Origin of the sequence: Streptomyces asiaticus, from assembly GCF_018138715.1 — a bacterium.
GTDB lineage: Bacteria > Actinomycetota > Actinomycetes > Streptomycetales > Streptomycetaceae > Streptomyces > Streptomyces asiaticus.
Window position 1 is genome coordinate 7,770,626 of the sequence record NZ_JAGSHX010000006.1, and the last position, 113,594, is coordinate 7,884,219.

Annotated in this window: 101 protein-coding genes and 9 pseudogenes (2 of these 110 running past the window's edge); 71 read left to right on the forward strand and 39 right to left on the reverse strand. The window is 69.0% G+C overall.

The annotated features are described in order from the left end of the window. On the forward strand, nt 1-738 hold the 3' portion of the coding sequence (locus tag KHP12_RS41045) for a M48 family metalloprotease (protein WP_086879211.1). 195 nt of this gene lie to the left of the window's left edge; 738 of the gene's 933 nt are visible here — the last part of the coding sequence; its start codon lies beyond the left edge, outside the window; it ends in the stop codon at nt 736-738. 141 nt (nt 739-879) lie between these two features. On the opposite strand, the gene KHP12_RS41050 is transcribed toward KHP12_RS41045, so the two are convergent. Beyond that, a complete protein-coding gene (locus KHP12_RS41050; RefSeq protein ID WP_086879212.1) occupies nt 880-2,004 on the reverse strand; it encodes a glycosyltransferase family 39 protein in 1,125 nt (374 codons plus the stop codon). Nucleotides 2,005-2,293: 289 nt separating this feature from the next. Here KHP12_RS41050 and KHP12_RS41055 point away from each other — a divergent pair, with 289 nt between their 5' ends. Then, nucleotides 2,294-3,214, forward strand: coding sequence for an alkaline phosphatase family protein (locus KHP12_RS41055; protein ID WP_086879213.1), 921 nt, complete (start codon nt 2,294-2,296; stop codon nt 3,212-3,214). A gap of 214 nt (nt 3,215-3,428) precedes the next feature. On the opposite strand, the gene KHP12_RS41060 is transcribed toward KHP12_RS41055, so the two are convergent. From KHP12_RS41060 to KHP12_RS41075, 4 genes are all read right to left on the reverse strand, one after another. Continuing rightward, nucleotides 3,429-4,031, reverse strand: coding sequence for a class F sortase (locus KHP12_RS41060; protein WP_211834311.1), 603 nt, complete (start codon nt 4,029-4,031; stop codon nt 3,429-3,431). 195 nt (nt 4,032-4,226) lie between these two features. Continuing rightward, on the reverse strand, nt 4,227-4,676 hold the full coding sequence (locus KHP12_RS41065) for a GVDTG sorting domain-containing protein (protein WP_086879214.1): 450 nt from the start codon (nt 4,674-4,676) through the stop codon (nt 4,227-4,229). A 776-nt stretch (nt 4,677-5,452) separates the two neighbouring features. Then, complete coding sequence (locus tag KHP12_RS41070) at nt 5,453-5,818, reverse strand: hypothetical protein (RefSeq protein WP_143677715.1); 366 nt, start codon at nt 5,816-5,818, stop codon at nt 5,453-5,455. Between the two features lie 144 nt (nt 5,819-5,962). After that, nucleotides 5,963-7,180 (reverse strand): AbrB family transcriptional regulator, encoded by a 1,218-nt coding sequence (locus KHP12_RS41075; protein ID WP_086879216.1) that lies wholly within the window; start codon nt 7,178-7,180, stop codon nt 5,963-5,965. Nucleotides 7,181-7,417: 237 nt separating this feature from the next. On the opposite strand from KHP12_RS41075, the gene KHP12_RS41080 reads away from it, so the two are divergent. Both KHP12_RS41080 and KHP12_RS41085 read left to right on the forward strand, forming a co-directional pair. Then, a complete protein-coding gene (locus tag KHP12_RS41080) occupies nt 7,418-8,095 on the forward strand; it encodes a response regulator transcription factor (protein WP_086879262.1) in 678 nt (225 codons plus the stop codon). Then, entirely contained in the window at nt 8,096-9,592 is a 1,497-nt protein-coding gene (locus tag KHP12_RS41085) for an ATP-binding protein (RefSeq protein ID WP_086879217.1), read from the forward strand. It abuts the gene before it with no gap. A 279-nt stretch (nt 9,593-9,871) separates the two neighbouring features. On the opposite strand, the gene KHP12_RS53030 is transcribed toward KHP12_RS41085, so the two are convergent. Beyond that, nucleotides 9,872-10,216: a hypothetical protein gene (locus tag KHP12_RS53030; protein WP_167442302.1), complete on the reverse strand. Its 345-nt coding sequence runs from the start codon at nt 10,214-10,216 to the stop codon at nt 9,872-9,874. 35 nt (nt 10,217-10,251) lie between these two features. On the opposite strand from KHP12_RS53030, the gene KHP12_RS41095 reads away from it, so the two are divergent. The 5 genes from KHP12_RS41095 (at nt 10,252) to KHP12_RS53875 (ending at nt 14,984) form a co-directional block, all read left to right on the forward strand. Next, nucleotides 10,252-10,659 carry a hypothetical protein gene (locus tag KHP12_RS41095; RefSeq protein WP_086879218.1) on the forward strand — a complete coding sequence of 136 codons (408 nt, stop codon included), beginning with the start codon at nt 10,252-10,254 and terminating at the stop codon, nt 10,657-10,659. Nucleotides 10,660-10,960: 301 nt separating this feature from the next. Then, nucleotides 10,961-11,614, forward strand: coding sequence for a response regulator transcription factor (locus KHP12_RS41100; protein ID WP_086879219.1), 654 nt, complete (start codon nt 10,961-10,963; stop codon nt 11,612-11,614). Then, entirely contained in the window at nt 11,605-12,873 is a 1,269-nt protein-coding gene (locus tag KHP12_RS41105; RefSeq protein ID WP_086879220.1) for a sensor histidine kinase, read from the forward strand. The genes KHP12_RS41100 and KHP12_RS41105 overlap by 10 nt, the downstream gene beginning before the upstream one ends. 38 nt (nt 12,874-12,911) lie before the next feature. Further along, nucleotides 12,912-14,183 carry a COG4705 family protein gene (locus tag KHP12_RS41110; protein WP_086879221.1) on the forward strand — a complete coding sequence of 424 codons (1,272 nt, stop codon included), beginning with the start codon at nt 12,912-12,914 and terminating at the stop codon, nt 14,181-14,183. A 357-nt stretch (nt 14,184-14,540) separates the two neighbouring features. Continuing rightward, complete coding sequence (locus KHP12_RS53875) at nt 14,541-14,984, forward strand: GFA family protein (protein ID WP_438479105.1); 444 nt, start codon at nt 14,541-14,543, stop codon at nt 14,982-14,984. Nucleotides 14,985-15,158: 174 nt separating this feature from the next. On the opposite strand, the gene KHP12_RS41115 is transcribed toward KHP12_RS53875, so the two are convergent. From KHP12_RS41115 to KHP12_RS41125, 3 genes are all read right to left on the reverse strand, one after another. Then, a complete protein-coding gene (locus KHP12_RS41115; protein WP_211834317.1) occupies nt 15,159-15,764 on the reverse strand; it encodes a HAMP domain-containing protein in 606 nt (201 codons plus the stop codon). A 200-nt stretch (nt 15,765-15,964) separates the two neighbouring features. Continuing rightward, nucleotides 15,965-16,168, reverse strand: a complete 204-nt coding sequence (locus tag KHP12_RS41120; RefSeq protein WP_211834318.1) for a hypothetical protein — start codon at nt 16,166-16,168, stop codon at nt 15,965-15,967. Between the two features lie 3 nt (nt 16,169-16,171). Continuing rightward, a complete protein-coding gene (locus KHP12_RS41125; protein WP_086879224.1) occupies nt 16,172-16,849 on the reverse strand; it encodes a response regulator transcription factor in 678 nt (225 codons plus the stop codon). Between the two features lie 207 nt (nt 16,850-17,056). Here KHP12_RS41125 and KHP12_RS41130 point away from each other — a divergent pair, with 207 nt between their 5' ends. Then, nucleotides 17,057-17,359, forward strand: a complete 303-nt coding sequence (locus KHP12_RS41130; RefSeq protein WP_143677717.1) for a hypothetical protein — start codon at nt 17,057-17,059, stop codon at nt 17,357-17,359. Between the two features lie 395 nt (nt 17,360-17,754). Here KHP12_RS41130 and KHP12_RS41135 read toward each other — a convergent pair whose 3' ends face one another. The 6 genes from KHP12_RS41135 to KHP12_RS41160 all read right to left on the reverse strand — a co-directional run bounded on the left by KHP12_RS41135 (nt 17,755) and on the right by KHP12_RS41160 (nt 27,220). Then, on the reverse strand, nt 17,755-21,888 hold the full coding sequence (locus KHP12_RS41135; RefSeq protein ID WP_211834320.1) for a Pls/PosA family non-ribosomal peptide synthetase: 4,134 nt from the start codon (nt 21,886-21,888) through the stop codon (nt 17,755-17,757). 102 nt (nt 21,889-21,990) lie between these two features. Then, complete coding sequence (locus KHP12_RS41140; RefSeq protein WP_086879227.1) at nt 21,991-23,352, reverse strand: aspartate kinase; 1,362 nt, start codon at nt 23,350-23,352, stop codon at nt 21,991-21,993. Between the two features lie 12 nt (nt 23,353-23,364). Continuing rightward, on the reverse strand, nt 23,365-24,729 hold the full coding sequence (locus KHP12_RS41145; protein ID WP_211834321.1) for an aspartate aminotransferase family protein: 1,365 nt from the start codon (nt 24,727-24,729) through the stop codon (nt 23,365-23,367). Then, nucleotides 24,726-25,004 carry a hypothetical protein gene (locus KHP12_RS41150; protein ID WP_086879229.1) on the reverse strand — a complete coding sequence of 93 codons (279 nt, stop codon included), beginning with the start codon at nt 25,002-25,004 and terminating at the stop codon, nt 24,726-24,728. The genes KHP12_RS41145 and KHP12_RS41150 overlap by 4 nt, the downstream gene beginning before the upstream one ends. A gap of 56 nt (nt 25,005-25,060) precedes the next feature. Then, on the reverse strand, nt 25,061-26,539 hold the full coding sequence (locus tag KHP12_RS41155; protein ID WP_211834322.1) for a sensor histidine kinase: 1,479 nt from the start codon (nt 26,537-26,539) through the stop codon (nt 25,061-25,063). A gap of 3 nt (nt 26,540-26,542) precedes the next feature. Beyond that, entirely contained in the window at nt 26,543-27,220 is a 678-nt protein-coding gene (locus KHP12_RS41160) for a response regulator transcription factor (RefSeq protein WP_086879231.1), read from the reverse strand. A 203-nt stretch (nt 27,221-27,423) separates the two neighbouring features. Between KHP12_RS41160 and KHP12_RS41165 the strand changes: the two genes are divergently transcribed. Next, on the forward strand, nt 27,424-27,753 hold the full coding sequence (locus tag KHP12_RS41165; RefSeq protein ID WP_143677719.1) for a hypothetical protein: 330 nt from the start codon (nt 27,424-27,426) through the stop codon (nt 27,751-27,753). A 52-nt stretch (nt 27,754-27,805) separates the two neighbouring features. Here KHP12_RS41165 and KHP12_RS41170 read toward each other — a convergent pair whose 3' ends face one another. Next, on the reverse strand, nt 27,806-29,113 hold the full coding sequence (locus KHP12_RS41170; RefSeq protein ID WP_244202442.1) for a sensor histidine kinase: 1,308 nt from the start codon (nt 29,111-29,113) through the stop codon (nt 27,806-27,808). Nucleotides 29,114-29,264: 151 nt separating this feature from the next. On the opposite strand from KHP12_RS41170, the gene KHP12_RS41175 reads away from it, so the two are divergent. The 6 genes from KHP12_RS41175 (at nt 29,265) to KHP12_RS41200 (ending at nt 35,236) form a co-directional block, all read left to right on the forward strand. Continuing rightward, nucleotides 29,265-29,891: a hypothetical protein gene (locus tag KHP12_RS41175; protein ID WP_086879234.1), complete on the forward strand. Its 627-nt coding sequence runs from the start codon at nt 29,265-29,267 to the stop codon at nt 29,889-29,891. After that, complete coding sequence (locus KHP12_RS41180; protein WP_086879235.1) at nt 29,891-30,589, forward strand: ABC transporter ATP-binding protein; 699 nt, start codon at nt 29,891-29,893, stop codon at nt 30,587-30,589. Before KHP12_RS41175 ends, KHP12_RS41180 begins: the two co-directional genes overlap by 1 nt. Then, the gene (locus KHP12_RS41185; RefSeq protein WP_086879236.1) at nt 30,586-31,338 is read left to right on the forward strand and encodes an ABC transporter ATP-binding protein; all 753 of its coding nucleotides are present in this window, start codon (nt 30,586-30,588) and stop codon (nt 31,336-31,338) included. Before KHP12_RS41180 ends, KHP12_RS41185 begins: the two co-directional genes overlap by 4 nt. After that, the gene (locus KHP12_RS41190) at nt 31,335-33,995 is read left to right on the forward strand and encodes an FtsX-like permease family protein (protein ID WP_086879237.1); all 2,661 of its coding nucleotides are present in this window, start codon (nt 31,335-31,337) and stop codon (nt 33,993-33,995) included. The genes KHP12_RS41185 and KHP12_RS41190 overlap by 4 nt, the downstream gene beginning before the upstream one ends. A 50-nt stretch (nt 33,996-34,045) precedes the next feature. Next, nucleotides 34,046-34,792, forward strand: coding sequence for a response regulator transcription factor (locus KHP12_RS41195; RefSeq protein ID WP_086879263.1), 747 nt, complete (start codon nt 34,046-34,048; stop codon nt 34,790-34,792). A gap of 240 nt (nt 34,793-35,032) precedes the next feature. Next, nucleotides 35,033-35,236, forward strand: a complete 204-nt coding sequence (locus tag KHP12_RS41200; RefSeq protein WP_246648844.1) for a hypothetical protein — start codon at nt 35,033-35,035, stop codon at nt 35,234-35,236. A gap of 2 nt (nt 35,237-35,238) precedes the next feature. Here the strand turns inward: KHP12_RS41200 and KHP12_RS41205 are convergent, their stop codons facing one another. Beyond that, on the reverse strand, nt 35,239-35,847 hold the full coding sequence (locus tag KHP12_RS41205; RefSeq protein WP_211834324.1) for a pentapeptide repeat-containing protein: 609 nt from the start codon (nt 35,845-35,847) through the stop codon (nt 35,239-35,241). 78 nt (nt 35,848-35,925) lie between these two features. Between KHP12_RS41205 and KHP12_RS41210 the strand changes: the two genes are divergently transcribed. The 5 genes and pseudogenes from KHP12_RS41210 to KHP12_RS53035 form a co-directional block, all read left to right on the forward strand. Continuing rightward, on the forward strand, nt 35,926-36,516 hold the full coding sequence (locus KHP12_RS41210; RefSeq protein ID WP_086879239.1) for a TetR/AcrR family transcriptional regulator: 591 nt from the start codon (nt 35,926-35,928) through the stop codon (nt 36,514-36,516). A 47-nt stretch (nt 36,517-36,563) separates the two neighbouring features. Continuing rightward, nucleotides 36,564-37,432: pseudogene (locus KHP12_RS41215) on the forward strand (epoxide hydrolase family protein). A gap of 449 nt (nt 37,433-37,881) precedes the next feature. Then, nucleotides 37,882-38,730, forward strand: a complete 849-nt coding sequence (locus KHP12_RS41220) for an oxidoreductase (protein WP_037952788.1) — start codon at nt 37,882-37,884, stop codon at nt 38,728-38,730. Then, the gene (locus KHP12_RS41225) at nt 38,730-39,371 is read left to right on the forward strand and encodes a TetR/AcrR family transcriptional regulator (protein WP_086879240.1); all 642 of its coding nucleotides are present in this window, start codon (nt 38,730-38,732) and stop codon (nt 39,369-39,371) included. The genes KHP12_RS41220 and KHP12_RS41225 overlap by 1 nt, the downstream gene beginning before the upstream one ends. Then, nucleotides 39,332-39,535 (forward strand): annotated as a pseudogene (locus KHP12_RS53035) (NF041680 family putative transposase); the annotation flags it as partial. The gene KHP12_RS41225 and the pseudogene KHP12_RS53035, both read left to right, overlap by 40 nt. Before the next feature lie 131 nt (nt 39,536-39,666). On the opposite strand, the gene KHP12_RS41230 reads toward KHP12_RS53035, so the two are convergent. Then, nucleotides 39,667-40,341 (reverse strand): GntR family transcriptional regulator, encoded by a 675-nt coding sequence (locus KHP12_RS41230; protein ID WP_086879241.1) that lies wholly within the window; start codon nt 40,339-40,341, stop codon nt 39,667-39,669. Between the two features lie 118 nt (nt 40,342-40,459). Between KHP12_RS41230 and KHP12_RS41235 the strand changes: the two genes are divergently transcribed. From KHP12_RS41235 to KHP12_RS41265, 7 genes are all read left to right on the forward strand, one after another. After that, nucleotides 40,460-41,296 carry a fumarylacetoacetate hydrolase family protein gene (locus KHP12_RS41235; protein ID WP_086879242.1) on the forward strand — a complete coding sequence of 279 codons (837 nt, stop codon included), beginning with the start codon at nt 40,460-40,462 and terminating at the stop codon, nt 41,294-41,296. A 15-nt stretch (nt 41,297-41,311) separates the two neighbouring features. Then, nucleotides 41,312-42,238, forward strand: coding sequence for a VOC family protein (locus KHP12_RS41240; RefSeq protein ID WP_086879243.1), 927 nt, complete (start codon nt 41,312-41,314; stop codon nt 42,236-42,238). Between the two features lie 266 nt (nt 42,239-42,504). Beyond that, on the forward strand, nt 42,505-43,728 hold the full coding sequence (locus tag KHP12_RS41245) for an MFS transporter (RefSeq protein WP_244202444.1): 1,224 nt from the start codon (nt 42,505-42,507) through the stop codon (nt 43,726-43,728). A gap of 11 nt (nt 43,729-43,739) precedes the next feature. Continuing rightward, nucleotides 43,740-45,227, forward strand: coding sequence for a bifunctional 3-(3-hydroxy-phenyl)propionate/3-hydroxycinnamic acid hydroxylase (locus tag KHP12_RS41250; protein WP_167442304.1), 1,488 nt, complete (start codon nt 43,740-43,742; stop codon nt 45,225-45,227). Beyond that, on the forward strand, nt 45,224-46,066 hold the full coding sequence (locus tag KHP12_RS41255; protein ID WP_086879246.1) for an SMP-30/gluconolactonase/LRE family protein: 843 nt from the start codon (nt 45,224-45,226) through the stop codon (nt 46,064-46,066). Before KHP12_RS41250 ends, KHP12_RS41255 begins: the two co-directional genes overlap by 4 nt. After that, on the forward strand, nt 46,063-48,042 hold the full coding sequence (locus KHP12_RS41260; RefSeq protein ID WP_086879247.1) for an acetoacetate--CoA ligase: 1,980 nt from the start codon (nt 46,063-46,065) through the stop codon (nt 48,040-48,042). Before KHP12_RS41255 ends, KHP12_RS41260 begins: the two co-directional genes overlap by 4 nt. A gap of 160 nt (nt 48,043-48,202) precedes the next feature. Further along, nucleotides 48,203-49,165 carry an amidohydrolase family protein gene (locus tag KHP12_RS41265; RefSeq protein WP_086879248.1) on the forward strand — a complete coding sequence of 321 codons (963 nt, stop codon included), beginning with the start codon at nt 48,203-48,205 and terminating at the stop codon, nt 49,163-49,165. Between the two features lie 127 nt (nt 49,166-49,292). Here the strand turns inward: KHP12_RS41265 and KHP12_RS41270 are convergent, their stop codons facing one another. Further along, nucleotides 49,293-49,985 (reverse strand): TetR/AcrR family transcriptional regulator, encoded by a 693-nt coding sequence (locus KHP12_RS41270; RefSeq protein ID WP_246643259.1) that lies wholly within the window; start codon nt 49,983-49,985, stop codon nt 49,293-49,295. A gap of 141 nt (nt 49,986-50,126) precedes the next feature. Between KHP12_RS41270 and KHP12_RS41275 the strand changes: the two genes are divergently transcribed. Next, the gene (locus KHP12_RS41275; RefSeq protein WP_244202446.1) at nt 50,127-50,741 is read left to right on the forward strand and encodes an NAD(P)-dependent oxidoreductase; all 615 of its coding nucleotides are present in this window, start codon (nt 50,127-50,129) and stop codon (nt 50,739-50,741) included. Between the two features lie 231 nt (nt 50,742-50,972). Continuing rightward, nucleotides 50,973-51,725 carry an SDR family NAD(P)-dependent oxidoreductase gene (locus tag KHP12_RS41280; RefSeq protein ID WP_086879251.1) on the forward strand — a complete coding sequence of 251 codons (753 nt, stop codon included), beginning with the start codon at nt 50,973-50,975 and terminating at the stop codon, nt 51,723-51,725. Between the two features lie 91 nt (nt 51,726-51,816). Here KHP12_RS41280 and KHP12_RS41285 read toward each other — a convergent pair whose 3' ends face one another. After that, nucleotides 51,817-52,329: an ATP-binding protein gene (locus tag KHP12_RS41285; protein ID WP_143677720.1), complete on the reverse strand. Its 513-nt coding sequence runs from the start codon at nt 52,327-52,329 to the stop codon at nt 51,817-51,819. Nucleotides 52,330-52,553: 224 nt separating this feature from the next. Beyond that, nucleotides 52,554-52,670, reverse strand: a pseudogene (locus tag KHP12_RS51780) (integrase); the annotation flags it as partial. 1,304 nt (nt 52,671-53,974) lie between these two features. Between KHP12_RS51780 and KHP12_RS41290 the strand changes: the two are divergent. The 3 genes and pseudogenes from KHP12_RS41290 to KHP12_RS41300 form a co-directional block, all read left to right on the forward strand. Next, complete coding sequence (locus KHP12_RS41290; RefSeq protein WP_086879253.1) at nt 53,975-54,919, forward strand: MBL fold metallo-hydrolase; 945 nt, start codon at nt 53,975-53,977, stop codon at nt 54,917-54,919. Between the two features lie 87 nt (nt 54,920-55,006). Further along, nucleotides 55,007-55,903 carry an AraC family transcriptional regulator gene (locus KHP12_RS41295; protein ID WP_086879254.1) on the forward strand — a complete coding sequence of 299 codons (897 nt, stop codon included), beginning with the start codon at nt 55,007-55,009 and terminating at the stop codon, nt 55,901-55,903. Between the two features lie 128 nt (nt 55,904-56,031). Next, nucleotides 56,032-56,537, forward strand: a pseudogene (locus KHP12_RS41300) (transposase family protein); the annotation flags it as partial. 72 nt (nt 56,538-56,609) lie between these two features. On the opposite strand, the gene KHP12_RS41305 reads toward KHP12_RS41300, so the two are convergent. Next, the gene (locus KHP12_RS41305) at nt 56,610-57,539 is read right to left on the reverse strand and encodes a LysR substrate-binding domain-containing protein (protein ID WP_086879255.1); all 930 of its coding nucleotides are present in this window, start codon (nt 57,537-57,539) and stop codon (nt 56,610-56,612) included. 185 nt (nt 57,540-57,724) lie between these two features. On the opposite strand from KHP12_RS41305, the gene KHP12_RS41310 reads away from it, so the two are divergent. The 3 genes and pseudogenes from KHP12_RS41310 to KHP12_RS41320 all read left to right on the forward strand — a co-directional run. Next, nucleotides 57,725-58,174 (forward strand): NAD(P)-binding domain-containing protein, encoded by a 450-nt coding sequence (locus KHP12_RS41310; protein ID WP_086879256.1) that lies wholly within the window; start codon nt 57,725-57,727, stop codon nt 58,172-58,174. 148 nt (nt 58,175-58,322) lie between these two features. After that, on the forward strand, nt 58,323-58,985 hold the full coding sequence (locus KHP12_RS41315) for a hydrolase (RefSeq protein ID WP_086879257.1): 663 nt from the start codon (nt 58,323-58,325) through the stop codon (nt 58,983-58,985). A 159-nt stretch (nt 58,986-59,144) separates the two neighbouring features. Then, nucleotides 59,145-59,426: pseudogene (locus tag KHP12_RS41320) on the forward strand (transposase family protein); the annotation flags it as partial. Here KHP12_RS41320 and KHP12_RS51790 read toward each other — a convergent pair. The 7 genes from KHP12_RS51790 to KHP12_RS41350 form a co-directional block, all read right to left on the reverse strand. Continuing rightward, nucleotides 59,367-59,738, reverse strand: coding sequence for a transposase (locus tag KHP12_RS51790; protein ID WP_244202447.1), 372 nt, complete (start codon nt 59,736-59,738; stop codon nt 59,367-59,369). The pseudogene KHP12_RS41320 and the gene KHP12_RS51790 overlap by 60 nt on opposite strands. 98 nt (nt 59,739-59,836) lie before the next feature. Further along, complete coding sequence (locus KHP12_RS41330) at nt 59,837-60,550, reverse strand: dioxygenase family protein (RefSeq protein ID WP_308289558.1); 714 nt, start codon at nt 60,548-60,550, stop codon at nt 59,837-59,839. Continuing rightward, nucleotides 60,441-61,184, reverse strand: a complete 744-nt coding sequence (locus KHP12_RS53040; protein WP_308017000.1) for a hypothetical protein — start codon at nt 61,182-61,184, stop codon at nt 60,441-60,443. Before KHP12_RS53040 ends, KHP12_RS41330 begins: the two co-directional genes overlap by 110 nt. 121 nt (nt 61,185-61,305) lie before the next feature. Then, entirely contained in the window at nt 61,306-62,181 is an 876-nt protein-coding gene (locus KHP12_RS41335) for a dioxygenase family protein (protein ID WP_210609068.1), read from the reverse strand. Beyond that, a complete protein-coding gene (locus KHP12_RS41340) occupies nt 62,178-62,411 on the reverse strand; it encodes an alpha/beta fold hydrolase (RefSeq protein ID WP_086883308.1) in 234 nt (77 codons plus the stop codon). Before KHP12_RS41340 ends, KHP12_RS41335 begins: the two co-directional genes overlap by 4 nt. A 603-nt stretch (nt 62,412-63,014) precedes the next feature. Then, nucleotides 63,015-64,004, reverse strand: coding sequence for an amidohydrolase family protein (locus KHP12_RS41345; RefSeq protein WP_086883307.1), 990 nt, complete (start codon nt 64,002-64,004; stop codon nt 63,015-63,017). A 6-nt stretch (nt 64,005-64,010) separates the two neighbouring features. Further along, nucleotides 64,011-64,574, reverse strand: a complete 564-nt coding sequence (locus KHP12_RS41350; RefSeq protein ID WP_211834327.1) for an NADPH-dependent FMN reductase — start codon at nt 64,572-64,574, stop codon at nt 64,011-64,013. Between the two features lie 112 nt (nt 64,575-64,686). Between KHP12_RS41350 and KHP12_RS41355 the strand changes: the two genes are divergently transcribed. The 5 genes from KHP12_RS41355 (at nt 64,687) to KHP12_RS53605 (ending at nt 69,272) form a co-directional block, all read left to right on the forward strand. Continuing rightward, complete coding sequence (locus KHP12_RS41355) at nt 64,687-65,172, forward strand: MarR family winged helix-turn-helix transcriptional regulator (protein WP_208653110.1); 486 nt, start codon at nt 64,687-64,689, stop codon at nt 65,170-65,172. Between the two features lie 249 nt (nt 65,173-65,421). Then, nucleotides 65,422-66,504: a helix-turn-helix domain-containing protein gene (locus tag KHP12_RS53045; RefSeq protein WP_086883305.1), complete on the forward strand. Its 1,083-nt coding sequence runs from the start codon at nt 65,422-65,424 to the stop codon at nt 66,502-66,504. 146 nt (nt 66,505-66,650) lie between these two features. Further along, nucleotides 66,651-67,409, forward strand: coding sequence for an AMP-binding protein (locus KHP12_RS41365; protein WP_211834329.1), 759 nt, complete (start codon nt 66,651-66,653; stop codon nt 67,407-67,409). A gap of 42 nt (nt 67,410-67,451) precedes the next feature. Next, nucleotides 67,452-68,618: an epoxide hydrolase family protein gene (locus KHP12_RS41370; protein ID WP_086883303.1), complete on the forward strand. Its 1,167-nt coding sequence runs from the start codon at nt 67,452-67,454 to the stop codon at nt 68,616-68,618. A 162-nt stretch (nt 68,619-68,780) separates the two neighbouring features. Then, nucleotides 68,781-69,272 (forward strand): Zn-ribbon domain-containing OB-fold protein, encoded by a 492-nt coding sequence (locus KHP12_RS53605; protein WP_372455328.1) that lies wholly within the window; start codon nt 68,781-68,783, stop codon nt 69,270-69,272. A 95-nt stretch (nt 69,273-69,367) separates the two neighbouring features. Here the strand turns inward: KHP12_RS53605 and KHP12_RS41380 are convergent, their stop codons facing one another. Beyond that, complete coding sequence (locus KHP12_RS41380) at nt 69,368-69,850, reverse strand: TetR/AcrR family transcriptional regulator (protein WP_211834335.1); 483 nt, start codon at nt 69,848-69,850, stop codon at nt 69,368-69,370. Nucleotides 69,851-69,948: 98 nt separating this feature from the next. Here KHP12_RS41380 and KHP12_RS41385 point away from each other — a divergent pair, with 98 nt between their 5' ends. From KHP12_RS41385 to KHP12_RS41395, 3 genes are all read left to right on the forward strand, one after another. Further along, a complete protein-coding gene (locus KHP12_RS41385; protein WP_086883300.1) occupies nt 69,949-70,980 on the forward strand; it encodes a zinc-binding dehydrogenase in 1,032 nt (343 codons plus the stop codon). Beyond that, nucleotides 70,977-71,432: an NADPH-dependent F420 reductase gene (locus tag KHP12_RS41390; RefSeq protein ID WP_086883299.1), complete on the forward strand. Its 456-nt coding sequence runs from the start codon at nt 70,977-70,979 to the stop codon at nt 71,430-71,432. Before KHP12_RS41385 ends, KHP12_RS41390 begins: the two co-directional genes overlap by 4 nt. A 65-nt stretch (nt 71,433-71,497) precedes the next feature. Further along, entirely contained in the window at nt 71,498-72,610 is a 1,113-nt protein-coding gene (locus KHP12_RS41395; protein WP_086883298.1) for an alkene reductase, read from the forward strand. A 321-nt stretch (nt 72,611-72,931) separates the two neighbouring features. Here the strand turns inward: KHP12_RS41395 and KHP12_RS41400 are convergent. After that, nucleotides 72,932-73,833 (reverse strand): annotated as a pseudogene (locus KHP12_RS41400) (integrase core domain-containing protein); the annotation flags it as partial. Here KHP12_RS41400 and KHP12_RS53050 point away from each other — a divergent pair. After that, complete coding sequence (locus KHP12_RS53050) at nt 73,810-74,394, forward strand: hypothetical protein (protein WP_308036232.1); 585 nt, start codon at nt 73,810-73,812, stop codon at nt 74,392-74,394. The pseudogene KHP12_RS41400 and the gene KHP12_RS53050 overlap by 24 nt on opposite strands. A 107-nt stretch (nt 74,395-74,501) precedes the next feature. Here the strand turns inward: KHP12_RS53050 and KHP12_RS41410 are convergent, their stop codons facing one another. Continuing rightward, complete coding sequence (locus tag KHP12_RS41410; RefSeq protein ID WP_143678145.1) at nt 74,502-74,834, reverse strand: hypothetical protein; 333 nt, start codon at nt 74,832-74,834, stop codon at nt 74,502-74,504. 773 nt (nt 74,835-75,607) lie between these two features. On the opposite strand from KHP12_RS41410, the gene KHP12_RS41415 reads away from it, so the two are divergent. From KHP12_RS41415 to KHP12_RS53880, 6 genes and pseudogenes are all read left to right on the forward strand, one after another. Then, the gene (locus tag KHP12_RS41415) at nt 75,608-75,973 is read left to right on the forward strand and encodes a hypothetical protein (protein ID WP_086883296.1); all 366 of its coding nucleotides are present in this window, start codon (nt 75,608-75,610) and stop codon (nt 75,971-75,973) included. 350 nt (nt 75,974-76,323) lie between these two features. Next, entirely contained in the window at nt 76,324-77,034 is a 711-nt protein-coding gene (locus KHP12_RS41420) for a DUF5819 family protein (protein WP_086883295.1), read from the forward strand. Further along, nucleotides 77,031-78,080 (forward strand): HTTM domain-containing protein, encoded by a 1,050-nt coding sequence (locus tag KHP12_RS41425; RefSeq protein WP_143678143.1) that lies wholly within the window; start codon nt 77,031-77,033, stop codon nt 78,078-78,080. The genes KHP12_RS41420 and KHP12_RS41425 overlap by 4 nt, the downstream gene beginning before the upstream one ends. Beyond that, nucleotides 78,073-79,299, forward strand: coding sequence for a M23 family metallopeptidase (locus KHP12_RS41430; RefSeq protein ID WP_246643262.1), 1,227 nt, complete (start codon nt 78,073-78,075; stop codon nt 79,297-79,299). Before KHP12_RS41425 ends, KHP12_RS41430 begins: the two co-directional genes overlap by 8 nt. Nucleotides 79,300-79,495: 196 nt before the next feature. Next, nucleotides 79,496-81,394, forward strand: a complete 1,899-nt coding sequence (locus tag KHP12_RS41435) for a S53 family peptidase (RefSeq protein WP_211834337.1) — start codon at nt 79,496-79,498, stop codon at nt 81,392-81,394. Continuing rightward, nucleotides 81,391-82,819, forward strand: a pseudogene (locus KHP12_RS53880) (phytoene desaturase family protein). The gene KHP12_RS41435 and the pseudogene KHP12_RS53880 overlap by 4 nt, the downstream one beginning before the upstream one ends. Nucleotides 82,820-82,923: 104 nt before the next feature. Here the strand turns inward: KHP12_RS53880 and KHP12_RS41445 are convergent. Both KHP12_RS41445 and KHP12_RS53615 read right to left on the reverse strand, forming a co-directional pair. Beyond that, the gene (locus KHP12_RS41445; RefSeq protein ID WP_167442583.1) at nt 82,924-83,094 is read right to left on the reverse strand and encodes a hypothetical protein; all 171 of its coding nucleotides are present in this window, start codon (nt 83,092-83,094) and stop codon (nt 82,924-82,926) included. A 675-nt stretch (nt 83,095-83,769) separates the two neighbouring features. Then, on the reverse strand, nt 83,770-83,934 hold the full coding sequence (locus tag KHP12_RS53615) for a hypothetical protein (protein WP_372455265.1): 165 nt from the start codon (nt 83,932-83,934) through the stop codon (nt 83,770-83,772). Nucleotides 83,935-84,061: 127 nt separating this feature from the next. Between KHP12_RS53615 and KHP12_RS41455 the strand changes: the two are divergent. Beyond that, nucleotides 84,062-84,277: pseudogene (locus KHP12_RS41455) on the forward strand (winged helix-turn-helix transcriptional regulator); the annotation flags it as partial. A 173-nt stretch (nt 84,278-84,450) separates the two neighbouring features. Here the strand turns inward: KHP12_RS41455 and KHP12_RS41460 are convergent. Beyond that, nucleotides 84,451-85,410 carry a GlxA family transcriptional regulator gene (locus KHP12_RS41460; RefSeq protein WP_211834338.1) on the reverse strand — a complete coding sequence of 320 codons (960 nt, stop codon included), beginning with the start codon at nt 85,408-85,410 and terminating at the stop codon, nt 84,451-84,453. Between the two features lie 71 nt (nt 85,411-85,481). Here KHP12_RS41460 and KHP12_RS41465 point away from each other — a divergent pair, with 71 nt between their 5' ends. Next, nucleotides 85,482-86,219 (forward strand): DJ-1/PfpI family protein, encoded by a 738-nt coding sequence (locus tag KHP12_RS41465; protein WP_211834339.1) that lies wholly within the window; start codon nt 85,482-85,484, stop codon nt 86,217-86,219. A gap of 522 nt (nt 86,220-86,741) precedes the next feature. Here KHP12_RS41465 and KHP12_RS53055 read toward each other — a convergent pair. Continuing rightward, the gene (locus KHP12_RS53055; protein ID WP_211834340.1) at nt 86,742-90,167 is read right to left on the reverse strand and encodes a protein kinase domain-containing protein; all 3,426 of its coding nucleotides are present in this window, start codon (nt 90,165-90,167) and stop codon (nt 86,742-86,744) included. Between the two features lie 734 nt (nt 90,168-90,901). Here KHP12_RS53055 and KHP12_RS41475 point away from each other — a divergent pair. The 6 genes from KHP12_RS41475 (at nt 90,902) to KHP12_RS41500 (ending at nt 95,244) form a co-directional block, all read left to right on the forward strand. Then, nucleotides 90,902-91,153, forward strand: a complete 252-nt coding sequence (locus KHP12_RS41475) for a flavin reductase family protein (protein WP_308036194.1) — start codon at nt 90,902-90,904, stop codon at nt 91,151-91,153. Between the two features lie 374 nt (nt 91,154-91,527). After that, nucleotides 91,528-92,523: a hypothetical protein gene (locus KHP12_RS41480; protein ID WP_086883048.1), complete on the forward strand. Its 996-nt coding sequence runs from the start codon at nt 91,528-91,530 to the stop codon at nt 92,521-92,523. Then, nucleotides 92,520-93,626: a zinc-dependent alcohol dehydrogenase gene (locus KHP12_RS41485; protein WP_086883049.1), complete on the forward strand. Its 1,107-nt coding sequence runs from the start codon at nt 92,520-92,522 to the stop codon at nt 93,624-93,626. Before KHP12_RS41480 ends, KHP12_RS41485 begins: the two co-directional genes overlap by 4 nt. Before the next feature lie 25 nt (nt 93,627-93,651). After that, the gene (locus KHP12_RS41490; protein WP_211834342.1) at nt 93,652-93,993 is read left to right on the forward strand and encodes an MBL fold metallo-hydrolase; all 342 of its coding nucleotides are present in this window, start codon (nt 93,652-93,654) and stop codon (nt 93,991-93,993) included. Nucleotides 93,994-94,131: 138 nt separating this feature from the next. Next, complete coding sequence (locus KHP12_RS41495; protein WP_211834344.1) at nt 94,132-94,326, forward strand: hypothetical protein; 195 nt, start codon at nt 94,132-94,134, stop codon at nt 94,324-94,326. A gap of 123 nt (nt 94,327-94,449) precedes the next feature. Then, nucleotides 94,450-95,244 carry an antibiotic biosynthesis monooxygenase family protein gene (locus KHP12_RS41500; RefSeq protein ID WP_211834346.1) on the forward strand — a complete coding sequence of 265 codons (795 nt, stop codon included), beginning with the start codon at nt 94,450-94,452 and terminating at the stop codon, nt 95,242-95,244. Between the two features lie 99 nt (nt 95,245-95,343). Here KHP12_RS41500 and KHP12_RS41505 read toward each other — a convergent pair whose 3' ends face one another. The 3 genes from KHP12_RS41505 to KHP12_RS41515 form a co-directional block, all read right to left on the reverse strand. Then, complete coding sequence (locus KHP12_RS41505) at nt 95,344-95,808, reverse strand: hypothetical protein (RefSeq protein ID WP_143678119.1); 465 nt, start codon at nt 95,806-95,808, stop codon at nt 95,344-95,346. 203 nt (nt 95,809-96,011) lie between these two features. Then, nucleotides 96,012-98,426 (reverse strand): SpoIIE family protein phosphatase, encoded by a 2,415-nt coding sequence (locus KHP12_RS41510; protein WP_086883051.1) that lies wholly within the window; start codon nt 98,424-98,426, stop codon nt 96,012-96,014. 123 nt (nt 98,427-98,549) lie between these two features. After that, nucleotides 98,550-99,299, reverse strand: a complete 750-nt coding sequence (locus KHP12_RS41515) for an SDR family NAD(P)-dependent oxidoreductase (RefSeq protein ID WP_086883052.1) — start codon at nt 99,297-99,299, stop codon at nt 98,550-98,552. Nucleotides 99,300-99,419: 120 nt separating this feature from the next. Between KHP12_RS41515 and KHP12_RS41520 the strand changes: the two genes are divergently transcribed. The 11 genes and pseudogenes from KHP12_RS41520 to trxA all read left to right on the forward strand — a co-directional run. Next, the gene (locus KHP12_RS41520; protein ID WP_086883053.1) at nt 99,420-100,334 is read left to right on the forward strand and encodes a LysR family transcriptional regulator; all 915 of its coding nucleotides are present in this window, start codon (nt 99,420-99,422) and stop codon (nt 100,332-100,334) included. Nucleotides 100,335-100,553: 219 nt separating this feature from the next. Then, nucleotides 100,554-101,708: a hypothetical protein gene (locus KHP12_RS41525; RefSeq protein WP_244202976.1), complete on the forward strand. Its 1,155-nt coding sequence runs from the start codon at nt 100,554-100,556 to the stop codon at nt 101,706-101,708. A gap of 294 nt (nt 101,709-102,002) precedes the next feature. Next, a pseudogene (locus tag KHP12_RS41530) lies at nt 102,003-102,551 on the forward strand (serine/threonine protein phosphatase); the annotation flags it as partial. Nucleotides 102,552-102,621: 70 nt separating this feature from the next. Then, nucleotides 102,622-105,009: a SpoIIE family protein phosphatase gene (locus tag KHP12_RS41535; protein ID WP_086883055.1), complete on the forward strand. Its 2,388-nt coding sequence runs from the start codon at nt 102,622-102,624 to the stop codon at nt 105,007-105,009. 227 nt (nt 105,010-105,236) lie between these two features. Next, nucleotides 105,237-106,406, forward strand: a complete 1,170-nt coding sequence (locus KHP12_RS41540; protein ID WP_086883056.1) for a glutathione-independent formaldehyde dehydrogenase — start codon at nt 105,237-105,239, stop codon at nt 106,404-106,406. A 319-nt stretch (nt 106,407-106,725) separates the two neighbouring features. Continuing rightward, nucleotides 106,726-108,645, forward strand: a complete 1,920-nt coding sequence (dnaK, locus tag KHP12_RS41545; protein WP_210609064.1) for a molecular chaperone DnaK — start codon at nt 106,726-106,728, stop codon at nt 108,643-108,645. A 10-nt stretch (nt 108,646-108,655) separates the two neighbouring features. After that, nucleotides 108,656-109,234, forward strand: a complete 579-nt coding sequence (locus KHP12_RS41550) for a nucleotide exchange factor GrpE (RefSeq protein WP_210609062.1) — start codon at nt 108,656-108,658, stop codon at nt 109,232-109,234. Between the two features lie 7 nt (nt 109,235-109,241). Beyond that, complete coding sequence (locus tag KHP12_RS41555) at nt 109,242-110,210, forward strand: DnaJ C-terminal domain-containing protein (RefSeq protein ID WP_211834348.1); 969 nt, start codon at nt 109,242-109,244, stop codon at nt 110,208-110,210. Further along, a complete protein-coding gene (locus KHP12_RS41560) occupies nt 110,207-110,575 on the forward strand; it encodes a chaperone modulator CbpM (protein WP_037965935.1) in 369 nt (122 codons plus the stop codon). The genes KHP12_RS41555 and KHP12_RS41560 overlap by 4 nt, the downstream gene beginning before the upstream one ends. Further along, entirely contained in the window at nt 110,566-113,229 is a 2,664-nt protein-coding gene (gene clpB, locus KHP12_RS41565; RefSeq protein ID WP_086881918.1) for an ATP-dependent chaperone ClpB, read from the forward strand. The genes KHP12_RS41560 and clpB overlap by 10 nt, the downstream gene beginning before the upstream one ends. A 6-nt stretch (nt 113,230-113,235) precedes the next feature. Beyond that, on the forward strand, nt 113,236-113,594 hold the 5' portion of the coding sequence (gene trxA / locus KHP12_RS41570; RefSeq protein ID WP_086881919.1) for a thioredoxin. It continues 106 nt past the right edge of the window; only the first 359 of its 465 coding nucleotides appear in the window; it begins with the start codon at nt 113,236-113,238; its stop codon lies beyond the right edge, outside the window.

Sequence of the window (113,594 nt, forward strand, 5' to 3'; positions counted from 1 at the left end):
GCCGCGCTGGGCGAGCTGGTCCACCCTCTGCGGACGCCCTCCGAACGGCTGGTCCTGCCCGTGGCCGCACTGGCCGCCGGTCTGCTCACGCTCGGCACCTTTGCGCTCGGGCGCTCGGCCGTGCGCCAGGCCGCAGGGCTGCGCACCGCCCGCTCCCAGGCCGAACGCCGGTCCACCGCAGGCGACCTGTGCGTCGTCGACTCCCCGCACCCGGACGCCTACGCCCTGCCCGGCCGCCCGCACCGCATCGTCGTCACCACCGGCATGCTGCGTGCCCTGCGGCCGGACGAGCGGGAGGCCCTCTTCGCGCACGAGCGCGCCCACAACACCGGCGGCCACCGCTACTTCCTGGCCGCGGCGGAACTCGCCGCCCACTGCCACCCCGCCTTGCGAGCGGTCCGTGAAGCGGTCCGGCTGGTCGCGGAACGCGCCGCCGACGAGGCGGCCGCCACCGCGGTCGGCGACCGGCGCCTGACCGCCCGCGCCATCGCGCGAGCCGCCCTGGCCGCGCACGCGGCGGACTCGGATCGCCCGGCGTTCACACCGGCGGCGACCACAGGTCCTGTGCCGCGGCGTGTGGCCGCCCTCCTGTCCCCAGCCGCACGAACACCGCGCATCGTGCCGTGGATCGCCGTTCTCCTGGCCGCCTGCGCGGTGATCTCCTGCGCCACTGCGGCGACCGGCGCACTCAGCGTCCACCAGGACATCGAAGTCGCCCAGGGCGAGGCAAGCCGCTGAAACGGAGAGCGCCCAACCGGTATCCCCGGACAACCAACCACAGGTTCCGTCGAACTGGAGGGCGCGGCGGGCGTCAAAAAGATCGCCCGGCGCACGGGCCGCGCGACGTCCCGCGCAGCATCAGGGACCAGTGACCGCTTACTACGGTGCGTGATCGACGGCGAAGACCAGGTAAGCGCCGTACAACGCGGACAGGGCAGTCGTCGAGCCGAGCAGGAGGACGCGCACGCTGCCGGAGCGGACTCGGGCCAGCCCGACCGCCAACGGCAGCAGCAAGGGAAAGGCGGGCACGAGGAATCGGGCCCGGGCGCCGAAGAACGCCGAATCCCCGACAGCGATCACCAACAGACCCACGCTGTACACCACGAGCGGCAGCGGCTGGCCGTGCGTCACTGTCATGGCTCCGAGGGCTATGGCGGCGCACAGCACGAGCGCCACGACCATCCAGGCGAACGGCACGGACGTGGGATGAAGGAAGACCCGGCCCAGCTGGCGGACTGTGGTGACTCCCCAGTCGAATCGGGAACGCCACAGTCTCTGGACGGCGAAGTAACCGTCCCAGTGGCCGAGCCGGGCACCCACCCATGTGATGAACCCCAGCCAGCCCAGCGGGGCGATCAGCGCACCCAGGCAAGGCCGCCATCCTGCCTTTGCCGGCTGCCGTGCCGGACGTCTGCGGATTCGTACCAAGGCGACGGCTGCCGCCCCGTCGATCGCGACCACGAGGGCCACCGCGCTGGGCCGGGTCAGCCCCGCCAACGCGCACAGGACGCCGGCCCATATCCAGCGCTGGGTCAACGCCGCAAACAGGGACCAGGCGGCCAAGGCCGTGAACAGTGCCTCCGTATAGGCCATGCTCTCCACCACGGCATGCGGCAGCGCTCCCCAGAGCACCGCGGCCAGCACTCCGGTGTGCTTGCCGTAGCGCCAGGCGGCAACGGCGAAGATCCCCCAGGCCGCGGTCAGGGACGCGAGCCAGGAGACCAGAAGAGCGGCATGCGGGACGGGCAGCGACGTCAGGCTGTGCACGAGCCGGATCAGGGCCGGATACAGCGGGAAGAACGCCAGGTTGGAGCAAGCGTTCCCTGCCTGCGGACTGGTCGCGAGTACGGGCAGGCCGCAGTCGTATCCGTTCACCGCGATATTTCCGTACCGCTCGGCGTCCCATATCGTCGCCAATCGTTCCAGTGCTGGATCTCCACGCCGGTGGCCGCAGTACAGGAGCACCGCCACCCCGACGGCCCGCACCATGGCGAAGCCCAGCACAGCGGGCGCCGCGTCACGGGCTGCCGCACGCAACCGGTGGTATCGAGGGGCACGGCTGTCCCCTGCTTCGACGGTGATGGCCGACGGCCGGGGTTTCACGAGGCGATCCCCTACGCGAGAAGCGGCTTCGACTCATGCGACATCGCCACGTCCTGCCTGGTCATATCGTCACCATGGCATCTCGTGGCCACCCGCACGCGTCGGAGCCGTCCACACGGATTACTCGGCGCTGACCGAGCGCGGGCCTCGGGCGCGAGACCGACCGGAAACATGAAGAATAAGAACCGACATGTCTTCCGGCTCTGCTGTGACCGGAGGCCCCGTGATCGCCTCGTCCCGAACACGCCCCCGGAGTACCGTCCGTCTGCTCGCTTACGCCCTCGGCGTCGCCGCGGCGGTGGCCGCGCCATGGACGGGAGCCGCAGGAACCGGGCACAGGGCCGGACATGTCCCCACGCCCGACCACGTGGTCGTCGTCGTCATGGAGAACCACGCGTACGACCAGATCATCGGCAGCCCCGGCGCTCCGTACATCAACTCACTGGGAAGGGGCGGCGCCGTCCTGACCAGCTCCTACGCCATTGCCCACCCCAGCCAGCCCAACTACTTCGCACTCTTCTCCGGCGCGACGCAGGGCATCACCGACGACAGCTGCTACACCCCCGGCTTCCGCTCCGCCGCCAACCTCGCCTCCGAGCTGACGGCCGTCGGAAAGACCTGGGCCGGCTACAGCGAGTCGCTGCCCAGCCAAGGTTCGACCATCTGCGACAGCGGACGCTATGCGCGCAAGCACAACCCGTGGTTCGGGTTCCGCAACGTCCCCCGATCCAGCGCCAAGACGTTCGCACAGTTCCCGACCGTCTACGCCAGGCTGCCCACGGTCTCCTTCGTCATCCCGAATCTGTGCAGTGACATGCATGACTGCCCGGTCTCCGCCGGCGACACCTGGCTGCAGAAGCACCTCGGCGCCTACGCGGCCTGGGCCGAGACCCACAACAGCCTCCTCGTGGTGACCTTCGACGAGGACAACCAGCACAGCAAGAACAAGATCGCCACGGTGCTGTACGGTCAGCCGGTGACCGCGGGCAGCAGATCGGCGACCAGGTACGACCATTACGACGTGCTGCGCACCATCGAGGACATGTACGGCACCTCGCACGCCGGGCACGCCGCCACCGCGTCGGACATCACCGGTATCTGGGCGAGCTGAGCGCGGGTACGTCTGCGGCACGCCGCAGCGCCGGGACCCCGCGGCGTGCCGCCCTGGCTCGGACCTGTGAGACACCTCCTGGGCGCGTTCAACCGGTGTCCGGTCACGCTTACCGAGCTACCGGGCCGAGCTTCTGGGCTGTGAGCCCAAGGTCTTGTGGCGTGCTGGCCCACGATGCGTGCACGCGGTCACGGACGGGTGGGCCGGCTGTTGGTCATGTCGCGCCGGTGAGATGGGCGAAGACGACCACGTTGGACGCGTATCCGGTGGACCGGGAGTACGAGCCGCCGCAGGTGATCAGCCGCAGCTCGGGGCGGTTGGCGGTGCCGTAGACCTTGGTGTTGGGGATCTTGTTCTTGGGGTAGACCTCAATGGCGTCGACGGTGAAGCGCGCGACCTTGCCGTCATCGCGCTGGACCTGAACCGGCTGCCCCTTCTTCAACTTGCCGAGGTTCCAGAAGACGGCATTGCCTTTGCGGATGTCCACGTGGCCGTAAAGGATGGCGGTGCCCGTCTGGCCGGGCGTGGCGCCGTCCTTGTACCAGGCAACGAGGTTGTCCTTGTCGACTGGCGGCTCCTTCAGATGACCTCCTGCGTCAAGGCCAAGACCCGTCAGCGGAGCGTCGACGGAGATGGCGGGGATACGCAGCCGTTGGGGCTCCGAGCGGGGCAGGGGGCTGACGGCCGCTGTCCGCGCGGCGGTTGCGGCCGCCGCGCCGGGCGACGGAGTGAAGGGCTGGGCCGCGCCGGGAAGCGGCGGGTGACGCGTCACGGTGCCGTCGTGCATCAGCCAGCCGCCCAGTATCAGACTGGTCATGGCCAGGGTGTAGCCTCCGACCACCAGGAACCGGTGCCTCATGTGTCCTCCCGCGAACGGCGTACGGGTGCGTGTGCGCGTCGTCGTGATGTCATGACCCTGTGGTGGCCCGTGTCAAGTGGCCCCGGACCGGACTCGCCGGTCCGGGGCCACCCGGTCACTGGCTGTGCTCCGCCTCAGCGGCCGCGCTCAGCCTCAGTCCCGGTCGGCGGCCGCGCGGCGACGGCGCACGATCAGCACGCCGCCACCCAGGCCGGCTGCGGCCAGCGCGGCGCCGAGGGCCGTTTCGAGGCTGTTCGGCTCCGAGGCACCGCTGCCCGTGCCAGTCTTCACGCCGCCGGACGGGCGACGGGTGGTTGTGGTGGTGTCGTCCCCGGCGGGCTCCCGCTTGCCGGAGTCCTCGCGCTCGGTGCGACGGGTGGTTTTGGTGGTGTCGTCCCCGGCGGGCTCCCGGCCCGTGGTGCTGCGGGAGTCCTCGGGTTCGGGGGTGGGAGCGACGAGGCTGCTGGCCTCGGTGCGGCTCTTGACGATCGAAGACGACGAGGTTCCCGCGTACGCGGACTGCGCGAGCGCCGTCGTCAGCGCGAGTGATGCGGTCGCGATGGCCGCGGCGACGCATGCCCTGCTGGTAATCGGTGCTGACATCGAACCTCCCGGGGCTGAGAAGGACGCCGGTCTCTCCGCCGTCCCCACGCTCAGTAGCTTCGCCCGGTTATGAGCTGGTTGTTCTATTCGGCGCGCCCGTTCGGGTGAAAGCAGCCCGAGTTGGCGAGAGGAGTCGCGTTCCTCACGGCCCACGATCTCCGCTGGTCAATGCGAGATACGCCCGGAGTGGGCGCCCTCTATATCCCGGGGCGGCGGTGTCCTCCCGAACGGCGTGCAAATCCGCCCGGGGCCTGCCGTGTCTCAGCGGCCCGCCCTGCCCCCTGCTACCGCATCCCACCGGCAGGGCTTTCCTGCACGAGACGCCATCGAGGGTTCACGGGTGTTCGCCCGCCCGGTCTTCCCCTTGCCTGTTGCCGCCGGGTGGAGCGGTGGCACTTGGGCTTCTCCCCGGAGCTTCGCACCCCGCCGTTACCAGGCGGGCCCCGTAGCCGCTGCTGGTTCCGTCGCCGACCTCGACCAAGGACAGGGGAGCGAGGACGGCTTGCAGATGACAGTCCCGGCCGATACGGGCGCCGAGCAGCCGGAGGCAGGGGGAGGCAGCGGTGAGCCGGTCAGCAGGCGCATCGGTGTCATGGTGAGGAGCTTGCCGTGCTCTCAATGACGTCGGCGTCGCCTGGACCCCGGACGTGGTGCCGGTTGTGCTGGCCGTCCTCTCCACCAAGCGGGGCGAGGCCGCCACGGCGGACGAACCGCTGATCGCCGAGACGGCCGCCCTGCTGGGAGAGGCGCTCGGCTGACCTGACGACGCCAGGCGGTCAGCCGAGCGCCGGGTCCGGTGGCTCGATGTGAACGAGTTCCGGGGTGTCCGTGCTGCAGTAGACGAGGCCGTCGTGGTCCACGTCGCACGGCGTGACCGTTCCGTCGTCGTACACGAGCCAGGCGAGCACCGGACGGCGTTCGAAGCCATCGGCGCCGGGGGCGCCATCGGGCGGTGCGTCGAGGCGGTAGCAGATCGTCCACCCCATCCCGGGTAGAGCGCCGACCACCTGCGGCCGTCGTTCGTACGTCAGGAAACCCGGATGGCGGTCAGCACGGACGACGCGGCCCTTGTCCCCTTGGGCCGCGCCGCCCGTGTCGCATATGTAGCCGACGAGTTCCTCGTCCTCGCGTCGCCACTCCACGATGTCGCATGTCTCGACGCATCCGTTTCCGCGATCGACGAGTGCGGCCCATCGCTGGCCTGAGGCGGGACACGAGGCTTCCACGGGAACCCCTTTCGACGGCTGGGCGGTCGGTCAGTCGGTGGTGGTCAGCCGGTCAATCGGTCAGGTCCGCGCCATGTCCCCACCCACGCGGGACGGCGGTTGCGGTCGGCTCGCGGCCAACTGGCGGATGATCAGCGGGGTCACCAGGACGACCACCAGCAAGCGCAGACTCTGGACGGTGGAGACCAGGGCCACGTCCGCATGGGAGGAGACGGCCGTGGCGAGGACCGCGTTGATCCCTCCGGGTGTCGTGGCGAGATAGGCGTCGGTGAACGGTGTGCCGGTCAGGCCGGCGAAGACCCACGCCAGCCCGGCGCAGCCGAGGCAGACGACCGTCATGCAGACCAGGATCGGCGGCAGCAGGCGCCGCATGCTGCGGAGCGTCTGGCGGGTGAAACGTACGCCGACGTCCAGGCCGACGAGGACGAAGACGAAGTTCTGCAGCACGCCCACGGGCGCGAAGCCGGGCATGGCGCCGCTGAGAGTGGCGACGAGGGCGACCAGCATGGGGCCGATCAGCATGGGTGTGGGCAGTCGCAGCCGTCGGCCGGCCCAGGAGCCGGCGGCGCAGACGGCCGCGAGGGCGAGCAGGCCGCTGAGCTGGTCCGCCCCCGCCACGAGGTGCGTGAGGCCGGTTCCGGCGGTCCCGCCCCCGCCTGGGTGGCCCGATGCGGCCGATGGCCGGCCGGAGGTCATCCAGTGGGCGGCCAGCGGGGCGGTGGTGGCGACGAGGCCGACGCGCAGGTACTGGGTGAAAGCGACGAGCCGTACGTCGGCGTTCAGCTCGTCGGCGCAGGTGACGATCGCGGCGGAACCGCCGGGCACCATGCCGAGGACGGCGCTGGGCCGGCTGATGCGGCCACGGCGGGCCAGAAGCCAGGCGACCCCGACGCTCAGCGCGATGGTGGCCGCGGTGACCACGGTCATGGGCAGCGCGACGGGGGCGGCGGAGACGAGGGCGGCCGGGGTGAGATAGCTGCCCATGAGAGCGCCGACCAGCGCCTGTGAGGCGCGGCCCGCCGGCGCCGGCAGCCGGTCGCGGACCACCCCGCACAGCGCCAGGGCGGCGCCGACCAGCAGCGAGGCCAGGAGGTAGGGGGCGGGAACGCCGAAGGCGGAGGCCGTGAGACCCGCCGCGTAACCCCCGGCGATGATCAGGACCCAGCGTCCGACGGGAGCCGTGCGGGAGACGCGGAGCTCGGAGACTTGCGGGGCGGGCTTCGGCGCGGTGCTGGGCGAGCGCTCATGCGTTCGCTGCGGCGCGGAAGTCGGAGCCACGTTGACGCCTTTCGTCGGTTGACGGCATGTCCGTTGAACTCGACGCCTGCGGTGTAAGCAGGCACTTTCCACTGTGCCGTGTACGGCCTGTGCGGGCACTGAGAACGCTGAGTGAGCGCTGAGGAGACCCTGAGAGCCGGCTGAGAGCGTGCGGCCGACCAGGGCGTCGGCCCCTAGACTCGCAAGCGAGGATCAGCCTTCCGGCGGATCCGACCGGTCGGCCACGAGGTGATGCGCATGCGGGTGCTGGTGGTCGAGGACGAGCAGAACATCGCCGCCGCGGTGGGCCGTGGGCTGCGCGCCGAGGGGTTCGGCGTCGACATCGCCGAGGACGGTGAGAAGGCCCTGCGTCTGGTCAGGCACCACGACTACGCCGTGATCGTGCTCGACCTGATGCTTCCGGGGCGTAACGGCTACGACGTCTGCCGCACGCTGCGCGCCGCGGAGATCGCTACTCCCGTGCTGATCCTGACGGCCAAGGACGGGGAGTACGACGAGGCGGACGCCCTCGATCTGGGTGCCGACGACTATCTGACCAAGCCCTTCTCCTTCGTGGTGCTGCTGGCCCGGATCCGCGCGCTGCTGCGCCGCAGCGCCCCGCAGCGGCCGCCGGTCCTCCGTGCGGGTGATCTCTGGCTGGACCCGGCCGCCCACCGGTGCGGCCGTGGCGAGGAGACCCTCGACCTGACGCCGCGCGAGTTCGGGCTGCTGGAGTTCCTGTTGCGCCACCCCGACACCGTGGTGAGCAAGACGGACCTGCTCGCTCAGGTCTGGGACGCGTGGTTCGAAGGCGACCCGAACATCGTCGAAGTCTACGTCGGCTACCTCCGGCGCAAGATCGACACCCCGTACGGCCGGTCCGCCATCGAGACCGTGCGCGGCGTCGGTTACCGGCTGGACCGGAAGGGCGGCTGAGTGTCCTGGCTCCGTCTCGCCGACCGCCTGGTCTTCGCCCGGGCGCGACGGCTGACGAGAAGGCTGAGCCTGCGTACGCGGGTCACCATGTGGGCCACGACGGTCGTCGCCATCGCAACGGTCGCGGCTGGTCTCGGGCTGCTGCTCGGCCTCAAGTATTCGATGTGGCGCGATCTGGACACCACAGGGCGTCAGCGGCTGTCCGACGTCTCGGCTCTCATCAGGCACGACCAGTTGCATACCCTCATACCGTCCAACGGGGGGGACGCCGACGTGGTCGAGGTGCTGGACGCCTCGGGGAAGGTACGGGCCAGTTCCGATTACGACACGGGCCCGGGCAGCCCCAGCGGGTTTCCGAACCCCCTTCCCCCGCAGGTCGTCGCGGGCCGTGCCACGACCCTCCACGACCTCAAGATCGGCGACGGAGGGGACTTCCGCGTACTGGCCCGGCCAACCCGCGTGGGGGACCGGCCCGCCACCATCGTCGTGGCGGTGTCCTTGGCCCAGGCCGAGCACACCCTGTCCAGTCTGACCACCGGCCTGGTGATCGGTGTCCCGGCGCTGACGGCGCTGGTGGCGTGGACGATCTCGCTCACCGCCGGCCGCACTCTGCGCCCGGTGGAAACCCTGCGCGGCCAGGCCGCGGACATCACCGCGACCGATCTGCACCGTCGCCTGGACCTGCCCGATTGTCAGGACGAGATCCACGCGTTGGGCGTCACCCTCAACGACATGCTCGCCCGCCTCGACGAGGCGTCCGTCGCGCAACGGCGCTTCGTCGCCGACGCCGCGCATGAACTGCGGAGTCCGCTGGCCGCGCTGCGCGCCCAGCTGGAGGTCATGTCCCGTTACCCCGACCCGGACCGTGACCCGCAGGTGGCCGCCGCCCTGCTGGAAGACGCGGAGCGGCTGCACGACCTCGTCGAGGGCCTCCTCGCGCTGGCCCGCAGCGAGGATCCCGCCCGGCCGCGATCCCAGGCCGCGCGCGTCGTCGACCTGGATGAGGTGGTGCTGGCCGAGATCCGTCGGCAGCGCTCCCTGGCCCGGGCGGAGATCGATGCCCGGAGGGTCTCGGGCGGCCGCGTACGGGGTGATGCCGAGGCGCTGCGCTGTGTCGTGCGCAATCTCCTGGACAACGCCCGTCGCCATGCCGAACGGCACGTCCGCGTGGCCCTGGGCGAGAGCGGCGGCACCGTGGAACTCACCGTCAGCGATGACGGATCGGGTATCCCGGCCGCGGATCGGACCCGGGTCTTCCAGCGTTTCACCCGTCTCGACGAGGCGCGCTCCCGCGAGGCCGGCGGCTCGGGCCTCGGCCTCGCCATCGTCGGCAAGGTCGTCACCGCCCACGGCGGCGTCGCCTACGCCGACCAGGACCCCGCCCCGGACGACGGCGGCCTCGGCGGAGCCCGCCTGGTGGTTCGTCTGCCCGCCGTGCCGTCGCCGGACTCGTCCGTCGATCCGCCGCCCGCCCCGGACGGCCCCAAACCGGTCTGACCACAGCGAGCGCACGGAGCTGCGCAAGCACCACGGTGCACTGAAGCGGGGCACCCTGGACCGCCGCGTCGAGAATCTCGTGTCGTGGATCAACCAGGAGGCCACCGCCCAGGGCCTGGACGCCCAGATGGTGCCCGAGGACCCACACGGCAACCTTGGACTGAGTCGCCTGCGCAGAACTCTCGCTTGGCATATCGCCCGCCGCCCCGGCGGTCTGGTCGCCCTCGCCATCCAGTACGGACACATGCGTACCGCCCTGGATGCCCGCACCTCCACCGGCTACGGCAGCCGCGCCCGTCGAGGGTTCCACGGGGAACCACCCCGAAGGCCGCCGCCAAGTTCCTCGCGCGCGATGGCCTCGTCCTCTTCGATAACCCGGACGCGTTCCTCATCTGCGCCTTCAAGCGCGACACGGCCCTGTGCGATCCGGATTCCGGGGCGACGGCACCCAACCAGTTCGCCTGTCAGCTCGGCTGCGGCAACGCGGTCCGCACTGACAGCCACGCGCAGGCGGCCCGAAAGCACGCTGATCGGCTCGATGCGAAGGCAGCCCTGATGCCCCAGCCCCTGGGTGACCGGTTCCGCAGGACCGCCAACCGCTTTCGCGCTCTCGCCGATGCCCACGACTCAGCCGCCCAGTACGCCGAGGAGGCCATCGCATGAACCAGCAGCACGAGGACGAACGTTCCCGCATCCGCACGGCCATGGACCGCCTCCTGGCCGGCCAGCCCACCTGCTCCAACGGCAGCCTCACGGTGGTCGCGCTCGCCGCAGAGGCCGGTGTTCACCGCATGGCTCTGCAAAAGCGCCACGCCGACCTCAAGGAGGAGTTCTACGCGCGGGTCCGTGCGGAAACGCACCAGACGCCTGAAGTCGAAAAGCGGCTTCGCAAAGAGGTTGTCCGTCTGAAGGAAGCTCTTAAGGACTCCCGGGCCGCCGAGGCCGAGTCCCGGCATCGAGCGGAGCAGATGGCCCTCGCGGCAGCCGTGCTCATCCTCCGGCGACCCGACAGCCAGGACCAACCTGCCCTCGGCAACGTCATCCCGTTCCGCCCGTCGGACGACTAAAGAGAGCAGGCCGTCACGCGGCGATGCCGAGCTCTTTGCGGGCCCGGTGGATGAACTCGCGGACGGCCGGCTCGGGTCGCCAGGGGGCGAGGGGTGGCGCGATGGTGTCGAGTACTCCTGCACAGGATCCATGCGACGGATGGTGGACCCCCGCGAGCCTCCGCTGCTGCGGCTCGGCCGGTCGCGCCGGACCGTCGCGGCTTGGCAGGGCACGGGCGTGCGGCACCAACGCCCCTCACGACCGTCAGGCGGCTGACCAGGGCAGATGGAGAATCTGGACGCGAGTATCTAGGGTCAGCACGTGGCTTTCATCATGGTGTGCGAAGACGACGCGGCGGTCCGTGGCGTCCTCAAGCGCGCCCTGGAGTACGACGGCCACACCGTCTCGGTCGCCGCCACGGCCGACAGCCTGCTGCGGCAGCTCGCACCGGCGCCCCATCTGGTCGTACTGGATCTCGGGCTCCCGGACGCCGACGGCCGCGACGTCTGCCTGGCCCTTCGGGCTCGCGGTGTCGACGTGCCGGTGTTGATGCTCACCGCGTTGGACGGCCTGCATCACAAGGTGGGCGGCTTCGAGGCCGGCGCCGACGACTACATGACCAAACCCTTCGACATCCCGGAACTGCTGGTCCGGGTCCGAGCCCTCCTGCGCCGGGTCACCGTGGCGTCCGCACCGCGCGAGGTCGTCCTCGATCCGGCGAAGCACGTGGTGACCTACGGCTCGGTGAGCGAGAGCCTGACCCCGACCGAGTTCCGGCTGCTGGGCCGCCTGATCGCCTCGCAGGGCGACGCGGTACGCCGCCACGCCCTCATCGCCGCTGGCTGGCCGCACGGGGCGCAGGTCAGCGAGAACACCCTCGACTCCTATGTGCGCCGACTGCGGGCCAAGCTCGGTCCGCTGGGTGTGGCCGAGCGTCTGGTGACCGTCCGCGGCGTGGGCTACCGATGGCAGTGACGGGATTCCGCAGAAGAGTCGTCGCGCTCACTGTGCTGATCGCCACCGCCGTGGTCGCGGTCCTGGTCGTGGTCTCGCACGTGCTGCTGAGCCGGGTGACGGACGCCGACGCGCACGATCTGGCCCGGACCCGCGCCGAGGCCGTCGCGGCGAACGTCACCGCCAAGGGCGGCCGTGTCGTACTGACGGAGAACAGCAGCGAGGCGCTGGACGAGGTCGCCTGGGTGTATGCCGACGGCCGCCTGATCGACGGGAACGTACCAGCAAGCGTGGTCGACCGCGTCGAAGAGCTGGCGGACTCGGGGCGATCGCAGACCGCGACGGTGGGCGACTACCTCCTGTACGCGCGGCTGGTGCCGATCGACGGCCACCACGTCATGGTGGTTGTCCGGGTGGACCTCACGCCCTACGAGACATCCGAGCAGCGCAGTCTGACCTTGTCGTTGATCCTGGGCGGCCTCACGATCCTCCTCGCCGGCGGTGTCGCGCACCTCGTGGTGCACCGCGCGTTGCGGGTCGTGCATGAGATGGCCGCCCTCGCCGACGACTGGGGCCATCACGAACCCGGGCGCCGTTTCAACCTCGGAGTCCCCCGTGACGAGTTCGGGGAACTGGGACAGACCCTGGACCGCCTCCTGGAGCGCGTCGACAACGCGTTGGCGGATGAGCGCCGGCTCACCGATGAAATCGCCCACGAACTGCGGACCCCGCTCACGGTCCTGCGGGCCGAGGCGCAACTGGCCCAGCTGTCCGGCGAGCCGGTGCCGCCGGAGGCGGTGCTGAGCGAGGTCGACCGCCTCGATACGGCGATCACGACGATTCTGCGCGCCGCGCGCGCACGGACCGACGACGAGGCCCGGTGCGATCTGCGCTCCGCCGCGCGGCAGGCGATCGGCTCCCGCGCGGTCGAGGTCGCCTTCCCGGCGAAAGTCGAGGTGGCCGTGGCGCCCGACGTCGCCGTCTCGCTTCTGTCACCCCTGCTGGAGAACGGCCTGCGGCACGCGAAGTCCCGTGTGTGGATCACCGCGCGCAACCAGGGCGAGGCCGTCGTGGTCGATGTCCTGGACGACGGCCCCGGATTCGATCCCGCGGACGTCAACCGGGTCTTCGAAGCGGGTGTGACCGGCGGCGACGGGTACGGGCTGGGGCTGCCGGTGGTCCGGCGCATCGCCGCCTCGGCCGGTGTGGAGGTCCGCGCGATCGCGGACAATCGCGGTCATGTCGAGGTGACACTCCCGGCCGCGCGCGCGGCCACGTAGTCAGGTTGCTTGCAGGTTCCCCCCGTAAACCTTCCTGCATGACAACGACAACGGAAGCACGCACGCGCGGCGGGCACCTCATGCTCAACAAGGTCCCCGAGGTCACCATCTGGTTCTGGGTGATCAAGATCCTGTGCACCACCGTGGGTGAGAGCTTCGCCGACTGGATCAACATGAAGCTGGGCGTCGGCCTGGTGAACACGGCCTGGATCTTCACCGCGGTATTCGTGGTGGTCCTGGCCATCCAGCTGCGGCTCAAGCGGTACGTCCCGTTCCCCTACTGGCTGACCGTGGTCGTTGTCAGTGTCACGGGCACCCTGTACACGGACATCCTCACCGACCAGCTCAACGTGCCGCTGTGGATCAGCTCCGCCGTGTTCTCGGTCCTTCTCGCCGTGGTCTTCGGCGTGTGGTGGCTGCGCGAGCGCACCCTCTCGATCCACTCGGTCACGACGCTGCCACGTGAGTCGTTCTACTGGCTCGCCGTTCTCGTCACCTTCGCACTCGGCACCGCAACCGGCGACTGGACCCTCGAGCTCACCGGCTGGAGCCCGGGAGCCTCAGTACTGCTGCCGCTCGGCCTCATCGCGGCGATCACGGCGCTGTGGAAGTCCGGCGCGAACCCGGTGCTGTCCTTCTGGCTCGCCTACATCCTCACCCGCCCGCTGGGCGCCAACATCGGCGACTGGCTCGCCTCTCCGAAGGTCGCTCAGCCGGGCGAGCCGACCGGTCTCGCGCTGGGCACCTTCACCACCAGCCTGATCTTCCTCGGCCTCATCCTGGCGACGGTGGTCTACCTGACGGTGACGCGCTCCGACGTGACCGAGACCTACGAGGCGGCCCACGCCGCACACGCCACCGGCGACCCGCGCAAGGAGCGCGTCGCGCTGGCCGGCTTCGGACTGCTCGCCGTCGCGACCACGGGCCTGCTGGTCTGGGCCCACGGCCAGCCGCATGTCGGCCCGGCGCCGGAGGCCGACAACACCTCCGCCGTCCAGATGGCTCCCGGCCAGGCGGTGAAGAAGTTCCCGCCTGCCAAGGTCTCCGCGCTGCGGACCCTCGCCTCGACCTCGCTCAAGGACGCACGCTCGGGGAATGGGAAGGGCGCGCACGCGGCCGCCCAGTCGCTGCGTGACCTGTGGGACGCCGACCAGGCGTCGTTGCAGCCGCTGGACAACACCGGCTGGACCTCCATCGACGCTCAGATGGACCAGGTGCTCAAGACCTTCGGTATCGATCACTCGAACCCGCCGATGTCGCCTGCGCAGCAGGAGAAGGAACTGAACGCCCTCCTGACGGACATGGGCTGACAGACCGCACAGCACCCGGCCGGCCCGCCCGGCCGACGGGCTCAGTGTGCCGGGCTGCGCAGAGAACCGCGCCGCCTCGGCACACGCCAGCGAGCCGCGGACAGCGCAAGCGGCCGGGGCCGCCTGTGGCAGCCCGGCCGCGGCACCCTGAACGCCTACACCTGACACGACGCCGGATGGACCGTCCGCGCCCTCGGACGCCCCTGAGCCGCAGTTTTGTCGCCCGGCCCGTGCCGCCTCCGAAATCGGCGCACGCGGCGAGGGTCACGCCAGAGCCGCCGAACAGCGTCCGACGATCACGGCACGGATGGCACACTGATGGGCCCAACTTGCCCATCGTGCCTGGGAGATCACCTGATGAACGCCACAGCCGCAGCCGGCGCTCAGGGAGCCGAAGATACTGAGGAACGTACCGGCGGCTGCCTGTGCGGCCGCATCCGCTTCACCACCCGGGGTCCGGCCGTCTTTCCCCACACCTGCGCCTGCGAACATTGCCAGAAGCTCGGCGGCGCCCCTCGACGACACCAGCGGCACAGACCTTGTCCCCATTCACGCGTCCTTCCGCGACAACGCCGTGCACTGGCTGCCCCCGGTGCCGGAGACCGAGCGCAGCGCAGCCGGTTGACCGCCCGTCCGCTGGTCGGCGACTTCACCGACACGCTCGGGGGATGCTCAACCAGGACGACTTCGGAAACGCGCTGGGCTACTTCCTGGAGGCATTTGGGCCGTCGACACCTGACGAGAAAAGGCGAACGACCACTCAGCTTTGAGAATAAGCGCTGCTTCGAAGGATCTGGATGAGTGGAACGTCGGTATATCAGGCCAGCGCTGCGAGCCACTCGTATCGGGAACATGCTCGGGGACGGCAGCATTTCACCAATTTCGCCGAAGCGGCCTACATCGAGCTGGTGAACGAGGCACAGTCGACCTGACAGGAACTGCTCGTTCGAACCGATGGGTGGCCGTCTCACTCCGTCAACAGCCACCACCGCACGCCACCCCGCAGAGGAGGCACAAGAAGTGAACACATGAACTTGACAGGGAAACGTGGTGGTGGGCGTACCGGACGGCGTTGTCGAGCAGGTTGCGTATGGCTCGGGACAGCGCGTCCGGGTCTCCGCGCACGCGTGCGGGGCGAACGCGGGCGCAGGCGACGGCCACACCGGGGCGGGAATGGGCGCAGCCGGGCCGAGAAGTCGGCGCGGGGATGCCGGGTGGCGGTCTCGATTTCCGCCCGCACGGCGGCCACCGGAGGCTGCGCAGTTCATGCGCGGCCTCCGCCACGAACTGCCGCTGCCGAGCGGTCGCTTCGTCGAGCCTGGCGAGCAGATCGCTGAGGGTGGTGCCGAGGCGCTGTATCTCATCCGTACGCGACGGCAGGTCGAGTCGCCGGTGCAGGTCGGTGGCGGTGATCTCGGCTGCTTGGCCGCGCAGCCGTTCCACCGGTCCCAGGGCACGGCCGGTGATGTGCCATCCGGCGGCGGCGATCAGGGCCGCAAGGACCGGGAGGCCGAAGGCCGGTTCAACGGTGAGCCGGGCGACGTTGTGTTCGACCGGGTCCGTGGCAAGGCCGACATACACGGTTTCAGGGGCATGGGCCGGCCCCGCCGACACGACACAGCGCCGGTTCTCCGGCTACGTTGGCGGACGCCGCGACCACACGGCCACGGCTGTCGATCACTCGGGCCGCGTCGTCGCCCGCGCCGGAGGCGGGGAGCGGTTGGACGGCCCGGCCCTTGTCCAGCGCGGCGGCGATGATCAGCGCGCGCTGGCGGGCGTTGTCAATCCAGGCTGTGGATGAGCGGGGCGTGTTGGCTGACCACAAGCAGGACAGCCGCCAGGGACAGGCCGAGCGCGGCGACGACGGTGGCGGCGACCGTCAGCCGTATCCGCAGGCTGAAGCCGTGCCCGCGGAAGAGCCGGTATCGCGGGACTGGTGCCGCCTCGGCTCTGCGGGATGCCGCGGACGCGGCAGTGTCCCGCACAGTTCACCCGCCGTCACCGGCGAGGCGGTACCCCGCCCCGCGGACCGTCTCGATGGACCGCGCCCCGAAGGGCTGGTCGATCTTGCGGCGCAGATAGCCGATGTAGACCTCGACGACGTTGGGGTCCAGATCGTAGGGCTCCGCCCACACGTGGGCCAGGAGGTCCTGCTTGCTCACTACCTGTCCCTGATGGCGGACCAGGTATTCGAGTAGCGAGAACTCCCGCGTGGTCAGGTCGATGGAGACCCCGCCGCGTCGGCATGTGCGGGCCCCGGGGTCCAGGTGGAGATCGCCGGCCCGCAGTACGGCGGGGCGGGGGCGCCGTCCTCGCCGCATCAGGGCGTGGAGGTGGGCGGTCAGCACTACGTAGGAGAACGGCTTGGTGAGGTAGTCGTCCGCTCCGATGTCCAGGGCGTCCGCCTCGTCGTACTCACCGTCCTTGGCGGTGAGCATCAGGATGGGTGTCCAGTTCTTCGCGGCCCGGAGCCGTCGGCATACGTCGTAGCCGTTGACCCGGGGCAGCATGATGTCCAGCACGATGGCGTCGTAGCCGGTGTCGCCGGCCATGAAGAGTCCTTCTTCTCCGTCGGCGGCGAGGTCCACGGCGAACCCCTCGGCCGAGAGCCCGTGGATCAGGGCGCGTCCGAGGGTGGGGTGGTCTTCGATGACGAGGACACGCATGCCGCCCGCTCCTTCCTTCCCTTTTGTGCATGAATATTCATATTCAGAGTAGGTGTCCCTGGCTGAAATGAAACTGAGAGGCTGCTGAGAACCCCGGAGGGGTTCCGTGGCCCCGTCACCTCGCCTCAGCTTCCTCTCAGCCGCGGCGGCGCAGGATGCACATGTTCCGGATGGAGCGTCCATGCGGAACCTGAAGTGAAGGTGATCATGAATACGCGCAGGAAGGCGGCACTTCTCGCCGCGTCCACGGCCGCCGTCGTCGCGACCGTTCTCGGAGGGGGCGCCGCCATGGCGTCCTCGGAGCCGGCTCATGCCGCGTCCTCGGTGTCCACCACGGTGCAGAAGCCCACTCCGCCGGGCCCCGGTGCGCACCAGTCCGGTACGTCGAAGAGCGACGGCGAACACGGGGAGCACGAGGAGAACGGAGAGCACGAGAACCAGTCGGACGGCCCCGGAGGCCACGCCGACCCCTCCGCCAAGACGAACCACGAGTTCCAGGGCAAGGAGTAGAAAGGGGGGTCGCCTGAGGCAGGCGGTCACACCACCGCTCGCCTCAGGCGGGTGACGGCGGGGGTCTCCATGGTCGGCAGCAGCAGGGTGAAGGTGGTGGGTGCCGCCCGGGCGAGCGTGAGTCGGCCCCCCGCGGCCTCGGCCATGGCGCAGGGCGTTGTCGGTGCGACACCAGGGCGGTGCCGACGAGGCCCAGCCAGGCCAGAGCGACACGCGCCAGACGGCTCTGTTCCGTAATCGGGGGTAGCGTTGTGTAGTGATCATTGGAGGAGGATGCGGTGCCGAGGAGGGGGAACCCGGCTCGGCCGTGCATCTACTTCATGATCCGTTTGGTTCGTGTGTTGACGCTCTCGGTGCCGTGAGCTTGGTGTCGTTGCCCTCCACTGGGGTGTCGACTACGGCTCTCTCCGGCAGACGGCATCGGTGGTCAGCTCCACTGCCGGATTGCCGCGCCACTGGGCGTGTGGCGGTACGTGTTCGCCCTTCATGAGGAAGGAGTCGGCGTCGATGCGGGCGTGGTCGTCGATGACGACGCCGTAGTGCACGAAGGCGCTGGTGCCGATCGTGCAGCCGTTGCCGATGGCGATGCGGTCGGATTTGAAGACGCCCTCTTCGAGGGAGTGCGCCTGCAAGATGCTGCCGGCGTTGAGGGCGCAGTCATCGCCGACCTGGGTGAGGGTCCGTTCCAGGATCCGGCAGCCGTCGTCGAAGACCCGGTGGCCCATGCGGACGCCGAGCAGCCGCCAGATGGCGGGTTTGAAGGGGGTGCCGTTGAAGAGGGCGAGGTAGAGGATGGACGGTACCTTCCAGTAGCGCTCGTGCCGCCAGAAGGGCCGCTCGTAGAGGGAGCAGAACCGTGGCCGCAGGGTACGGAAGCCCAGCACGGCCCGCTCGACCAGGACGAAGAAGCCGACCGTGAAGGCGAGTTCGAGGAGGGCGGTGCCGAGCGTCTCCAGCCAGTACAGTCCGCCGTTGCCGGCCAGGGGGAACATCGCGATCAGGAGGAGGCCGTAGACGTACAGGCACCGCACGGTCAGGAACAGGGCCATGGTCACGACGTTGTGGTGGTTCTTGGCCGCGAGGCGGCGCCGGAGTCCGGATCCGGTGGTGGGGTGGTCGAAGCGGCGGTCGCGTTCGACCGACCGTGGGATCTCGATGGGGGGTGAGCCGAGCAGTCCGGTGTTCTCCGCGACCGGACCACTGACCGGGATCATGGCCTTGGTGGCCAGCAGGCAGTTGTCGCCGGTCCTGCCGCCGGCCGGATAGACGATGTTGTTGCCCAGGTAGTTGTGGCGTCCGATGGCGGCCGGGGCGGTGCGGAAGGAGGTGCTGGAGTACTCCGCGTTCGCCATGGACAGCCCGTCGGAGACCATGGTCCCGGTGCCGACGCGGCTGAGGGCGGGCACCTCGTGTTTGAGCATCGTGCCGAAGTTGGATCCGGTCTGCTCGATCGGCGCCAGACGGTATCCGAGGGCTTTGAGGTAGTGCACGATTGCCGAGCTGTCGCCGAACAGGGCGATGGTGAAGCGGATATTGGCCAGCCGGGCGACGGCGCGCTGGAGTGTGAATCGTACTCCGTACAGCGGATAGACCGTGTTCGGTCCGAGGGGACGGGACAGTATCCGCGACAGGGCCGGCGCGAGGGTCGCCCCCAGGAGGGCGAGGCCGAACACCGTGGCCGCCGCGATCTCCAGGCCGTCGGCGTAGTACGTCCAACTGCCGGGGCCGCCCGCTCCGGTGAGGGTGTGGACCAGCGCGGGCCGGGCTTCCAGCAGGGCGGCGACGGCCACCTCGGCCACTCCGACGGTGGCCGTCAGGACCAGCAGCGTGGCGAGGCTGTGACACACCCGCCGCAGGCGGCCGCAACGGGCCGGTGGAACGGTGAGGTACTCACACCCTGTCGGTGCGGGCCGGGCCGGTGAGCCGTGCCACCGCTGCCCGGCGGGTATCGACTGGCCTTCGTGTAGCGCGGAGGCATGGCCGAGCTGGGCGGTGTCGCCGAGGTGTACGCCGATGTCGAGCGTGCTCTGTTCGCCGACGAAGGCGCCGGAACCGATGGTGACCGGGCCGGTCTCGATGACGCCGTCGCGTGCTCGGTAACCGTTGAGATAGGTCTCCTTGCGGATCACGGTGTCCGCCCCGACGGTCAGCAGGTCGGTACAGATCGGCAGCCACCGGGTGAAGATCAGTGTGCGGGGTCCGATCTTGGCGCCGAGCGCCCGCAGATACGCGGTGTACATCGGTGTTCCGACGGTCAGCCGGGCCAGCGGGTTGGCGACGACGAGGGTTCTGACACACCAGAAGCGGACATAGGCCACGCTCCACAACCGGATACGCCGCGGTTTCCACCGCCCGATCAGAGCCCATTTGGCGGCGATCGGGAACAGACTCGCGCCGATCAGTGCCACGGCGCCGAGGGCCACCCCGCGTTCATAGATACCGAACCATCCCTGTCCTCGCGTCATCCAGGACGTTCCGGCGTCCAGCGCCACCGAAGCGAGGCTCACGTACGCCAGGAACGCCAGGAACTGGAGCGTCGCGCACAGGGCGTACCGGAGCCTGCCCACCACCGGAGCGGTCGGCTGTTGCGGTACGCGGTCGAGCACGGTCCGGGCATGAGGTGGCGCTTCGGTCAGGGCCGTGGCGAGTCGGCGCACGGTGGGATGCAGGTAGACGTCCCTCATCGACACGCCGGGCAGCTCCGGACGTGCGCGCACGGCCGCGTTGAACCGTGCCATGATCAGGGAATTGGCGCCGAGGTCGTCGAAGAAGTGGCTGTCCACGGAGACCCGCTCGACCTCCAGGACCGTGGCCAGCAGTTCGGCCAGCATCCGTTCGGTACCGGTGCGTGGAGCCGTGTCATCGCCCTGGGCGAGCCGGCGCCGTCCGGTTGGTGGCGGCAGGCGCCGGCGGTCGGCCTTCCCGCTGGGCAGCATCGGAATCGACGTGAGGTGTTCGAGGTAGGCGGGGACCATGTAGCCGGGCAGCCGTTCCCGCAGGTGTGCCACGGCCCGCTCGGGATCCACGGTCATGCCCGCGCAGGTGGTGTAGTAGGCGCACAGTTCCGCGGTCCCCGGAGTGATCTCCTGCTCGGCGACGACCGCTTGGGCGATTCCGGGCACGTGCAGGAGCACTGACTCGATCTCGGTCAGTTCCACACGGTAGCCGCGGATTTTGACCTGGGTGTCGATGCGGCCGTGGTGTTCGACCTGACCGTGGGTGTTGATGCGGCCCAGGTCCCCGGTGCGGTAGATCTTGCCGGACGGATTCCCGGGGATGCCGAGAAAGTCCGTTATGAAGGCGCGTTCGGTCACCTCGGGCCGGTTGAGGTATCCGTCTGCGAGCCCGATCCCGCCGATCGCGATCTCTCCCATCGTGCCCGGCGGCAGGGCCCTGTCCTGTTCCGGATCCAGGATGGCGACCGAGTACGTCGGCAGCGGGACACCGATCGTCACCGGACGGTCAGGGGCCAGGGCGCTCCAGGTCGCCGTGACGGTCGCCTCGGTCGGGCCGTAGACGTTGAGGAACCGGCGACCGGGCCGGTGCCAGCGGGTGACGAGATCCTGCGGACACGGTTCCCCGGATACCAGCAGGAACCGCAGTGCGGATGTGTTCTCGTCCAGCGTGGCCAGCAAGGTGGGAACGCAGCACAGGGCCGAAACTTCCCGCTCCCGCAGGAAGGCGTCCAGCTCGGGACCGAGCAGGCTCGGCCCTTCGGGCCTGGGCACCACCGTGGCACCGGCCATCCAGGGCACCCATATCTCCTCGACGGAGAAGTCGAACGCGATGGTCATCCCCTGGTAGACCCGGTCGTCGCGGGTGATGCCGTAGACCTCCGAGGCCACCCGGACGAAGTTGCACACGGCGGGATGGCCGACGGCCACACCCTTCGGACGGCCCGTGGTTCCCGAGGTGTAAATGACGTAGCACAGGTCGTCAGCCGGCTCCCCGACAGCCACGGGCCCGGGGCGACCGGGAGACTGCTCGGCCACCCTGGACCGCACCCGGTCCAGATACAGCAACTCGGTACCGTCCGCGAGGCGTCGGGCCCGCTCGGAGAGTCGGGACAGTGACAGGACCATGCGCACGGAGGCATCGGACACGATGTAGCTCAAACGGTCCGACGGGAATCCGACGTCCAACGGTACGTACGCGGCGTGTGCCTTCAGCACGGCCAGCATCCCGACATAGGCGTCCACCGCCTCGTCGAGCAGCAACCCGATCCGGTCGCCGGGCCGTATCCCCTCGGCCATCAGGAAACGAGCAAGCCGGTTGGCCCTTTCGTCCAGTTGCGGGTATGTGAGGACGACGTCACCGGCGTCCACCGCGAGCCGGTCTCCGTTCCCCCGCGCACACATCCGGTCGCAGCGCTCCTCGAACAGCCGCTCAAGCCGTTCGCCGTCCCGCCACCGGACCGAACCGTCCCAGCCCGCACAGGCGAGCAGGCCGTCCGGACGGCTCTGCGACCTCGGCGCCCATGCGCGCGGCGGCTCTCCCCCCACCGCCCCCTTCCGGTCACTTCCCAACATCACGCTCTCCTCACGCGCGCCACGGCCACGGCGTCCGCAGACATGGTCCGCTTCAGGGGCGGAGGGGACGGCGGGGTGCTCCCATCGCGCGCCGATGATGGCCTACGGGCACGGCACGTCCGGCAATATGCGGCGGGGCGGTGGCCTCCAGTTCGATGGCGAGACGTCACACGGCCCGGTCACCGTGCTCATCCGCCTCCTCCCGGTGGACGCCTTCGTCGGCAACCTGCCCTCCACGAACGCCTTGTGCAGGACACGTACGGCGTCCGGCAGCAGGGAGGCACGGCACAGTACCGAAATGCGGGTGTCCGACGCCGACACCGGCTCGAAGGGCACGCCCGTCCCGTCCAGCGTTTCCCTCAGCAGGAGGAAAGGCTCGGCGTGCGACCGGAATCCGGACCCCACGAGCGAGACTGTTCCGACGTCGTCCTCCCGGGTCAGGTCGTCGTAGCCGATGCCTCGGCGGCAGGTCCGCAGGGCGGCCAGCGCGGCGGGGGCGTCGGCTGCGGGCAGGACCAGCGTGAGCGCGCCGCATCGCCCGTCGTCGGCCGGATCGGCACGGATTTCAGCCGTGCCGATCCCGCTCCCCGCCTCGGCCAGGGCGTGCATCACACCCGCCGTCGGCCTCGTGTGGACCATCGGACCGGACAGGGTGATCTTCGTGCGGGATGGGTCATGGGCCAGGCCCACGACCTGCGCGCAGGATCCGTACGGCGGGGGCCGATCGGGCTCGTCCGAGACGACGGTCCCCGGATGTTCGTCGTAGGACGACCGCACTCGGAGGGTCACCGCGTGGCGCTCCGCGTACTCGGCGCCGGACAGCGCCAGCACCCGAGCGCCCCCGGCCGCCAGCTCCCGCATGGCCTCATGGGTGAGGTGGCCGATCGGCCTCGCCTCCGGCACGAGCGTGGGATCCGCGGTGAGCACCCCGTCCACATCGGTGCAGATTTCGCATACGTCGGCCTTGAGCGCCGCCGCCAGGGCGACGGCCGTGGTGTCGGATCCGCCGCGGCCCAGGGTGGTGACCTCGTCGTCGTTCTCTCCGCACACCCCCTGGAACCCGGTGACCACCGGGATCATGCCGCGGTCCAGCGCCTCCCGGACCAGGCGAGGCCGCACCGCCACGATCCGGGCCCCGCCATGGGCCGGAGTCGTGATCACCCCGGCCTGGCGGCCGGAGCAGGAGCACGCCGAGCCACCCAGCGCGTGGATCGCCATCGCGGTGAGTGCGCTCGAGACCCGCTCGCCCACGCTCAGCAGGGTGTCCAGCTCCCGCGGACAGGGTGCGCGGTCCACCTTCCGGGCCAGCGCGAGGAGTTCATCTGTGGCGTCGCCCATGGCGGACACCACCACGACCATGTCATGGCCCTCGGCATGGGCCCTGACCACCCGTTCGGCGACCCGCCCGATCCGCTCGGTGGTGGGTATCGAGGAGCCTCCGTACTTCTGGACGATGAGAGCCATCCGATGCCCCTCTCAGGGAACGGAGGAACGATTGGCGCGGGCGGACACGGCATCCACCAGGATCGAGCAGGCCATGTCCACGACCTCGGCGGTGACGTTCAGCGGGGGCAGAAGACGCACCACGGCGTCATCGCGTCCGCCACGTTCCACGATGAGGCCGTGGCGCAGCGCATGGCGCTGGACCGCGGCCGCGACCTCGGTGGCGGGGCGGCCGTCGCGGGGGTCCGCCAGCTCGATCCCCCACATCAGACCGCGGCCGCGCACCTGGCGGACCCACGGGTTGCGGGTCAGCCCGGCCAGCCGGTCCGCGATCCGGGCACCCTGGTGGCGGACATTGCCGAGGATGTTGTCCCGTCGGATGACGCGTACCGTCTCGACCCCGGCGGCGAAGGCCAGTTGATTGCCGCGGAAGGTCCCGATGTGCGCACCGGGCGCCCAGGTGTCCAGGGCTCCGTCGTACAGGATGAGGGCGACCGGCAGACCGATGCCGCTCAGTGCTTTGGACGCCACGATGACATCCGGTTCGATGCCGTACTGCTGATACGCGAACCAGGTGCCGGTGCGTCCGCAGCCGGTCTGGACCTCGTCGACGATCAGGGGGATGGCCAGCGAACGGGTCACCTCGCGCACTCGTCGGACGAAGTCGGTACGGGCGACCAGGTTTCCGCCTTCGCCCTGCACCATCTCCATGATCACCGCGGCGGGCAGCGGGATGCCGCCATTACTGTCCCGCAACGCCTGCTCCAGATAATCGGCGGCGTCGGGGGAACGGTCGTCCGGGGCAGGACCGTCCGCGGAGTACGGGAAGAAATGCACACCGGGCATCCCGTCGCGGACCGGCGCCTTCTGGGACACCAGCCCGCTGACCGCCATCGCGGCGTGGGTGCTGCCGTGGAAACCGCCCTGGAAGGAGACGATGCCGCCCCGGCCCGTCGCGATCTTGCAGAGCTTGATGGCGGCCTCGACGGCGTTGGCCCCCGTCGGCCCGCAGAAGTGCAGCCGTGTGCGCTTGCGCAGCTCCGGCGCCAGCATGGACAGCTGGGCCTGGGTGAAGGCGTCCTTGGCGGGGGTGGGGAAGTCCAGACCGTGGGTGAGGGAGCCGAGCTGCTCTCGCACGGCCCGCACCAGCTCCGGATGGTTGTGGCCGAGCGACAGCACACCGGCGCCGGCGAGGAAGTCGATGAACACATTGCCGTCGACGTCCCGGACGAAGCTCCCCGACCCCTCGGCCAGGGCGATGGGCAGATGGCGCGGGTAGGTCCGCGCGCTGGACTCCCACCGCTCCTGATGGGCCAGCAGGGCGGCGGAGCGGGGGCCGGGCAGATCACCGCTGACGCGGGGAGCTCTCAGCGGAGCGGACCGGAGGAGCGTTGTCATGGGAAGCCTCCCCAAAGGCGTACCGGAGAGCGGAGGGCGTGGTCGGCGACTGTCCACAGGTGGGGTCGCGGGGAGATGAACTCGCCGACCGCCGCGTACGCGAGGAGCCGTCCTCCGCCGATCACGGCGCCACGGGACAGGGCACGGTCACAGGCGCGCTCGACGTACTCCGCGAGCGCCTTGAGCGAGGGTGGCCGGTCGGTAGTGGGTCGCGCCGTCAGGGGCCGTTCCTCACCCTCGGGATCCTTGAGATCAGCGGTGGTGTGCTTACTCATGACGCCCTCCGTTCGCGGGCGAACCCCTGATGTCTTCCACGCTAGGGAGGGGGTGGTTAACGTGCATCCCGACGGGGGTTAGACGACGGCAAAACGCGCTTATGCGGGTATATCGCCAATGGCAGGCGCAGGACCAGCCGGGCTCCCGGACCGTCGCCCTCCACGGCCACCCGGCCGCCGTGATGGGTGGTCACGTCCCGCACGATGGCCAGGCCCAGCCCGGAGCCGCCGACGTCCCGGCCGCGAGCGTCATCCAGCCGGGTGAACCGTTCGAAGACCCGCTCTCGGTCGGCGGGTGCGATACCGGCGCCGTCGTCCTGGACGCTCAGTACCGCCTCGCCACGCGCGGTATCCAGGGTGACCTCCACCCGGCGGCGGGCATACCGGATGGCATTGTCGAGCAGATTGCGCACGGCCCGCGACAGGGCGTCGGCATCCCCACGGACGCGGGCGGGGCAGATGCGACCACGGACGACGGCCACACCGGGGCGGGCGTGCAACCGCCGTACCTCGGCCCGCACCAGGTCGTCCAGGTCGACATCGGCTGTGAGCGCGGTACCCGGAGTGGCGTCGAGACGGGCCAGCCGCACGAGGTCGTCGATGAGCCGGCCGAGCCGGACCGTCTCCTCCAGGAGATCGGGCAGCCGGGCCGAGAAGTCGGCGTGGGGGTGGCGAGCGGCGGTCTCGAGTTCGGCCCGTACGGCGGCCACCGGACTGCGCAGTTCATGCGCGGCGTCCGCCACGAACTGCCGCTGATGGGCGGTGGACTCGTCGAGCCGAGCCAGCAGATCATTGAGGGTGGCCCCCAGCCGCCCCACCTCGTCGGCGGCCGGCGGCAGATCCAGTCGCCGGTGCAGGTCGGTGGCGGTGATCTCGGCGGCTTGGCGGCGCAGCCGCTCCACCGGCACCAGCGCCCTCCCGGTGATGTGCCAACCGGCGCCCGCGAGCAGGGCCGTCAGCACCGGCAGGCCCGCGGCCAGTTCGGCGATGAGTTCCTCCACACTGTGGTCGGCCTGGGCGGTGGCGCGCCCCACGTACACGGTCTCGGGAGCTTGCGCCGATCCGGTCGACACGGCGGCGACCCGGTAGGTCCCCTGGTCACCCAGCGGCACCCCGTGAGCGGTATGCACCGACGGTTCGCCGCCGGGGGCCGGTTTCAGCGTCCGGAACAGCGCGGGTTCGCCCGCCACGTTCCCGGATGCCGCGATCACCCGGCCCCGGTGGTCGACGATCTGGGTCACGTCGTCGCCGTCGCCGGAGGCGGGCAGCGGCTGCACCGTTCGGCCCTTGTCCAGGGCAGCCGCGATGATCAGCGCACGCTGCCGGGCGCTGTCGTCCAGGCTGCGGATGAGCGAGGCGCGCTGGCTGACCACCAGCAGCGCGCCCGCCAGACACAGACCGAGGGCGGCGATGAGCGTGGCCGCGAGCGTCAGCCGTATCCGCAGGCTGAACCCGCGCCAGCGGGGGAGCCGGGTGCATGTCCGTGAGGTGGCCGAGGCCCCGCGGAGGGCCGGGGGCGTGGTGGGGTTCCCCATGGGTCACCCGCCACTGGCCATGAGGCGGTATCCCGCCCCACGGACGGTTTCGATGGACCGCACCCCGAAAGGAGCGTCGATCTTGCGCCGCAGATAGCCGATGTAGACCTCGACGACATTGGGGTCCAGGTCAAAGTGCTCGGCCCAGACGTGGGTGAGGATCTCCTGTTTGCTCACCACCCGGCCGTGGTGGCGCACCAGATATTCGAGCAGCGAGAACTCGCGGGTGGTCAGTTCGACGGGGGTTTCGGCGCGCACACAGGTGCGGCCCCCCGGGTCCAGGAGGAGGTCCCCGACGCGCAGGATGGCGGGCCTTGGGCTGTGGCCCCGGCGGATCAGAGCGTGCAGCCGGGCGGTCAGAACGACATAGGAGAAGGGTTTGGTGAGGTAGTCATCCGCCCCGATGTCCAGCCCGTCGGCCTCGTCGTACTCACCGTCCTTGGCGGTGAGCATCAGTACGGGGGTCCAGTCCTCCGCCGCCCGGAGCCGTCGGCACACGTCGTAGCCATTGAGCCGCGGCAGCATGATGTCCAGCACTATGGCGTCATAGGCGGTCTCGCCCGCCTTGTACAGCCCTTCCTCCCCGTCGGTGGCGAGATCCACGGCGAACCCCTCGACGGTGAGGCCATGGACCAGAGCGCGCCCCAGCATGGGATGGTCTTCGATGACGAGGACACGCATGGCGTGCCTTTTCCTCCCTTACGTCCCGAATGTTCTCCTTCAGCGTAGGGCGACGCGGCGGAAACCAGCTGAGAGCGGGCTGAGAGCCCCGGAAAAGGTTCCGTGACCTCCGTTACCTCGCCTCAGCCTCCTCTCAGCGACGCCGGTGCAGGGTGAGCGCATTCCGGAAGGAAGGTCCCTCCGGTACGAAAGTGAAGGTGATCATGAGTACCCGCAAGAAGGCAGCCATTCTCGCCGCGTCCACGGTGGCCGTTGTCACGACCGTCGTCGGAGGCGGTACCGCCATGGCGGCCACGCAGCCGTCCCCGCCCTCATCCTCGGCATCCACCACCACACAGCAGCCCACCCCCCCGAACCCCGCGACATCCAAGAGCGCCAGTGGGCAGCACAAGGGCTCCGACGGGCAGGAGAAGGGCGAGAGCGAGAAGAAGGGCGAGAACGAGCAGCAAGGCGGGCAGGAGTCGGAGGACGGCCCCGGCGGCCACAACGACTCGGGCTCCCAGGCCAACCACGAGTCCGAGGGCAACGAGTAGGAGGGAACCCCGAATCCCATCCGAGGCGGGCGGTCGTCTTCGACCGCCCGCCTCACTCGTGCGATGGCGGTGGCTCCGCGACCGGCAGCAGCAGGGTGAAAGTGGTGGGTGCCGCCCGGGCGAGCGTGAGTCGGCCTCCGGCGGCCTCGGCCATCTCCCGTGCCAGCGTCAGGCCGATGCCGCTGCCTGCCCGGGAGGTCGTCGTGCCCCGCTCGAAGAGGGCCCGCCGGTCGAGCGTCAGCGAGCCCTCATCGGACACATCCACGGCGCCCGCGCCGCCCATCTCGCGCACCGTGACCTCGACCGTGCCGCGGCCATGGCGCAGGGCGTTGTCCAGCAACACGTCCAGAACCTGCTCTGCGGTGCGGTCGGGGATCCGCAGACCCTCCCCGCCGGGCTCGACACCGAAGACCAGACGGCGGCCCTCGGCGGCGAACGTGCCGTACCAGCGGCGCTCCACCCCCTCGACCACCTCGGCGGCGGGCCGGGTGGTCGGGGGAACCCCGGGGCGTGGCGTCGCCCTGGCCAGCCGGAGCACCTCGTCCACGGTCTGCTGAAGATGCCGGACCTGCTCCAGGGCCTCCGTCACGGCCGCTCGCAGATCCCTGCCGGGGCCGGCGGCGGCCGCCTCCAGACCCAGTTGCAGACCGGCGAGCGGGGTGCGGAGCTGGTGGGAGGCGTTGGAAGTGAAGTGGCGCTCGTGCTCAAGCCATCGGGCCAGTTGCTCGACCATGGTGTTCTGGGTACGCGCCACCTGGTCGATCTCGGCGATCGCGCTGCCTTCGGCGCGCGCGGTCAGATCCCCTTCCGCCACCGCTCCGGCCTTCGCCGAGAGCGCCTCCAACGGCGCGGAGAGCGTACGCGCCTGCCGGCGTGCCACCACGACGGCCGTGATGAGCGCCACCAGGGCGGCACCGGCCAGGCCGAGCCAGGCCAGGGCGACGCGACGCCAGACCTGCGGTGTCCCGGTCGAGGCGCGGACCACGCCGATCACCTGTTCTCCGGAGGGGATGGGCACGGCCACCACGATCTGGTGATCGCCACGCCCCCGCGTCACCGCCCCGCCCTGGGCCAGGCGGGTGATCGCGTCCGCCTTCCTGGGACCGCTGCCGTCGCGCAGCCGCCCGGAGAGGTCGTACACTCCGACGTCGGTTCCCCGCTCATGGGCGGGCAGTTCCACATGGTCGCCCGCCACGAACTGCGGGGGCACATGGACCGCGGCCGCCAGGGCCACGCGCTCCAGCTCATCGCGCTCGTCCGCGAAGAAGGACGTCTGGATCCCGAACGCCAGCGGCGCGGCGAGGAGGACGAGCGCCACCAGCACCGCCATCACGGCCACCCGCATCACGCGCTGTCTCATACGCCCATCATGAGCGCGGGCGCGCCCGGTGGGGCCGAGGCAGGGACACCACCGACCGGTTTTGCCGTCGTCTAACCGTCGTCGTGGCGAGCGTTTACCACCTCCTCCCTAGCGTCGGAGACACCAGCGGTTCGCCTATGTGGAGGACACCATGAGCAAGCGAGCCATCCTCGCCGTTCCCGCCGCCGTCGCCCTGACCACCGCGGTGGTCGCGGGCTGCGCCGGTTCCGGCGGGGGCTCTCACAGCGGTTCCAAGGCCTCTTCAGGGGCGTCGTCCACCCAGCGGACCGGCCCGGCCCCCGCCGAGTCCAACCCGCCTGGTGATATTCCCGACAACCAGGTGTACGTTGCCTACCGGCCGCCCGCCGGAGGGTTCACGGTCAAGGTGCCCGAGGGCTGGGCCCGCTCCGCCACCCACGCGACCACCACGTTCAGCGACAAGCTCAACAAGGTCGAGATCGCCCAGGCGTCCGCCGGGACCGCGCCCACCGTCCAGTCGGTGAGGGCACACATGGTTCCGGCCCTCCGCAAGCAGGCGCCGCACTTCGCACTCGGCGGTGTCACCACCGTCCACCGGAAGGCCGGGTCGGCCATCCGGATCACCTACCGGACGGACTCGCCCCCCAATCAGGTGACGGGCAAGCGCGTGCGGGACGCGGTGGAGCGGTACGTGTTCTTCCACAACGGCCGGCAGGTCGTCCTGACCCTGGCCGGCCCGGTCGGCGCCGACAACGTCGACCCCTGGCGCATCGTCAGCGATTCGCTCCGGTGGCAGTGATGACCACCACCTCCACGGCAGCCGCGCGGGCCGACGGGGCGACCGCCCTCGACGCCAGGGAGCTCTACCGGTTCTTCCGCACCGGAGAGGAGGAGACCCTCGCCCTGCGCGGGGTGTCCCTCCACGTCCAGCGCGGCGAGACCGTCGCCGTCGTCGGCCCCTCCGGTTCGGGCAAGTCCACCCTGCTGGCATGCCTGGCCGGGCTGGACGAACCGGCCGGAGGCTACGTCCACGTCGGCGGGGAGCGGATCAGCCATCGCCCCGAGGCCCAGCGGGCCCGGCTGCGCGCCCGCCGCATCGGCGTCCTGCTGCAGTCCGGCAACCTCATCGCCCATCTGGACGTACGCGAGAACATCCGGATCGCCCAGGCCGCCGCCGGCCGCCGCGACGTGTCCGACATCGCCGCCCTGCTCGACGGGGTGGGCCTGAGCGGCCGGGCACACGCCCTGCCGCATGAACTGGCCGGCGGTGAACTGGCCCGCGCAGGGCTGGCCGTCGCCCTGGCCAACGACCCCGATGTGCTTCTCGCCGACGAACCCACCGGCGAGCTGGACGGACGGACCGAGCAGCGCGTACTCGACCTGCTGGGGAGCCGGTCCGACGCCGGCCGCGGAGTGCTGGTCGTCACCCACAACACCGAGGTCGTCAGCTTCGCCGACCGTGTGCTTGTCCTGCGCGACGGAAGGATCCAGCCGTGAAGGCCCCCGGCACCGGCCTCCTCGTCGACACCCTCATCGACTGCCGCGACGCCGCCCGCACCTACGGCCGGGGCGAGAACGCCGTCGTCGCGGTGCACGGCGCGACCTGCCAGGTACGGGCCGGCGACCGCATCGCCATCATGGGCCCCTCCGGATCCGGCAAGTCCACGCTGCTGCACCTGATGGCCGGACTGGAACAGCCCACCAGCGGGAAGATCGGCTGGCCCGCCCTCGGCCGCCCCGCCACGGCCCATGACATCGGCGTCGTCTTCCAGTCCCCGAGCCTGATCCCGGCCCTCGACGTGGTGGAGAACGCGGCACTGCCGCTGGTCCTGTCGGGTACGGCGGAGCCCGAAGCCCGCCGGCAGGCGCTCTCCGCCCTCGACGCGGTCGGTGTCGCGGACCTCGCGGACAAGCTGCCCGAGGAACTCTCGGGCGGACAGGCACAGCGGGTGGCGGTGGCCAGGGTGCTCGCGCTGCGCCCGAAGGTGGTCCTCGCCGACGAACCCACCGGACAGCTCGACCGCGCGACCGGCCGCCATGTGCTGGACGTCCTGCTGGACACCGCGGCCGAACTGGGCGCCGCGCTCGTGGTGACCACCCACGATCCCACCGTCGGCGAACGCCTCACCGAGCGCTGGCCCATGCACGAGGGGCGGCTGGCCACCACGGCCCCCGCCCCCGCCGTGTCCACACCGCGCGCCGCGCCGCGGGCGCGGCCCAACGCGGCACAAGGGGAGACATCGTGATCATCACCTGGCTGTCCGGGCTCGTCCGGCGCCGCAGTGGCCGGCTCCTCGCCGCCGCGCTCGGCATCTCGCTCGCCGTGGCGCTGGTCGCCGCGCTCGGCTCCTTCCTGACCGCCTCCAAATCCACCATGACCGACCGCGCGGTGCGCTCGGTCGCGGTCAGCTGGCAGGTCCAGGTCCAGCCGGGCGCCAAACCGGCCTCGGTGCTGCACACCGTACGGTCCGCGCCCGGCACACGCACCGCGCTCCCCGTCGGATTCGCGCACAGCACCGGTTTTCACGCCAGGACCGGCGGATCCACTCAGAGCACCGGCCCGGGAGTCGTGCTCGGCCTGCCACCCGGCTACCGCACCGCCTTCCCCGGCGAGATACGGCAGCTCACGGGCAGCGCCTCCGGGGTGCTCATCGCCCAGCAGACCGCGGCCAATCTGCATGTCGCCCCCGGGGACACCATTACCATCGGCCGCCCGGGAGGCGGTCCGGCCCATGTGAAGGTGGCCGGGGTGGTCGACCTGCCCCAGGCCGATTCCCTCTTCCAGAAGGTCGGCGCCCCACCCCAGACCCAGCCCACCGCGCCGCCCGACAATGTCATCCTGCTGCCCGCCGCACAGTTCACCAGGACCACGGCGCCCATCAAGGCCGCCGACCCGGCCGCGGTCACCACACAGATCCATGTCGCCCGGGACGCCCGGCTGCCCGCCGACCCCGCCGCCGCGTACACCGCGGTGACCGGTGCCGCCCACAACACCGAGGCGCGCACCGCCGGTGGCGGGCTGGTCGGCGACAACCTCGGCGCCGCGCTCGACAGCGCACGCCAGGACGCCCTCTACGCCCAGATCCTCTTCCTCTTCCTCGGCGTGCCCGGGGCGGTGCTGGCCGCCCTGCTGACCGCGACGGTGGCCGGAGCCGGAGCCGACCGGCGACGGCGCGAGCAGGCCCTGCTGCGCACCCGGGGGCTCGGCTTCCGCCAGGTCGTCGGCCTCGCGGTGACCGAATCCGCCACCGTCGGCGTGGTCGGGGGCCTACTGGGCATCGGTATCGCCGCAGGCGTGGGCCGAGCCGCTTTCGGTACGGCGTCCTTCGGCTCCACCGCGGCATCGGCGGCCGGCTGGTTCGCGCTCGCCCTGCTGCTCGGGCTGGTCATCGCCGCGGCGGCCGTCCTGGTGCCCGCCGTGCGCGATCTGCGACAGGGCACCGTGGCCGAGGCCCGCCGGGTGGTGGGCCGGGCGGGCACCCCGCGCTGGATGAAGTTCTACCCGGATCTCATCCTGCTGGCCGTGTCCTACTTCGTCTTCCGCGCATCCAGCTCCAACAACTACTCCCTGGTCCTGGCGCCGGAAGGCGTCCCCACCATCTCCGTGTCGTACTGGGCCTTCCTGGGGCCGGCCCTGCTCTGGCTCGGCTCCGCCCTTCTACTGTGGCGGCTGGTGACGCTCGCCCTGACCTACGGGCGGCGTCCGCTCGCCCGGCTGGTCCGGCCACTGACCGGTGCCATGGCCGGAACCACCGCGGCGAGCCTGTCCCGGCAGCGCCGCCCGCTGGCTCGGGCCATTGTGCTGCTCGCGCTGGCCCTGTCCTTCGCCGTTTCCACCGCGGCGTTCAATTCCACCTACCGGCAGCAGGCCGAGGTCGACGCCCGGCTCACCAACGGCGCCGATGTGACGGTGACCCAGTCACCTGGCTCCCGCACCGGACCCAGCGCGGCCAACCCTCTGGCGGCGATCCCGGGGGTGCGCCACGTGGAACCGCTTCAGCACCGGTTCGCCTACGTCGGAGCTGATCTGCAGGACCTGTACGGGGTCCGGCCCTCCACCGTCACCTCCGCCACCTCCCTGCAGAACGCCTACTTCGCCGGCGGCAGCGCCAAGAGCCTGATGTCCAAACTGGCCACCCGGCCGGACTCCCTCCTGGTCAGCGAAGAGACCGTCAAGGACTTCCAACTGGCTCCCGGCGACACACTCAAGCTGCGGCTGCAAGACGCCCACACCAAGACGTTCCACACTGTGCCGTTCCACTACGCGGGCGTCGTCAAGGAATTCCCCACCGCACCCCGCGACAGCTTCTTCGTCGCCAACGCCGGCTATATCGCCAAGACCACCGGCAGCGACGCGGTCGGCACCTTCCTGGTCGACACCGGAGGCGGCAACCAGAAGGCCGTCGCCGCGCGGCTGCGCCACCAGCTCGGCACCTCCGCGAAGGTCACCGACATCACCCAGACCCGGTCCCAGGTCGGGTCCAGCCTCACCTCCGTGGACCTGTCCGGGCTCACCCGGATCGAACTCGCCTTCGCGGTCCTGCTGGCAGCCGGCGCGGGCGGCATCGTCCTCGCCCTCGGCCTCGCCGAACGGCGCCGCACCTTCGCCATCGCCACCGTCCTCGGCGCCACCCGGCGGCAGCTCAAGGGACTGGTCTTCAGCGAGGCCGCCACGCTCACCGCGGCCGGGCTGGCCGGAGGCGCGCTCATCGGCTGGGCCCTGACCCAGATGCTCGTCAAGGTGCTCACCGGCGTCTTCGACCCGCCACCGGAAGCCGTGGCCGTGCCCTGGCCGTATCTGGCCCTGACCCTGGCGGCAGCCCTCGCGGCCATCGTCGGCGCGGCGCTGAGCGGAGTCCGCAGATCCGCCCGGCCTGCCGTGGAAGAGCTGCGTGAACTCTGAGACGGCCTGTCCGTGCGTCCCGGGCGGCGAACGGACCTACGATGCGGAGCATGCGGACGACAGGAGCCAAGGACGCGGTAATCCTACTGTTCATCGAGGACGACGAGGTCATCGGGCGGCATGTGGAAGCAGGTCTGCGATCCCACGGCTACGCCGTGACCTGGACCCGGACCGGCGGCTCCGGCCTGGTCGAGGCCGCCAGACTCCCCATCGACGTCGTCCTGCTCGACCTCGGCCTCCCCGACATGGACGGCATCGATGTGGCCCGGCAACTGCGCGACGAGCACTCCGATGTCCTCATCCTCATCCTGACCGCCCGCAGCGAGGAGATCGACGTCATCGTGGGCCTGGACGCGGGCGCCGACGACTACCTGGTCAAACCCTTCAGCCTGACCGTGCTGCTCGCCCGCCTCCGCGCCCATCTCCGCCGCCGCCCGCCTGCCCCGGGGGGACCGGACGAACCGGTCCGGATCGGGGATCTGACCGTGGACACCGCCGCGCGCCGCTGCCTCCTCGGCGATCGGGAGGTCGAACTGCGCCCCAAGGAGTTCGACCTCCTCGCGGTCCTGGTCCGACATCCGGGGGAGGCCATCTCCCGCGAATCGCTCATGGCGCAGGTGTGGGACGAGAACTGGTTCGGGCCGACCAAGACGCTTGACGTCACCATGTCCTCCCTGCGGCGCAGACTTCAGGCGGCCGCCTCCGCCGTACACGCGCCCGTCGCCCTGCCCGCCCTCACCACTCTGCGGGGATACGGCTACCGGCTCGACCCATCTGGGCAGCTGGATGGCAACTGAACCCGTTGTGCTTGTCGTCATGCAAGGCGATGTGCGGCTCGATTGCCGCTTCAGCCGGCGGCTCCAGGTCGATTGGCTCCAAGAGCGCCTCGCCGCAGGCGCGACCCGAGTCGGTGGCGGCCAGAGTTTCTGAGCGGGGCGGGTCGCGCGGTCAGCCCTCGGGGTGCAGCAGACCGCGCCGGTAGGCGGGGATGAGCCGCCGCGGCTGTCCTGGACCTGCTGCGGCGTGCCTCGCCCGACGTGCTCGCGCTCCCGGACAACGCCGACGCGCTGCCGTTTCCAGCCGAGTTGCGGCGGATCCCGCTGGGCAGAACTCCGCTGTCGGACCACTACGACCTCGCGCCCCTGGCCGTTGGTGTCGATCCCGGCCGGCTGCTGAGCGACCTGCGCTGTGTGCACCGCGCCGCCCACCTGTTCGGTGGGCATCCGCACGCCGTCCCCTGAACTCAGGCCACGTTGAGCCCCAGTGCGGTGATGAGGACAGCGGCCTGTTCCAGGCTGACCGTGGCTCTTCCCAGCTCGGCGGTGAGCGGGTCGAGCGAGGAGAGGTCGCTGCCGCGCAGGTCGCAGCGGATGAAGTTAGCGCTGTGCAGTTGCGCTCCCGACAGGTCGGTCTCGGTGACATTGGCGTCCTCCAGCCGTGCACCGGTGAGATCGGCTTCCCGCATCCGCACGGAGCGCAGGGAAGCGCGGCGCAGATCGGCGCCCGGCAGTCCGACGAATGACCAGTCACCGCCGCTGACCTGGAAAAGGCTGAACGTGCACTGCTGGAACAGGCTGCCCACGAGCTTGCAGTCGGTGAACCGGGTGTCGAAGAAGACGCAGTGGCTGAAGGTGCAGTTGGTGAAGGCGGCTGCAGTGTGCTGAGAGACGTTGAAGCGCACTCCCCTGAAGGTGCAGTGGTCGAAGACCGCGCCCTCGTTCGTCACCTCCGTCATGTCGACGTCGATGAATGCGTAGCGGGTGTAGCGGCGAGCGGAGACGTCCTGGCCGTACCAGTCCTGTGACCGGATGACCTCGACGGGCGGTGGTGGTGCGGGAGTGTTCGTCGGCATGTTTATATTGAACCATCGTTCAACGGAAAAGTCGGCCACCGAGGCGCCGGACCGTACTGATGAGGAAGGAGGGGCGCGATGCCCCGCACTCCGGAAGCGTCTGCTGCCGTTCGGGATGCCACCCGGGCTCGTATCCGCCGGGCTGCCGTCCTGCTGATGGCCGAGCAGGGCTATCACGCCACCACGCTGCGCCAGGTCGCGGCCCGTGCGGGAGTGGCCGATGGGCTGCCCTCGCGCTATTTCGGGAGCAAGTCCGGTCTGCTGATCGATGTCGCCGACGGCTGGCGGGAACGCACACGCAGCGCACTCGCCGCCCAGCAGGGCAGCGACCCGAAGGTCACATTGCGGCTGCTCGTCCGCTCAGCCCTGTTGGGGCTGGACACCTCCCCCGAGGAAGTCGACGAAGGACGCGCGGTCTCCGCGCTGCTCGCCGATCCGCAGGCTCGGGACGTCCTGCGCGAGGCCGGAGCGGACATCGCCTCCGCCGATTTGCTGCAGGCCCTGGACGATGCCCTGGTAGAGGCCGGCTCGCCCGATCCCGACGGTGACCGGCTTGTGCTCATGGCGGGGATCAGGGGCGGGCTCGTTCTCGCCGCTGAGGACGCCGACTTCCCCTTGCGGCGACTGGAGGACGCCCTGCTCGACCGGATCCTCCCGCAGATCACATAACCACCCGGCTACACCGGCCGCCCGGCCGCTCACGCCCGGGCCTTCACATGTCTTCCGAAGAGCCTGCAACGCATGCGACGACCACCCGGCCCAGCGATATCCGCCCCTTCCGGGCATCCATACCGCAGGGCGCTCTCGATGATCTCAACGAGCGGCTGGCCCGCACCCGCTGGCCCGATGACCTCCCCGGCACCGGCTGGGAGTACGGCGTGCCTCTCACCTACTTGCGCGAACTCGCCGAGTACTGGCGCACCGGCTACGACTGGCGCACTCACGAGGCCCGGCTGAACGCCTTCCCCCAGTTCCTCACGGAAATCGACGGCACCCAGGTGCACTTCCTGCACGTGACCTCACCCGAGCCGGACGCCGTGCCGCTGATCATGACCCACGGCTGGCCCGGCTCAGTACTCGAGTTCCTAACGGCTCGGCTACCGGCATTACATGGCGCAAGGGGGCGACTTCGGATCCGGGATCTCCCGGGAACTCGGCCTCATCGCACCGGACCGGCTGATCGGCATCCATCTCAACAGCCCGCCGACCTTTCCCGTCGGCGATCCGTCCACACTCGGAGAGGTCGACCGTGAACGGTTGGGCAGCTGGGCCCGCCACCAGGCGGAAACCTCCGGCTACGGTGCCGTGCAGTCCACCCGGCCGCTCCTCCGCCCGCCTCTACAAGGAGTCGGCCCGTACCTGGGGTGAGGCGGAAGTGTCCCGTGTCCCCACCGGCTTCGCCGTCTTCCCCCACGACATCACCCTGCCGGTCAAAGCCTTCGCCGAGGAACTCGACCACATCGTACACTCGACGGAGATGAATCGCGGAGGCCACTTCGCGGCGATGGAAGAACCCGACCTGCTCACCATGGACATCCGGACCTTCGCCCGCACCCTGACCACACGGCCGACCGGCGCCTCCTGAAAGCGGGCGGCGGTCGACACGGCCGAACGCTCCCGGTCGGGCCCGGGGCTCCGGCGCCCACGGGCTGCCTCGCGAGTCCACATCCACACTCGTCCGCCCTCGGGACCCGCCGTGCGTACTCCCCGAACCAGCGTTATCGATGCGGTCGCCGCAGGAGTGCTGATCACCTCAACCGCGATCGTCATCACACTCCTGTGGCCCTTCTGACCACCACACCCTTGTCCAGCACATCCGGCCGTACCCGGGTCCCTGAGTAGGGCCCTCGGACACGGCGAAATCCTTGGACCCCGCCAGACCACCTACGACCTGCAGCGACGCATTCCTGAACGGCACAGGTCGGCGGAGCCGTAAGGCGTCAGAATCTGCATGACGATGACAAAAATCGGCGTCGTGTAGAGTTTGAGATGAGGGAGCAACCAGGCTCCTTCCGAATCCCAGATGGAGGAACAATGCAGGAACAGAAGTGGCTCATCACCGGCGTCAGCACGGGCCTCGGACGTGCCTTCGCCCAAGCGGCCCTGGCCGCCGGGCACACCGTCGTCGGTACGGTCCGCTCGGAGAAGGACCTGCGGGCCTTCGAAGAGCTCGAACCCGGGCACGCTCACGGCCGCATCCTGGACGTGACGGACGGCGACGCCGTCTCGAATGTGATCACAGAGGTAGAGCAGAGCGTCGGAGCTTTGGATGTCGTCATCGCCAACGCCGGCTACGGCCTGGAGGGCACCTTCGAGGAGACGCCGCTGGCCGAGGTGCGGCGGCAATTCGAGGTCAACGTATTCGGGGCAGTGGCCACCCTGCAGGCAGCACTGCCCCACATGCGTCGGCGTCGCCGCGGACACCTGATGGCCGTCACCTCCATGGGCGGGCTCATGGCCGTGCCCGGTATGTCCGCCTACTGCGGCAGCAAGTTCGCGCTGGAAGGCATCCTCGAGGCGCTGGGCAAGGAGGTCGCGCAGTTCGGGATCCACGTGACGGCGATCGAGCCCGGCTCCTTCCGCACCGACTGGGCCGGACGGTCCATGACACGCACCGCGCAGTCCATCGACGACTACGACGAGCTGTTCACCCCCATCCGCGAAGCGCGGCAGAAGGCAAGCGGGAACCAACTGGGCAACCCGGCCAAGGCCGGGGAAGCCGTCGTGCACATCACGACGGTGGACCAGCCGCCGGCCCACCTCGTCCTGGGCTCGGACGCGCTACGACTGGTCACCGCCGCGCGCACGGCCGTGGACGAGGACATCCGCACATGGGAGACACTCTCCCGTACGACCGACTTCGCCGAGGGTGCTCAGCTCTGATGCCCGGCCACCACCCCGGGCGAAGCCGACGCGCCGCCGAACGCAAGGGCGATGTCCGGGAGCGGGCCATTCTGGACACCTGCGAAGCTCTGCTGACGCGGAAGGGCTACGACGCCATGACCGTCGGCGACATCGCCCAGGGCGCCGGCATCACACGCGGCGCCCTGTACTTCTACTTCGGCTCCAAGCAAGAAGTGGTCACGGCGCTCGTGGCCCGGACGGTTGAGCACCTGTGGGAGCGGTCCTGGGTCACCGCGCAGGCCGATGAGCCGCGCCAGGCCATCGCGGCGGCCATGCGGCGCACGGTCGAACTGTGGAACGAGCACGGCCCGGTCATGCGCACGGCGATCGACCTGTCCCTGACCGTGCCGGAGATCGGCGAGCTGTGGAGCCGTACAGCCGACTTGTTCATCACAGCCATCACCGCTGTCCTGGAACGAGCCGGCATTCAGGTCGGCATCGAACCGGAACAAGCGTCGGCGATGGCACGCGCCCTGTGCTGGATGATCGAGCGGACCTTCTACCATGCCTCGCAGGAGTCCCACGAGAATTTACAAAAGGCATCCTCGACCTGCGAACACATCTGGCTGGTCAGCGCCGGCCTGACCGCGTCCGACGGGGGCTCCGCCACCTCCGCGTGAAGACCGCCCGTCCCGCCGACGTGCCCAGACCCTTCAAGTCCGGCCCCGGACGCCCACCTGGCTCGAAGAACCGCAGGCCAGCCCCCCGTCACGAGCCTGGGAAGACCGTGAAACGAAACGAAACCCTCACCGAACACGTCCGCCTGAAACAGCAGCAAGGTTAATGATCAAGCTTAGAGGACACCGACTGCCTGGGCGCGGTGAACGACCGCCGCCGAGACCACGGCGCGAGGCAGCCTCGCTGACCAGCACGTTTCTTTCAACAACCACATGGGGGGCCGGGGTCCTGCTTGCCTTATTCCTCGTGCCGCCCGTAATCGTTGAGCAGTAGTTGCGTGGTGATGTTGATGTGCTGGCTGAGTGCCTCGACGACGCCTGGTACATCCCGGGCGATGGCGTAATCGCAGATCATCTGGTGTTCTGCGGCGACATCGCGGTGGCTGTGCTCGGCCGGTGTGCGGGCCCAGCAGCGGTAGATCTCAGCGGCATCGCGCAGCTGTGTGGCGATGTCCCGCAGCTGCCGGTTGGGACATCCCTCCAGCAGGACGCGGTGGAAGCGGGCGTGGGCGTTCAGCCAGCGTTCGCTGAGGGCTCCGTCGTCGCTGAAGTACGGAGTGCGGGCGAGATGGTGGTGTGCCGCGAGCAGATCGGACTCCCACTCGATGGTGCCGGCGGCGACGGACTCCCGGACCACGTGGGTTTCGATGAATACGCGGGCCTCGGTCAGCTCCTGCAGGCGCTCGGGGGAGACGGTGACGACCCGGAACCCTCGCTGCGGCGCGAAGGTCGCCAGTCCTTGGCCGACCAGCCGGGGCAGCGCCTCCCGTATTACCCCGCTGCTGGCGCCGTAGCTGTCCTTCAGGGCTTCCACGCGCAGACGTGAACCGGGCTCGTGCCGTCCGTTGAGGATGTCCGCGCGCAGCCGCTTGTAGATCTCCTCGGCGCGTGTCATGGAGCGGGTCGTGGTCATGTCGAAGATACTAGCACCTCTAGGTATTTTAAAAAAACCTCGAGATTTCGTTGACATGTCGACGGTGAGGGCGTTGACTCCAGGCATTCAGTAGCAAGAGCACCGGAGGCAGCGCACTATGAGGACGACGACCCGATCCGGACGGATGTGTCTGGTGACCGGAGAGGCGGTGATCGATGTCGAGCAAGCCAGTGCTGGTCGGTTTTCGGCTGATCCGCTGGCAGTGTTCGAGGAGTGGGACGCGTTCCGGTCGTGGGCTGCAAAGCTGGAGCCTGCGGGCGCCCACGGATCGACTGGGCCGGACGGCAGCGTTTCGCCGACGCCGCGGCAGGTGTTCGCGATCGGGTTGAACTACCGCGACCACGCCGAAGAGGCCAGCCTGGCGGCGCCTGAGTCCCCGTCGGTCTTCACCAAGTTCGCCACGGCCCTCACCGGCCCGGACACGCAGCTGAGGCTGCCCAGCGGCCGCGTCGACTGGGAAGCCGAGCTTGTGGTGGTGATGGGGCGCCGGGCGGAGCACGTGGCCGCCGGGGACGCCTGGTCCTACGTGGCCGGGCTGACCGCGGGGCAGGACTACTCCGAGCGCGAGGTGCAGTCCGTCGGCCCCGTGCCGCAGTTCTCCCTCGGCAAGTCCTTCCCCGGATTCGCGCCGACCGGGCCGGTACTGGTTACGCCCGACGAGTTCGCGGATCCGGACGACCTGGCGATCGAATGCCTCGTCAACGGGGAGAGCGTCCAGAAGTCCCGCACCTCGTCGATGATCTTCCCGGTCGCGGAACTGATCGCACGGCTGTCCGCGGTCTGCCCGTTGCTGCCGGGCGACCTGATCTTCACCGGCACTCCCGCAGGAGTCGGACACGCCCGCACCCCTCAGCGCTACCTGCGGCCAGGAGACGAGGTCATCACCCGCATCGAGGGCATAGGACAGCTCCGGCAGACCTGCGTCGCCGCCTGAGAGAAGGGCACCACCATGGCCTTGCACAGACTGCAGTCACTCACCGTCGGCGTGCCGAACGTGGCCGAGGCTGCCGACTACTACATCGACTTCGGACTCGAACAGGTGGCACCCGGACGGTTCGTCACCGTCGAAGGCGGTGAACAGTTCTTCCTCGAACATTCCCCCGTCCGGCGCCTGCTGGCGATGACGGTCGCCGCCGACGACGGCGACGACCTGGACCGGATCGCCGCGAACCTGGAACGGCTCGAGCTGTCCTGCGAACGCGACGCCAACGCCCTGCGTACCACGGAACCCATCGCCGGTATCTCGGTGGAAGTGCGCATCGCACCCCGGCTGACCCGGATCACCGTCCCGGCCACCCCGTACAACGGTCCCGGACGCCTGGACCGTGCCGGCACCCGAGCCCAAGTAGTCTCCCGCACCGACCCGGTCCGGCCCCTGGCCCTGGGCCACGTCGTCATCGGTTCGGTGGAACAGGAGTCGACACAGCGGTTCTTCACCGAAGGACTCGGATTCAAGGTCAGCGATGTTGTGCCCGGCTCGGCCGCGTTCCTGCGCTGCTCCACCGACCACCACAACGTCCTGGTGCAGCAGGCGCCGCTCAACTTCCTGCACCACACCTCCTGGCAGGTGACGGATGTCGACGAGGTGGGCCGGGGCGCCACGCGCATGCTCACCGAGCACCCGGAACGCCATGTGTGGGGGCTCGGCCGCCATCACATCGGCTCAAACTTCTTCTGGTACCTCAAGGATCCGGCCGGCAACTTCAGCGAGTACTACGCCGACATGGACTGCATCGTCGACGACCAGCTGTGGACGCCACGGTCCTTCGAAGGAATGCAGGCGCTCTACACCTGGGGGCCTCCGCCGCCGCCGTCGTTCCTCGCTCCCGAAGACCTGGCCGCGCTGATGGCCGGCGCCCATGAGGCCAATAACTGAGAGCGCCCGACACCGTAACCCGCGGCGAGGCGCGTTGCCCCGCCCGCATCACACGGATGAGGCCCCGAGCCGCATTCCTGCGCCGACCCGCCGTCGACGAGCCGCACGTAAGACACCTCCGCCCCTTTCCCGCAGCGCCGCGGTCAGCAGTCGCGACGGGTGAGGCTGCTGAAATCGGAGCCAGAACATTGAGCACACCAGCCTTCGTCCGTCGGCGCGGCCAACCGTCCCCGGGCCCTTCATCGCCGTCAGGCACCGCACTCGCCGTGGGCCTGGCTGTGATGACACTGGAGGGCTTCGACCTCGTCGCCTACGGTGCGACCACTCCGCTGCTGCTGGGCTACCGTCCCTGGCACCTCTCCGTCGCCTTCGTCGGCCTGCTCGGCAGCCTCACTCCGATCGGCATGCTCGTCGGCTCCCTGCTGGTCGGCCAGTTCACCGACCGGTTTGGCCGGCGCCGCACGACCCTGATCAGTATCGCGGTGGTCAGTGCCGGGATGTTCGCCTGCGCCGTGGCACCCCTTCCCTCACTGTTCGGCGCCGGCCGATTCGTCGTCGGGCTCGGTGTCGGTGCGATCTACCCGGCGATGGGCCCACTGATCTTCGAACTGGCCCCGGACAGGCGAAAGAACCTTTACTCGGGCATCGTCCAGTGTGGGACCGCCATCGGCGGTTCGTTCGCGGCGCTCGTCGCCAACACACTGCTGAGTGGGCACAGTTTCCACCAGGAGTACCTGGTCGGCGGCATCGCCGGTCTGCTGCTGCTGCCCATGGCCTTCGTCTGGCTGCCCGAGTCCACGGAGTACCACCAGGCGGTCAGCGCGTCGGCCCCCGACCTCGGCAACCGTGGTGTCCGGCTGGTGCTCAGACCGCCCTACCGCGGCACCACCCTGATGTTCTGCGCCATGGCGGCCCTGTCGTTCTTGCTCATCTTCGCCATGAACACCTGGCTGCCGCGGCTGATGCAGACGGCGGACTATCCGCTGCAGGACTCACAGACCTTCCTCGTGCTGCTGAACCTCGGTGCCACCGTCGGCGGGCTCGCGATGGCGCTGCTGGCTGACCGTGCCGGATCGAGGGGCCCGATCACGGCCAGTTTCGCCCTCGGAGCCGCCGCGATCGTCGCCATGAGCGCCCAACTGCCGCTGCCGGTGCTCTACGGCATCGTGATAGTCGGCGGCTGCGGCGCGGTCGGCGTCCAGGGACTGATCAACGTGTACATCTCACGTTCCTACCCGGTGACCGCAAGGGCCAGCGCGGTGGGTGTCGCGCTCGGGGTGGGCCGCATCGGCGGCATCGCCGGCCCCACGTTCGGCGGCTGGATCCTCGCGGCCGGCCTGGAACCCCGCTGGAACTTCGTCCTCTTCGCCGTCCCCGCCGTCCTCGGCGCAGCCCTCGCCCTGGCTGTCGGCGGACGGACATCCCAGAATCAGGGCCGTCCCGCCCCCGCGCCGCGCGCCAAAGAGCCGACGGCCGGACACACAAAATGAAAGAGCACATCATGGACACCTACGACGTCGCCGTCGTCGGCTGCGGCCCGGTCGGACTGGCTCTCGCACGACTGCTGGCCATGAAGGGGCTCCGGGTCGCCGCCATCGACCCCAACCGGCTCGTCTGCCAGCATCCGCGTGCCACGCATCTCGACGACGAGACCATGCGCCTTCTGCAGACCCTCGGCGCGCAGGACATGGAACACCAGTTCCTGCGCCAAGCCGCCTGGACACTCCACCGGGAGGACGGGCAGGCCTTCCTCCAGCAGACGCTGCCCGAGGAGGAGTCCGACCAGGGCTGGCGCACCGACTACCAGTTCCACCAGCCCGACTTCGAGTCGCGGCTGCGGGGACTGCTGGCGGCCGACGCGAACGCGGACCTCTGGTTCGGCTGGACGGCCACCGCGATCGAGCAGGACGACAAAGCGGTGCGGCTCACGCTGCTCGACCGGTCGACCGGAGCCGAAACCACTCTCACGGCCGGCTACGCCGTCGGCTCCGACGGCGCCAACTCCTTCGTCCGGCAGGCGATGAACGCCGACGTCGAGGACCTCCACGGCACTCAGCGTTCCCTCATCATCGACATCCACCCCTTCGAACACCCCGCACAGCTCCCGGCGGACAGCGGATTCATCTGGTGCGAGGGGAAGCGGCCCGTGACCTACGTCCCGATCTTCCCGCCCATGCTCCGCTTCGAGTTCATGCTGCTCGACGAGGACGACGCGGCAGAGCTCGAACGACCGCAGTCGGTGTACGACCTGCTGAGCCGCTGGCTGGAACCGGGCAGCTACCGCATCATGCGTACTGACACCTACGAATGGCACGCCCGGCTCGTGCACGGCTGGCGGTCCGACCGTCTGCTGCTCGCCGGTGACGCCGCGCACGAAATGCCTCCCATGCTCGGCCAGGGCATGTGCTCCGGGCTGCGCGATGCCGCGAACGTGGCGTGGAAGCTCGCCGCCGTGGTCAAGGGCGAAAGTCCCCAAGCCCTGCTCGACACCTACGAAAGCGAGCGGGCTGCGCACGTGCGCCCTTACATTGAGGAATCCGCCCGGCAGTCCAACCTGATCGAAGCCCTCGGAATGGGCGCGTTCCCGGAGCTGAACGGAACGCAGACGATCGAGAGGTACCGGCCGCTGCTAGGGCCGGGCGTGGTTGCCCAGCCCGGCGGAGCCATCGGGCAACTGAGCCCGCAGCCACGCGGCGCGAACGGGGAGAAGCTGGACGATGTGAGCGGATACGGCTTCACCGTCGTGGGGAAGCCGGAGGTCACCTCCGCCGTGTCCGTGGATGTGCAGCAGCTATGGCGCCAACTCGGCATCGTGGCCGTCCCGGAGACGGGGCCGGTCATCGACCGCTGGCTGGCCGAACACGCGGCGGCAGCGGCAATCATCCGTCCGGATCGCTACACCTTCGCGCTCGTCGCCGACACGGCGGAACTGGAGCGGGCCACCCGCGACCTGGCGCGGACGGTATCGGTACAGGAGGTTTGCGCGTGAAGGAGTACGCGGCCGGAATGACGTGGGGGGAGGGCCCCCGCTGGCAGCGCGGTGCACTGTGGCTGTCCGACACCCAGGGCGGAAAGCTGTGGACCGACCACGACGGCCCCTGGCGTGGCATCCCGCTGGATGCCATCCCCAACGGCCTTTGGTTCCTGCCGGACGGGCGGCTGGTCGGGGCCATGATGCATCAACGGCGTATCGGCGTGTGGACCGGTGAGCAATTCGACACCTACGCGGACCTGAGCGCGGTGGCCACCGGTCCGCTCGGCGACATGGTCGGCGACCCGCACGGCAACCTTTACGTGGATGACGTCGGCTTCGCCGCGCACGCCGGTGAGCCATTGCGACCGGGTCGGCTGCTGCGCGTTGCTGCAGACGGAGCGGTACACGTGGCCGCCGAAGACGTTGAGTTCCCCAACGGGCTGGCCTTCGCCGGCGACGGCCGCACCCTGGTTGTCGCCGAGACCACCCGGCAACGGCTGACCGCCTTCACCGTCGCAGACGACGGTGCCCTCACGGACCGTCGCACCTACGCCGACCTCGCCCACCTGATCGGCGACGACGTCCGGCCGGACGGAATCTGGTCGACACAAGACGGAGTCTGGGTGGCCACCACGACCGGACACGCCGTCGCCCTGGTGCGGGAGAACGAGCTGGTCACCTCGATCGGCACCGGGACGCTGCTGCCGATCGCATGCTGCAGCGACGGCGGGAACCGGCTCTTCGTCACCCTCGCCGACACCCATGGCCTCCCCCTGGGCGAGGCCATGGCCACAAAGGCAGTGGACACGACGGTCGCACTGCTCGAAGTACCGAAGGCGGGGGACACCTCATGAGCACGAAGCCACCGGACTGGACCCCGACGACACAGGCTGTCGAAAACGCCCGGATCACCGACTTCACACGGTTCGCCGCACAGCACGCAGGACGTGACCTGAGCGGTGACTACCACAAGCTGTGGGCGTGGTCGGTTGACGACGTGAGCGGCTTCTGGGCCGCGGTGTGGGACTACTTCCGTCTGCCCGAGCGCCCAGCGGGACCCGCGCTGGCGACCGAGGCCATGCCGGGAAGCGTGTGGTTCCCCGGCAGCACGCTGAACTACACGGCCGAGGTGTTCCGCGACCGGACCGGCACCGACACCGCCGTCATCACGGTGACCGAGGACACCGGCCCGGTGGCCATCACCTGGCACCAACTGCGCCGCCAGGTCGCCTCACTCGCGCAGGCACTCACCGGACTTGGCGTGCGCATGGGTGACCGGGTGGTGGGATACCTCCCCAACGGGGTACAGGCCATCACAGCCTTCCTCGCCACCGCCAGCCTGGGCGCGACCTGGGCGGTGTGCGGGCAGGACTACACCGCGGCCGCGGCCGAAGCACGGTTCACCCAACTCCAGCCGACCGTGCTGATCGCCGGGACCGGCTGCCTCCACGGCGGGAAGCACATCGACCGCTGCTCCGACGTACAAGCCCTGCGCGACGCACTGCCGACCCTGGCGGCGACCATCGTCGTAGGGGACGCGACACGGGTGCCCGGCGCCCTTGAGTGGTCCGCGCTCACCGAGCACGACGCCGACTTCGCACCCCGCCCCGTCCCGTTCGACCATCCGCTGTGGGTCGTGTTCTCCTCGGGCACGACCGGACGGCCGAAGGGCATCGTGCACGGACACGGCGGGGTCGTGCTCGAGCAGCTCAAAAACCTGGGCCTGCAGCTTGACCTGCGCGCCGGGGACCGCCTGCTGTGGCACACCACGCCGAGCTGGATGATGTGGAACGTCTTGGTCGCTGGTCTGCTGCTGGGTGCCACAGCCGTGTGTTACGAGGGCAGCCCGACGTATCCCGATACCGATGCGCTCTGGCAGCTCGCGGCCGGCCTGGAGGTGAAGGTCCTGGGTACCAGCCCCGGCTACCTGGCGGCGTGTCGCAAGGCCGGCGTGCGGATCACCGACCACTGTCCGGCCTCGCTCGAGCGCCTGGGCGTCACCGGCTCGACGTTCCCCGGCGACCTGCAGCACTGGGTCGCCGGCGAGCTCGGGCCCCGGGCACAGGTGGTGTGTACCAGCGGCGGCACCGACGTGGTCACCGCGTTCATCGGTGCCACCCCCACCACTCCGGTCTGGGCCGGGGAGCTGTCCGCCCCCTGCCTGGGCGTGTCCGTGGAAGCCTTCGGCCCGGACGGGAAGCCGGTGCGGGGCGAGGTGGGGGAACTGGTAGTACTCCGGCCAATGCCGTCGATGCCGCTCTTCTTCTGGGACGATCCGGACGGCTCCCGCTACCGCAACGCCTACTTCGACGTATACCCGGGAGTGTGGCGGCACGGCGACTGGATCACCATCACCGATCAGGGCTCGGTGATCATGCATGGCCGGTCCGACGCGACCCTGAACCGCCACGGCATACGCATGGGCAGCAGCGACATATACGGCCCGGTGGAGGAGCTCAAGGAGATCGCAGAAGCTCTCGTCGTCGGGATCGAGCAGGACGGCGGCGACTACTGGATGCCGTTGTTCGTCACCACCACCGACGGCACCGACGTCGACGACGTGCTGCGCGAGAAGATTCGCAACGCCATACGCCACGGAGCCTCCCCCCGCCACGTACCCGACGAGATCATCCAAGCCCCCGGTATCCCGCACACCCGCACCGGCAAGAAACTCGAAGTCCCCGTGAAACGTCTGCTGCGCGGAGACGCTCAGGACACCGTGGTCGACCCCGGCAGCGTCGACAGACCAGAACTCATCGACTGGTACGCACGGATCGGCGCCGCTCACCGTACGCGACGTGGCACCGCTCTCGGTTCCGCTCCGTCCTGATCGGCGAACGGCAGACCGTAGAGCATGGAACGCTGCCCCGGGCTGCCCGACGCCGAGGCCAGCAGCATCGTTCCTGACAGCGGGGCCAGTCTGGCCGAGACCTGCCTACCGCCTCCGATCACCGCCATACCACCACAAGGCACGACGAAGGACCCCTGCCATGACCTACATCGCGTTGGAAGAAGCTTTCATCATCCCGGAGTTGTTCTCGCGCCAACCCTCGTCGCCCCAGAAGATCCAGGTCAGCGACCAGTACGTCAAGGACTGGGGACGACGCCTGGGTGACTTTGAGGAGTACCGTCTTCCCGACATGGACGCACACGGCATCGACATTCAGGTCCTGTCGCTGAGCGTCCCCGGCATCCAAGCCGACACCGACGCCGGCGCCGCCGTCGACAACGCCCGGTTTGCCAACGACTTCCTCGCCCAGACCATCGCCCGCCACCCCACCCGCTTCAGGGGGTTCGCCGCCCTGCCCCTGCAGGACCCTGCCGCCGCCGTGACCGAACTCCAACGCTGCGTCGAGCAGCTCGGATTCAAAGGTGCCTTGGTCAACGACCACACGCAGGGCCGATACCTGGACGACCCCGCATATGAGGAACTGTGGAGCGCGTTGGAAGAGCTCCGTGTGCCGTTGTATCTGCACCCCGGCTCGCTGCCCTGCGACGACTGGCACGTGATGCGCGGACGGCCCGAGATGTACGGGGCCAGCTGGAGCTGGCAGGCCGAAACCGGCGGCCACGCCATGCGGCTGATCTATGCCGGAGTGTTCGACCGGCACCCCGCCGCAACCCTGATCCTCGGGCACCTCGGCGAGTTCCTGCCGTTCCAACGCTCCCGCATGGACTCGCGCTACCGCTCGCTCCGGGTCGACGAACCGCTCCAGCGGATGCCGTCGCAGTACTTCGGGAGCAACATCCTGATCACCACGAGCGGGGTACTGGCCCCGGAGGCCGTACAAGCCGCCGTGCTGACCATCGGGGCCGACGCGGTCATGTTCGCGGTCGACTACCCGTACGAGGTTACGGCCGACGCGGTGGCCTCGATCGAGAAGGCTGACCTTCCATCCCAGGTGAAGGAGAAGGTTGCCCATCTGAACGCCAGACGTGTGCTGCGCATCTGACCGCAGCGCCTCGTCGGCAAGGTCGCCCAGCTCGGGCAGGGGGTCTGGTCCGGAGAAGACGGCGTGGCGGGCGAGCCGCTCGGCAGCCGTGGGATGCCGGCCGAAAAGGAGCGCCAGTGATCAGCTGTCAGATGGAGTCCGGGGCCAAGCCCGGGTCATCCCCGCACTGGGGCAGGAGGGCCGCGATCTCGGCTGCCGGACGGGCTGTGTGCAGGCTGAGCAGGTCGGCGATCAGGTCGTCCAGGGGTGGCCAGGGAATGTTCCCGTGGTCGTTGTAGAGGCTGACCAGGCCGTGCAGCGCGGTCCAGAGCATGAGGCCGGCCTGCCACTGCTGCTCCGCCGAGGGCTGCCTGCGCTCTCCCTCGGCGGCGGCCGCCAGGGAGGTCACGACGGCCTCGAGCAGTTCGGCCCCGGCGCCGTGCGCTGATCCGGGGACAAGGTCGTCCGGCATCCGCCCGCCGAAGAGAGTGCGGTAATGGCCGGGCTGGTCGACTCCCCAGCGCACGTAGGCCGCGCACCGGGCGACGAGGTCGACCAGTGGATCCGGGGCTGACTGCGCGGCCTGGTCCATCAAACGGGCCAGTTCCTCATAGCGCAGCCGCAGCACGTGCTGGATCAATGCGCTCAGGTCGGGGAAGTGGCTGTAAATGCTGGCAGGTGCCACCCCGACCTCACGCGCTACCTGCCGCAGCGTCAGCGTCTCCGGCTGATCGAGGGTGGACAGCAGCTTCGCCGCGGCGTCTACGAGCTGGGCCTTGAGAACCTGCCCCTGCCCGCGCGGATTGCGGCGACGGGGAGCGGAGCGCTCCTGAGACGACATCGTCGCCCCCTTCTGACCAGTGCGAACAGTTGAGCAACAGATGTTCACCGTACAGGCAGGGCAGCTCACGCCCTTGACATCACTAACCAACGGTTGTTTACTGACGTAACCAACAGTTGTTCAGTCAGAGGATGAATGATCATGCGCATAGCCGTACTCGGAGCGTCAGGGCGGACCGGCGGCGCGCTCGTCGATGAAGCACTGGAACGGGGACACGAGGTCGTGGCCCTGGTTCGCACGCCGGCCAAGGTCACCGTGCCCGCGTCGCGGCAGGTCGAGGTCCGGAAGGCGGATGTCACCGACCCGCAGAGCTTCCCCGACCTGACCGACGTCGACGTGACCGTCTCTGCCATCGGTATCGGTAAGGGTGACGGCCCGGGCGCACTGGTCGCCGGGGCCAAGGTGCTCGCGGCGGCGAACGTTCGCGCGACGGTATGGCTCGGCGCACTGGGCTCGGGCGTGTCGAGTCGATCGGGTGGGCTGATCTATGCGGGGGTGATGCGGATGTTCGTCGGCTCGGAGCTGGCCGAGAAGGTCGAGGCCGACCGGATCGCCCTGGATGCCGGCGCTACGGTGTTCCACGCCCCGGACGTCACCGATGGCCCCCTCAGCCCTACCCGCCACATCGTGCCACTGGCGGACCTGCGGCGTCCGCTGCTGCCGCCCCGAATCTCCCGGGTCACGCTGGCCTCCTTGTTGCTGGACGAGGCGGAGACGGGCCGGCACGGTACCGGAATCGTCGTACCCCTGAGTTAGTCATCCGTTGGCGCGACAGCCCCCGTTGTCCACGGGGCGGGAGCGAACCACCATCGGCAACCGCGATCGCGGTTGTGCAGACGGCCGTGCCCGGCATCGACGCGTGACAGGGGGCTGCCCCTCGTCCGGCACGCCGAGGTCGACGAGCACCGGCCGTCGCGGTACCCCGAACAACATCGCCTGGGCGAATCAGGCATCGCCTGGTGCGAGTAACTGCATCGAAAGGTCATCATGAGCAACTTCTCAGGAAAAATCGGACTCGTGACGGGTGCTGGAAGCGGAATCGGCCGCGCGACGGCGATCGAGCTGGCCCGGCAGGGCGCCACCGTCACCGTCACCGACATCAACGAGGCCACAGCCGTCGAGACCACCGAAATGATCAGGAAGGACGGCGGAGAGGCACTGGCACTCAGCGTCGACATCGCCGACGAGGACGCGGTGCGGACGGCCGTCGAACGCACGGTCGAGACGTACGGCGGCCTCGACTTCGCCGTGAACAACGCCGGCCTGGACTCACACCACCGGCAGCTCGACCAGATGTCTCTGGAGGAGTTCGAGCGCGTGACCCACGTCAACCTGGGCGGGACCTTCCTCTGCATGAAGTACGAGCTACCCGCTCTGCAGAGCCGCGGCGGCGGCGCGATCGTCAACGTCGCCTCCAACGGCGGCCTGTACGCAATCCCGACCGCCCCCGCCTACGTGGCAGCCAAGCACGGCATCGTCGGGCTCACCAAGGTCGCCGCCGTGGACTACGCGCCGCGCAACATCCGCGTCAACGCCGTCTGCCCCGGCCCGACCCGTACACCCGGCTTCGAAAGGGTGGCGGCCGGAACCGACTTGATCGCGATGCAGGAGGCGATCACCCCACTCGGCCGGATGGCCACATCGGAAGAGGCCGCCGCAGCCGCAGTCTGGCTCTGCTCGGACGCCGCGTCCTACATCACCGGGATCGCGCTGTCGGTCGACGGCGGACGGCGGGCATGAGGGTCATCGCGGTCGAGGAGTACACGGCCGCCGAAGCCCTCAGCCTGCCCTGGCCTCGGAACATCCGCGCCACACAAGGACGGAGTCGCCGTCAGCGACCCGACGACGACGGCTGAACGATCGAGGCTAACGCCTGTCGCAACATTCCTTGATCATGAGGGGTGTGTTGATGGCGAGGCGGGGGTGTCATCGCAGGCTGGAGTTCGAGGTGGAGTACTGGCGCCTGCCGGCAGCCGGGGTGGGCACCGTGGACGCCTGCAAGCAGCGCGGGCGTCCAGCTCGCGGCAGAAGAAGTCGATGCGTGCGCCATGGCCGCGATCAACGCCGTGGGAGCTGCCATCAGGGCTGTGAACCTGGCGGAGACCGTTTGTGGCGGCTCGTCTCCGCGAACGCCGATCTCGAACCAGGTGGTTTTACCGCGCCCCGCGGGTGAGCTGCCCCAGGCCGTCGCGAGAGCCTCGACGATCAGAAGTCGGCGTCCGGACTCTGCCTCCAGGTTGCGGGCGTCGTCATCGAGCGGAGCGGTCGGTACCGGAGGATACGGATTGCTGTCGCGCACCTCCACCCGGATCCGATGCGGATACTCACGCAGCCGCAGGTCCACCTTGCTGTTCCATGTCTTCCAGCACGGGCAGCAGGTCCCACTTCTGCAGCGGATCCCCCAGGAAGCGGCGGGTATCAGAAACCCCGTGCAGGTCGTGTCGCTGCACCGACATACGCGCCACGCGGGCCGTGTCATGCGGCTGCCCGCCCTCGTACCGCGCCAGGACCAGAGCGTCGTCGTCGCGAGACTGCCCTTGCCGGAAACCTCGTCCGTGCCGGCGGGGGTATCCCCGACAGGGTGACTGTTTCGAGGAAGTCGCAGGCCAGCAGGGCGTCAGCCTGGCTGCGAAGGAAGGTGGCCCAGGTGCTTGAGTTTCGCTGGGGTGCTGGGTTGATGCCGGCTACGGATCGTTACAGAGAGTTGCCGCGCCGCTGGGGTCAAGGGGTCGCAGGTTCAAATCCTGTCGTCCCGACCAGCGTTTCGCAGGTCGGAGGCCGTTTCTGCGGGTAGTGGAGGCGGCCTTTGTCGTGTCCGGGCTGGGAGCAAGTGGGAGCCCTCGTGCTCCCACCCGGCCCGGCCCAGCAGGTGTTTACGGCGACAGCGGCGAGGAGCGCGTGGTGCATCTCCGAACGGTCCCGCGGGTCCACGGCCTGACTCGCCCGCTGATCGTCCACAGCATCGGATCCAGCGCCCTCGGATGGGTGAGGGGAAACGCGGTGAGCTGCCGAGTACATGAGGACGGGTTGCAGTTCGATGCCTCGGGAGTGTGACAGGCGTGCCCAAGTTGAAGTAGGGCGGGACGAGAAGCAGGTCCCGGCCGCCGATGTGTCCGTCGCGTGCGACGGGATCGTCGACTTTGAGGACCGGAGGACGACACCAGCGCACGCCGTCGGACAGGCCGCGCAGAGAGTTCGTCGATGCCGTCGTCGAGCATCGTCAGTCGCGGAGGAGACGGTCGGCTCTCCGTGAGTCCCTGGCAGAGTGCTGCTGCAGACGATCGAAACCAGGTTGTGGACCAGGACCGGTGTGCACGTGGTGGGCATCGACCGCCGACGGCGGAGGGCTCAGGCATCGCTCGCCTGCGCGAATTGCGTGGGATCAGCATGGACTCAGCATGAGGTCGTGTACCGACACCCTCAGCCTTGTGTTCTCGGGGGATCCCGGTAGGCAAGTTGCACTCCTGCGGCGACGTCGCCGCTGCCTCGGTCGCATGCCGACGCGGACGAGTGGTCGCCGAGCGCGGCGCAGTGCCCTGCGGTCCACCTCCTCGCGTACCAGGGCGAGTTCCGGAAGTGCTCCGGGCACGCCATCTCATGAGCCGTTCGTGTCTCCAGCGACTGGCAGGGACCTCGGTCTGCTGAAGAGCTCTCCGGCTTGCGAACTGCTGAATCAGCCCCGTCGCAAGATCAGCGACAGACCCCATTCCTCCGTACGAGATGGCGCACGTTCACCGTGTCCGCCAGTTGTCACGTATCGACTCGTAAAAGGCCACACACCGAAGCCGTCGAGCCGGGCGCTACAGCCGGGTCGTGAACCTGCCCGCGAGCACGGAACGCCGTCCTGTATGAAGTTCACCCTCCCCTCCGCATGCCGGATAGTGGTTCACGGACCGCTAGCATCCACAACATCTACAGCGAGACGTTCGCACATCAATGAGATACTCATGATTATTGAACGTCTTACGGCATGTTCGTAGGTTCGAACCATGCAGACATTCACTTTGGGAGATTTCGAGATCAGCCGTATCACCGAGTGGCACGGCTCTTTCGCGCCGGTCAGCGTGCTGTTCCCCTCCATCCCCGCCGACGCATGGCAAAAACACCAGACCTGGCTGGACGCGCACTTCTGGGATGCCGCGACCGGCGACTACCAGGCCCATATGCAGACCTGGGTGCTGCGTGGACAGGGGCGCACAATCCTGGTGGACACCGGGCTGGGCAACGACAAGCCGCGCGTCCACGGTCTGCTGGCCAACCGCGACGGCGACTTCCTGCACCGGCTCGCCGCGATTGGCGTGCAGCCCGAAGACGTGGACACAGTTGTCAACACCCATCTGCACACCGACCACGTCGGGTGGAACACTCGGCTGGAGAACGGCGAGTGGGCACCGACATTCCCCAACGCTCAGTACCTGATGCACAAGGCCGACTTCGACTACTGGAACCCCGCTAACAACCTCCCCCGCAAGTCGGACTTCGGCGACCCCGCCGACAGCAGGGCGGGCTTCGACGACAGCGTGCTGCCCGTTCACCGAGCCGGTCAGGCCCTGCTGTGGGAAGGCGACGAGCACTCCATCGCCGCCGGCCTGTCCCTCCAGCTGGCTCCCGGACACACCCCCGGTTCCACGGTGCTCAAGCTGCACTCCGGCACGGACCGCGCTTTCTTCGTCGGAGACCTCATCCACACGCCCTTGCAGTTCCTCATGCCAGACCACGACACCTGCCTGAGCGAAGACCAGCAGCAGGCGGCCAGGAGTCGCCGCCGCATGCTGGAAGAGGCCGCAGACACCAACGCCCTCATCATCCCGGCCCATCTGGGCGGCGCCGGAGGGGCCGAAGTCGTCCGGAAGGGAGAAACCTTCACCATCAAGCAGTGGGCACCCCTGACCGCGCCAGCAGCGAATCCCGGTCGCCCGGTCCGCCTCACCTGACGCACCATAACCAATCGTCATCCGGTGAACGAGACGATGGGTACCGATGTGCGCCGAATCTTTAATCGATCGCATACTCTGGCAGACGTGGATGTGCTCAGTGATGTCATTACTTCCTTCCGCGCAGGACGCCCCTTCGCCAACCGAGAAGATCGCGCGGGTGTCTGGCATATCCCCTTCGCCTCTTTCGCCGGAGCCGGGTTCCACATCGTGCTGAGCGGATCGTGCCGACTGCTGACACCCGACGGTTCACAGCGAACCCTCAGTATCGGCGACGTGGTACTCACCCCGCACGGCGCACAGCACGCCCTGGAAAATCTCGGCCACGCCGACGCAGAGGCCGACGGCCCCACTTCCCTGCTGTGCGGGGCCTATCAGCTCGATCAGACACACCCCCATCCCCTCTTGGCCACCCTGCCGGACGTCATCCACCTGCGAGTGCAGTTCGGGCGCCATCCCGCACTGCACTCCGCCGTGTCCCTGCTCGGCACCGAACTGCAAAACCCACAGCAGGGATCCGTGTCCGCCCTTTCCACGCTGCTCGACCTGCTGCTGATCTACATGCTTCGAGCCTGGCTTGAGGACGAGTCCGACCGCGGCGCGTCCGGCTGGTCCGCAGCGCTTGCCGACCCCGTTATCAGTGCCGCTCTCAGCGCCATGCACGAGAACCCGGCCCACGCCTGGACCGTCGAGGAACTGGGCAAGGAAGCCAACTTGTCCCGGGCGGCGTTCGCGCGCCGATTCACCACTCTGGTAGGAGAGCCGCCGCTGACCTACCTGACCTGGTGGAGACTGAGCATTGCCGCCCGCCTGCTCAAAGAAAGCGGCACATCTCTCGAGTCCATCGCGCGCAGCGTCGGGTACGGCTCGCAGTACGCCTTTGCCAACGCCTTCAAACGCGTGCACGGCACCTCTCCCGGTCGCTACCGGCGGACGCACACCGGCGACCAGCAGCCGACGCAGTGGCATCCGAGCCCAGGATGACCGCATGACCGCTAGTGAGGGTTTCCAACCTGGCTGGGGCCGGGCTGCGTTGGCGTGGAGGCGGATGTGAGGAGAGGTGAAGCTCCTGGTAGACGGGTTGTCGACCAAGATCAACCTGTCCGCCCGGAGGGACCCGGTGGCGGCGGCTGTCGGCCGGCCGGCAGGCCCTGCTGGTCCTGGCCCACCTGCGATGTGGCCACACCTACGCCCAACTCGCTGCCGGGTTCGAGATCGGCACCACCACGGTCTACCGCTACGTCACCGAGGCCGTCTCGCTGCTCGCAGCACTGGCGCCGGACCTGTCCGCGGCCACCCATGCGGCGTCGGCCAAGGCATTCGTGATCCTGGACGGAACGCTGCTGCCCACAGACCGGATCGCCGCCGACCGGCCTTTCCACTCGGGCAAGCACGCGCCGACGGGACTGTCCGCGTGCCCTACCGAGGACGATGGGAGAAACTCTCCGCAGGTCAGCAGGCCGTTAACCGCTCTCACGCACAGATCGGGGCGCTCGGCGAACAGGCCGTGGCCAGCCTCAGGACCTGGCGGCTCCTTCGCAAACTCCGCTGCAGCACCACGCGCATCACTGACCTGGTCAAGGCCGTCCTGACTCTTCACCTCGTCGCATCAGCCTGAGGTTGAGAAAAGCTCCGTGACCGTGGGTCGGAGCGCTTCGGTGATCGAGGCTGCGGGCCGTAGCTTCAGGCGCTATGTGATGGGGCTGCGTAGCCATCCATGGTGTTCAGCGCATCGTCGGGCGGTGGCGAGGACGCTCGCAATGGCGGGCGACGGATCCTTCGCGGACCACAGCACCGAGAGTTCTGCCACGATCGACGGATCGACGACATCGCGACAAATGATGCTGGTGCTGCCCTTCGCGGCGTGCTCAGCGAACGATGTAGGGGCCAAGCCGACATCGCGTCCGCTGGAGAGCCGGGCGAGCATGGCGTTTACCGGCGGTTCCTCGAACGCGCAAATCTTAGGTGAGAAGCCTGCTTCGTGACACGCGGCAACGATGCCGTCGTAGTACGCCGGTGCGAGACGGCGAGGGAACAGCTGCAGCGTCTCGTCGCGGAGGACCGTCACCGGGATCGTCGGTGCGGCAGCGAGGCGGTGGCGAGTGCTGAGGAGCGCGGAAACGGGTTCTTCACGGAGAATCTCGCCACCTACCCCGTCGAGCGGCTGCGGTGAGAGGGCGAGACCGATGTCCAGGTCGCCGGCACAGAGCCGTTCGGGAATCTCGGCGCTGAAGAACTCTCGAGGGTCGACCGTGAAGTCGGGGTGGTCTTCCTGGAGAGCATCCAGAAGCACCGTGAGCGTGTCGAAGCTCGTGACCGGCGTATAGCCCAACCGAATCGTCGTCGCGATCCCTGCCCCGGCCCGCCGGGTGAGCTGCACGGCTTGCTCCAGCGCAGCGAGCGCTATCGGTGCCTCGTGAACCAGCGTCCGGCCCGCCGCGGTGAGCTGCACCCGACGGCTCGAACGCACAAAGAGCGGGGTTTCGAGGGTCTCCTCAAGCTTGCGGATCTGATGACTCAGGGACGGCTGGGAGATGTAGAGACGCGTGGCTGCGCGGCCGAAGTGGAGTTCCTCGGCTACGGCCATGAAGTAGCGGAGGACGCGGGGGCTGACATCCATAGACGAATCCTATTGCCCGGCGTCCGGACAAGTCTTGGACGCCCGCCGGAAGGCCGCCGTAGCGTCGTTTCACGCCACGGGAGACGTTCCCACCTGCCCCGTCGAGGCTGGCCGAGCCTGGTCGGATCCGGTCTCGGTTGACGTGACCGGCCTCCGTGGCACATCAGCCCGGCAAGGAGAGAAGCATGAACATCACCGTGATCGGACGAGGCAATATCGGCGGCGGGCCGGCCGACCTGTGGGAACGTGCCGGGCACCAGGTGACGCGGCTGGGGCGTGGAGGCGGCGACGTCGGCGCCTCGGAGGCGGTGCTGCTCGCCGTCCCGGGAACCGCCGTGGAGGTGGCTCTGTCATCCGTCGTCGGGCTTGAGGGCAAGACGGTGCTCGACGCCACGAACCTCTATGGCGGTGCCCGGCCTCCGGCCGGGTTCTCCTCCAACGCCGAGTACGTCAAGTCGGTGACGGGCGGGCCGACGGCGAAGGCGTTCAACACCAACTTCGCCTCTCTCCTCGGGCAGATCGCCGACGCCCGTGTACAGCCGAGCAACCTGTGTCCGGTGACGACGAAGCCCAACGCCTTGTCAGGCAGCTCAGTCTCGACGCCGGGTACGACGCGGTCCGCCTGGGTGACCTGAGCATGGCCATCACTCAGGAAGGCCTGGCCGGCCCGATCTTCGCAATCGCGCAGTCCGGGCTCGGCCGGTTCGTCTACCGGATGGCATCACCCGAACAGCTCTGACTCTCACCATCGAACGCTCAACCCATCACGCAGAAGGAACCATCGTGACACGTACCGCAAAGGCCGGACTCGACGCACTGCTTACCCCCGAGGAAAGCGTCCTGGTGCTCATCGACCACCAGCCCTTCCAGTTCTCCAATCTCAACAGCCACGAACCAACCGTGATCGTCAACAACGTCGTCGGCCTGGCCAAGGCCGCGAAGGCGTTCGACGTCCCCACGGTGCTGACCACGGTGATAGAAGAACGTGGCGGCTACCTCATCAAGGGCCTCCAGGACGTCTTCCCGGACCAGAAGCCGATCAACCGCACGTTCATCAACACCTGGGAAGACCGTCGCGTCGTCGACGTCGTGGAGCGAACGGGGCGCAAGAAGCTGATCATTGCCGGGCTGTGGACGGAGATCTGCGTCGCCATGCCCGCCATCCAGGCGCTGGGTGAGGGGTACGACGTCTTCGTCGTCACGGACGCCAGCGGCGGGGTCAGTGCCGAGACTCACGACATGGCAGTGCGTCGCATGGAGCAGGCCGGCGTGGTGCCCATCACCTGGATGGCCGTGATCAGCGAATGGCAGCGCGACTGGGCTCGCGAGTCAACGACCGACGCGCTCGCGCAGGTTCTCTTCGACCACGGTGGCGGTAGCGGGATCGCGCTCGCCTGGGAGCTGCAGCTGCTGGCCACACCCACCGCCGATGGTGCTGGCGTGTAGCGCTGGCCGCTGCTGAGCCGGAGGCGGGTCGAGCGCTCACGGCCGTGAGCGCTCGACCCGCCTCCCAGTGTTTCAACGAGCGGTCGGCGACCGCACACCACGAAGAAAGCGCAGAAACATCGTAAGGATGGTCATGTCCGCCACAGGCACAGACGCGCCAACTGCATCATCGACGCTCTCACCGAGGCCGGCCTCAACCGCTGGGCAGACAAGAGCTACCAGGGCGCAGGCGGCACGGTCCGGCTCCCCTGCCCCGGTCGATGGGACAGCCTCTCCGCCGGTCAGTAGGCCGTCAATCGGACCCACACCAAGGTCCGGGCTCCGGTCGAACAGGCCGTGCCCACCCTCAAGTCCTGGCGACTCCTCTGCAAACTCCGCCGCTCAACGACCCGGATCACCAGCCCCGTCCAAGCCGTCCTCAGCCTCCATCTGGCCAGCTGAGACTGAGGTTGGAAAAGGCTCAGTGTCTCTCATCCCGATTGTGTTAACTCGAGTTGTTGTTGACTCGTTTCTTCGCATCGGTTTGTACGTGGAGAGGTTGTCCAGGACGACATGGATCTGGGTCCCCGCGTGCGCCTTGATGGCCTTCTCCAAGAAGGCCAGGAAGCTTGCTCCATTCCGGTTCGACTTGCACTCGCTCAGCACTTCACCAGTCGTGACGTTCAGTGCGGCGAACAGGTTCGTGGCGCCGTGCCGCACATAGTCGTGGGTGCGCTTCTCGACGGCCCCCTCCAGGACCTGCTGGACCGGCATCTGCGCCACCTGCCACCAACCCCTGACCAGCAAAACCACACCAAGATCAAGACAGACCTAACGGAGTCCTACTAGTCGGTCTCCCGCGGCCGGTTCGATCACGAGACTTGGAAGGATCGCTTGGACAGCCCGAACCGGTAGCCCTCGATCGTCGTCCGGACGGGCGCTTCGGCGTCGGTCGCGACTCCGAGGGTGACGAACATCGGCGTGTAGTGCTCGACGGTGGGGTGCGCGAAGAGCACTCCGGGGGCGAGGCTGCGGTAGTTCATCAAGGTGTCGAGGTCACCACGGGCGAGGGCGTCGGCCGCCCAGGCATCGAAGTCGGCGGACCAGGACGGCACGACGTTGTGCACGAACTGGTCCCGGGTGAGGAAGGGAACCCCGTGCGTCATGTAGCCCGACCCGACCACGAGCACGCCTTCCTCGCGCAGACCCCGCAGCCGACCGCCGATGTCCATCAGCCGGGCGGGGGCGTGTGTGGGCAAGGACATCTGCAGGACCGGAACGTCGCCGTAGGGGTACATGGTTTTCAACGGGACCCACGCACCGTGGTCCAGGCCGCGGCTGGCGTGTTGGTGGACCGGTTCGCTGTCCGGCATCGAGGCCGCGACCCGGGCGGCCAGTGCGCTGGCGTCCGGTGTTTCGTAGGTCATTTGGAAGTACCGCTGGGCGAAGCCCCCGAAGTCGTAGACCAACGGCGTGTCAGGGCCCGACGCCGACAGGCTGAGCGGCACCGATTCCCAGTGCGCGCTGACGATCAGGATCGCCGTCGGCTTGGGCAGCGCCTGGGACCAGCCGAACAGCTCGCTCATCCACACCGCGTCCTCGAACAGCGCCGGAGAGCCATGGCTGAGGTAGAGCGCGGGCATCGGCCCATCGGCCGGCGTCCAGCGACGCTGATCGCGACTGGCGGGAGCCTGCACTCTCATGAACTGGTCGTAAACGGCCGCAGGATCGGCAGCAGCATTCATGGTTGACCTTACTAGGTGGTTTGTGGAGACGAACGTCTGTCTCGAACTCAGAAGGTGACCCGCGAGTGATGCCCCAGGGCGAGGATGGCGAGTCCTTCGGCGGCGTGGTCGAGTCGAGGACCTGGGCGACGCTGACCTGCATGGAGCCTTCCGCGCCCTTTGTCGCGACCGGAGTGGTGACCGCGCGGGTGGCGTATGCCGTGGCGGCGGGGAGTTGTTGCACCACGGAGGACCCGACCCTGCCGGACGTGCCGTTGACCAGGACCTCGCTGCCGGCGTCGGCGGCGTCGTCGAGGCTGTCGACGTACTCGTGCGGAACCATGCCGGACTTGGCACCGGCGGCGAGGATGTTGTCGACGGGGTTGAGCCCGGCCGCCTTGACAGGAATCAGGACGGCGTCCTTGCCGACTTCCGCGATCGGGACGTCGCCAAGGGTGGGCCGGCCGTAGGCGGCGGAGATGCGCAGTGCGCGCATGGTTGTTCTCCGGTTGTTGTGGCGTGATGTCGATCAGGTGTTGCGCTTCTTCAGACGACGAGCCGGCATGGTCGGCGCAGGTGCTTGCCGCGCTCCGCTGCGTGTGCCGACTCTGCACCGTCTACTGTGGAGTAGCAGTGGCGCCTTCGGCCGTGGGGCGTAAGACGAAGTCGTAGGTGAGGGTGCGGTAAGGCTGGTCGAATCCGCGAGCGTGATGGTCGTCATGGCGGGTAGTGGTCTTGACCGCGTCGGCGGGGATAGCGCCTTCGATGGTGCTGGCGACCAGTGGGTCGCCGTCGAAGTAGATCTGGGTGGTCAGTGGTAGGCATCCGTCGGCGGAGACGATCGCGTGGATGTGCAGCGGGCGCAGTCCTTGAAGCTGCAACGCTCGGGTCAGTGTGGCGAGTGGGCTGTCCGTGGCCAGGCCGAAGGTTTCGGTGCCGGGCATCACTGTGCGGAACTCGTAGCGGCCGTCAGCATCGGTGATGATTCTGGCGCGGAGGTTGTTGGCGGGGATGCCGGTGGAGTCGTTGGGGATATTCAGCGGCTCGAAGTCGCTGGTGTCCATGCCGGAATAGACGTTGTTGGCGTCGATCTGCCAGATCTCCAGGGCGGCTCCGGCCAGCGGGTCGCCTGTGGTGGTGCGTACGGTCCCGGACACGATGAGGGGTTCGCCGGGTTCGTCGGGGCGCATGGGCAGGACGGCGGGGCTGTGCAGGACGGGGGCTCCGGGGCGGTGGGCGGGGCCCTCCATCTCCCAGTGACTCGCGCCGTCCTTCTCCGGATGGGCGTAGGTCGCGCCCTCGGTTCCCTTGAGGACGGTCTTGTAGAACAGGATGCTCGCGGAAGGCAGTTCGCCGGCGTCGGCGACCTGCTGCAGCCATCCGATCGTGGCAAACAGCTCCTCGAGGGTGACCTGGTGTTTGAGGATGACGTCGTCGACGGCGCGGCGCAGATCGGTGAACACGACCTGCAGTCGGCTTGGGGACTCGCTCACGTGCGTTGGCTCCTTTTCGGGACGGGGACAGTGCGGTTCGGGCGGACGCGGTGACGCGTCAGGAAATCGAGTGCGGCGGCGTTCCAGTCCGGCGGCGCTTCCCAGAGCGCCGCGTGACCGACCTCGTCGAGGACGCGGAATTCCGTGCTGGGCAGATGTCGGGCGAGGTGTCTCATGAGGGCCGGCGGTGTCAGCAGGTCGGCGGTACCGACGAGCAACAGGATGGGCATGGTGAGGTCGGCCGGCCGAGCGGAAGTGCTCGGTGTGCGGGTCCCGCTCCCGAAAGTGAATTCCCGCTCTTGGTGTGCGGTGGCCCGAACCGCCTCCCAGCACCGACTCCTTCGGGGTGAAGTGCGCGGTATCCGGCCGGACAGTTGCGATAGATGCCAGGGCGGCGAGGTGAGTCAGGCGTGACACGCCGGGCTTGCATCTCGAGGTAGTCGGCGTCGGCGAGCCCGCCGACGGTCCCGCTGAGCGCCAGCGAGGTGACGCGCTCCGGGTGGAGGAGGCTGCACTCCAACGCGATCGGGCCGCTGGCGGCCGCGGCGACCAGGTGTGCCGGTCCACACCGAGGTGGTCCAGCAGGTAGTGCAGGTCTGCCAGGTCGTCGACGCGGTCCACAGCTTCCGCGCGGGGAGGGCGACGCGTGCCGCGGCGGTTGTAGGCGACGACCCGGAAGCCGGCCGAGACGACCTCGCCGACCTGGTGCCCCCAACCGTCCGCCGACCCCGAGGCGGGGTGCAGGAACGCGACTGCATCCCCACCACTACCCGAATACAGCGGCCTCCCGGCCAGGCAGAACCGGCACGCGAACCCCCTTTCGGCGCGATCGGTCAGCGCCGGATTCCGGCGACGAGCTTTTCCCAGTTACGGAAGGCGATACGTTCGCGGTCGGCCTCGCCAATCGGTGCCGTTTCCAGGAAACGCCGTGCGGATCCGGTACGCTCCCGGTTGAACGGGTAGTCCGAGGCATACATGATCCGCTCGACTCCCACCGTCTCCAGGCTCCACCGCAGGTACTTGTGGCTGGAGATGCCGCCCGGGGTGATGAAAATGTTCGAGCGGAAGTACTCCGCGATCGGATGCCGCAGGTCGGTGAGTTTGTCCATGGCCGCGACGCGGTCGAGGTAGAACAGCACCACCTCGCCCCAGTGCCCCAGGATGACCTGCAGCTTGGGGAACCGGTCGAACACGCCGCCGACGATCATCCGGAGCACGGTCAGCCCGGCGTCGTAGTGCCAACCGAACGCCCCGGTCGCCAGCATGCTGTCCACCGGCTCACCGAAACCGCGGTAGTAGGCCGCGGTGACGGCCGGGAACGGAACACTGGGATGCAGGTAGATCGGTGCGCGCAGATCCTCGGCGGCCTCGTAGACGTCCCAGAATCCGGGCGCGTCCAGAGCCCGGCCACCGGAGTTCGCGTTGACCAGCGCGCCACTGAGCCCCAGCTCGGTGACCGCACGCCGCAATTCCTCGGCCGCGGCCGACGGCGCGGAGGTGGCGAGCGCCGCGAACCCCTGGAAACGCCCCGGGTGGCGGCGCACGGCGGCAGCGATCGCGTCGTTCGTGGGCGCCTGCAAGGGGACTGCCTCCGCCGCGTCGAGGTTCTGCAGCCCCGGCGTCGTCAGCGACAGCACCGCGGTGTCGATCCCGGCGTCCTCCATCGCGGCGATGCGTCCGCCGCCCAGGTCCAGCAACGCCGGCGTGATGTCACTGGCGACAGCCCACTTCATCATCGGCTCGGCGAGCTGGGGGTCGCGCCGCTTCCACGCATCGAGCACGTCGGTGGTGACGAAGTGCTCTTCGAGCCCGTAAAGCTTCATCGAGACTCAGCTTCGGACGGACTTGAGCGCGCCGGCCCAGGACTCAAGCTGGCCGAACAGGACGGAAGCAGCGTTGTCGTGTATCGCGGAGGGCTTGAACACCGAGAAGTTCTCGAAGTCGGTGAGCAACGAGAACGACAGCTGCTGGCGCACGTGGGCCAGTTGCAACTCGCTCGAGATCGCCCGCAGGTGCTCGATCGCCCGCGTACCGCCGAGCGAGCCGTACGACACGAAGGCTGCTGCCTTGTTGTTCCACTCGGCGTAGAGGTAGTCGATGGCGTTCTTCAGCACCCCGGAGGTGGAGTGGTTGTACTCCGGGGTGACGAAGACGTATCCGTCGAACTCCTTGATCTTGGCGGACCAGGCCTTCGTGTTCTCGCCCGCGTACACGCCCCTGCTCGCCGGCACGGCCTCGTCCAGGTGCGGCAGCGGGTAGTCGAGCAGGTCGATCAGCTCGTAGTCGGCGTTCGCCCGCTCCTTGGCCTTGGCCAGTACCCAGTTCGCCACCGCTTCACCGTTACGGCCGGGGCGGGTGCTGCCGAGGATGATGGCGAGCTTCAGGTCGCTCATGGATAGCCCTTCCGATCGGGACACACTCACACTTGAATGTTCAAGTGTGAACCTAGCCTACCTCGCTTGAATGTTCAAGTCAGGCTCTCGGTGACATGGGTATGCTGCGCACATGTCTGCCCCAGGGGAGTCCAAGATGTCCGAGCCACGCTGGCTCAGCGGTGATCAGCTGGCGGCGTGGCGCGGGTTCATGAAGCTCCTCCAGAGGCTGCCGGCGGCGCTGGAGTCGCAGCTCCAGCAGGACTCGAAGCTCAGCTTCATCGAGTACCACGTGCTGGCGCACCTGTCCGAGCAGCCCGGGCGCCGCCTGCGGATAAGCGAGCTCGCGGTCCTGGCCAACACGGAACTGTCCCGCCTGTCCCACATGATCGGTCGGCTCGAGAAGCGCGGGTTCGTGTGCCGCGAGCCCGACCCGCACAACGGGCGTTACACGCAGGCGATCCTGACCGAAGCCGGTTTCGCGTACCTGGCAGACGCGGCCCCTGGACACGTCAGCCAGGTGCTGGACCTGTTCATCAACGTCCTGGCCCCGGACGAGCTACGGACGCTGCGGCGGATCTCCGACAAGGTGCTCGCCCGCATCGAGTGTTCAGGGTGAAACGACGAGCCATCTGAACCAAGACACCACCCCTGCCCGCCCACGACCCGAGGAACCCTGGAGCACCCGACCTGCGCGTCGGGCCCCGGCCATACCCGTCGACGACGAGCAACCGAACCCACCACCGCACACCCGCTCAGACCGGCTCAGATCGGCTCAGCCACCCGAAGCGAAACAGAGAGGCTAGGCTGTTCCCCCACTCCCGCCCTCGAAAACCGGCAATGCGGTGGTGAGCGAAGGGACGCAGCAGTGAACTCCCAGGGGCCGGCGTCGACGAAACAGCCGGATGAGTCCACCATCACCGCCTTCTTCGATACGCAGCTCTTCGAAGGCGCCGACCTCGACCGCCTGATCGAGCGAGCGGCGCTTTTCATGCGGGCCGCTGTGGGAAGGGTCAGGGACGACGGGGGCGGCGTCGCCCGCAAGGGGTGTGGGGCACTGACGCCGGTGGGCAGCCCCTTGACCGCGTTCTCGGTGCCGGTGGTCGGCTCCGGCGGCCGGGTCTGGGTCGATGGCCTGCCCGAGCCCACGGCGCGTCACTTCCTCAACCGGCTGTCCGCCGCCGTGTCGATCATCGAGCGTTGGGGCGCGGCCTTGACGCACACGGAGTCCGAGCCGATCAGCGTGCTCATCAACGGCACATCGAGCGAGGCCGCGCACGAATCGGCGCTCACGCGGCTCGGCATCACCCGCGACACGGAGATCCGAGTTCTGCTGTGCAGCGGCCCCGGCGCCGGCGTCGAGCACTTCGCGGAGGCGGTCGCGGACACGCAGAAGATCGTTGCCCGCACGGATCACCAGGGGAAAGCGGTGCTCCTCCTCATGGCGGACGGCGCGGACGGCGTCACCGTTCCGGGAGTCCCCGTCGACGTCCGGGCCGCGTACAGCAGGATCGTGCCGGCGGCACGCACCCGGGAAGCGTACGTCAACGCCCATGACGCGTACCTGTTCACCCGGCCCTCGCCGCACGACCGCGGCCCGTACCAGCCCATTCACGGCGTACTGATCGACGGCGCGCGGCTCACCGGGCTTGCGGCCCTCTGCCGTCTCAGCCACGACGAGATCGACGCCGTGCCGGAGGTGGGGGTCCTCGCCGGACTGTTCGAGCAGTACGGCGAGCAGATCCTGCTCGTCCTGGAGGCTTACGCGATCACGGGCTCCTTGCGCAAGGCCGCGGCGCAGGTCTACCTGCACCACAATTCCGTGGCCTACTGGGTGCAGAAGGCCGAGGCCGAGCTCGGCTACTCGCTCGCCGAGCCGAACCGGCGCGCTCAGTTCTTCGTCACCGTGTGCCTGTACCGCCTCTGGAGGCAGCAGGACGAGCGAGTCTGATCGCCCCACCGCGCCGGTTGTCCTACATCACGGAGCAGACCTCGGACAGTTGCCCGATGTCGCACGCCCCGTCGCGTGCCATCGTCCTAGGCAATGCCAAGGTCGCGTGCCGTCCAGCACCCGAACGCAGAGGAGCCCGGTCCGGCATGTACTCGCAAGACCCCGTTCGTCGTCCCCTCAACACGATCGACCTACTGGTGAACGCGCTCAACCAGGACCCGGGCCGCCCACTGCCGCACCTCCCGGACGGTCGGACAGCGACCGTCGGCGAGGTATGCGACGCGACATCCCAGTACGTGCAGGCGCTGACGAGCCTCGGCGTGGTCGAGGGGACTCGGGTGGCGCTGCTCTCCCGCAACCTGCCGGAGGTGCTGCACGCGACCCATGCCGCCCAGGTCGTAGGGGCCGTCTACATCCCCCTGCACCCGATGGGGTCGCAGCCCGACCACCTGCACACCGTGCGTGATGCCGGGGTCGAACTACTCATCTTCGAAGGCGGGCACTACGACGCGCGCGCGGCCGAGCTCGCCGGGGAAGTGCCGGGCCTGAGGCTCGTCGCGCTCGGGCGCACGGAGCTCGCGGGGGACCTCCGCGATCTGGCCGCCTCGATGCGGCCGGAGCCTCTGCGGCCACCGATGCTGGACCCCGACGGTGCCGAGAGGATCTCGTACTCCGGCGGAACGACGGGCAGCCCGAAGAGCGTGGCGACGCGGCGTGGCACCAGCGCGGCGCTGTGGAGCATCATGCTGGCCGAGGGGGACTGGCCGCGACCGCCGCGCGTCCTGCCCTGCGCGCCGCTCAGCCACGCGGGCGGCACGATGTTCCTGCCGACGCTGCTGAGAGACGGCACGTTGCCGATCCACCCGGGATTCGATCCGCCGGCCGTGCTGCGGGCGCTCACGTGAGTGCCCGCCTGGAGGAGAAGTTTCCGATGAAACCGAGGAACGATGGCACAGATTGAGCCCTTCAAGATCGATGTACCCCAACGTGAGGTGGACGCGCTTCGCGCGCGCCTGGCCGCCACGAGCTGGGCGCCCGAACTCGACAACGAGGACTGGTCCTCCGGCGTCAACGGCACCTATCTGCGCGAGCTGGTGGCCTACTGGCAGGACGGTTTCGACTGGCGTGCACAGGAAGCGCGCATCAACGAGTTCCCGCAGTTCCGCACCGAGATCGACGGCGTGCCGATCCACTTCATCCATGTACGAGGGAAAGGGCCCGACCCCGTTCCCATCGTCCTCAGTCACGGGTGGCCCTGGACGTTCTGGGACTTCAGGGATGTCATCATGGCGCTGGCCAACCCGGCCGCGCACGGCGGCGATCCTGAGGACGCCTTCGACGTCGTTGTTCCCTCACTGCCGGGCTTCGGCTTCTCCGGGCCCCTGACCCGCACCGGTGTCGGCTACGTCGAGACCGCCGCCCTATGGGTCGAGCTGATGCGGGGGCTGGGCTACGAGCGGTTCGTCGCCCACGGCGGCGACGCGGGTGCCTTTGTGACCGCACGACTCGGCCACGCACATCCCGACTCGCTCATCGGTGTCCACATGAGCTTCCCCATCCTGCCCGGAGTGCCCCACGACGCCGGTGACCCGGCCGGGCTCACTCCGGAGGAACTGGCAGTCATCGCAGGTCAGGACAGGGGTCCGGGGGCTTTCTACCATACGTTGATCCATGCCTTCGACCCGCAGACCCTGGCCTGGGCGATGCACGACAGCCCCGTGGGGCAGGCGGCGTGGATGCTCATGCGCCGCCGGGCGTGGAGCGACTGCCACGGAGACGTGGAGACCCGCTTCGACAAGGACACGCTGCTGACGCACTTCTCGCTGTACTGGTTCACGAACAGTTTCGTCGGGTCCGAGCTGTTCTGCCGGGCCTCCGAACTCCACCTGCCCATGGGGCTGGCCAATGACGTGAAGCCCGAGATCAGCGTGCCGACAGCGGTGGCCGTTCTCCCCCGGGACCTGTTGTACCGGCCCCGATCGCTCGTCGCCGCACACAGCGACCTGCGCCAGTGGACCATGTTCCCCAGCGGTGGTCACTTCGCGGCGGCCGAGGAACCGCAGCTGATCACCGCGGACATCCGCTCTTTCGTCCGCCCACTGCGCGCTGGTTGAGGAAACTCGTGGGTGACAAGTTCCTTCCGTCCGGCGCCTACGCCCGAGACGCAGACCTACTGGGACAAGGCACGGCTCGGTGAGCTGTGGCTGCCCACGTGCGTGCACACGGGACGAGCGTTCTTCCCGCATCGCGCCAGGTCGCCCTTCACCGGCGGCCCGGTGTCCTGGAAGAGAGCGAGCGACCGGGCCACGCTGGCGTCGTACGTCGTCGTCCACCGTGCCTCGCCCGGCTTCGAGGGGGAGGCGCCGTACGTCGTGGCGATCGCGGCGCTCCCGGAAGGGCCACGCCTCCTCACGAATCTGCCCGGCGCACCGCCCGAGCCGGCCGGGCTCACGATCGGCGCGCCGCTGAATCCGCCGTCCTGGCGCTCGCCGACGCGGGGCTCTCGGTCGCCGACGCGGACGGCGTCGCGGCGGTGCTGCCGCCCTCCGATGTCGCCTTCATGCTGGGCGTACGCCCGCGTTGGCTGGACGGCACCAACGTCGGCGGCTGCTCCTACATGCTCCACGTCAGGCATGCGGTGGCGGCGCTCCAGGCCGGCCAGACGAGCGTCATCGTCGTCGCCCACGGCGAGTCGGGCCGGTCACGTCTTGGCGCACCGTACGTCCCCAACCCGGCCCATCGTTTTCCGACAGGGTGGCGCAGCTTGATCCATCCGCCCGCCGTCAACTCGGGTGGTGCCAATGCCGTGACCGTGCGGTCGCCGCCGGACGGGACGACGCAGGGCCGGCGGGTGCGAAGCCGGTCAGCCGAGAGGGTGGGCGCGGCAGGTCCGCAGAATCTCGTCGGACAGTTCGGGCTGGACGCGGCTCACAGCGCGGGCGAGGGCCATCGCCCCTACGAGTCGGCTGAGCAGCAGCACTGCACGCTCCCGCGCCTCCTGTGAGGTGATCTCGCCTTCGTGCTCGCGGGCGAACTCCTCGGCGAAGCTGGTGAGGTACCCCTCCACGCCGGTCGCGTAGGCACTCTGGACCGTGTCGCTGTGCCGTCCGGCGTCGATGACCAGGGAGGCCGAGGGGCAGCCGCCGTCCGGGGCGTCCCGGTGGGCGACTGAAAGGTAGTTGTCCACCACTCGCTTCAGCGGTGGTCCGGTGAGATCGGCGCCTTCCTGAAGGGCCTGGTCCAGGAAGCTCAAAGAGGCTTTGAACGAGGCGCCGCAGGCCTCGGCGGCCAGATCGTCTTTGGACTGCCGGTTCCTGGCCTTGTCTTCCTTGGTGATCCGCGGCATGGCCACCCTCCTGCCTCGGCAGTATTTGACGTTTTCAATGTTACCCCTCATCATTCTGTTTAATGATGATCGGCATCAAAGGGGGAGTGGAGGCGCCTATGCGCACCGTGGAGTACACGCGGCAAGGGGAAGCCGCACAGGTACTGACGCTGAGGGAGGAACGCCACCGGCCGACTCCCGGCAGCGGAGAGGTTCTGGTCCGCATGCTGGTCCGGCCCATCCATCCGGGGGACCTGATCGGTGTGGAGGGTCTGCCGGGGCAGCCGGAACAGCAGTCGCAGGCCCGGACTCCCGGAGTGGAGGGGATGGGCGTCGTCGAGAGCGTCGGAGCAAGCGTCCGCGCACCGCGCCTGGGGCAGCGGGTGGCGGTTTTCCCGGCGCCGGGAACGTGGAGCGACTTCGTCGTGGTCCCAGCCGATCTGGCGGTGCCGGTGCCGGACGGGGTCAGCGACGAGACCGCAGCCCTGATGCTGGTCAACCCGCTGACGCTGCGCATGCTGTACCGCGCGGTGGAGAAGGCACTGCGCGGGCAGGCGGGTCCCGTCCTCCAGACCGCCGCCGGCTCGTCCGTCGGCAGGCTGGTCAGCGCGGCCGCGGCCCGGCACGACCTGCAGTTGATCAACCTCGTGCGCAGCACCTCTGGCGCCGAGAAGATGCGGACGCTGTACCCCTCCCAGCCCGTGATCGCGACATGCGACGACGACTGGCGGGCACAAGTCCGCCTGCATGCCGGCGAGCGGGGCGTCCAGGTGGTCCTCGACTGTGTCGGCGGTGCCATGACCCAGGACCTCGCCGAACTGCTCGCCGACGGCGGCACCCTGATCTCCTACGGGCATCTGGGTTCCGGCACGACACCGTTGGAGGCGCTGCCTCTCGTGGCGCGGGCGCTGACGGTGCGGGGAGTGTCGATACTGCGCTGGATGAGCCGCACCCCGATGGAGCGGGCCCAGGATGTCGCCTTCGCCCAGGACCTGGCGCAGAGCACGCCGGACCTGCTTGAAGTCGCGGCCAGCTACGACCTAGCCGACTTCAAGGCGGCCGTCGAGCACGCCCGCCGCCCTGGCAAGAGCGGAACCGTCCTGCTCACCACACCGCGGAAGGCCGGCTCCGGACACGGGGCCGGGCGATGAAAATCGGAATGCCCGGAGCCGGAGCGATAGCCCAGGCCATCGCCCGGCACACGATCCGTCACGGCCACGAGGTCGTGCTCAGCAACAGCCGGGGCCAGACCGTCGTCATCGACGCCACCAACCAGTTCGCCTCCCTTTCCCCGAACCCGGAGATCGCCGATCTGGGCGATCTCACCGGGAGCGCATACGGGTCCTCCCTGCTTCCCGGCGCGCGCGTGGTCAAGGCTTTCAACTCCCTCCACGCGCAGTTCATCGCACCCGATCCCCGCCACGAGGCGGGGCGGCAGGTGCTGTTCCTCGCCGGCGACGACGCCGACGCCAAGCACACCGTGAGAGACCTGACCTCCGAGTTCGGCTTCGCTCCCGTCGACCTCGGAACGCTGCGCGAGGGAGGACGCCTCATCCAGCTCGGCGGTCCCCTGTCCGCCCTCCACGTCCTCAAGCAGGACTGATCCCACCAACCCGCTCGTGCTCCTCATGCCCACGAGGAGCGACTTCCGCCACGAAGGAGATCCTCATGTCCGACCAGACCTCAGCACCCAGCACCCAGCCCCTCCTGCAGCCCGTTCAACTGGGCGCGCTCAAGCTGCCCAACCGCGTCGTCATGGCTCCCATGACGCGCGCTCGGGCCGGCAACGAGGAACTGGCCCCCACCGCCCTGCACGCCACCTACTACACGCAGCGCGCCGGCGCCGGCCTGGTCATCAGCGAAGGGACCTGGGTCAGCACGGACGCGATCGGCTTCATCAACGTCCCCGGCATCTACACCGACGCCCAGACCGCCGGCTGGACCAAGGTCACCGAAGCCGTGCACTCCGCGGGAGGCAGGATCGTCTCGCAACTCGGCCACGCCGGCGCCGCCTCCCACCCGGATCACCACGGCGGCAGACTTCCCGCAGGCCCTTCGGCGATCAATCCCCACGAGATGTCCTTCACCCCCGACGGCCCGAAGGACTCCCTCACCCCACGTGCCCTGAGCCCCGCGGAGATCGCCACCACGATCGGCGCCTACCGGCAGGCAGCCGCCAACGCCCTGCGCGCCGGATTCGACGGCCTGGAGATCCATGCGCAGGTGTCCCATCTCGTGGCCCAGTTCCTCAACCCACGGCTCAACCAGCGCACCGACGCCTACGGCGGCAGCAGTGAAAAGCGGGCCCAGTTCCTCCTCGACATCGTGGACGCCGTCAGCAGCGTGTGGGGCAGCGACCGCATCGGAATCAAACTCTCCCCCTACTGGAATCACGGGCCTGCCTTCACTGCGGATGCCGAGACGCTGGACGAGTACGACCAGCTCCTCAAGCGCCTCAGCGACAGCAGCCTGGCCTACCTCCACCTCCTCGGCCCGGAACCCGACACGGGAACCGACACCCTCACCGCATTCACCCGTTACCGCGCCCACTACCGCGGCGCCGTCATCGCCAACCTCGGCTTCACGCAAGCGAGCGGCAACGAGCTCCTCGAGCGGCAGCTGGCCGACGCGGTTTCCTTCGGCGCTCCCTTCATCGCCAATCCAGACCTCGTCGATCGATTCACCCACGGCCACCCTCTCGCCGCGGGCAGCCGCGACACGTACTTCGCGGGTGGCGCGGAGGGATACACGGACTACCCTGCGGTGACCGGCTCCTACTAGGGTCTGTCGCTTGGATCATGCGGCAGGTCGCGGGGTGTGGCACGCACATGTGCGGCGTTGTCGTCGGTTGCCGACGTCCCCCAGCCTTCGGCCGGGGGTGTCCCCAGCGCGTTGACGCCCTCCTCCGCCTTGCGGATGCACGCACCACACCCCGCTCGGTCCCGCCCACAAGGCGCCGGCGCCACCTGGTCCAAACGAAAGGCCCTGGTTTGGCCCGCTCCCGTCGTCGTCCTCGTCCAGCTCGGGCCCGTCCGGGTCGCGCAGTGGGCGCAGGGCGCCTGCGGCTGGGGTGCTGGCGGTGAGGCTGTAGCGGCCGACGCCGGGCATCGTGGCCCGCCAGAACTCGCTGAGCAGGCCGCCAAGTACCCGGTGGCGCCTGACCGTGGCAGCGGGTAGGGGGATGACGTTCGGGTCGTCGTCAGGTGCTCGTAGGCCGAGGCTGTGGTGGGCCCTCCCCGCGTTGTCATGCTTGGCGTACGTGGTGAGGACGGTGCGCGGGTGTCGTTCGCCGGTGATGAGGAGTCGGTCGGTGCACGCGGTACGGGCTGTGCGTATCCATCGTTCGGCGAACGCGTTGGACCGTGGGCATTGCGGCGGAGTTGGGATGGCGGCTGTGCCGTTGCCGGCGAAGACGGCGTCGAATGCGGCGGTGAACTTGCTGTCCCGGTCACGGATGAGGAACCGGAAGCACCCAGCCCTGTCTCCGAGGTCCATGAGCAGGTTGCGGGCGAGTTGGGTGACCCATGCGCCGGTCGGGCGGGCGGTGACGCCCAGGACGTGAACGCGCCGGGTGGCGATCTCCATGGCGAAGAAGACGTAGAGACGTTTGAGGAAGACGGTCTCCGCGTGCATGAAGTCGCAGGCGAGCAGCGTGTGGGCCTGGGAGCGCAGGAAGGAGCGCCAGGTCTGTGGGGAGGCGCGCTGCGGTGCGGGCGGTAGACCGGAGCGGCGCAGGACGCGCCGGATCGTGGCGGCGGCGACCCGATGGCCAAGCCGTCGCAGCTGACCTTGGATCCTGACGTACCCCAGGCCGGGTTCTCTCTCGCCAAACGCTGAATGAGCGCGACCGTCTCTTCCGGCAATGATGGCCGGCCAGGTCCGGCCGCCGTCTGGCGCCACTTCCAGCGCACCAGACGCCGGCGCCAGGTCAGCAGCGTGCCCGGGGTGACCAGCCGATGGCGATGTAAGGCGGAGGGAAGGTGCCGCGAAAGCCCGGAGAGCACGGCACGATCAGCCCACGAAAACCGCGGCCGCTCGACCTGCCGGCGACCCACAGCGACCTCACGACGAAGGGCAAGGATCTCGGCGTCGTTCGCGGCGGTCGATCGGCCCAGGACCTCATCGGCGCGGGCCGCCGACTCGTAGGGCATCTTCCAGAACGTCTTCTCCCGCAGGAGACGTCCAGCCGCCACAGGACGGTCATCTGGTTCTTGGAGAGGGCCTTGGTGCGGTCCGGCGGCGCCGGCCGCCGCTCGATGTCGATCGTCGGATCGCATGCGATCCAGCCCTGGCGCTGCCACCAGCCAATTGTCTTGCGCGCGATGGGCAGCTCCCGGGTGGTGGTGTTGGTGTCCGTCTCGTCCGCGTGGGCAGCCGCGGGTTCGGTCAGCGGTTCCGGCAGCGCCGGATCGTCGGTGACCGTGATGGGGGCGGGAGGCGACTTCGTGCTGCGGTGGTCCGGTCCGGTCGGTGCTCGCTCGCCGGCGAACATCCATCCCCACGTCGTCAGCGAGATCCGGTGGATCCGGGCGGAGGACTTCGCGATGCCCGTGCCGGTCCGGTGAGCGATGTCCTGTAGGGAAGCCCACGGAACGCCGCGATCCGGCCGTGGCGGAGGCCGGGCACCGGACCGCAGCGGGTGGCCGCGAAAGGCGTGTTCCGGCGCGCTCGGTCATGCTCGCGCTTCGAAGACGAGGTTGGCGCCGCGGGTGTCGTCTGCTGACACGAAGAAGCCGTCGGGCAGTGGTCGGGTGGCGAACCCGTTGCCCTCGATGACCGACTTGGCCCTGCCGAGGTCGTTGACCGCGACGGTCTGAGCCGCGACGTACGGCAAGGTCGGGGCCTTCTCGCCGGGAAGAACCTCGTCCAGAGCTGACAACGGCACGATCTCCAGGCCGCCGATCCGCAGAGCGAACACATGGCGCGGCCCAATCTGGCGCGCGGGGATGCCGAGCACTTTCCGGTATCGCTCGACGTAGCGGTCGGTTTCCTCGTCGGCGACCACGAGCGTGACCCGGGACAGGCCCACCGCCCCGTTGGGGTGGTCCAGGAATCTCGGCTGGTGAATGAGGTCCAGCCCCTGGACCTCTGCGATGCGAACGCCTCCCTCGGGAGCCGCATTCTGTTGTGAGTTCTTAGCCCAGCAGTCGGCAGAAGATCAGGTAGAGCAGTCGCAAACCCCATGATCAGTGATCAGGCCCTACGCGGGCGATCGCAAAGCCCCAGGTCAACCACTGTACGACAATAAACATTGCTTCAGGGTCTCCACGGGCCGCGGCGATCAAGACACGTTCCCTGTCCCGCTGCGGCCGCACGCCAAGTGAGACCAACTCGGCCGAATCAACGAGAAGTTGGGGGCGAGCGTGTGGTGTACGGGGTCGAAAACCCATCACATGGCAAAGATTGCACAGGGAAAGTAATGTCCGGCCGCTCGGGCGAGTGGCGGCAGGCAGTGCGCCTAGCTGGCATTCCTGGGAAATTTTCGTCGGAAAGCGGCGTGCGGTCGGTAAAGAAACTCTTTTGATTTGAGCTTCATCTGGGCATGGAGTGGCGAGTTCCAGTTCGCGGCTGCGGATTTCGTTGAGTGACGCACGAGGCTGTGGATAGCATGAGCGCGCTCCCGGTTGATCGAGGCTTTCGCGAGGCCGACATCGGCCGTGGAGTCGAGTGCGCACTCGTCTGTGAATCCGACGTACGAAATCCGTGAACTGCCATCGGGGGATGCTGGTTTACGCTGCCTGCCTCCGGCGGCATTTCGTAAGCGAAGGGGAATCCATCATGAACGGCAAACGTGCCGTCGCCGGTGCCGCGATCGCGGCCCTCGCCGCAGGCGGCACGGCGGGTATCACCGCCTCCAGCGCCTCGGCCGCCTCGCTGCCGCACCACAGGGCCGCGGCCCAGCACTCGGTCGCCACCGCCCAGGTCATAGGCCAGGGCGTGCAGCCTCAGTTCTGGCACGCGATTGCCAACAGTGTGGCCGCGGCGACGGTCGTCAAGACCGCCGAGTACACCGTGAAGGTCACGACCAAGCTGAAGTCCTCCTCGTCGAGCGATTCCTCGTCGTCCTCCAGTGGCGGCCCCGCCCTCAGCGGTAAGGCGCTGCACGGCGTGATCCCCGGCGACACCGCCTACGACGCCAAGTGACCCATCGGCGCGTGCGATTCCATGACGTCGCGTGTCACGTGGCGTCGAGAGATCCCATGGCGTCGGCCGACCACCGACGCCGCGTGACCTGTGGCGCCGGATGACGTCTGGCGCAGGGGGAAACGCCACAGTGCCGCCTGACCAGCGGACGGACGTGGCGTACGGCATTGACTGACCATCGGTGCCGAGCGACGTGAGCCACCACCTGACCAGTGGTGCGAAGTGACCTGCGTTGTCGTGCGACACCGATGACGATCGACCCCCAGGCGCCGGGGCGGGGCGCTCCGCCCCGGCACGCAGTCTCACGCGAATCCACCCTTTGACTTCGATCGACCTGGATGTGGACAGCGATGAGAGTTCTCGCGCGCTCGCGCGAACCAGAGGACGCGCCCCCGGTCGGGGGCGGGGCGCTCCCTCTGAACGTACGGATCAGCGCGCTGATCGCGCTCGCGGCTGTGGCCGTCTACTGCCTGTGCTGCCTGGTGTACAACGCCCCCGCCTCCCCGGCCAAGGACCGCATCAAGAGACCTGCCACGGCCTTCATGGAGCCGTACTTCTGGCAGGACTGGCAGCTCTTCGGCCCTACTCCCGGCACCAACAACGACCTCATATATCTGCGCGCCCGGATGAAGCTGTCCGACTCGGGGCGGGTCGTCGAATCGAGCCCCGTCGAAATCGAGCAGGCCATCGACAGGTCGCCGCACGATTTCCCGGTGAACCCGACGAAGCTGCCCGGCGTACTTCTTGCCTTCGATGCGGCGGCAAATCGGTACGCGGGTGTCGCGAACAAATTCAAGAAACTTCCGGCGGCCAGGCGTGACGCCGCCCGTAGACTCCTCGACAAGCAATTCTCGGCGGACTTCGAGGAGATGCGGAGATTCTTCTCTGTTCAGGCGAAGACGCTGTATCCCGATGCACAGATCATCGCCGTGCAGGCGACCTTCAAGAACCGCGCCATCATTCCGTTCTCGGAGCGTTACGAAGTGCCCAGGCCGAAAGAGCGTGCGCAGGGAATTCTGGCGACGTCATGGATGGACTACGTTCCGGGAGTTGCGCAATGAGCGGCACTACCGCATTGCTCGGCAAGGGCCTGCGGGCCTCCACGGAGCGCCTTGACGCCGCGGTGCTCCGCTTCGCCACCCGCAAGCACCGGTTGATCGGGACGGCGCTGCTGCGCGTCGTCATCGGGTTCGCCACCATCCTGTACTGCCTGTCCGACTACTCGAAGCGGCGTTTCCTGTGGGGGCCCGACTCCTACAACTCGATCTCCACAGCGAAATCCGCGCTGCCGCGCTGGGGCTTCTCCCTCTTCCTGTGGGGGCATTCCACGGTCTGGTTCGAGATCGTCTTTCACGCGGTGATCGTGGTGTCCGCGGCATTCATGATCTTCGGCGGGCGTCTGCTCACCCTGGCGCAGGCCGTGATGATGTGGTCGCTGCACAACAGGAACCAGGACGTGCTTGAAGGCGGCGACAACCTTGCCCAGATCCTGATCCTCTTCATGGTCTTCACCGTCACCAACGCCTACTTCGCGCCCGGCGCGAAGGACCGCAGGGACCGGATGCGGGAGCTGGAGCGGCCGACGACCGCCACCGTGCTGCACAATCTGGCCGCCTTCCTGATCGTCTTCCAGACGGCCGTGCTGTACTTCGCCGCCGGCTACTGGAAGATCACCGGCAAGGTGTGGCAGGACGGCGTGGCGATGTACTACATCAGCCGCATCACGGGCTTTCAGATGTCGGCGACGTACACGCATCTGATGAGCAACGCCATGCTCTCCACCGCCATCAGCTATTTCACGGTCTTCGTCGAACTCGCGCTTCCCTTCGCGATCCTGTCTGCCCGCCCCTGGATCCGAAAGGCCAACACCCTGGCCCTTGAGGGCATGCACGTGGGCATCATGGCGGGCATGGGTCTCGTGTGCTTCGGGCTGCTGATGATCGGCGCGGACTGCGCCTGTCTGCGCGACGACGACTACCGGTCGATCGCGCGCCGTCTCAGGTCGTTCAAGACCCGCATCATGAAGCGGACAGGGCCGCTGCTGCCGAGGCACGCCGTGATACCCGGGGCGATGACGGCAGGGCGAGACGGTGCGGCCGATGCGTGAGGAACGTGAGGAGGCGACACAGCCGATGGACCCTGGCCGAACGGTGCGGCCGGTGGCCGGCATCCTGCACCGGTTCCTCAACGCCGAACGCGAACACCGGGAGTCCCTCGCGCCGCGCGTGGTCGCCGCCGTGGGGCGCGAGCGGCTCGACCAGATCATGGACGGTACCCTTGCCCGCGTCGGCGAGATCACCGGCGTACGGGACGGCCCCGACGGGCTGGTCATCGAAGGCACCAAGGGACGCGCCCTCGCCTTCGCCACCACCAGCGACGGTCAGGTGCTCGACGGGCTCCTGATCGCGCCGGGCGCCTATCGCGCCCCGCGGCTGCGCGTCCCCCACACGGTGCGCGTCGGCCTCGTATGGACCGTGTGGGTGCTGCTCCTCGCCGCGCGCATCGACGCGTGCTGGCAGGCCCCCTCCCGCATCGCCTGGTGCGGCCGCCTGCTCATCGTCGCGGCCGGGTACCTGGTCCTGGAGGGCTGGCGCACTCCGGCCCGGCTGCCGTGGTGGATACGCCGGGCGGTGGAGGCCGGTGCGCTCGTGGCCCTCGCCTCCGCGTACCGGCTGCCGGGGCTGCCCAGGTCCGGCGGCGGAGCGGCCGAACCGGTCATCGGCGTCGTCCTGATCGCCGTCATCGGATGGCTCCTGGTCCGGGCGCGGCGCCATCGCTGGGGAATCGCTGTGTCGCGGCCCCTCACCTTCCCTCTGAGGGGTGGGAGTTGGTACGTCGCGCAAGGCGGCGGGCGCGGCCTGAACCATCACACCCCCTTCCGCGAGCAGCGCGGCGCGCTGGACGTGATCCGGGTCGGCCCGGGCGGTGCGCGAGTTCGCGGCGCGGAGGTGCGCCGAGGCAATGAGCGTCATCTCGTGTACGGGCAGACCCTCCACGCACCCTGCGACGGCACGGTGATCTCCGCCGTCGGGCACATCGACGACCAGGAACCCGGCGCCATCCGATACCAACCCCCCTACGGCAACCACGTGTTCATCGACACGGGCGCCGAGATCGTCAAGCTCGCGCACCTGCGCCGCGGCACCGTGACGGTGGCGTGGGGGGAGGCCGTGTACGCCGGGCAGGTGCTCGGCGAGGTGGGCAACTCGGGCAACAGCACCGAGCCCCATCTGCACATCCATGCCGAACGCGACGGCCTCGGGCTCGACTTGGAGTTCACGGGGATCACCGGGCCGCTGTGCCGGGGCCGGACCATCCGCACGTAGCTCCGAACGTGCCCTGCCCTACCTCGGCTTTGCTCCGTCCTGTCTTCGGCCTGTTCCGCGTTCACCTTGCCCTGCGCGCCGATCGGCACCCCACCCTCGAAGGGCCACCACCGCCTTGTCATTCCTTACCCGAATACGTCCCGCACGCACCCTGCGCCCCTACGTCGCCGCAGCTGCCTGTTCCGGGCTCCTCGGCATGGCGCCACTCACCACCGTCCATTCGGCTCATGTGCGCCATCCCCTTGCCGGGTCCCGGCCCGCGTACGCAACCCGGGCCGCCGACGCGGGCTCCCTCCCCGCCGACCGGCACGTCAGTGCCCGCCTCTACCTCAACTCCCGAAATCCTCAAGGGCTTGCGAACCTGCTGCGCGACATCAGCGATCCACGCAGCCCGCACTACCGGCACTACCTCACCCCGGCCGCCTACCAGCGGCGCTTCTCCCCGACGGCCAGCCAACTCGTGCACCTCAACACCTGGTTGAAGCACTCCAGGTTCACCATCACCGAACGCACCCCCCACTACATGAAGATCACCGGCACCGCCCGTGCCGTCCAACAGGCCTTCGGCACCAGCCTGCACCGCTACCGGACCGGCCACGGCACGAGCGACGCCCCCTCCAGCGACCTCAGTGTGCCTGCCCCGCTCGCCGCCACCGTGCTCGGTGTGTCCGGCCTCTCCACCCCCGGCGCGGCCCGCCCCCTGTCGACCCCCACGCCCGGTCTCGCTACCTCCCGCGACGGCGCGACCTGCTCCGGCCATTTCGGGCAGCGGCCTGCCACCGGCTTCCCCAAGGCCTACGGCAAGACCTCCACGTACGCGCCCTGCCCTTACACGCCCACCCAGCTCCGCCACGCCTATGGTGCCGGGACCACCCACGGTGCGACCGGACACGGCTCCACCGTCGCCATCGTGGACGCCTATGGATCGCCGGACATGCCCGCCGACGCCGACCGCTACGCGCGGGCCACAGACGACCACGCCTTCGGACCACACCAGTACCGCCAACACGTGACCCCCGCCGACTGGCACGTCAGCGACGCGTGCGCGGCGCCGGCCACTTGGGCCGGCGAACAGGCGCTCGACATCGACCTCGCCCACGGCCTTGCCCCCGAGGCGAACATCCTCTACGTCGGTGCCGACTCGTGCCTCGACGACGATCTGATGGACGCCGAGTCGTACGTCATCGACGGCCGCCGGGCCGATGTCATTTCCAACTCGTGGGCGAAGATCGTCCATTCGGACCCCGGACACCTCACGCCCGCCCTCATCGACGCGTGGAACCTGCTGTTCGAGCAGGCCGCCGCTGAAGGGATCGGCGTCTACTTCGCTGCCGGTGACTGCGGCGACTCCTCACCCGCGGCGGCGGAAACCGGAGTCAACTGCGACCTCAAGACCACCCAGGTCCAAGCCGACTTCCCCAGCGGTTCCCCGTGGGTCGCCTCGGTGGGGGGCACCACCCTCGCCCTCGACCGCCACGGCGACTATGCCTGGGAGAGCAGCATGGGCGACGAACTGTCCATCCTCACCGACCACGACTCGGCCTGGGGGCCCGTCCCCGGCGTCTTCACCTTCGGCGGCGGAGGCGGCGCGAGCGACTTCCCACAGCCCTGGTACCAGCGGGGCCGCGTCACCGGGAGCACCGGACAGCGCAGAACACCCGACGTGGCACTCGAAGGCGACGGGGCGCTGCCCGTCCTCATCGGACTCACCGACGCCGGGACCTTCCACCTCGCCGGGTTCGGCGGCACATCGGCCGCTGCCCCCGCTTTCGCGGCGATCCAGGCCGACGCGCAGCAGGCCTCAGGACACCGGCTCGGCTTCGCCAACCCGCTCCTGTACGCCCTCGACCGCGGCCGCCTCTTCCACGACATCACCGATCAGCCCGCGAACGCCGGGGCCGGTCCGCTCACCGTCGTACGCGACGAGGGCCCCGACACCGACACCTCCACCGGCGAGCAGCGTTACCTGCTCTACACCCTCGGCCACGACTTCGGACTCCACGCCCGCCCCGGCTACGACGACGCCACCGGTCTCGGCTCTCCGACCCGCGGCTACCTGGGCTGGTTCCAGCGCACCGGGGGCACCCTGAAGTGACGACAGACGCCTACGTCGTAGGAGCGGGCCCCAACGGTCTGGCCGCCGCCGTCACCCTCGGCCAGGCCGGTCTCGGCATCACCGTCCTGGAAGCCGCCGATACCATCGGCGGCGGCACACGCAGCGGCGAACTGACCGTGCCCGGGCTGCTCCACGACCACTGCGCCGCCGTGCATCCCATGGCCGTCGCCTCCCCCTATCTGCGCACCTTAGGACTCGAACGCCACGGACTTCACTGGGCGTACGCCGAGACCGACCTCGCCCACCCCCTCGACGGCGGCCACGCCGCGGTGCTCCACCGCGACCTGGCCGTCACCGCACGGGGGCTGGGCGGGGACGGACCCGCCTGGCGGCGCCTGTTCGCACCGCTGGCCACGCACTACGACGCACTGGTCGACGACCGGATGCGGCCCGTGACACGGCTGCCTCGCCATCCGGTCCTGGCCGCCGGATTCGGTCTGCGGGCGGCGTCCTCCGCCCGGTCGACAGCCCGCCGCTGGCATGGCGAAGCGGCACGCGCCCTGTTCGCCGGGACCGCCGCTCACGCGCTGCGTCCCCTCACCAGCGCGGGCAGTTCCGCGATCGAGCTCATGCTCACGGCGGCTGCGCACCGGTACGGCTGGCCCGTGGCCCGTGGGGGCTCCCGTGCCGTCACCGACGCCCTCGCCGCCCGGCTGACGGAACTCGGCGGCATCATCGAAACGGGCTGCCCCGTCCGCTCCCTGCGCGACCTGCCGCCTGCCCGCGCCGTCCTCCTCGATCTGGCCCCGCGCGCGGCGGCGGCCGTGTGCGGCCCGCGGCTGCCCGACCGAGTCCGACGCGCGTACACCCGCTACCGGCACGGCCCCGCCGCATACAAGATCGACTTGGCCGTCGAAGGCGGTGTGCCCTGGCGGGCCGACGCGTGCCGCACGGCGGGCACCGTCCACGTCGGCGGCAGCGCGGACCAGGTCGCCGACGCCGAACAGGCCGTGGCCCGCGGCCATTTGCCCCGTCGACCCTTTGTCCTCGTCTCCCAGCAGTACCTCGCCGACCCCGCGCGCTCGGTGGGCGACATCCACCCGGTCTGGGCTTACGCGCACGTTCCCCACGGCTATCGCGGCGACGCGACCGCCGCCGTCCTCGACCGCATCGAGGGGTACGCCCCCGGCCTGCGCGACCGCGTGCTGGCCCTGACCGTCCGTGCCCCAGCCCACCTGGAGGCGTACAACCCCAACTACGTCGGCGGCGACATCCTCACCGGCGCCAACTCGCTGCTTCAGATGGCTTTAACGCCCACGCCTCGCCCCCGACCCGTACGCCACCGGAATCCCGGGCGTCTATCTGTGCTCGGCGGCGACACCACCGGGCGCGGGCGTGCACGGCATGTGCGGCCACAACGCCGCCATCTCGACCCTCCGCCACCTCGGCCTGCGGACCACATGAATGGCCCCCTCCGCCTTGGGCAATCCGCCGCGCCGGCCTTCACACTCCGGCAGCCGCAGCAGCTCACCACCGTCCGAGTCCCACACCCGCTGCACGAACCGGGATCACCCCAACATCGACCTCGCGATCGAGTTGGGCGCCCCCGCCAGCTCAGTGACCAGCGCGGCATGCTCCTCGCACCGGCGCTCCTGCTCGGCGAGCGTGCTCGCCTGCCGGCGGCTCCACTCCGCCCGCATCACCTCCATCGAGGTCGACGGCCGCCGGCTGGAGCACACCGCGAGCACGCTGTACGGCTGCGGCTACACGCGGCTGGCGGGACGTGCCGGTGCCGCCGGGATCCGGGTACGGGCTGCACGCCCTGGCGGCCGACGACGTCTGGGCCGCAGGCGCCACCGACTTGTGTGCGGCCGTGTCGCACTGGGACCGGCAGGCGTGGCAGCAGACGATCGTGGACGGGTTCCCGCGGTCGGCCGTGGGCAGTGTGCTGGCGGTCTCGCCGACGGAGGTGTGGGTGGCCGGCACGGCCGGGTTCGTCAGTGGCCCTGCGCTTGCCGAATACCTCGTCCGTGCAGGTCACGCGGCATGTCTGTATGCATGGAGGATGCCACCAAGGCGGTCGTGGCGTCGTATGTCGAGGTGGCTTAGCTTGTCCGGATCGTCGATTGGTGTCGGCAGTGGTGTAGCGGTCGGGCGTTCGCGATGCCCTGATCCCCGCGTCATTGCGGACATCATCGAACAGTCCGGGGAACTTCCCATCCCTGTCCCTGATCATGAACCGGGCCCGGCAGCCTACGTCCTCGAGATCCATGACCAGGTTCTTCGCCGTCTGTGTCACCCAGGATGTGGTCGGGTGTGCGGTGGCGCCCAGGAGCCGGATGCGGCGGCTGCTGTGCTCGATCACCACGAGTACGTACATCCGCGCGCCGGACAGGGTGACCGTCTCAAAGAAGTCACAGGCCAGGAGGGCGTCGGCTGGGGAGCGCAGGACGTTCCAGGACCGTGATCCGATGACGGAGAGCCAGGATCTCCGCATCCTTGTCCCGGTCGCTCATCGGCAGCAGACGCAGCACCGCGAACGCATTCGTCACACCGAGGTAGGCCAGTCGCAGCAGCACGATCGATGATCATCACGCGTGGACCACCGGCTACGCGAGAGCGTCTGCACGAGTGACCGTGGCCGACGACCGTGGAGCTCGGTGTATCCCCTCTGACCAGGGCGGATGACATTCTCGGCAAGCGCACAGCCAGAAGATGCTGATCCAGACACTACGGTCGCTGGAGCACGATGGTCTGCTCACCCGTACCGTGACGCCAACCGTCCCTGTCACCGTCTCCTACGAGCTGACTGATCTCGGCATCTCGCTCCACCACATGACGCGCGGGCTCAGAAACTGGGCACCGACACACATGGCCGAGGTCCTCGCAAACCGCGAGAACCACGATGCTCGCACCTCCTGACGACTCACATCCAACGTCAGCCCATCGGCTGCCAAGGCGTCGAACCGGTGATAGCCGGCTTGTGTGCGGAGGTACCCTCGTCGTTTGCGGCAGGCATGGCGCACCCTTGCTATGTCGACCCTGATATCCAGGCTGGCGACCCCACCGTCATGCCGGACTGTGGCGGTCCTGTCTCAGTGGCGGGTGAAGGTCTGGCGATAGGCGGTTGGGCTGGTGCCGGTGGCTTTGTGGAAGCGGGCGCGGAGGTTGGCGGCGGTGCCAAGGCCGACGCGCCGGGCGACCTCGTCGATGCTGTGGTCGCCGGATTCGAGATGCTGTTTGGCGAGGTCGATGCGAGCGGTCAGCAGCCATTGTGCTGGAGATACGCCGACTTCTTCCACGAATCGTCGGGCGAAGGTACGCTCCGACAAGGCCGCATGTTTCGCCAGTCGGCGGACCGGCAGCGGTTCGCCGAGGTGAGCTAACGCCCACTCCCGGGTTCGGGCGAGTGACTGCCCGGACGTGTGAGGTATGGACCGTTTGATGTACTGCCTCTGACCACCGGTACGGTGTGGCGCCGCGACCGCGAGTCGAGCCGCGGCGTTGGCGGCGGCCGCGCCGTGGTCACGGCGGATGATGTGCAGGCACAGGTCGATCCCCGCGGAGGCGCCGGCGGAGGTGAGAATCCGGCCGTGGTCGACGTAGAGAACATCCGGATCGATGAGTATCGCGGGATGGTGTCGGGCAAGGCGGTCCACCGCCCGCCAGTGTGTAGTGGCGGTCAGCTCGTCGAGCAGGCCGGCCTCGGCAAGAGCGAAGACACCACTGCAAATGGACACGATGCGCGCCCCGTCGACATGGGCCTTGCGCAACGCCTCCAGCGCTGCGGCCGTGACGGGCTTGTCTATGTCATAGCCTGGGACGATGAGGGTGTCGGCCTGTGCCAGAGTGTCGAGCCCATGGCTGACGCCCAGTGAGAAGCCATCGGAACTGGACACGGGTCCCGGCTCGGGTGCGCAGAGGACGATGCGGTAGTCATCGGGCATGGCGCCGAACACCAGCAGTGGGACTCCCAGATCGAAGGCCACCACACCCTCCAGAACCAGGAGAGCAATGGTGTGGGGCGCGCCGATGGTAAGCGAAGAGGACTGCATGGCAGAAAAATAGCGCATCCTGTCAGAACTGCCACTCGATCACGGCTATTTCGACAACTAGCGTGGTCGGCATGAGCGAAGAGAATAACGCTGGAGCCGAACGGACGTTGGAAGTCGGTATGCTTCTTTTCAACGACCACACCACACTGGATTTCATCGGTCCGCACACGGCCTTCGCGGGTGCGGGCATGAAGGTCCACCTGATATCCAGCACACTTGAACCGGTGGTCTCCGACACCGGAGTGACCATCACGCCGACCGTCACATTCGACGACTGCCCCGCCCGGCTGGACATCCTGTTCGTGCCCGGAGGATCCGTGGACAAGGTGATGCTGGACAGCGCGGCCATCGCGTTTCTGGCCGACCGCGGTGCGACGGCCTCGTACATCACCTCGGTCTGCACCGGATCACTCGTCCTCGCCGCGGCCGGGCTACTCGACGGCTATCGCGCGGCAACGCACTGGTCCACTCGTGACCATCTGGCACGGCTGGGCGTGGAGGTGTCGACGGAGCGAGTATGCATCGACCGGAACAGGTTCTCCGGCGGCGGCGTGACTGCGGGCATCGACTTCGGCCTCACGGTCACTGCGCACGCCCTCGGAGAAAAGACCGCGAAATTTGCACAGCTGGCCATGGAATACGACCCCATGCCACCCCTCGACGCCGGCTCCCCCCAGGGCGCGGGACCCGAAGTGGTGGCGCAGTTCCATGAGTGGGCCGTAAAGGCCGATGATAATCTCCGAAACTCCGTGTCCCGTGTACTGGAGCAGCGGACGGCGGCGGGCTCGGGCACCGCGGGATCATCTTGAGGACGTGGGGATAGAGGAGTTGAGATGAGGGCCCGCTTCGCCTGGTAGTGCGGGCGCGGCGGACATGTAACGCCGCCTCACCCAGCTCGGGTACTCGGTGGGGTCTCGCGGGTGCAAGAGATGGGGACCTTCGCCGTGTAGCAGGCGACGATGTCAACGGCTGAGGCAGCAGCCACTGCCTTCCTGCCCGGACGTCGGACCGCACCACACCGGCTCCGGCCTCTTGCCTCCGAGGCGCTGTTCAGCGGAGGCCCGCCGTCGGCGATGGAAGGCCGACCGATACTCGGCGAACGATGTCATGGGCGACGTCGTGAATCTGCGCCACGGTCAACGGGTGTGACCGCCTCGAAGACGTACGCGCCGGGCTTCACCCGGCCCTCGACGAGGGTGAGCGTGATGGTGGCCGAGGGCGTCACAGAGGATCGTCTCCTTTGTGTGGGGGGAGAGGGAGGGCTTCGGGGGACGAGACGGTGAACGTGAGCGTGTCGTCTGCTGCGTCGGACCGTACGCATCCCGCTCCGCTCAGTCGGCCGCCAGCTCCCAGTCGAGGTCCCAGAGCCGGATGCCGTCGTCTCCCGCCGAGACCAAGTTGCGCAGGTCGGGGGTGAGTTCGAGGTGCCGGATGCGTTGTTGGTGCCCTTCGAGCACGTGCAGGCATCGGCCGGTGGCGACCTCCCACATCCGTACGGATCTGTCGTGGCCGGCCGAGAAGGCGAACCGGGCGTCGGGTGTGAACCGTACGGCGGAGACCCAGCCCTCGTGCCCCGCGAACTCGCGTACGGACCGCCCGGAACCGGCGTCCCACAGCCGGATCGGTTCGTCCTCGGCGCCCGAGGACATGACCTGGTGTGTGGACATGGCCAGGCGGCCGTCGGCGCTCAGGCACGCCGACAGGATCGGTTCCCGGGGGCCGGTCCAGGTCCGCAGGCAGGCTCCGGTCTCGAGATCCCGTAGCCGGACCACGCCGTTGCTGTCGCCGACCGCCGCGAGCCGCCCGTCCGCGGACGTGGAGATCACGTTGACCGGGCCGTTCCGGGTGATCGTCGCGATGCAGCGGTCGTCGTCCAGGTCCCATCGGCGCAGGACACCGTCGCCGCTGCCGAACCAGGCGTACCTCCCGTCGCCGGTGAACCTGATGGTCCTCCTCATGTCCCAGTCCGGAGTCAGCCGACGGCACTCGCCGTCTGCCAGTCGCCGCCTAATGATCGCGAGTGGCTTGGTGCCCTCGCACAGGACGTGTCGGCCGTCGTCGCTCAACGCCACCCCGCCCACCCTGCCCGGGTGATCGTCGAGGACGTGCGTGCACGCGCCGCTGTCCAGATCCCACATCCGTACGGTGCCGTCGCTCTGTCCGCTGACGGCGAGCCGGACATCCGCGGCGACACCGATCGCCGTGATGGCGCCGAAGGACAGGTGGCCGGCGTCCAGTGGCCGCGACCAGGCGGAGCGCAGTCGTACGTGGCGCGCCGAGCGGCCCAGTTCGTGCCAGGCGGCCAGGACCTGGGGTGCGCGCTCGTATCCCGGTATCTCCCGTGCGCGGGTCAACAGGCCGAAGGCTGACCGGTGTCGGCCGTTCGACATCGCCTGGCGTGCGTCGGCGAGCAGTTCCTCGGCCAGGCCGCCGAGCCGGCTGACCTCCGCGTACTCGCGCGGCTTGATCAGGTGCGGCTCGGCGGTGTATCCGGTAGTGGGCAACCGCCAGCGGTGCAGGGGCAGTTCGGGATGTCCGCCGACGGAGCAGCCGAACCGGTCGTCGCTGTCCTCGAATCCGACGTGGTGCATTCCGTACGCGTGGGCGGTGAGGGTCCGCAGACACCGGCCGCTGCTCAGCTCCCAGAGCTGAACGGTGTGGTCGCCGGTCGTTCCGGACAGCAGCAGCCGTCCACTGTCGCTGAAGGCCAGGTGACCGGCCGCGGCGGTCAGCCCCGTCAACGTACGCACCGTACGGACCCGCCGGCCGTCCCCCACATCCCACCACCGGATCAGCCGGTCCTCGCCGGCCACCGCGACCCTCCGCCCGTCGGGGCTGAAGCACAGCGCATGCGTCGCCGAGCCGGCGGCCAGCACCCGGCACCGGCCATCGGCCACGCTCCACAGCCGCGCCCCGTCCTCCTCGGCGGTGAGCACATGGCGCCCGTCGGCGCTCACCTCGTACTGCGAGCCGTCCAGGGCGCCGTCCTTGAGTGCTGCCCCGAGCGACCACAGGCGGGTCCCGGTCCGCGGTTCCCAGACCTGGACGTGCCCGTCCACGCCCTGCCACACACCGATGCGCCCGTCGGCACTCAACCTGACCGGGCACCCCGTGGCACGTGCGGCGGAGCGGATGACACGGGTACACCTGCCCGCCCTGAGATCCCAGAACTGCACCGTGCCGTCGCGGCTCGTGGACAGCGCGTACGAGCCGTCAGGGGTGAGGTCGACGCCGAGCACCTGCGTGCGGTGGCCCCTGACTGACAACCGTTGTGCGCAGGTCGCCGTGGACCACAGCCGGAGCACGCCGTCCCAGTGGCCACTCAGCGCGAGGCGTCCGTCGGGAGTGAACCGGATCGGCAGGTAGCCCATCACCTCGTGCCGGGCGAGCAGTTCCACCGGCGCGAAGGGCACCGCGAACGGCTCGCGAAACAGGCGGGTGCCGGTGTGGCGGGCATCGGCCACGGTTCCGGAGGCCGCCACCCGCAGCGCCGCCCGTACGTCGGTGTCGTCGGGACGTTCGCGCGCGAGGGCGTCGAGCAGCTCGTGTGCCGCCGCGAGGTCGCCGCGTTCGAGGTGGACCCGGGCCAGAGACAGCCGCACCTGCCAGGGGGACGCGCCGGACCCACGTGGGATCGCCTCCAACCGGGCGACGAGTTCCCCATCGGTGATCGCCCCCGTACGCCACCGGAACAGGCCACCGTTGTACACGGCCCCGGCGTGGTGCGGGTCGACCGCGAGCGCCTGGTCGAAGGCATGCTCGGCGTCGGCGGCCCGGTCGAGGTCGAGGAGCGACAGGCCACGGTTGTTGAGCTCGTCGGCGCGCAGATCGGCGGCCTGCGACGGGGGACGCGGATACGCCGAGCCGGTCGCCTGCTCGTAGATCCCGGTCAGTACATCCGCGATGTCCGCCATCGAGGCCGGCCGGTGGGCCGGGCGCTGCCGCAGGCAGCGCCGGAGCAGGTGGGCGACTTCCGGCGGCGCCGCGACCGGATTCGAGGGGTCGGCCAGGTATTCCTCCAGTGCGAGACCCGCGACCGAACCAGCCGCCCAATGCACACCGCCGGTGAACATCTCCAGGACCGAGACCGCGAAACTGTAGACATCGCTGCGCCGCCCGACGGGCTCGCCCGCGAGCTGCTCCGGGGACGCGTAGCCGACCGTCATGCCGCCGACCGGCACCAACACGCTGGCGCCCGGCGTCACTTGGAGATCAGCCGGGGCCGTGGTGGCCTTGGACCGGGCGAGACCGAAGTCGGTGATCTTCGCGGCGCCCGTGCCGTCGAGCAGAATGTTGGCCGGCTTCACGTCCTGGTGCACCAGGTCTCTGCCATGGGCGTGCTCGAGCCCACGGGCCGCTTGGACTGCCGTGTCGAGAACACGGGCGAGGGCCTGCCGCGGGTCTCCGGCGTGGAGCCGCCCGTCGCCGATCCACTCGGCCAGGCTGCCGCCGTCGACGTACTCGGCGAACACGCGGGGGACCCCGCCGATCATCCGCACGTAATGGCAGGCGCAGACGTTCGGATGGAGCCCGAGGGACACCCACGCCTCGGCCTCCCTGACGAACAGCTCCTGATCGCCGGGGCTCCGGAACAGCTCGGGCCGCGAACTCTTCACCGCCATGTCGATGCCCCAGGCGAGATGCCGTACCCGGTGCACGACGCCCATCCCGCCCCGGCCAAGCTCGCCGATCACCCGGTACCGGCCGTCGACGGTCTCGCCGGTCGCCCAAACGGTCGGCGACGTAGGTGCGTTCACTGCGATTCCTCATCGTGATTGCGGCAGAAGTCGCTGTCCTGGAAGGCCCGGAAGCAGAAGGCCCCGTTGTCAGATTTCGACGAGGGCCAGTATGTGACGTCGTCGATCCTGGTGTCGATGTTTCAGGCTCACCGTCGGGGGTGCGGGAGCGGGCCGTTCAGTCCTTCGCCGAGCTGCCCACCTGCGGGGAGGTCTGAAGGGCGGCTTCATTGCGGCACGGTGGTTGACCGGGCGGGGGCTTTGCGATGGCCCGCGTATGGGCTTGATCAGTGATCGTGGGTCTGCGACTGCTCAGATCGGGCGGCCGCGGCTCCCATGGGCCGTTCGTGCCGTGCGAGCAGCCGCAGTCTCTGCGGCGCAGCTCGATCAGGCCCTCGGTGGCCAGCCGCACCGGTCACCACCGTGAGCACGGCGGTGACCGGTCCGTGCAGGGCCCTGCCTCGACGGCTGCGTGGATGCGGTCGCGCTGCGGGGCGCTGTCGGGCATGGCCCGGCCCCACCACTCGGTCAGACGTGGAGCCGGCCTTACGTCAGGTCCGGTTGGGCTGCGTCAGCCCTGAAGTCGCAGCGCCGGGGCGTCGAACCCCTCGTGCTCAGCCATGCTCTCGCCTCGGTCGTGCCCGGATTCTCCCAGCCCGGAATTCCACACAAGCAATACGAGTGAAACCTTTGACATGTGACCATCGCCACCCGCACTCTCAACTAAGTTGACATAGTGGTTGTGTGGATGGGAAGTGGCCGTGATCGACCGGCAGCAGTTCCGCGACGTCATGTCCGGTGTGTGTACTCCGGTCACGATCGTCACCTCCGCCGCCGACGGTGTCCCGTTCGGAACGACGGTAAGCTCGTTCGCCTCCCTGTCGCTGGATCCGCCGCTGATCAGCCTCGCCCTGGACCGAGGCTCGTCGCTCCTCGCTCAGATCCAGACCGCCAGGCGCTTCGCGGTCAACATCCTCGGCCAGGCGGCTCGGACCGCTCGATGGTGATTCAGGGCTGACCATGTCAGCGGTCAGCAGCGCACGCCGTGCGATCTGCGACGGGGGCTGGCCACCTAGCGTGAGACCAGCCGGTCAGATTGTCAACAATCATGCCGACAATCTGACCGAACGGCAACTGCGAGCTATCGGGTGCCTGCCGCTACGGCAAGCATCAAGTACGTAGACATGCATCAACCAAGTTGATAATAATGTTCCGTGGCTCTCGCCGCACACCGCCGCACCCTGGCGGCAGACGTCGTGGGGCCCGGAGGCGCGACACGCGCACTCGCCAGCGCATGGCGGATCTGCCACATCGGAGCATCGTCCGGCACTACGGGGATGCCGCCGGGGCACCACCCATATTCCGAGACCAGGAGTTCTCCATGAGGGTCGTTGAAGACGTCGTGATCATCAGATCCGATCGGACGCTGCGCAGTATCGATCGTGACGAGCATCTGCTACTCGCGTCTCCCTACCCGAGCAAGCTGCCGATCAAGCTGTGGAATGATCACGAGCATCTGCCCGTCGTTCACTTCCCGCAGACGTACGTCGAGCAGCGGTTCGCGCCCCCGCGCGGGGTATATGAGAACGACCAGCTCCGGGTCGAGTGGCAGGTCATGAACGGGCGTCAGCCGTTCTATCACCGCAACTGCGATGTCGATGAGATCTCGTACCAGATCGACGGTGAACGGACGCTGATGACCGAGCTCGGGGTCATCGAGCACCGGCCGGGCGAGTTCTCCCGGATCCCGCGCGGGGTCGGCCACGACAACTACGGCCGCAAGGAGAGCCACCTCCTCTTCTACCTGCCCGCGCCGGTCGACGAGCTGGTCGAGCCGATTCGGACGTCGCAACCGGTGATGCCACCGTTCCCCGGCTGGGAGCCGGGTGAGATCAACGAGGCCGTCACCCAGTGCATGGGGGCGGTCGGCAACGACATCGCGGTGTTCCCCGCGGACGAGACGTTGCTCCTCGAGCGCGTGCACGCCGAACCCGAGCGGATGCGGGTGCACTCGATCGGTGGCAGTGCCGGCACTACGTGGATCTACGCCACACCGACGATTCGACTCGGATACGTCAACACGACAGCCGGTGACGGGAGTCGGCGTTACCGGCGGACGCTCGACGCCGACGAGATCCAGTACCAGGTCTCCGGAACCCGCACCCTCGCGACCCAGCGGGGCATCGTCGAGCTGTGCCCGGGCGACTTCGTGCGGATTCCGCTGGGTCTGGCCCACGCCAGCATCCCGCACGAGCGGTCGACCCATGTCTCGCTCTTGTCCCACCTCGAACTTCCGCAGGTCATCGATACCACGCGCACTGCGGATCCCTACTCACCTGAGCGGCTGGCCGCAGCCGTCGAAAGGAGCCAGGCATGACCACAATGCTGGCAGCGCGGGCCCACGACGCCGCGAGTGCCCCTGTCGTCGAGGAGGTGCCGGTCCCCGAGCCGTCCTCCGGTGAAGTGATCGTCAAGGTCGAGTCCGCCGGACTTGCTCCCGGGATGATGTCGCTGCTCAAGATGGGGGCCTTCAAGCAGCTGCCAACGATCCTCGGGCACGAGATGTCAGGCGTGGTTTCGGAGGTCGGACCCGACGTACCGGGCTTCACCGGAGGCGAGCGCGTCCGAGTCCACCCCCAGCTCAGCTGTGGCCGCTGTGTCTACTGCCGATCCGACCGCGAGAACATGTGTGCCCAGTACGCGGTGATCGGCCACGCGGCGTTCAGCAACGGTCGGTTGCCGCTGTACGAGCGCTACCACGACGGAGGGTTGGCCGAGTACGTTCGCGTCCCGTTCTGGCTGCTCGACAGGTTGCCCAACAATGTCAGCTTCGACGTTGGCGCGAAGGTCCACGACCTGGGGAACGCCGTTCGCATTCTGAAGGAGTGCCACTTGCCAACGGCTGCGACCGTGGTCATCACCGCGGCGACCGGCACCATGGGCACCGCGAGCGTCAAGTTCGCCAGGCAGTTCGGCATCGGTCGGCTGATCTTGGTGGGCCGCAGCGACGAGCGTCTCAAGGACGTCGAGAAGCTGGCGGAGGCCGACGGCATCCCCGTCGACTCCATCGCGACCGAGAATCTGCCCGAGGGTTGGGAGGCCAACAGCGGCCTCACCGGCGCGATCCGGCGTCTGGCTCCGCGGGGCGTCGACGCTGTCCTCGACTATGTGCCGGTCGGCCCGATCACCGCTCACGCCATGGCGTCCCTGGCCACAGGCGGCGTTTTGGCGCACATGGGCGGCAATACCGTCCCGGTGCCGATCCCCCCGGTCGCGATCATGGGCAACTGCTGGCGATTCGTCGGCACCAAAGGCAACACGCGCAATGACGTGGTGGACGTGTTGAAGCTCCTCAAGATCGGTGCCGTCAACGTCGACGGCCTGATCACGCACCACTTCCCGCTCGCCGAGACCGTCACGGCGATCCAGGATATGCAGCAGCGCACGAAGCCCATGTGGATGACGATCGTCCACCCGTAGTGGACCGCTGGCAAGGAATCTCACGATGAAGCTGACGCACTACGGGCACGCGTGCGTACTGGTGGAGCTCTCGGTCGGTGACGAGATCATTCGCTTCCTGTGCGACCCCGGTGGCTATTCGCGGGACTTCGAGCATGAGGCCGACATCGACGCGGTCTTCATCACGCACGCGCATGCGGACCACGTGGACGGCGAGCGCCTCGGCAGGCTACTGGCCGACAACCCTTCGGCCGAGCTCGTGCTCAACGCTCACACGCAGACAGCCCTCGCCAGGCTCTGGGACATCGCACCAGGTCGGATGCGCGTCGTCGGGTCCCGAGAGCACGTTCGTCCTTCGAGGTGTCAAGGTCGAGGTCGTCGGCGGTGACCACGCGTGTATCCACGCCGCGCTCCCGACCGTGCCGAACAATGGATACATCATTGACGGCGGTCTGCTGCACCCCGGTGACGCCCTGGACAACCCGGCCGGAGCGGTCGACGTCTTGCTGCTCCCCATCGGTGGGCCGTGGATGAAGATGGCGAGGCGATCGACTACCTGCGGACGGTGGCGCCACGTCTCGCCGTGCCGATCCACCAAGCCGGCCTCGCCCCGGTCCACCAGAAGATGCATTGCGGTCTGCTGCGCGACCTGGCGCCGGACGGGACCGAGATCGCGGTCCTCGAGCACGGGGTCCCACAGGATGTCGGGGCGGCGCGGTGAGCATTCCGCGGCCCGGCGGCCGCCCGGGAGAAGAGCGTGACCGCGGCGCGCAACCGCGCACATCACACATAACGGTTCGCCGGTCGACCCGTTTCGATAGCCACACCATGAGGAAGACCGCTGATGATCACACTGAACGACCTCGACGCCCGGGCACCGTTCATGGCCCAGTTGAACTATTCCGGAGACGAGCCCGTCACGATTGTGAACACTCTCGTCACGCCCCCCGGCCTGGAGGAAGACGTCATCGAGGCATGGCGCCTGGACTCGGAGGTCATGAAGACGAAAGGAGGGAACATCTCCCAGCAGCTGTACCGCGGACCGGCGGGCCGCGTCGTCACCAACGTCGCCAACTGGGAGTCGGCGAAGGACTTGCAGAACGCCTTCATGAGTCCCGAGTTCCAGGCCCTGCTCACGACCTACCCGGATGGATCGGCGGCGTACCCGCATCTGGTACGGCCGGTGGAGGTGCCCGGTGTCTGCCTGGGGGCACCGTGGGACCGGGAGCCTGCCTTGGCAACGAGGAAGCCGGCCACTGCCGGCGCATCCGCGATCGAGTACATCGACCTGTGTCCTGACGTTCCGCTCGCCGAGCAGCTCCGGGCCACCAATGGTGCCTTCACGCTTCAGGACACCTTCGTCGTTCCGGAGGGCGCGGTCGACCAGGCCATCCACGCGTACCAGGAGATCGGTGCGTATATGAAGGGCCATAGCGGGTTCATCCAGGCCCAGCTCTACCGGGGCCTCGGGAGCAGCAACGTTCTGGTCGACCTGGCTGTCTGGGAGACCGCGGGTGCCCTGCGGGACGCCCTCTCCGCCCCGGACTTCCCGGCCTTGCTCGCCTACTACCCTGCCGGAACGCGTTGCTTCCAACTAGTGCTCCACCGCGCCGCCGTGTCCAACGTCTGTGTCAACTAGCTTCACCCTTCAAAAGATCCTGCATGGCGGATCAGGGGTGGGCGACGCGTCGCCCTGAACCGTTCGCTGCCGAGCGGCAGTTCGTCCGCGTCCCGGTCATCACCTGGATGGCGGCGATCCGGATGAACGGTGCTTCAACCGGCCAAGCAGTAGCACGGCATTGCGATCCGCTGCGACGAGACCGCCGAGTCCTGCCAGGCAGCCGCCAGCAACCAACTGCACCTCAGCACGAGGAGTGACCATGTCCAAAGCTGAACCGACGGTGGCGGAGCTCGAGACCGAGATCGTTGAGCTGCTGCGTGCCGAGGAGCTCTCAAGCCTGGCCACGATCGACGCCGACGGGTTTCCGTCCTCGGCGAGGATGCACCTCGCCGGCGACGGGCTGATCGTGTACATGCACACCTTTAGAACACGCGCAAGCACGTGCACATCCATCACAATCCCCATGTCAGCTACGACATCGCCTACCTGCCGCCCGACGGCTTCTACGGTCGGTTCACGACCCGGTCTCCACAGGTGCAGGGAATCGCCACCGTCGTCACTGACATCGACGAGATCCAGCATGCCTCGCAGATCAGCCTGAAGCAGTTCCCCTGGGCGGCGGACACCTCCCTGTTCAACAACATCAAGCCGCCGGACCAGGGAATGCAGGTCTTCTACCGCATCAGGCCGGTGCGCGGAATGTGGGCCGATGCCCGAGTCAGCCTGGCCTACCGAGCGCTGCTCGATGGCTCGTCGGATGGATCTGTCGAGGCCCGTTCCCGAGGTCAGGGGAGCGGCTGCTCGCACCAGATGAGCTTGCCGCCCGGTGTCTGCCTCGTGCCCCAGCGCTGGGTGAGCTGTGCCACGAGCATCAGGCCACGGCCACCCTCGTCGAACACGCGGGCTCTGCGCAGATGCGGCGCGGTGCTGCTGCCGTCGGATACTTCGCAGATCAGTGAGCGGTCGCGAATGAGCCGCAGCTCAATGGGCGCGCCACCGTGGCGAACGGCGTTCGTGACCAGCTCGCTGACCACCAGCTCGGTGACGAAGCCGGCCGCTTCGGAGCCCCACTCACGCATCTGACGGACGGCCTGCGCACGAGCACCCGACACCGCCTCGGGCTCGGCGGGCACATCCCAGGCGGCGACCTGGTCCGCGTCGAGGCGCTGGACCCGGGCCAGCAGCAGCGCGGCGTCGTCGGCGGGGTGGTCGGGGAACAGCGCCCTGGAGACCCGGTCGCACAGGGCCTCGGGCGAGGCGCTCTCGCCGGTCAGCTCACGCAGCAGCTGATCGACTCCCGTGGCCGCGTCGCGCTGCCGGGACTCGATGAGGCCGTCGGTGTAGAGCGCGAGGAGGCTGCCCGCCGGCAGCTCCACATCGATCGACTCGAACGGCAGGCCGCCCACGCCCAGCGGAGGGCAGGCGGGCAGTTCCAGCAGGTCCGCCGTCCCGTCCGGCCACACCACCGCGGGGGGCGGGTGCCCCGCGCGGGCGAGGCAGCAGTGGCCGGCCACCGGGTCGTAAACGGCATAGAGACAGGTGGCGCCGGTGTCTCCCGGCGCCACCCCCTCCGTGCCCGTCTCGGACTCAGTGGCCAGCCGGATGACGAGGTCGTCAAGCCGGGTCAGCAATTCGGCCGGAGCCAGGTCGACGTCTGCGAGCGTCCGCACGGCGGTCCGCAGCCGGCCCATGGTCGCGGATGCCTGGAGACCGTGGCCCACGACGTCACCGACGACGAGCGCCACCCGCGCGCCGGACAACGGAATCACATCGCACCAGTCGCCGCCCACGCCGAGTTCAGGGGCGCCCGGCAGATAGCGGAAAGCCGCATGCACCGCGGATTGATCCGGCAGCCGCTGGGGCAGGAGGCTGCGCTGTAGTGTCAGGGCCGCCATGCGCTCGCGGGTGAAGCGCCGGGCATTGTCCAGGCAGACGGCGGCCCGCGCGACCAGATCCTCGGCGAGGGACAGGTCCTCGGCCTCGAAGGGCTCGCAGCGCCGAGACCGGAGAAACATCGCCACCCCCAGCGTCGTGCCCCGGGCGCTCACGGGCACGATCATCCAGGAGTGGAGCCCGTACTCCTCCACCTTGGCCAGGCGCGCGGGATCCTCCGCGATCCAGGAGATCGCCTCGCGCGCGGTCCGGTACAGCGCGGACCGCCCCGTGGCCAGGCAGCGGGCCTGTGCCGAATTCGGCGTGTACCAGTCAACGTCCCCCACCCTGACCACGGCCTCCGGCGTGCCCTCCCGGACGGACCGGTGCGCCACCCGGCGCAGGATCACCCCATGGACCGGGCCCGGCGGCGGCTCGTCGCCGGTGAGCAGCGCTTCCACCAGGTCGACGCAGACGAAGTCGGCGAGTCGGGGAACCACCAGGTCGGTCAGCTCCTGTCCGGTCTGCGTGACATCGAGCGTGCTGCCGACGCGAGTGCTGGCCTCGTTCAGCAGGGCCAGCCGCTCCCGGGCTCGGTACTGCTCGGTCGAGTCGATCATCGTGGCGCAGACACCGACCACATGGTCGGCCCGGTCGCGCAGCGGGGAGGCGGACACGGTGAAACGCCGGTCGTGGTCAGGGTCGCGCAGGGTTCTCCCGCGGAGGAGGAAACCCTCCTCCGCCCGCCCCGTGTCCAGCACCCGGCGCATCCGCGCTTCCCACTCCCCGACATTGTCCCCGGCCACGGCCGCGGACAGGCCCTGACCGATCCGCTTCTCGTCGGGTATGCCCGTCAGGCGGCGCATCGCTTCGTTCTGCCGTACGCAACGCATCCCGGTGTCGTAGACGGTCACGGCGACCGGAGAGCCGGTCAGGACCCAGTCCGCCAGCGCCTCGCCCGTCGGGGCCGCCTGCCCCACCCGAGATTCCTTTCCCGGCTCCTGGACCAACAGCCAGAGCGGGCCCGTGCCGGCTCCTCCCAGGAGGCGATACGCCCGTGCCGGCACCTGCCGGCGCCGGCCTTCCCGGTGCCGGACCTCGAGCGTGCCGCGCCACTCGTCCGCGCGGCCGGCCAGCCAGTGGGGATCGGTCCCGAGCAGGTCGGTCACCGGGCGGCCGACGGCCTCCCCGGCGCCGAGGCCGACCAACCGGGCCGCATCGGCGCTCCACGCCACAACCCGGCCCAGCGCGTCCGTCACGGTCAGTGGTGTTCCGGTGTCGTTCAGGTGCGGAGGAGCCTCGTCGAACGGCGTGACGCGGTCCTTCATGCACTCCAGAGTGCTCCCGGGGCCATGTGCAATCAACCAAGAGGCCGATCGGCCGCCGGGGGGGGCGTCGGCGACGCCCCCCCCGGCGGGCGGCAGAGCCATCTCATCTCGGCGACCCGGCAGCTATACCTGAGCCATACCGCCGTCGATGCAGAGTTCTGCGCCCGTCATGAAGCTGCTCTCGTCTGAAGCGAGGAACAATGCACCGCTGGCAATCTCCTCGGGGCGCCCGAGGCGACGCATCGGGACGAGAGTACTCATCATGGTTCGGAGGGCTGCCGGGTCCTGCCCGAAGTAGTCAGCTTGCCCATCGATGATGAGCGTGTCGATCGGCCCCGGGCTCAGCACGTTGACTCGAAGGCCGCGGTCGGCGAACTCTGCCGCCCATGTGCGGGCGTAGGAGCGCACGGCGGCCTTGGCCGCGCTGTATGTCCCTGCCCCGGGATCCCCCTTGAAAGCCGTGATCGAGCCCAACAGAACGATCGAGCCGCCCGTTCGCAGCAGCGGCAGCGCCTTCTGCACGGTGAACAAGGTGCCGCGGGCGTTGAGGTCAAACGTGCGGTCGAAGTGATCCTCGGTCACGTCCCCGAAGTTCATCCGCTCAATGTTTCCCGCATTTGCGACAACCACGTCGAGGTGTCCGCTCTCTCGGCGGATGGCTTCGACCAGACCGTCGAGATCACCCGACGAAGTGGCGTCCGCGGCGACGGCAGTGACTCGTCCTTCGATGGATGCCTTCGCCGTGTCGAGTGCGCCCTTCCGTCGGCCCGTGATGTAGACGTGGGCGCCCTCAGCGGCGAATCTTTCGGCGATCGCCAGACCGAGGCCCGTGCTCGCGCCCGTGACGAGGGCTATTTTCTTTGCGAGACGCATGTCTTCTCCTTGGGTCGAAACGGCTTGCGCACCACGGTAGGAGCGATCGGCCATAGAGAAAAATAGTGAATCCTCATATACTGCATTGACATCCTCTATGTCGTTCGAAGGTCAACGCGCATGAATCTGCGACAGTACGAATACGCTCTCGCCGTTGCCGAGGAGGGCTCCATGACCGCGGCAGCGGAGCGCCTACGGGTCACACAGCCGTCTCTGTCGCAGCAGATCGGCACCCTGGAAAAGCGCCTTGGGGTAAGACTGTTCACCCGTACCCCGAGCGGGGTCACGGTGACGATTGCCGGGCGAGCCTTCCTCGCGGAAGCGGAGATCGCGACGACGGCGTCCCGGCGGGCCTTCGCGGCTGCCCGCGCCGCCGACGGCGAGTTGGCAGGCGAGCTCATCATCGCTGTCCACATGGGCCTGGGCGCACGTCAGTTGCCGCAAGCGCTGGGGCAGCTGCGCCACCGCCACCCCAAGCTTCAGGTGACTCTCCACGAGGAGCCCGACCCCGCAGACATGGAGCGCCTGGCCCGCCAGGGTGCCCTCGACATGGTTCTAGTGCACCGCATTCCCGACGGCTGCTCGTTCGACATCCGCGTTCTGGGCGAGGAGGCCTACGTAGCCGTCCTGCCGGAAGGACACCCCCTTCTGGAAGATGGCGCGCCCCTGCGCTTGGAGGATCTGGCGTCAGAGGGTTGGGTTAGGTTCCGGCGCGCCAGCCTCCTCGATGAGTACCTGGCTCGCAAGCTCGCCGACGCGGACCTGAGCCCTCGCACAGTGGCCCGCGCCTCACAGATTTCCACTGCGGTACGACTAGCGGCGCAGGGCCTGGGTGTCACTGTCGCCCCGGCTTCGGCCCTCCCTGAAGGCTTCGAGAAACTGGCCCGCCCGCTTCTGCCCGCACTGGCCGAACCTGTCATCGCCGGGGTACGACGCCATCCGAGTCCGGCGGAGACGGCCGTACTCGATCACCTGAACCAGCAGAATTGGTGCGGCATAGGTCTTCTTACCCCGACTGCTCGCGCCTGCGGGTGAAGGCACTTGGGGCCTCACCAGCGATGTCGGGCGGGACGACAGCCATCACCGACTCGGCCTCGGCTCGCATGTGACGCTTTGACGGTGCATCACCGCGGAGAGGTGGTCCGGCATGCGTGTCGCCGCCGTCCTTTGGGAGCGTGCGGTTACCGTGATTCGGCGCGGCCCCACGGCCTGCCCCAGCACCTGCTGCTCACATCGCGGAAGACGGGAGTGGTGATGCGGGCTACTCCCGATGCGGACAACGGGCAGCCGCGCGTTGTGGTGGGCCTCCTCGTCGATCCGGACGCGTCGGCGGAACTGGCGGAGGAGCTGGCCGAGGATCTGCCGGAACTGCTCGCCGAAGCCGTGAGCCGAGACATCGAGTGGAGCCTGCGGGTCGTCCGTGACCCGCTGACCGCCACGTTGCACGACAGCGTCGAGATCCTCAGCGCGACACGGGAGCACAAGCGTCGGGAGAACTGGGACATCGCCGTCTGCCTCACCGATCTGCCCTTGCGCACGGGCAGGCGACCACTGGTGGTCGATGTGGACGCCGAAGATCGGGTGGCGCTGGTGTCGCTGCCCGCGCTCGGTGGGATCTTCCTACGGCGGCGGCTCCGTCGCTCCATCGTCCGGCTCCTGAAAGATCTGGTGCTCACCACGACCGGCGACGGCTCCACGCGGCCGGGCCAGGGCACCATGGGACCGATCGTTCCGGAGCGGACCGCCCCCGTGAAGCGCGTGGCGACGGACGAAGAGATTGTCGATCTGCGGATCGTGGGGTCTCCGGCGAGAGGACGCCTGCGCCTGCTGCTCGGAATGGTGCGCGCCAACGGCCCTTGGCGGCTGGTCCCCGCCCTCGCCAAGGCGCTGGCTGCCGCGCTGGCCACCAGCGCCATCGCCGTGATGAACGCGACTGTCTGGAACGTGGCCACCAGGATCCGGGTCGAGCGGCTCGCCGTGATTTCCCTCTTCTCGGTGGCGGCCATGGTGACCTGGCTCATCGTCCACCGGCGGCTGTGGGAGCGGCCCGAAACTCCCTCCCCCCAGGACAGGGAGAAGGCGGCGCTGTACAACCTCTCCACGGTCCTGACCCTGTCCCTGGGCGTCTTGTGCGGTCTCGTCGGCCTCTATGCCGTGGACTTCGCGGTGTCCTTGTTCCTCATTGACGGCGCAGTGCTGGCCAAGCAGGTGGGCCGCTCGGTCGGCCTGGGCGACTACGTGCGCCTGGCTTCGCTGGCGAGCGCGGCGGCCATCGTGGGCGGAGCCCTCGGATCCGAATTCGAGAGCGACGAAGCGGTCCGCCGCGCCGCCTACGGCAAACGGGAACGACAGCGCCGCGAGCAAGCGGAGCGTGAACGCCAGGAGGCCGACGCCGCGCGGTCCGGGTAGGCGTCGGCAGCGTGGACCGATGGCCCCCGCGCATGGCGTCATGCGCGGGGGCCGGATCACGAAGGTGATGCCTTGATGACTCCCCCCGGCATCCTCCTGGTCCACTCGCGCGGGGCCGTCCTCAAGGGCAGGCAGGCCGTCGTGGCGAACGGACTGGTCTTCACCGCGGGTCAGAGATCTTCGGACCCGATCACATGCCGGCCCGGACCACCGTCGCCGTAGGACTGTGGGGAGTGCGCCTCGAAGTGGGGCCACGGACGACGTCGGAAGAGAGCCCGCCGTACAGTTGCTCGTATGGCGGACGCGGATGTGTCGACCTCGGTCGGGGCCGCCGAACGGATGCTCGAGGAGCTGGTCAGCGCCGCCGAGCAAGTTTCACCTGCGGAGTTCCCGGAGGTCCTGAAGCGCTATGCCGGGGCCATGGGCCTGGGCCGTGCCGTCGTCCATCTGATCGATCTCCAGCAGAGGCTGCTGTTGCCGCTGACTGGGGACGAGACGGAACTCCCGGTGGACGCCTCCCTCGCCGGATGGGCGTACCGCACGGCCTCCCTGCGGGTGGAGGAGGATGGCTCGGGCGGGCTGGTCGTATGGCTGCCGCTGGCCAACGGGGCCGAGCGGATCGGCACCGGCCGGGTGGTCTCCACCGCGGTCCTGGAGCCCGCGTACGAGCTGGGAGGCGATGCCTTCGACCACTCGTTCACCGAGGACGTGCCGCACGTCACGATCCTCGACGCCGTGGGCCACGATCTGGCGTCCGGCCTCGCCACGTCCGTGGCAATGGCGGGGTCACGCAACGCCCGGCGCACGGGCGCCGACCTGACCTCGCTCGTCGGTGTCGTGGAATCGCGCAATGAACTCAGCGACGACGCCACGATTTTGATGATCGAATGGTGGCCGACGGGACCATAAGAAGATGTCCCCCGTGGTGAACGAGCCTCTCGACACGGTGTACCTGGCCACGGCCACGATGGATTCGCACGGCGTCGTAACCCGGTGGAGCGAGGGCGCCCAGCGGTTGCTCGGCTACCTGCCCGAGGAGATCGTGGGGCGAGCGGTGACCGAGCTATGGGCCGGGGAGACCGCCGTCGAGGCGGTCGGGCGCTGTCTGGCCGGCCGGTCGAGGTGGAGCGGACGGGTGGGGCTGTGCCACCGTGACGGCCATCGCGTGGAGGCGGAGGCGCTGGCGCACCGCGTGGTGGCGGACGGCGGTGCCACCGGGTGGCTCCTGGTGTTCGCCGTCGCGCGGGAACCGTCTACGCCCGAGGCCGACACGGCTGTGCGGGCGTTCACCCAGGCCCCGTGCGTGCTTGCGGTCTTCGACACGGACCTGCGGCTGGTACGGGCGAACGCCGAAATGGAGGCGGCGGCCGCCCTCACCGAGGATCGGATGCGCGGTATGCGCCTGGCAGAGCTCCTGTCGCGCCCGGAGAGCGAGAAGACCGAGGAGGGCATGCGTCGCGTGTTGGAAAACGGCGAACGGCAGGTCCTGGAGGCTTATCTGCGGGTGCCGGGGGAGAGCCGCGAGCACGCCTGGACGATCTCGCTCGCGCCGCTCAAGGACCGGACGGACCGCGTGTACGGCGTGTGCTTTGCCGCGTACGACACGACCCGTCGGCACCAGGCCCAGGAGCGGCTGCTGCTGCTGAACGAGGCGGGGAAGCGCATCGGCTCCACCCTGGACCTCGCGCAGGTCGCCCATGAACTGGCCGACGTGGCCGTCCCCCGGGTCGCCGATTTCGTCGGCGTCGACCTGCTCACCTTTCTCGACCAGGGTGAGGAACCCCCCTCGGGCCCGCTGTCCGGTCCCATCACCATGCGCCGCGCCGCCCATCGCTCCGTCCTTCCCGGAACCCCGGAGGCCGTGGCCGGCGTGGGCGAACTGGACACCCACCCGGAGTCTTCACCGTCGGCCGAATGCCTGGCCGAGGGCCGGGCCATCCTCTACCAGGTGACCGACGACCTCATGGTCCGGTGGGACACCCTCGATCCGGTACGGGCCGCCCGGATCCGGGAGTACGGGATCCACTCGGAGCTGGTGGTGCCGATGCGCACCCGCGGTGTCACCCTTGGCGTGGTGTTCTTCGCTCGCCACCGGACGCCGGTGCCGTTCGACGAGGACGACCTGCTGCTGGCCGAGGAAATCACGGCCCGAGCGGCCGTCTGTGTGGACAACACCCGCCGCTATCTGCGCGAGCGCATGACGGCCAGGGCTCTGCAGCGCAATCTGCTGCCGCGGCGCCTGCCCGACCTGGCCGCGGTGGAGGTCACCTCGCGCTATCTGCCCTCGGAAACCTGGGCCGGCGTGGGCGGCGACTGGTTCGACGTGATCCCGCTCTCCGGCGCTCGCGCCGCCCTGGTGGTCGGCGACACCGTGGGCCGCGGCGTCGAGTCGTCCGCCATCATGGGGCGGCTGCGCAGCGCCATATGCACCCTGGCCGATATCGATCTGCCGCCCGGCGAGTTGCTCACCCACCTCGACGATCTCGTGCCCCGGCTGGCCGCCGAGGACGATCCCGAACCCCCCGAGGCCACCGGCGCCACCTGCCTGTACGCGGTCTACGACCCGGTCTCCCGCCACTGCACGATCGCCAGCGCCGGCCACCCCCCGCCCGTCGTGGTCACCCCGGACGGCAGCGCCGACATCCTCGACGTCCCCAACGGCCCGCCCCTCGGCCTCAGCACCTTGCCCTTCGAGGCGGTCGAGACCGAACTGTCCGAGGGCAGTGTCCTCGCCCTCTACACCGACGGTCTGGTCGAGGGCCACGACCGCGCGATCGACGAGGGACTGGAGGCGCTGTGCGAGGCCCTGGCCCAGCCGAGCCCGTCCCTGGGCACCCTCGGCGACACCGTCCTGCGGACTCTGCTCCCCGCCCGCCCCGAAGACGATGTCGCCCTGCTCCTCGCCCGCGCCCGGGCCCTCGGCCCCGACCGGGTCGCCACCTGGGAGATCCCCCCGGAACCCGCCGTCGTCTCCCGGATCCGGCGGGAGGTCACCGCCCGACTGATGGACTGGGGACTGGAGAAGCTGGTCCTCACCACCGAGCTGGTCGTCAGCGAACTGGTCACCAACGCGATCCGCTACGGTCGCCCGCCCATCCGGCTGCGCCTGATCCGCGACCGCGCGCTCATCTGCGAGGTCTCCGACTTCAGCAGCACGGCACCGCATCTGCGCCGGGCCCGCGCGCTCGACGAGGGCGGCCGCGGCCTCTTCCTGGTGGCCCAACTCGCCCAGCGCTGGGGCACTCGCCTGGAGGTCCATGGCAAGACCATCTGGGCCGAGCAGGACCTCTCCGACGACTGAGCGGGTCCGAGGGCGCCGCCCCACCACCCCTGCCGGCTGCGGTCGCGTTCGAAGTGCCCGGGTGAGACCGTGGAGGACAGGGCGACCCGTCTCTCACGGAACGCGCCGCCATCGCAGCGGGCCGCAGGACATGACGGCCTCGCCACCCTTCCATCCACCATCATTCGCGGCCTCGGGCCGGGTGACGGCAGTGGTCGCATGCGTGTGGTGGTGAGCGAGGAGTGATCATGAAAGCAGCTGTATACGAAGGACCACGGAACGTCGCGGTCGAGGAGAAGCCCGACCCGAAGATCGAGCACCCCTGCGACGCGATCGTCAAAATCACCACCACCAATATCTGCGGCTCCGATCTGCACATGTACGAAGGGCGTACGTCGTTCGAGAAGGGCCGCATCTTCGGGCACGAGAACCTGGGGCAGGTCATCGAGGTCGGCTCGGCGGTCAGAAAGCTCAAGGTCGGCATGTATGTGGTGCTGCCGTTCAACATCGCCTGCGGCTTCTGCAAACAGTGCGAGCGCGGCTTGACCAACTACTGCCTGACCATGCAGCCGGAGCCCTCGGCCGCCGGAGCCGCTTACGGCTTCGCGGACATGGGGCCGTACCAGGGCGGCCAGGCCGAGTTCCTGCGCGTGCCGTACGCGGACTTCAACGCGCTGCGGCTGGGCGAGGACGCCGAAGAGCGCCAGACGGACTACGTGATGCTGGCCGATATCTTCCCCACCGGCTACCACGCCACCGAGATGGCGGGCGTCAAGCCCGGGGACCAGACCGTCATCTACGGTGCGGGTCCCGTGGGGCTGATGGCGGCCTACTCGGCGGTGATCAAGGGTGCTGGACGGGTGTGGGTGTGCGACTTCCACACCGATCGGCTGCGCAAGGCCGAGGAGATCGGCGCCATGCCGATCGACATGCGCGAGCAGGACCCGGGTGAGGTCATCAAGGAAGCCACTTTGGGGCTCGGCGCCGACAACGGCTGCGAGTGCGTCGGCTACCAGGCCCATGACCCGTCGGGCCACGAGGACGCCTCCCGCACGATGAACAGCCTGATCGAGAACGTCCGCTTCACCGGGTGCATCGGCGTGGTGGGCGTGTTCGTCCCCGAGGACCCGGGCGGCAGGGAAGCCCAGCCCCAGATCGGCGACTTCGAGGCCAAGGGCCAGGTGCCCATCGACTGGGGCAAGCTGTGGTTCAAGGGCCAGAAGGTCGGCACCGGCCAGGCACCGGTGAAGAGGTACAACCGCCGGCTGCGCGACCTGATCGCCGGGGGCAAGGCCAAGCCCAGCTGGGTGGTCTCCCATGAGCTTCCGCTGGACCAGGCCCCCGACGCCTATGACCACTTCGACCGCCGGGACGAGGGCTGGACCAAGGTCACCCTGCACCCGGACGGTTCCGGCTGACCCGGCGGCCGGGCGCCGCTGTCCCGGTGCCCCCGAGGCCCACGGGGCCGGGGCGCATCCTGGCCGCGCGGGGCGGCCGTCCTTGCCCGGGCCGGCCTGGGAAGCGGCGAGCCGGTCTGCCCGGGTGTGGGTCGCCCGGATCGCGCCCGCTCGTACCTGTCCTCGGTGGCGGTCTGGGGCGGCGAAATGAGACCCCACAAGCGCGGGCGTTCGTGCGTCCGATTTGTCACCCTTGGGGAGAGAGCCTGCTAACCGATCCCGCTTCCGCGGCCGTCTGGGCAGTGCATGTGGCCCGGGGCCGCCCCTGGAAGGAGTTGCCATGGCCAAGGCAGTCGGTATCGACCTGGGTACCACCAACTCGGTGATCGCCGCGTGGGAAGGCGGTGAGGCCTCGGTCGTTCCGAATTCCGAGGGAAGCCGCACCACACCGTCGGTGGTGGCTTTCACCGATACCGGTGAGCGGCTGGTGGGGCAGTTGGCCCGGCGCCAGGCGATCCTCAATCCCAAGGGCACCATCTACTCGGCCAAGCGGTTCATCGGCCGTCACTATGACGAGGTTTCCGACGAGGCCAGGGCGGTGGCCTATGACGTCGTCCCGGACGAGGGGGGGCTGGCCCGCTTCAAGGTGGGTGAGAAGCTGTACTCGCCGGAGGAGATCAGTGCGCAGGTGCTGCGCAAGCTGGCTGACGACGCCGGGAAGCAGCTGGGGGAGCGGGTGACCGAGGCGGTCATCACGGTGCCCGCGTATTTCAACGATGCTCAGCGCAGTGCGACCAAGGATGCGGGGGAGATCGCCGGTCTGAAGGTGCTGCGGATCATCAACGAGCCGACCGCGGCTGCCCTCGCCTACGGTCTGGACAAGAAGGGTCATGAGACTGTCCTGGTCTTCGACCTCGGTGGCGGCACCTTCGATGTGTCCATTCTGGATGTCGGGGACGGGGTGGTGGAGGTCCGCTCCACGGCGGGTGACAGTCATCTGGGCGGGGACGATTTCGACCGGCGGCTGGTCGATCATCTTGCCGATGGGTTCCAGCGGGAGAACGGGATTGATCTGCGTCGGGACCCGCAGGCGTTGCAGCGGCTCTTCGAGGCCGCGGAGAAGGCCAAGACCGAGCTGAGTTCGGTGGCCCGGACCCAGGTCAGTCTGCCGTTTATCACCGCGGATGCTTCCGGTCCGAAGCATTTGACCGAGACGGTGATGCGGTCCACGTTCGAGCAGATCACCGGGGATCTGGTGGAGCGGTGTCTGGGCCCGGTGCGGCAGGCCATGGGCGATGCCAAGGTGGGTGAGAGTGATATCGATGAGGTGATCCTGGTCGGTGGCTCGACCCGGATGCCCGCTGTGCAGGCTCTGGTCCGCCGGATGACCGGTGGCAAGGAGCCGAATATGAGCGTCAATCCCGATGAGGTGGTGGCGCTGGGTGCGGCGATCCAGGCCGGGGTGCTCAAGGGTGAGGTCAAGGATGTCCTGCTGCTGGATGTGACGCCGTTGTCGCTGGGTGTGGAGACCCGTGGCGGTGTGATGACGAAGATCATTGACCGGAACACCACGATTCCGGTGCGCCGCACTGAGACGTTCTCCACGGCTGAGGACAATCAGCAGGCTGTGGACATCGTGATCCTTCAGGGTGAGCGTGAGCGGGCTGCTGACAACCGGGTGCTCGGCCGGTTCCAGCTGACCGGTATCCGTCCGGCGCCGCGTGGTGAGCCGCAGGTGGAGGTGACCTTCGATATCGACGCCAACGGCATCCTCAACGTCACGGCGCGGGACAGGGACACCGGCAAGGAGCAGTCCGTTCAGATCAGTGAGACGGGCAATCTCGACCGTGGGGAGGTGGAGCGGATGGTCCAGGAGGCCGAGCGCAACCGTGGTGAGGATCAGGCGCTGCGTGAGGCGGTGGACGCGCGCAATGAGCTGGATGCCGCCGCTTACCAGGTCGAGAAGCGGCTCGCTGAACTGGGCGACGCGGTGCCCTCCCATGAGAGATCGCGCGCCGAGATGCTGGTGCACGATGCCCGCGAGGCGGTCAGGGACGAGGCCGGTGTCGATCGGACCAGGCCGCTGGCCTCCGAGCTCCAGCAGGTCTACGCGGGGCTCCAGGCCCACGAGCCCGCGGGCGCGGGTGCCGGCGCGGCAGGCGGCGAGGCCGGACCCGGGGGAGCGCAGGGCTCCGGGCCGGGTCAAGACGGTGAGGGCGTCGACGAAGACGTGATCGACGCCGAGTTCGACAAGGGCTGAGGCGGCTGAGGTGTCCAACCAACCACAGGAGCGCTCTCCGGTGCCGGAGAGCGAGCAGGATCTGCCCACTCCCGAGCGGGACCAGTCGGGTCCGCCCCGGGAGCCTGGCCCGGACGCGGCCGGAGGGCCCGTCCCGCCTACCGGCGAGGGGGCCGGGCATGAGGCGGCTCTGGAAGAGCTCGAGGACAAGTGGCGCCGGGCCTTGGCCGATCTGGAGAATCTGCGCAAGCGCCATGCCAGGGAGTTGGAGCGGGAGCGGGCCGCCGAGCGGGCCCGTACGGCGGCGGCCCTGCTGCCCGTGATCGACAACCTCGAGCTGGCCCTCTCCCACGCCGAGGCCGATCCCGGCTCGATCGTGGAGGGCGTCAGGGCCATCCACGACCAGGCCGTGGACACCCTGTCCCGGCTCGGCTACGAGCGGGAGGCCGAGACGGGGGTGCCGTTCGATCCGGCCCGGCACGAGGTGGTCGGCGTGGTCGAGGACCCCGACGCGGAACCGGGCACCGTGGTCCAGGTGCTGCGCCCCGGCTACGGGAAGGCCGACAAACAGCTGAGGCCGGTGGCCGTGGCCGTGGCGAAGCGGGAGTGAGACGGCCATGGCACGGGACTACTACGAGGTGCTGGGGGTGTCCCGGGGCGCGGGCCAGGACGAGATCCAGCAGGCGTTCCGCACCCAGGCCCGCAAGTACCACCCGGATGTGAACAAGGACCCGAACGCCGAGGAGCGGTTCAAGGAGCTCAACGACGCCTACAGCGTGCTCTCCGACCCGAAGACCCGGGCCCGCTATGACCGGTTCGGCGAGGACTACCGCAAGATCCCCGAGGACTGGGAGGAGCGGGTCGGCGCCGGTGTCGGCGGCGGAGGCGGCGGATTCCGCGGCTGGACGACCTCCGGGGACGGGGACCGGGTCCGGTTCGTCCGTGGCTTCGGCGACGACGTCGCGGGCGGCGGAGTGGACTTCGAGGACCTGTTCGGCGCGTTCTTCGGCGGCGGCATGGGGGGCCGGGGCGGAGGCCGCATGGACATCCCCGGGGCCGACCAGGAGGCGGAGCTGCCGCTCACCGTCGAGGACGCGTACCACGGCGGCCGCCGCACCGTCACCCTGGCCGGGCCGACGGGGCAGCGCAGCTTCGAGGTCGACGTACCGCCCGGCGTCGTGGATGGCCAGCGCATCCGGCTGGCCGGGCAGGGCGGCCGGGGCACCGGTGACGCACCGGCCGGGGATCTGTATCTGCGGGTGCGGATCCTGCCGCATCCGCGGTTCCGGCTGGAGGGCCGGAACGTCCACGTCCACCTTCCGGTGTCCCCCTGGGAAGCCGCGCTCGGCGCGACCGTCCCCGTACCCACGCCCGGCGGCACCGCCAAGGTGACCGTCCCGCCCGGCACCTCCACCGGCCGCAAGCTGCGGCTGCGCGGCGAGGGCATGCCCAACCCCCGCGGCCCCGACGGCGATCTGTACGCCGAGATCCGCATCATGGTGCCGCCCCACCCCGGCGCCCGGGAGCGGGAGCTGTTCGAGGAGCTGGGCCGCACCTCCTCCTTCGACCCCAGGAGTGAGCGATGAGCACGCACGCGACCACGGCGCGGACGGACACGAGATACGCGCCCGTCCCGACCATCCACTACGACCTGGTGCCCGCCCGCAGGCTCTCGCTTGAGACCGTGGCCCGTCGCACCGGGCTCCATCCCGACCTGGTGGCGAGGTTCGTCGCCCTCGGCCTGATCGACGCCGAGCGTGACCACGCGGGGCGGCTGGTGTTCGCCCTCGACGCCCCGGCGGCGCTGGGCCGCGTCGAGCGGCTGCACACCGGGCTCTGCCTGAACTACGCCTCCATCGGCCTGGTGCTCGATCTGCTCGACCGCATTGACCGGCTCGAAGCCGCACTGCGCCGCAGCGGCGTGAGGAGTGATCAACCGTCATGGACATGAACCGTCTCACCCAGAAGTCCCAGGAAGCCCTCCAGAACGCCCAGACCACTGCGATGCGGTTCGGGCACACCGAAGTCGACGGCGAGCACCTGCTGTTCGCACTCCTCGACCAGCCGGAGGGTCTGATCCCGCGACTGGTCACCCAGGTGGGTGCCGATCCCGAGGCGATGCGCACCCTGCTGGAGGCCGAGCTGGCGCGCAAGCCCAGGGTCACCGGCCCTGGGGCTGCCCCTGGGCAGGTCTTCGTCACTCAGCGGTTGGCCCAGGTGTTGGACACTGCTGAGCGGGAGGCGAAGCGTCTGAAGGATGAGTACGTTTCGGTGGAGCATCTGGTGCTCGCGCTTGCCGAGGAGGGGTCCGGCACGGTGGCGGGGCGGGTGCTCAAGGAGCATGGTGTCACCAAGGAGGCGTTCCTGGGCGCGCTCACGCAGGTGCGTGGCAGTCAGCGGGTTACCTCTGCCAATCCCGAGGTGGCGTATGAGGCGCTGGAGAAGTACGGCCGGGATCTGGTTCTGGAGGCCCGCTCGGGCAAGCTGGATCCGGTGATCGGGCGGGATGCCGAGATCCGCCGGGTCACCCAGATCCTCAGCCGCAAGTCGAAGAACAACCCCGTACTCATTGGTGATCCGGGTGTCGGCAAGACGGCCATTGTGGAGGGTCTGGCTCAGCGCATTGTGCGTGGTGACGTGCCCGAGGGGCTGCGTGACAAGACGGTCTTCGCTCTGGACATGGGCTCGCTGGTGGCGGGTGCGAAGTACCGGGGGGAGTTCGAGGAGCGGCTCAAGGCCGTGCTCACCGAGGTCACCTCGGCCCAGGGGCGGATCCTGCTGTTCGTCGACGAGCTGCACACCGTGGTCGGGGCGGGGGCGGCCGAGGGTGCCATGGATGCCGGGAACATGCTCAAGCCGATGCTGGCCCGCGGTGAGCTGCACATGATCGGCGCGACCACGCTCGATGAGTACCGCAAGCACATCGAGAAGGATGCCGCGCTGGAGCGCCGTTTCCAGATGGTGCTGGTGGACGAGCCGAGTGTGGAGGACACCATCTCGATCCTGCGCGGTCTGCGGGAGCGGCTTGAGGTCTTCCATGGTGTCAAGATCCAGGACACCGCGCTGGTCTCCGCCGCAACCCTCAGCCACCGCTACATCAGCGACCGGTTCCTTCCCGACAAGGCCATCGACCTGGTGGACGAGGCCTGTGCCCGGCTGCGTACCGAGATCGATTCCATGCCCGCCGAGCTGGATGAGGTCACCCGCCGGGTCACCCGGCTGGAGATCGAGGAGGCCGCGCTCGCCAAGGAGAGCGACCCGGCCAGCCGGCAGCGGCTGGAGGAGCTGCGCCGGGAGCTGGCCGATCTGCGCGCCGAGGCCGACGCCAAACACGCCCAGTGGGAGGCCGAGCGGCAGTCCATCCGCCGGGTGCAGGAGCTGCGCCGGGAGCTGGAGGAGGTGCGCCGCGAGGCCGAGGAGGCCGAGCGCGCCTACGACCTCAACCGCGCCGCCGAACTGCGCTACGGCAGACTCCAGGAACTTCACGCCAGGCTGGCCGCCGAGGAGGAGCAGCTGGCCGCCAGGCAGGGCGCGCACCGGCTGCTGCGCGAGGTGGTCACCGAGGAGGAGATCGCCGACATCGTCTCCGCCTGGACCGGGATCCCGGTCTCCCGCCTGAAGGAGGGTGAGCGGGAGAAGCTGCTGCGCCTGGATGAGATCCTCCAGGAGCGGGTCATCGGCCAGGACGAGGCGGTCAAGCTGGTCTCCGACGCCATCATCCGGGCCCGCTCGGGCATCCGGGACCCGCGCCGCCCGATCGGCTCGTTCATCTTCCTCGGCCCCACCGGCGTGGGGAAGACCGAGCTGGCCAAGACGCTGGCGGCCGCGCTCTTCGACACCGAGGAGAACATGATCCGCCTGGACATGAGCGAGTACCAGGAGCGGCACACCGTCAGCCGGCTGGTCGGCGCCCCGCCGGGATACGTCGGCTACGAGGAGGGCGGCCAGCTCACCGAGGCGGTGCGGCGCAAACCGTACTCGGTCCTGCTCCTGGACGAGATCGAGAAGGCACACACCGATGTCTTCAACACCCTGCTCCAGGTCCTGGACGACGGCCGGATCACCGACGCCCAGGGGCGGCTGGTGGACTTCCGCAACACCGTGATCATCATGACCTCCAACATCGGTTCGGTCCACCTGCTGGACGGCGTCACCTCCGAGGGCGAGCTCAAGCCGGACGCCCGGAGCCTGGTGCTGAGCGAACTACGCGGCCACTTCCGCCCCGAGTTCCTCAACCGGGTCGATGACATCGTGCTGTTCAAGCCACTCGGCGAACCACAGATCGAACGGATCGTGGAGCTCCAGCTCGACGAGCTGCGCAAGCGCCTGGCCGAACGCCTGATCGCCCTCGACCTCACCCCACAAGCCCGGAAGATCATCGCCCACCAGGGCTACGACCCGGTCTACGGCGCCCGCCCGCTGCGCCGCTACATCTCCCACGAGGTCGAGACCCGCATCGGACGCGCCCTGCTACGCGGCGACGTCCAGGAAGGCACCACCGTCAAGGTCGACGGCCAACACGGCGAACTGGTGGTCACCTACGAACAGCCATCGGGCGAGCACGTCGAGGAGCGAGCCCGGCAGGAAGTCGGAGAGGCGGCGTGACCGGCCATGCCAAGCCCAACGATCAAAGCCCGGACCATCACGTGCCCCACCTGCGGACGCGCGAACAAGATCCCCGTGGCGGCCGAGGGCGCCCCTCGGTGCGGGAACTGCAAGTCGCCGCTGCCGTGGATCGTGGACGCGGACGAGAACGAGTTCGCCGAGGTCGCCGAGGAGGCGACGCCCCTCGTCGTCGTGGATCTGTGGGCCACGTGGTGCGGGCCCTGCCGGATGGTCAGCCCCGCACTTGAGCAGGTCGCCACGGAGCTGGCGGGCAAGGTCAAACTCGTCAAGGTCGACATCGACCGCAATCCGCACCTCGCCCAGCGGTTCGAGGTGCAGGCCGTGCCGACCCTGCTCATCCTGGA

What these genes read in the sequence shown, in the direction of transcription:
- KHP12_RS41055 (WP_086879213.1), top strand. Translation starts at nt 2,294, where the DNA reads ATGTCTTCCGGCTCTGCTGTGACCGGAGGCCCCGTGATCGCCTCGTCC.
- KHP12_RS41060 (WP_211834311.1), bottom strand. Translation starts at nt 4,031, where the DNA reads ATGACCAGTCTGATACTGGGCGGCTGGCTGATGCACGACGGCACCGTG.
- KHP12_RS41065 (WP_086879214.1), bottom strand. Translation starts at nt 4,676, where the DNA reads ATGTCAGCACCGATTACCAGCAGGGCATGCGTCGCCGCGGCCATCGCG.
- KHP12_RS41080 (WP_086879262.1), top strand. Translation starts at nt 7,418, where the DNA reads ATGCGGGTGCTGGTGGTCGAGGACGAGCAGAACATCGCCGCCGCGGTG.
- KHP12_RS41095 (WP_086879218.1), top strand. Translation starts at nt 10,252, where the DNA reads ATGAACCAGCAGCACGAGGACGAACGTTCCCGCATCCGCACGGCCATG.
- KHP12_RS41105 (WP_086879220.1), top strand. Translation starts at nt 11,605, where the DNA reads ATGGCAGTGACGGGATTCCGCAGAAGAGTCGTCGCGCTCACTGTGCTG.
- KHP12_RS41110 (WP_086879221.1), top strand. Translation starts at nt 12,912, where the DNA reads ATGACAACGACAACGGAAGCACGCACGCGCGGCGGGCACCTCATGCTC.
- KHP12_RS53875 (WP_438479105.1), top strand. Translation starts at nt 14,541, where the DNA reads ATGAACGCCACAGCCGCAGCCGGCGCTCAGGGAGCCGAAGATACTGAG.
- KHP12_RS41125 (WP_086879224.1), bottom strand. Translation starts at nt 16,849, where the DNA reads ATGCGTGTCCTCGTCATCGAAGACCACCCCACCCTCGGACGCGCCCTG.
- KHP12_RS41130 (WP_143677717.1), top strand. Translation starts at nt 17,057, where the DNA reads ATGAATACGCGCAGGAAGGCGGCACTTCTCGCCGCGTCCACGGCCGCC.
- KHP12_RS41135 (WP_211834320.1), bottom strand. Translation starts at nt 21,888, where the DNA reads ATGTTGGGAAGTGACCGGAAGGGGGCGGTGGGGGGAGAGCCGCCGCGC.
- KHP12_RS41140 (WP_086879227.1), bottom strand. Translation starts at nt 23,352, where the DNA reads ATGGCTCTCATCGTCCAGAAGTACGGAGGCTCCTCGATACCCACCACC.
- KHP12_RS41145 (WP_211834321.1), bottom strand. Translation starts at nt 24,729, where the DNA reads ATGACAACGCTCCTCCGGTCCGCTCCGCTGAGAGCTCCCCGCGTCAGC.
- KHP12_RS41150 (WP_086879229.1), bottom strand. Translation starts at nt 25,004, where the DNA reads ATGAGTAAGCACACCACCGCTGATCTCAAGGATCCCGAGGGTGAGGAA.
- KHP12_RS41155 (WP_211834322.1), bottom strand. Translation starts at nt 26,539, where the DNA reads ATGGGGAACCCCACCACGCCCCCGGCCCTCCGCGGGGCCTCGGCCACC.
- KHP12_RS41160 (WP_086879231.1), bottom strand. Translation starts at nt 27,220, where the DNA reads ATGCGTGTCCTCGTCATCGAAGACCATCCCATGCTGGGGCGCGCTCTG.
- KHP12_RS41165 (WP_143677719.1), top strand. Translation starts at nt 27,424, where the DNA reads ATGAGTACCCGCAAGAAGGCAGCCATTCTCGCCGCGTCCACGGTGGCC.
- KHP12_RS41170 (WP_244202442.1), bottom strand. Translation starts at nt 29,113, where the DNA reads ATGAGACAGCGCGTGATGCGGGTGGCCGTGATGGCGGTGCTGGTGGCG.
- KHP12_RS41175 (WP_086879234.1), top strand. Translation starts at nt 29,265, where the DNA reads ATGAGCAAGCGAGCCATCCTCGCCGTTCCCGCCGCCGTCGCCCTGACC.
- KHP12_RS41180 (WP_086879235.1), top strand. Translation starts at nt 29,891, where the DNA reads ATGACCACCACCTCCACGGCAGCCGCGCGGGCCGACGGGGCGACCGCC.
- KHP12_RS41195 (WP_086879263.1), top strand. Translation starts at nt 34,046, where the DNA reads ATGCGGACGACAGGAGCCAAGGACGCGGTAATCCTACTGTTCATCGAG.
- KHP12_RS41205 (WP_211834324.1), bottom strand. Translation starts at nt 35,847, where the DNA reads ATGCCGACGAACACTCCCGCACCACCACCGCCCGTCGAGGTCATCCGG.
- KHP12_RS41210 (WP_086879239.1), top strand. Translation starts at nt 35,926, where the DNA reads ATGCCCCGCACTCCGGAAGCGTCTGCTGCCGTTCGGGATGCCACCCGG.
- KHP12_RS41220 (WP_037952788.1), top strand. Translation starts at nt 37,882, where the DNA reads ATGCAGGAACAGAAGTGGCTCATCACCGGCGTCAGCACGGGCCTCGGA.
- KHP12_RS41225 (WP_086879240.1), top strand. Translation starts at nt 38,730, where the DNA reads ATGCCCGGCCACCACCCCGGGCGAAGCCGACGCGCCGCCGAACGCAAG.
- KHP12_RS41230 (WP_086879241.1), bottom strand. Translation starts at nt 40,341, where the DNA reads ATGACCACGACCCGCTCCATGACACGCGCCGAGGAGATCTACAAGCGG.
- KHP12_RS41235 (WP_086879242.1), top strand. Translation starts at nt 40,460, where the DNA reads ATGAGGACGACGACCCGATCCGGACGGATGTGTCTGGTGACCGGAGAG.
- KHP12_RS41240 (WP_086879243.1), top strand. Translation starts at nt 41,312, where the DNA reads ATGGCCTTGCACAGACTGCAGTCACTCACCGTCGGCGTGCCGAACGTG.
- KHP12_RS41250 (WP_167442304.1), top strand. Translation starts at nt 43,740, where the DNA reads ATGGACACCTACGACGTCGCCGTCGTCGGCTGCGGCCCGGTCGGACTG.
- KHP12_RS41260 (WP_086879247.1), top strand. Translation starts at nt 46,063, where the DNA reads ATGAGCACGAAGCCACCGGACTGGACCCCGACGACACAGGCTGTCGAA.
- KHP12_RS41265 (WP_086879248.1), top strand. Translation starts at nt 48,203, where the DNA reads ATGACCTACATCGCGTTGGAAGAAGCTTTCATCATCCCGGAGTTGTTC.
- KHP12_RS41270 (WP_246643259.1), bottom strand. Translation starts at nt 49,985, where the DNA reads ATGTCGTCTCAGGAGCGCTCCGCTCCCCGTCGCCGCAATCCGCGCGGG.
- KHP12_RS41275 (WP_244202446.1), top strand. Translation starts at nt 50,127, where the DNA reads ATGCGCATAGCCGTACTCGGAGCGTCAGGGCGGACCGGCGGCGCGCTC.
- KHP12_RS41280 (WP_086879251.1), top strand. Translation starts at nt 50,973, where the DNA reads ATGAGCAACTTCTCAGGAAAAATCGGACTCGTGACGGGTGCTGGAAGC.
- KHP12_RS41290 (WP_086879253.1), top strand. Translation starts at nt 53,975, where the DNA reads ATGCAGACATTCACTTTGGGAGATTTCGAGATCAGCCGTATCACCGAG.
- KHP12_RS41305 (WP_086879255.1), bottom strand. Translation starts at nt 57,539, where the DNA reads ATGGATGTCAGCCCCCGCGTCCTCCGCTACTTCATGGCCGTAGCCGAG.
- KHP12_RS41310 (WP_086879256.1), top strand. Translation starts at nt 57,725, where the DNA reads ATGAACATCACCGTGATCGGACGAGGCAATATCGGCGGCGGGCCGGCC.
- KHP12_RS51790 (WP_244202447.1), bottom strand. Translation starts at nt 59,738, where the DNA reads ATGCCGGTCCAGCAGGTCCTGGAGGGGGCCGTCGAGAAGCGCACCCAC.
- KHP12_RS41330 (WP_308289558.1), bottom strand. Translation starts at nt 60,550, where the DNA reads ATGAGCGAGCTGTTCGGCTGGTCCCAGGCGCTGCCCAAGCCGACGGCG.
- KHP12_RS53040 (WP_308017000.1), bottom strand. Translation starts at nt 61,184, where the DNA reads ATGCGCGCACTGCGCATCTCCGCCGCCTACGGCCGGCCCACCCTTGGC.
- KHP12_RS41340 (WP_086883308.1), bottom strand. Translation starts at nt 62,411, where the DNA reads ATGCCCATCCTGTTGCTCGTCGGTACCGCCGACCTGCTGACACCGCCG.
- KHP12_RS41345 (WP_086883307.1), bottom strand. Translation starts at nt 64,004, where the DNA reads ATGAAGCTTTACGGGCTCGAAGAGCACTTCGTCACCACCGACGTGCTC.
- KHP12_RS41350 (WP_211834327.1), bottom strand. Translation starts at nt 64,574, where the DNA reads ATGAGCGACCTGAAGCTCGCCATCATCCTCGGCAGCACCCGCCCCGGC.
- KHP12_RS41355 (WP_208653110.1), top strand. Translation starts at nt 64,687, where the DNA reads ATGTCTGCCCCAGGGGAGTCCAAGATGTCCGAGCCACGCTGGCTCAGC.
- KHP12_RS41365 (WP_211834329.1), top strand. Translation starts at nt 66,651, where the DNA reads ATGTACTCGCAAGACCCCGTTCGTCGTCCCCTCAACACGATCGACCTA.
- KHP12_RS41370 (WP_086883303.1), top strand. Translation starts at nt 67,452, where the DNA reads ATGGCACAGATTGAGCCCTTCAAGATCGATGTACCCCAACGTGAGGTG.
- KHP12_RS41380 (WP_211834335.1), bottom strand. Translation starts at nt 69,850, where the DNA reads ATGCCGCGGATCACCAAGGAAGACAAGGCCAGGAACCGGCAGTCCAAA.
- KHP12_RS41385 (WP_086883300.1), top strand. Translation starts at nt 69,949, where the DNA reads ATGCGCACCGTGGAGTACACGCGGCAAGGGGAAGCCGCACAGGTACTG.
- KHP12_RS41390 (WP_086883299.1), top strand. Translation starts at nt 70,977, where the DNA reads ATGAAAATCGGAATGCCCGGAGCCGGAGCGATAGCCCAGGCCATCGCC.
- KHP12_RS41395 (WP_086883298.1), top strand. Translation starts at nt 71,498, where the DNA reads ATGTCCGACCAGACCTCAGCACCCAGCACCCAGCCCCTCCTGCAGCCC.
- KHP12_RS41415 (WP_086883296.1), top strand. Translation starts at nt 75,608, where the DNA reads ATGAACGGCAAACGTGCCGTCGCCGGTGCCGCGATCGCGGCCCTCGCC.
- KHP12_RS41420 (WP_086883295.1), top strand. Translation starts at nt 76,324, where the DNA reads ATGAGAGTTCTCGCGCGCTCGCGCGAACCAGAGGACGCGCCCCCGGTC.
- KHP12_RS41425 (WP_143678143.1), top strand. Translation starts at nt 77,031, where the DNA reads ATGAGCGGCACTACCGCATTGCTCGGCAAGGGCCTGCGGGCCTCCACG.
- KHP12_RS41430 (WP_246643262.1), top strand. Translation starts at nt 78,073, where the DNA reads ATGCGTGAGGAACGTGAGGAGGCGACACAGCCGATGGACCCTGGCCGA.
- KHP12_RS41435 (WP_211834337.1), top strand. Translation starts at nt 79,496, where the DNA reads ATGGCGCCACTCACCACCGTCCATTCGGCTCATGTGCGCCATCCCCTT.
- KHP12_RS41460 (WP_211834338.1), bottom strand. Translation starts at nt 85,410, where the DNA reads ATGCAGTCCTCTTCGCTTACCATCGGCGCGCCCCACACCATTGCTCTC.
- KHP12_RS41465 (WP_211834339.1), top strand. Translation starts at nt 85,482, where the DNA reads ATGAGCGAAGAGAATAACGCTGGAGCCGAACGGACGTTGGAAGTCGGT.
- KHP12_RS41480 (WP_086883048.1), top strand. Translation starts at nt 91,528, where the DNA reads ATGAGGGTCGTTGAAGACGTCGTGATCATCAGATCCGATCGGACGCTG.
- KHP12_RS41485 (WP_086883049.1), top strand. Translation starts at nt 92,520, where the DNA reads ATGACCACAATGCTGGCAGCGCGGGCCCACGACGCCGCGAGTGCCCCT.
- KHP12_RS41490 (WP_211834342.1), top strand. Translation starts at nt 93,652, where the DNA reads ATGAAGCTGACGCACTACGGGCACGCGTGCGTACTGGTGGAGCTCTCG.
- KHP12_RS41500 (WP_211834346.1), top strand. Translation starts at nt 94,450, where the DNA reads ATGATCACACTGAACGACCTCGACGCCCGGGCACCGTTCATGGCCCAG.
- KHP12_RS41505 (WP_143678119.1), bottom strand. Translation starts at nt 95,808, where the DNA reads ATGCTGGATCTCGTCGATGTCAGTGACGACGGTGGCGATTCCCTGCAC.
- KHP12_RS41510 (WP_086883051.1), bottom strand. Translation starts at nt 98,426, where the DNA reads ATGAAGGACCGCGTCACGCCGTTCGACGAGGCTCCTCCGCACCTGAAC.
- KHP12_RS41515 (WP_086883052.1), bottom strand. Translation starts at nt 99,299, where the DNA reads ATGCGTCTCGCAAAGAAAATAGCCCTCGTCACGGGCGCGAGCACGGGC.
- KHP12_RS41520 (WP_086883053.1), top strand. Translation starts at nt 99,420, where the DNA reads ATGAATCTGCGACAGTACGAATACGCTCTCGCCGTTGCCGAGGAGGGC.
- KHP12_RS41525 (WP_244202976.1), top strand. Translation starts at nt 100,554, where the DNA reads ATGCGGGCTACTCCCGATGCGGACAACGGGCAGCCGCGCGTTGTGGTG.
- KHP12_RS41535 (WP_086883055.1), top strand. Translation starts at nt 102,622, where the DNA reads ATGTCCCCCGTGGTGAACGAGCCTCTCGACACGGTGTACCTGGCCACG.
- KHP12_RS41540 (WP_086883056.1), top strand. Translation starts at nt 105,237, where the DNA reads ATGAAAGCAGCTGTATACGAAGGACCACGGAACGTCGCGGTCGAGGAG.
- dnaK (WP_210609064.1), top strand. Translation starts at nt 106,726, where the DNA reads ATGGCCAAGGCAGTCGGTATCGACCTGGGTACCACCAACTCGGTGATC.
- KHP12_RS41555 (WP_211834348.1), top strand. Translation starts at nt 109,242, where the DNA reads ATGGCACGGGACTACTACGAGGTGCTGGGGGTGTCCCGGGGCGCGGGC.
- KHP12_RS41560 (WP_037965935.1), top strand. Translation starts at nt 110,207, where the DNA reads ATGAGCACGCACGCGACCACGGCGCGGACGGACACGAGATACGCGCCC.
- clpB (WP_086881918.1), top strand. Translation starts at nt 110,566, where the DNA reads ATGGACATGAACCGTCTCACCCAGAAGTCCCAGGAAGCCCTCCAGAAC.